Source organism: Pseudomonas sp. O230 (genome assembly GCF_045447035.1).
In the GTDB taxonomy this organism is placed as follows: Bacteria; Pseudomonadota; Gammaproteobacteria; order Pseudomonadales; family Pseudomonadaceae; genus Aquipseudomonas.
The window spans coordinates 115344-230686 of record NZ_JBJGXN010000008.1; the positions used below are offsets into that span (position 1 = coordinate 115344).

The following is a 115343-nucleotide window of genomic DNA, read 5'->3' on the forward strand; positions in this document are numbered from 1 at the left end:
TTCCGGGGTGATGCCATGGCCGAGGTTGAACACGTGGCCACTGCCCTTGCCATAACTGGCGAGGATCCGTCCGACTTCGGTGCGGATGGCTTCCGGTTTGGCGTAGAGCACGGTCGGGTCCATGTTGCCTTGCAAGGCGACTTTGCTGCCGACGCGGTCGCGGGCGTTGCCGATGTCGCAGGTCCAGTCCAGGCCCAACGCGTCAGCGCCGGCGTCGGCGATGCTTTCCAGCCACAGCCCCCCGCCCTTGGTGAACAGAATGACCGGCACCTTGCGGCCTTCGTGTTCGCGGATCAGGCCACTGACGATCTTGCGCATGTAGGCCAGGGAGAATTCCTGGTACGCCGCCGCCGAGAGGTTGCCGCCCCAGCTATCGAAGATCTGCACCGCCTGCGCGCCGGCCATGATCTGGCCATTGAGGTAGCTGGTGACCGACTGAGCCAGCTTGTCCAGCAACAAGTGCAGGGCTTGCGGGTTGTCGTAGAGCATGGTTTTGGTCTTGCGGTAGTCTTTCGACGAGCCGCCTTCGACCATGTAAGTAGCCAACGTCCATGGGCTGCCGGAGAAACCGATCAACGGCACGCGGCCGTTCAGTTCGCGGCGGATGGTGCTGACCGCGTCCATCACATAGCCGAGGTCTTTGTGCGGATCAGGGATCGGCAGGGCTTCGATGTCGGCCAGGGTGCTGACGACTTTCTTGAAGCGCGGACCTTCACCGGTTTCGAAGTACAGGCCTTGGCCCATGGCGTCCGGGATGGTCAGGATGTCGGAGAAGAGGATGGCCGCGTCCAGTTGCGGGTAGCGGTCGAGCGGTTGCATCGTGACTTCGCAAGCGAACTCCGGGTTCATGCACAAGCTCATGAAGTCACCGGCCTTGGCACGGCTGGCGCGGTATTCCGGCAGGTAGCGACCGGCCTGACGCATCATCCATACCGGCGTGACGTCTACGGGTTGCTTGAGCAGGGCGCGAAGGAAACGGTCGTTCTTCAGGGCAGTCATGTCGGCATCCGGAAAAAAAGTGCGGGCATTTTCTCAGAGCGCGACGCAAAAGGCACGGTTGCAGGTCAGCCTTTTGTCTATCGGGTCAATTTGTCGCATTTTTGCAGCATCGCAAAACACTGTGGGAGCTGGCTTGCCAGCGATAGCATCACCTCGGTCCATCTGACAAACCGAGGTGTCTGCATCGCTGGCAAGCCAGCTCCCACAGGTATTGCATTCCAATATTGGAAGTTGATCAGACGCCCAGGTAATCCAGAATCCCTTCGGCGGCATTGCGGCCTTCGAAGATCGCCGTTACTACCAGGTCAGAACCGCGAACCATATCGCCACCGGCGAAGATCTTCGGGTTGCTGGTCTGGTGCTTGTATTGACCTTGTTCCGGCGCCACAACGCGGCCCTGGCTGTCGGTCTGGATGCTGAACTGCTCGAACCACGGCGCCGGGCTTGGACGGAACCCGAAAGCGATGACCACGGCGTCGGCCGGGATGATCTCTTCGGAGCCCGGGATCGGCTCGGGGCTGCGACGGCCACGGGCGTCCGGCTCGCCGAGACGGGTCTCGACCACCTTCACGCCTTCAACCTTGTCTTCACCGACGATGGCGATCGGCTGGCGGTTGTAGAGGAATTTCACGCCTTCTTCCTTGGCGTTCTTCACCTCTTTGCGCGAGCCTGGCATGTTCGCTTCGTCACGACGATACGCACAAGTCACCGACTTGGCGCCCTGGCGGATCGACGTACGGTTGCAGTCCATCGCCGTATCGCCGCCACCGAGGACCACAACTTTTTTGCCTTTCATGTCGACGAAATCTTCCGGCGACTTTTCAAAGCCCAGGTTGCGGTTGACGTTGGCGATCAGGAAGTCGAGCGCGTCGTGCACGCCCGGCAGGTCCTCACCGGCAAAGCCGCCCTTCATGTAGGTGTAAGTGCCCATGCCCATGAACACGGCATCGTATTCTTCGAGCAGTTGCTCGATGGTCACGTCCTTGCCCACTTCGGTGTTCAGGCGGAATTCGATGCCCATGCCGGTGAAGACTTCGCGGCGATTGCTCAGCACAGTCTTTTCCAGCTTGAACTCCGGGATGCCGAAGGTCAGCAGACCACCGATTTCCGGGTTCTTGTCGAACACCACCGGGGCCACGCCGCCACGCACCAGCACGTCGGCACAACCGAGGCCGGCCGGGCCAGCGCCGATGATCGCAACACGTTTGCCGGTCGGCTTGACCTTGGACATGTCCGGGCGCCAGCCCATGGCGAACGCGGTGTCGGTGATGTACTTCTCGACCGAACCGATGGTCACCGCGCCAAAGCCGTCGTTAAGGGTGCAGGCTCCCTCGCACAGACGATCCTGCGGGCACACCCGGCCGCAGACTTCCGGCAGGGTGTTGGTCTGGTGCGACAGTTCGGCGGCCTGGAGGATGTTGCCCTCGGCCACCAGCTTCAGCCAGTTGGGAATGAAGTTGTGCACCGGGCACTTCCATTCGCAATACGGGTTACCGCAACCCAGGCAGCGGTGGGCCTGATCGGCCGAATGCTGGGGTTTGAAGGGTTCGTAGATCTCCACGAACTCTTTCTTGCGTTGACGCAACAGTTTCTTCTTCGGATCTTTGCGCCCGACGTCGATGAACTGGAAGTCGTTATTCAGACGTTCAGCCATTGTTAAAACCTCATCAAACTCTTCAGGCGCATATCACTGCGGGTTGGCACGGGTGCTGGAAAGCAACGATTTCAGGTTGGCAGCCTTGGGCTTGACCAGCCAGAAACGGCGCAGATAGTCGTCGAGGTTTTCAGCGAGGTTACGACCCCATTCGCTGTCGGTTTCCGCGACGTATTCGTCCAGCACGCGTTGCAGGTGGCTGCGATAGGCTTCCATCGCTTCGCCGCTGATCCGCTGGATTTCCACCAGTTCGTGGTTGACCCGGTCAACGAAGGTGTTGTCCTGGTCGAGCACGTAGGCGAAACCGCCGGTCATGCCTGAGCCGAAGTTGTAACCGGTTTTGCCCAGAACGCAGACGAAACCACCGGTCATGTACTCGCAGCAGTGATCGCCCGTGCCTTCAACCACGGTGTGAGCACCGGAGTTACGCACCGCGAAGCGCTCGCCCGCGGTGCCGGCGGCGAACAGCTTGCCGCCGGTGGCGCCATACAGGCAGGTGTTGCCGATGATGGCACTGTCCTGAGTCTTGTAGACGCTGCCCTTCGGCGGAACGATGACCAGCTTGCCGCCGGTCATGCCTTTGCCGACGTAGTCGTTGGCGTCGCCTTCCAGGTACATGTTCAGGCCGCCGGCGTTCCACACACCGAAGCTCTGACCGGCCGTCCCTTTGAAGCGGAAGGTGATCGGCGCGTTCGCCATGCCTTGGTTGCCGTGCTTACGGGCGATTTCACCGGAGATCCGCGCGCCGATGGAACGGTCGCAGTTGCAGATATCCAGGGCGAAATCGGCGCCGCTCATGTCGTTGATGGCCGAGGTGGACATGTCGACCATTTTCTCGGCCAGCAGGCCTTTGTCGAACGGCGGGTTGCGCTCGACCTGGCAGAACTGTGGTTTGTCTGCCGGGATGTGATCGCTGCCCAGCAATGGCGTCAGGTCCAGGTGTTGCTGCTTGGCGGTCTGGCCTTCGAGGATGTCCAGCAGATCGGTACGGCCGATCAGCTCTTCGAGGGAACGCACGCCCAGCTTGGCCAGCCACTCACGGGTTTCTTCAGCCACGTAGGTGAAGAAGTTGATCACCATGTCGACGGTGCCGATGTAGTGGTCTTTACGCAGCTTCTCGTTCTGAGTCGCGACGCCGGTGGCGCAGTTGTTCAGGTGGCAGATGCGCAGGTATTTGCAGCCCAGGGCGATCATTGGCGCGGTGCCGAAGCCGAAGCTTTCAGCGCCGAGGATCGCAGCCTTGATCACGTCGAGGCCGGTTTTCAGGCCACCGTCGGTTTGCACCCGGACTTTGCCGCGCAAGTCGTTGCCACGCAGGGTCTGGTGGGTTTCGGCGAGGCCGAGTTCCCACGGCGCGCCCGCGTATTTGATCGAGGTCAGCGGCGATGCGCCGGTGCCGCCGTCGTAGCCGGAGATGGTGATCAAGTCCGCGTAGGCCTTGGCCACACCGGCCGCGATCGTGCCGACGCCCGCTTCTGCAACCAGCTTCACCGAGACCAGGGCCTTCGGGTTGACTTGTTTCAGGTCGAAAATCAGCTGCGACAAGTCTTCAATCGAGTAGATGTCGTGGTGCGGCGGCGGCGAAATCAGGGTCACGCCCGGCACTGCGTAACGCAGCTTGGCGATCAGACCGTTGACCTTGCCCCCTGGCAGCTGACCACCTTCGCCGGGCTTGGCGCCCTGGGCGACTTTGATCTGCAGCACTTCAGCGTTGACCAGGTATTCCGGGGTTACCCCGAAACGGCCAGTCGCCACTTGCTTGATTTTCGAGCTCTTGATGGTGCCGTAGCGCGCCGGATCTTCGCCGCCTTCGCCGGAGTTGGAACGCGCACCGAGGCGGTTCATGGCTTCGGCCAGGGCTTCGTGAGCTTCCGGCGACAATGCGCCGAGGGAGATGCCGGCGGAGTCGAAGCGCTTGAGCACCGATTCCAGCGGTTCGATCTCGCTGATGTCCAGCGGCGTGTCCAGGGTCTTGACCTTGAACATGTCGCGGATCATCGACACCGGACGGTTGTCCACCAGCGCCGTGTATTCCTTGAACTTGCTGTAGTCGCCCTGCTGCACAGCAGCTTGCAGGGTGTTGACCACGTCCGGGTTGTAGGCGTGATATTCGCCACCGTGGACGAATTTCAGCAGACCGCCCTGCTGGATCGGCTTGCGCGGGCTCCAGGCTTCAGCGGCGAGGGCTTTCTGCTCGGCTTCGATGTCGACGAAACGTGCGCCCTTGATGCGGCTTGGCACGCCACGGAAGCTCAGGTCGCAGACTTCTTCGGACAGGCCGATGGCTTCGAACAGCTGCGCACCACGGTACGAAGCGATGGTCGAGATGCCCATCTTCGACAGGATTTTCAGCAGGCCTTTGGTGATGCCTTTGCGGTAGTTCTTGAACACCTCATAGAGGTCGCCCAGTACTTCACCGGTGCGGATCAGGTCACCCAGCACTTCGTAAGCCAGGAACGGATAGACCGCCGAGGCGCCGAAACCGATCAACACGGCGAAGTGGTGCGGATCGCGTGCGGTAGCGGTTTCCACCAGGATGTTGGAGTCGCAACGCAGGCCTTTTTCGGTCAGGCGGTGGTGCACCGCGCCGGTCGCGAGCGAAGCATGAATCGGCAACTTGCCCGGCGCGATGTGACGGTCACTCAGGACGATCTGGGTGCGACCGGCGCGAACGGCTTCTTCAGCCTGATCGGCGACGTTGCGCACGGCAGCTTCGAGGCCGACGCTTTCGTCATAGTTGAGGTCGATGATCGCGCGCTCGAAGCCCGGACGATCGAGGTTCATCAGCGAGCGCCACTTGGCCGGGGAAATGACCGGCGAGCTGAGGATCACACGCGAGGCGTGTTCCGGCGACTCCTGGAAGATGTTGCGCTCGGCACCGAGGCAGATCTCCAGCGACATGACGATGGCTTCACGCAGCGGATCGATCGGCGGGTTGGTGACCTGCGCGAATTGCTGGCGGAAATAGTCGTAAGGCGTACGCACGCGCTGGGACAACACCGCCATCGGCGTATCGTCGCCCATCGAACCCACGGCTTCGTAGCCTTGCTCGCCGAGCGGACGCAGCACTTGGTCACGTTCTTCGAACGTGACCTGATACATCTTCATGTACTGCTTGAGCTGGTCGACGTCGTAAAACGCCGAACCGTGGTCGTTGTCTTCCATGGTCGCCTGGATGCGCAGGGCATTCTTGCGCAGCCATTGCTTGTACGGATGACGGGACTTCAGACGGTTGTCGATGGCGTCGGTGTCGAGGATCTGACCGGTTTCGGTGTCCACGGCAAAGATCTGGCCCGGACCAACGCGGCCCTTGGCAATCACGTCTTCAGGCTGGTAGTTCCAGACACCGATTTCCGAGGCCAGGGTGATGAAACCGTTCTTGGTGGTGACCCAACGCGCCGGACGCAGACCGTTACGGTCGAGCAGGCACACCGCGTAGCGACCGTCGGTCATTACCACGCCGGCCGGGCCGTCCCACGGCTCCATGTGCATCGAGTTGTATTCGTAGAACGCACGCAGATCCGGGTCCATGGTTTCGACGTTCTGCCACGCAGGCGGAATGATCATCCGCACACCACGGAACAGGTCGATGCCACCGGTGACCATCAGTTCAAGCATGTTGTCCATGCTCGATGAGTCGGAACCGACGCGGTTCACCAGCGGGCCGAGTTCTTCCAGATCCATCAGATCGTTGGTGAACTTGGTGCGACGGGCCTGGGCCCAGTTGCGATTGCCGGTGATGGTGTTGATCTCGCCGTTGTGGGCGAGGAAGCGGAATGGCTGGGCCAGCGGCCATTTCGGCAGGGTGTTGGTGGAGAAGCGCTGGTGGAACACGCAAATCGAGGTTTGCAGGCGCTGATCGCTGAGGTCTGGATAGAAGGCGGTCAAGTCCGCCGGCATCATCAGGCCTTTATAGATGATGGTCTTGTGCGAAAAGCTGCAGATGTAGTGATCGACGTCGGCGGCGTTGGCCACGGACGAGCGACGACGGGCGCTGAACAGCTTGATTGCCATGTCCTGATCGCTCAGGCCTTCACCGCCGATGTAGACCTGTTCGATCTGCGGCAGGCGCTCAAGGGCCAGGCGGCCGAGGACGCTGGTGTCGATTGGCACTTTGCGCCAGCCGACGAGGGTCAAGCCTTCAGCCAGGATCTCGCGGTTCATGTTCTCGCGAGCGGCCTCGGCTTTGACCGGGTCCTGGTTGAAGAAGACCATGCCCACTGCGTATTGCTTGGGCAATTCGACGCCGAAGGTTTCCTGGGCGATGGCTCGCAGGAACACATCCGGCTTTTGAATCAGCAAGCCGCAACCGTCACCGGTCTTGCCGTCGGCGTTGATCCCACCGCGGTGGGTCATGCAGGTCAGGGCCTCAATGGCCGTTTGCAAAAGGGTATGACTGGGCTCGCCCTGCATATGGGCTATCAGGCCGAAACCACAGTTATCCTTGAATTCATCTGGTTGGTACAGACCTGCTTTCATAGACACTTTCTCACCAGGCTGCCTCTTATCGAGGCAAATTTCTTTTCAATTCAACCACTTACCATCCGCGCCGAACGTACGCCAGCTTTGCGGGGGCAAAAGGGAGGTCATTGTACACACCGACACAGGGGCTCACAAATTTGACGACGAAATGTCGCAAATCTATGTCGCATTTGTGAAAGGTTTAAAGCGATCTGCTGTGCTAGTCAAAACTTTTTTTAATTTTGACCGCAACGACTCAAAGACTACTGTGACGCAGACACCACAAGGCACGCGGCCTGAAGAGGCGGCATGCACTTGTAGAAATTTTGAGGTGCCGGGAGAGGCGGCCTGGGTAAGGCCGCCGAATCTTCAGCGAGTTGTTGCCAGTTCCTGTTGGACGCTGGCGACAGTGCGAGGCCAAGGTTTACCAGCCTGAACCTTCGCTGGCAAGGCCTTGATGGCGGTAACGGCTGCATCGCGGTTGGCGAAGTTGCCGTAGGTGATGACGTAAAGCGGCTTGCCGTTGAGGACCTTCTTGAAATAACGGTACTCGCCGCCCTGCTCTTTCACGAAGGATTGCGCGGCTGCTTCGGAGCTGGTGCCGAGGATCTGCACCACGTAGTTACCCGGAGCCTGACCGGCGTACCAGGTACCACCAGCGCCTTTCGCACCAGCGGCGGCGGCTGGTTTCTCGGCAGGCTTGGCGGTGGCCACGACAGCAGGCTTGGCTGGCGCCGGAGCCGGCTTAACGGCAGGCGCCGTCGGGACGGGCTTGGCGGTCGCGATCTGAGTCGGCGCGGGCATCGGCTTGGCGGCAGGCGTCGGCGCTGGACCAGGCTGGATGCCCGCAGGCGGCGCGGTGGTGGTCACGGTCGGCGGTGTAGCGCTGGAACCTTCGACTGGCACGCCATCGTCGCCTTCGGTGATACCGCCGGCTGCTTCCGCCAGCGGGCCACGCATGACCGGCTGCGAGTTGCCGACCAGCGGCAATGGCATGGGTTGCGAGTTGCCAGCGAATTCCACGGCAGGTGCGCCGCCGCTCTTAGGTTGCGGCGTGCCCTGGCCGAGCGGCAGTTGCGCCTGTTCGTTGGCAGGTGCGCCGGTGGTCGGTGCTTTGCTGCGACCCGGCATCAACCAGGCGGCGGCTACCGCGACCACGACGACGGCGGAAATCGCCAATACGTGTTTCTTCGGCATGTTGAACCCCATACTTGGACGCTTCACCGCTGAGCGGCTGGCAATCATGGCTTCGATCATTGCATCGCGGGCAACCTGGTTGATGTTGCCAGGCCAGCCGTCGGAGCTTTCGTGAATATCAGAGATCTGTTCTGCGGTGAAAAGTTCGATACCCCGGCCGGCGCCTTCGAGCCGCTGGTCCAGATACTCGCGGGTTTCTTCTTCGGTGTAAGGCTGCAGCTCGATGACGTGGAAGCGCTCTTCTTCGAGGCTCAGCGCCTCAAGTTGAGCGATCAGCGAGGACTCGCCGAACAGGAACACGTGCGGGCGGCCTTCTGGCGCACCCGCGGCCAACTCCATCAAGGCTTCGAGCGCAGATTCGTCGAGTTGCTCGGCGTCATCCACCAGCAAATAGACTTCCTGCCCCGTGAGTGCAAGCTGCACCACTTGAGCCAGGATCGGGCCAATCTCTGCTTGAGCGATGTTCAGCGACTGAGCCACCTGACGCAATACGCCCGCCGCATCACCGGCACCACGGGCGGAAACCACCACGCTTTGAACGGACTGCTTGTTGGTGCTGGCCACCAGGGCCTGACGCAACAGGGTCTTGCCACTGCCTTGCGGGCCGGTGACCACCAGCAGCAACTGGCTGTAACGTGCCAGGTGATGCAGCTGACCCAACACCGGTTTGCGTTGGGCCGGGAAGAATTTGAAGCCAGGTACCCGTGGAGCAAAAGGGTCATGACTCAACTGGAAATGGCCGAGGAAAGCCTCGTCGGCATGCAAACTAGTCATCAGGATCTTATTAACCTTTAAGCTGAGCCAAGGCGCGGTAATCCGCTCCCAGCGTGGCCTGTAAAACCTCTTTCGGATAATCGTCGGTCACCACTGCTTCGCCCATGTGGCGCAGCAGCACCAAGCGCAAACGACCGTCGATCACTTTCTTGTCAATTGCCATGTGTTCGAGAAAATCGGTTTCAGTCATCTCTTCCGGCGGGATGACCGGGAGGCCGGCACGCTGGAACAGGCGAATGCCACGATCGCGCTCTTGCTCGCTGATCCAGCCCAGACGCACGGACATTTCCAACGCCATTACAGTACCGGCAGCGACCGCTTCACCATGCAGCCAGACACCATATCCCATGTGGGTTTCGATAGCGTGGCCGAACGTGTGGCCCAGGTTCAAAGTGGCGCGTACACCGGTTTCCTTTTCGTCGGCGCCGACCACCGCCGCCTTGGCCGCGCAAGAACGCTCGATGGCATAGGTCAGGGCAACCTGGTCCAGGGCACGCAGGCGATCGACGTTTTCTTCGAGCCAGGTCAGGAACGGCTCATCACAGATCAAGCCGTATTTGATGACTTCAGCAAGCCCGGCGGACAACTCGCGGGCCGGCAGGGTATTGAGGGACGCAGTATCGATCAGCACCACGTTCGGCTGATAGAAGGCGCCGACCATGTTTTTGCCCTGCGGATGATTGATCCCGGTCTTGCCGCCCACCGAGGAGTCGACTTGCGACAGCAGAGTGGTCGGGACCTGGATGAAATCGACGCCGCGCTGGTAACAGGCGGCGGCAAAACCGGCCATGTCGCCAATCACGCCGCCACCGAGGGCGATCACGGTCGTGCGACGGTCGTGTCGTGCAGTCAGCAAGCCGTCGAAAATCAGTTGCAGGGTTTCCCAGGTCTTGAAAGCTTCGCCGTCGGGCAGCACCACGGAAATCACCGAAAACTGCGCAAGGCTGCGGGTCAGACGTTCAAGATAGAGCGGCGCAACGGTTTCGTTGGTGATGATCGCCACTTGCCGACCGCGAATGTGCGGGGCCAGCAGCTCTGGCTGATCCAACAAACCTTCGCCAATATGAATCGGGTAGCTGCGCTCGCCTAGATCGACCTTGAGTGTCTGCATGTGTCCCCACAGTGAAGATGAAATCAGGCGTCCCGCCTTGAGTTATCGAGTATCCAGGGCATCTGATGGTGCGACGCCGTTCGGTAGCCATCCGCCACAACCTTGAGCGGTCATGGCAGGACGCCGAGGATAGCGCATTTCGCGCTGCGCTTTAACGGGGAGGCAGCTGCTGCAAGCGCTCGAGAATATCGAGCACCACCATACGCGGCGGCCGCTCATCCGTTTCAACCACCAGGTCGGCGATTTCCCGATAAAGCGGATCGCGTAACGCCAGCAGGTCCCGAAGGGTCTTGGCCGGATCCGCAGTACGCAACAGTGGCCGATTACGATCGCGGGCAGTGCGGCCGACCTGCTGCTCGACGGAAGCATGCAGATAAACCACCCGACCACCGGCACGCAGCGCCCGACGATTGGCTTCGCGCATTACTGCACCGCCGCCGGTCGCCAGCACCACGCCTTCGCAGCCGCACAGCTCGGCAATCATCGCCTGCTCGCGATCACGAAAGCCTGGCTCGCCTTCCTTATCGAAAATCCATGGGATATTGGCGCCCGTGCGCAATTCAATTTCCTTATCGGAATCTTTGAATGGCAGGCGCAGCTCTTTGGCCAGCAACCGGCCGATGGTGCTTTTTCCAGCCCCCATCGGTCCAACAAGAATCAAATTTCGCACAGAATCAATGACTCACAGCAATCGCCTGGTTGTTCATGATACGCGGAGTGAGAAATACCAGCAGCTCGGATTTTTTCTCCGAAACCACGTCACGCCGGAAAAGGCGGCCAAGATACGGCACATCACCGAGAAATGGCACCTTATCTACAACCTTGCTCTGAGTATTTGAGAAAACGCCACCGATCACGATGGTCTCGCCGTCATTGACCAGGACCTTGGCATTGACCTCGTTTTTCTTGATCGGCGGTACATCCTGGACCTTGTTCAGGTAGTCCGGTTCGTCCTTGGTGACCTTGACCTCCATGATAATCCGGTTGTCCGGGGTGATTTGCGGCGTCACTTCCAGCGACAGCGAGGCCTCCTTGAATGACACCGATGTGGCGCCACTGGAGCTGGCTTCCTGATAGGGAATCTCGGTGCCCTTGAGGATTTTCGCGGTTTCCTTGTCGGACGTGACCACCTTGGGCTGTGAGACGATTTCGCCGTTGCCGGTTTTCTCCATCGCTGTCAGCTCGAGGTCCAGCAGCACATTGTCGGTGATGAAAGCGATGCCGAGCCCCGAGGTGTTGGCGGCGGTGCCCATATCGACGAACGGCGAATTGGTACTGGTGCTGCCAGGCGTGCCGATGGTCGACGACGCGTTGGAGCCGTTGCTGACCCCGGACGTGTTGAAGTTGCCCCTGTTCTGCAGCGAACCGCCCCAGCGTACGCCAAGGCTTTTGTCGTAGTCGACGTTGGCTTCGACGATTCGCGCCTCGATCATCACCTGACGCACCGGGATGTCCAGTTGCGCAACGATCCGGCGAAGTTCGTCGAGGCGATCCTGGGTCTGATAGGCAATGATGTTGTTGGTCCGGTCATCGACGGTGATCGAGCCCCGCTCGTCCACCTTCGCCTCGGCACTGGTCACCGACGTGAATAATTTGGCGATATCCGCCGCCTTGGCGTAATTGACCTGCAGCAATTCACGACGCAAGGGCGCCAGTTCGGCAATCTGCTTCTGCGATTCCAGCTCCTGACGTTCGCGCGCGGCAATCTCGTCGGCCGGGGCCACCAACAGCACGTTGCCGATCTTGCGCTTGTCCAGCCCCTTGGTTTTCAACACCAGGTCGAGCGCCTGATCCCATGGCACGTTTTGCAGACGCAAGGTGATGCCGCCCTGCACCGTGTCGCTGGCCACCAGATTGAGGTTGGTGAAGTCGGCGATCAGTTGCAGCACCGAGCGGACATCGATGTCCTGAAAATTCAGCGAGAGCTTTTCACCGGTATAGGCAAATCGCTCGGCGTTGCGCTTTTGCAGGTCATCGACGGTCATCGGGCGGATGCTGACGGTGAGTTTGTTGTCGGTTTGGTAGGTCGAGTAATCGAATGCGCCACTGGGCTCGATGCTGATGGTCGCCCGATCTCCGGTGGCGCTGGCGTTAACGAATTGCACAGGCGTGGCGAAATCCTTGACGTCCAGGCGCACTCGCAATGGTTCTGGCAGTTGGGTTCTGGCGAAGTTAAGGACGATCTTGCCATCGCGCTCCTGAATGTCCGGGGCGATGGAGGGATCCGACAGGTCGATGACCACATTGCCTTCACCCTGGGTTCCGCGCTGGAAATCCACACCACGGATCGCCTTGCTCACCGGCGCATAGGTCTTGGCTGGCGCGGGAGTGGCCGTGGCGACACGTGGCGGTTTGATCGCTGGCGCAGAGGCTGCGTTACTGGCTCCACGCCCGACTACCACAAACAGATTATTGCCTTCGACGCGAGCGGTGTACTGAGTCAACTGAGTCAGATTGATGATCAGCCGCGTGCGATCCTTGGCTTCCACCACCGTGGCGCTGCGGGCGTTGCCGCCGCCCAGATCACGGGTTTTGCTCGCCAGTTTGCTGACAACTCCGGGCAGATCCAGGGCAATCCGTGCAGGCTGCTCTGTCGTGTAACCGTGGGGCGCCGGGGGCGCTCCATCGAATGACAACTTCAACTCGACGCGGTCTCCCGGCAGCGCAGCGACATCCAGCGCTTTGAGGTTGGCCGCTTGTACCATCGGCGACAGCAACGCTATCCATAGCGAAATTCCGAAGGTTGCGAAAATCCTGTTCATTGTTCGAGTTCCACTATGAGTGCTCTTTCAAAGGGATGGTCCGCGGCCGCTCCAGCCAGGCGCCTTCGCCGTCGGGAACGATTTCGACCACATCGACTTGCGAGCCGCTGATGGCGACGATCCGGCCATCGTTACGTCCCAGGTAATCGCCGACCTTTAACCGATGCACACCGCCCGCCCCGCGCAACAGCGCAAAAGAGGCAGCCGCATTGGAGATCGTGCCGACCATTTCAAACTGCTCGATGTTGAAACCTTCGAGGTACTGCTTGACCCGGTTGGGGTCAGGTTTGACATTGCGCGCGCCATGTTTTTGGCCGGCCAGATCAACTCTGAGCTGCCGGGAAAACGGGCTTCGCAAATTAGCGGCGTTGTAGGTGAACGTTGGGTAAGACCGGAATGTCGGCGTTGGTTCAATTCTGCCAGGCGCACGCAAACGCATTGCGTTCATGTAAGCGTCGAGATCACTGAAGTCATTGCCGCCGCCACAGCCGGCCAGGACGGCCAACATCCCGATCAACGGAAAAAAACGAATCGGGCTCATTTTTGCAGCCCCTTGTCGTTGTAGCGGTATGTCTTGGCGAGGATGCTCATGCGTAATTTCGGGCCGCCTTCGGGGTCGGCCGGGGCAAGGTCGAAGTCATGCAGGGTGACAATCCGCGGCAGCCCGGCCACACCACTGACGAACGTGGCGAGGTCATGATAGGCGCCGGTGACGGTGATCTGGATCGGCAGTTCGATGTAGAACGGCTGGATCACCTCGGGCAGCAACTTGATCTCTTCAAACTCCAACCCGCTCCCGAGGCCAGTACGGGTGATGTCCTCCAGCAGACCAGGCACTTCGGTGTCGCTGGGCAATTGCCGCAGGAGCACGCCGAAGGAGTTCTCCATTTCCTTCATCTGCTGGGTGTACAGCTCTAGATTCGCCGCCATGTGGGCCTTGGTGGCGAATTGTTCCTTGAGGGTCGACTCTTCCTCGCGCTTGAGTTCAAGTTGACTCTCAAGGTCGCTGATGGAAAAGCTGTAGCCAAGCGCCAGCACCAGAGTCATCAGCAGAATACCCGCCATAGCCTTGATGGCGGGCGGCCAGGACCCCATGTTGTTGGTGTCCAGATCGTTGATGTCGATCTTGCGCAGCCCTTCGATCCATTCGGCCGGCTTCATTGAACGGCCTCCACGGCAGCAGGCTGGGTCTGGCGCACGGTCAACTGAAAGACGTTGGCCTGATCCAGTTGACCGGCGGTGGTCGCCTTGACCTCTGTCAGGGTGGGTGCATCGAACCAGTCCGAGGCATCCAGATTACGCATCAGGTCGGAAACACGGTTATTGGATTCTGCCGCGCCGGTGATGGACAGGGTTTTACCCTCCATTTTCACCTCGGTGAAATACACCCCGTCCGGCAACGTACGCGCCAATTGATCGAAGATCCGCCCGCTGATCGGACGATTGCCTTGCAGGTCCTGAATGATGCGCATGCGTTCGACCAACTGCTGCCGCCGGGCCTTGAGGTCGCTGATCTGCTTGATCCGTTCGTCGACCACCGCAATCTGTTGACCGATGTATTCGTTTCGAGCGACCTGTCGGTCTATGGCGCCGCTGATGGCCTGATTCGCGATCAGCACCGCTACCACAGATGCCACCAGCACGCCGACCAGCGCCAGCAAAAAGCGTTTGCGACGTGCGTCCCGCAGCTCTTCGCGCCAAGGTAAAAGGTTGATCCGCGCCATCAGTCGAAACTCCTGAGGGCCAGCCCGCAGGCGATCATCAGTGCTGGCGCATCGCTGGCCAGGGCACCGGCGTTGACTTTACTGCTCAGGGTCATGTCGGAGAATGGATTGGCCACTTGCGTCGGAGTGCCCAGTCGCTCCTCGATCAGTCGGTCCAGCCCCGGAACCGAAGCGGTGCCGCCAGCCAACAGGATATGGTCGACCGAGGTGTACTGGCCGGAAGCGAAGAAAAATTGCAACGAACGCGACACCTGCTGCACCAGCGCATCGCGGAAGGGCTGCAACACTTCGCTAACGTAATCGTCCGGCAACCCCCCCTGCTTCTTCGCCAGTCCCGCTTGCTCGAGGGTCAGGCCATAACGCCGCTGGATTTCTTCTGTCAGCTGACGACCGCCGAACAACTGTTCGCGGGTGTAGATGATTTTCCCGTTGCGTAGCACGCTCAGGGTGGTCATGGTCGCGCCGATGTCGACCACGGCGACCGTCAGCTGCTCGCGAGACGCTGCCAGATGCCCGGTCAGCAGGCCGAATGATCGCTCCAGCGCGTAGGCCTCGACATCGACCACGCGCGCCGTCAGGCCGGCCAGTGCAAGCGCCGCTTCACGGACTTCGACGTTTTCCTTGCGACAGGCTGCCAGCAGCACATTGACCCGTTCAGGGTTACGCGCCGACACGCCCTGCACTTCAAAGTCGATGGCGACTTCATCCAGTGGATAAGGGATGTACTGATCGGCCTCGATCTTCAGCTGGTTTTCCATCTCGTCGTCGGAAAGACCGGCATCCATTTCGATGGTTTTGGTGATGACGGCAGAACCGGCCACGGCGACAGCCACGTTCTTGAGGCTGGTTCTGGCCTTGAGCAGCACGCGCGAAAGGGCCTGACCCACGCCTTCGAGCTCGGCGATATTTTTCTCGACCACCGCGCTGGCCGGCAGCGGCTCTACCGCGTAAGCCTCAACCCGGTAGCGATCGCCCTGACGGCTTAGCTCCAGAAGCTTCACCGACGTGGAGCTGATGTCGATCCCCAGAAGCGTATTGGCTTTTTTATTGAAGAGTCCTAGCACTACCAATTCCCTATGACTATCCGTGTCTTACGGACTCTGTAATGTGCGTTGCGTTCAAACCACCCGTCTTGACAGCAGCGCAAATGACGACCTCGACGGAAAAATGCTTATAATGCCCAGCGTTTTTTTCCGGTTTTTACTGCAAGCGCGGGTCGTTTCCTGTTTATCTGAGCCCCGCTGCCTAATTCATTCTTTGCCCTGGATATCCCAAAGCCTTGATTCGTCTGCTGAAATTTTTCGGTTGGTCCATCGTCGCCGTTTTCTGCGGACTGCTCCTCGGTCTGAGCGGCGCATATCTTTACCTTAGTCCGGGATTACCATCTGTGGAGGCTCTGAGAAGCATCCAGTTGCAGATTCCATTGCGCGTCTACAGCAGCGACAACAAGTTGATCGCAGAATTTGGCGAAATGCGCCGTACACCGATCCGTTTCGCCGACATTCCCCCCAATTTCATTAATGCGTTACTAAGTGCTGAAGACGACAATTTCGCCAACCACTATGGCGTCGATCCCAGCAGCCTGATGCGCGCCGCCACCCAGTTGGTCAAAAGCGGACACATCCAGTCCGGCGGCAGCACCATCACCATGCAGGTGGCGAAGAACTTCTTCCTGACCAGCGAACGCAGCTTCTCGCGCAAGACCACCGAAATCCTCCTGGCCCTGCAGATCGAACGACAGCTGACCAAGGACGAGATCCTTGAGCTGTACGTCAACAAGATCTACCTGGGTAACCGCGCCTACGGCATCGAGGCCGCGGCGCAGGTGTATTACGGCAAGTCGATTCGTGACGTCAGCCTGGCGCAGATGGCGATGATCGCCGGCCTGCCAAAAGCCCCGTCGCGCTTCAACCCGCTGGCCAACCCGGCCCGCAGCAAGGAGCGTCGTGACTGGATCCTCGGGCGCATGTATAAGCTCGGCAAAATCACCGAGAGCGATTACACCGCCGCGATCAACGAGCCGCTGAACGCCAGCTATCACGTGCCGACCCCGGAAGTGAATGCCCCGTACATTGCTGAAATGGCCCGCGCCGAAATGGTCGGCCGCTACGGCAGCGATGCCTACACCGAGGGTTTCCGCGTCACGACCACCGTGCCGAGCAACCTGCAGGAAATGGCCAACACTGCTGTCCACGAAGGTCTGATGACCTACGATCAGCGTCATGGCTACCGCGGTCCTGAGTCACGCCTGCCGGGCAAGACCCGTGAGGCCTGGACCAGCGAGCTGACCAAGCAGCGCACCATCAGCGGTCTTGAACCGGCCATCGTCACGCAGGTCGACAAGAGCGGCCTGCAAGTGCTGACCCGTACCGGCGACGAGCACATCGGCTGGGAGAGCATGAAATGGGCGCGGCCATTCCTGAACACCAACAGCATGGGCGCCAATCCGAAGCAGCCCGCGGATGTAGCGCAGGTCGGTGATCTGATTCGTGTGCAGCGTCAGCCGGATAATTCGCTGAAATTCAGCCAGATCCCGCAAGCTCAGGGCGCACTGGTCTCCCTTGATCCGCAGAACGGCGCCATTCGTTCGCTGGTCGGCGGTTTCGCCTTCGAGCAGAGCAACTACAACCGTGCCCTGCAGGCCAAGCGTCAGCCGGGCTCGAGCTTCAAACCGTTCGTTTACAGCGCCGCGCTGGATAACGGCTACACCGCCGCCAGCCTGGTGAACGACGCACCGATCGTGTTCGTCGACGAATACCTGGACAAGGTCTGGCGTCCGAAGAACGACACCAACACCTTCCTCGGCCCGATCCGCCTGCGTGAAGGGCTGTACAAGTCGCGTAACCTGGTATCGATCCGCCTGGTGCAGGCGTTGGGCGTCGATCGCACCATCGACTACATCAGCAAGTTCGGTTTCAACAAACAGGACCTGCCGCGCAACCTGTCGCTGGCCCTGGGCACCGCGACCCTGACGCCAATGGAAATCGCCACCGGCTGGAGCACATTCGCCAACGGCGGCTTCAAAATCACCCCATACATCATCGACAAGATCGAAAGCCGCAATGGCGACACACTGTTCGTCGCCAACCCGCCGAGCGTGCCGAAAGGTGGTGTCGCCCCGGATGGCATTGCCGCCCCCGTCGCCGAAGCCTTTACGGTCAACGCGACACCGGGCGAGGCTCCGGGCCAACCTGTGCCTCAGGCACCCGCCGTGGCGGAGCGCATTGTCGATGGCCGTACCACTTACATCCTCAACAGCATGCTCGAGGACGTGATCAAACTCGGCACCGGCCGCCGCGCACTGGCCTTGGGGCGCCCCGACATCGCCGGGAAAACCGGTACGACCAACGAATCGAAGGATGCGTGGTTCTCGGGCTACAACGCCGATTACGTGACCACCGTCTGGACCGGCTTCGACCAGCCGGAAAGCCTGGGTAAACGTGAGTTCGGCGGCACTGTGGCGTTGCCAATCTGGATGAATTACATGGCAGCCGCGCTCAAGGACAAGCCGCCGCATACGCAGCCAGAGCCGGAAGGCATCCTCAGCCTGCGGGTTGACCCGGTCAGTGGTCGCGCGGCATCTCCGGGTACGCCTGGCGCGTACTTCGAGCTGTTCAAGGCCGAAGACACGCCACCGTCGGCGAATGAGCTGGGTAACGGCAATGCGCCAGGCAGCCCGCTGCCAGCGGATGAAGCGGCGCCGATCGATTTGTTCTGATCGGGTAGCCATATGAAAAAGCCCCGCCTTCGAGAGAAGTGCGGGGCTTTTTATTGTGGCGCCTGCCAGGCCGCCATCGCGAGCAGGCTCGCTCCCACATTGGATTTATGAACGACGCGGCCCCGCAGGAGCAAGCTTGCTCGCCATGAGGCCAGCACATCAACCACAAAACCCACAGACATAAAAAACCCCAACTCACAAGAGCCGGGGTTTTCTGTTGAAGCGCTACAACGGCTTAGCCGTTGAACACGTCATCCACGCTTTTCAGCGGGTAGTTCTTCGGATACGGCAGGGTTGCCACGCCGGTCTCGATCGCAGCCTTGGCCACAGCATCGGAGATCAGGGTGATCAGACGCGCATCCATTGGTTTCGGGATGATGTACTCACGACCGAATTCCAGTTTGATGCCGCCGTAGGCGTCGCAGACTTCCTGAGGAACTGGCAGTTTGGCCAGTTCACGCAGGGCGTTGGCCGCCGCTACTTTCATTTCTTCGTTGATGCGCTTGGCGCGAACGTCCAGGGCACCACGGAAGATGAACGGGAAGCCGAGCACGTTGTTGACCTGGTTCGGGTAGTCCGAACGGCCGGTGGCCATGATCACGTCGTCACGGGTGGCGTGCGCCAGTTCCGGGGAGATTTCCGGATCCGGGTTCGAGCACGCGAACACGATCGGGTTGGCCGCCATGGATTTCAGGCCTTCAGCGCTCAGCAGGTTCGGGCCGGACAGGCCAACGAACACGTCCGCGCCTTGCAGGGCATCTGCCAGGGTGCGCTTGTCGGTCGCGTGAGCGAAGACAGCCTTGTACTGGTTCAGGTCGTCACGGCCGGAGTGGATCACACCGGTACGGTCAACCATGTAGATGTTTTCGATGTTGGCGCCCATGCTCACCAGCAATTTCATGCAGGAGATGGCGGCAGCACCGGCGCCCAGGCAGACGATCTTGGCATCAGCGAGGGTTTTGCCTGCGATTTCCAGGGCGTTGATCATGCCGGCCGCGGTCACGATAGCGGTGCCGTGCTGGTCATCGTGGAACACCGGAATGTCGCACTGTTCGATCAGAGCGCGCTCGATCTCAAAGCACTCAGGTGCCTTGATGTCTTCCAGGTTGATGCCACCGAAAGTGATGGAGATGCGCTTGACGGTGTCGATGAAGGCTTGCGGGCTTTCGGAGTCGACTTCGATGTCGAAAACGTCGATGCCGGCGAAGCGCTTGAACAGCACGCCTTTACCTTCCATCACTGGCTTGGAAGCCAATGGGCCGAGGTTACCCAGGCCCAGAATCGCGGTGCCATCGGAAATGACTGCAACCAGGTTGCCTTTGCCGGTGTATTTGTAGGCCAGTTCAGGATCGCGGGCGATTTCGCGTACTGGTTCGGCTACGCCGGGGCTGTAGGCCAGCGACAGGTCGCGGGCGGTAGCGGTGGCCTTGGTGAGCTCGACACTCAGCTTACCTGGACGAGGATGAGCGTGATATTCGAGAGCGGCAGTTTTCAAATCAGACATGGGGGCATTCCGCTTTTACTGTTGGACAGACTGGTCAGCGAGGATACGCGCCTCGCAAAGTCCCCACAAGACTGACCAGTCACCCCTGTCAAGCGCCCGGCCCTACGACTTTGGGCCAAGAGCCACGGAACACAAGGGATAGACTGTTCACAATCGAAAGAAAAAATGTCTACAATTTTTTATCAGGGCGCCGCTTGCAGCATCGCCGGATCGGTCAATGGCAGGAGCCAGCGTGCTTGTCCCGGTTTCAATCCGCCGCGACGGGAGCGGTCCACGACCCAGCCCCGCGCCTCGATCTGCTTGCCCTTCAGGCGCTCCAGCGCCGCGCCATCGAATTGCCCCAGCACATTGGGCGCAACCCGCAGTACAAGCGAATCCTGCAACTCGATCCAAACGCCGCCGCGATTGCGCTGAACCCTGCTCACACGCCCGCTGACCACTGCGAAGCCAGACGTGTTGATCTGCTCCGCTTTCAGTACAGGCGACTGGCGCCACACCCCGAGCCCGGCTTGCCGCGCACTGCGCTCCGCCGATTGCTGACAGGCAACCAGATCAACATTGGGCGCGACCGCCACTTGGAAACCGAGCCCTTCTGCGAGCATCTGCGCTTCGAGGTTGGCACCCTCGGCGCCATAAAGATGCGCAAGGGTGCGACCGTAGTGATCCTTGCTCTCTTTACCCAGGAGCATGCCGACCCGACCGTCGCTGGCAGCCACCAGGGCTTCCAGACGCTTGCGCGCCGCCACGGCGAATGGCTCGTCAGATCGGCCCTGCTTGCCCAGTTCCGGCGTATTCAAGCCGATCATGCGCACACTGCGGCCATCGCTCAGGCGCAATGTGTCGCCATCCACCACCCGTTGCACCACGACTGAGGCCAGCCCACTCGGCACCGGGCAGAAGGCCTGGGCGCCCGAGAGCCAAATCGCGGACACAAAAAAGGCGCCCACGAGGGACGCCTTTTTCATTAGCAAGGTAAAGCCCATGGGGCTTTCGAACCTTACTCTGCTGCTGCAGGTTTCTTGCCGAAAGCACCGAAACGGTCTGCGAAGCGCTGTACACGGCCGCCAGTATCCAGAGTCTTCTGCTTACCGGTGTAGAACGGGTGGCACTCGTTGCATACGTCAGTACCCAGTGGCTTGCACAGGTTCGAACGAGTTTCGAACTTGTTACCGCAGCTGCAAGTTACTTCGATGGTTTCGTATGCTGGATGGATATCGGCTTTCATGGTGTATTCCTCAGGCTAGCGTGCCGCCACTCAACACTATTGTTGAATACCGCACGTAATTAGGCCGCGGATTCTACCAGACCTTTGAAATCGCGCAAGCTGTCGCTTCTACCGACCGTCTGCTAGGCTCCCGGCCTTGTTCACCGTCCCTTCATCGAGAAAACCTCCGCGTGCCCGACGCCATTTTGCGCCTCGCCCTGCCTTCGCCCCTGCGCCGCCTGTTCGATTACCGTGCCCCGGCCGGGGTCCTGCGCGCCCAGTTGCAGCCGGGCATGCGCCTGCGGGTGCCCTTCGGTCGGCGGGAGATGATCGGCATTCTGGTCGAGGTCACCGACACCAGCGAAGTGCCGGTCGAGAAACTCAAACCGGCCCTGGCCCTGCTCGACGCCACGCCGCCCTTGCCACCGGCGCTGTTCAAGCTGTGCCTGTGGACGTCGCAGTATTACCAGCACAGCCTCGGCGACACCTTGAGTTGGGCGTTGCCGGTGCTGTTGCGCCAGGGCGAACTGGCTGAACCGCGCCAGGAACGCTTCTGGTCCGCCACCCCCGGCGCCAGCCTGGATGACCCGCGCATCGCCCGCGCCCCGCGTCAGCGCGAAGCGTTGGCCACATTGGCCCAGCACCCCCACGGCGTGGCCCATCAGTTGCTGAGCAAATTGATGCTTAGCAAGGACAGCCTCGACCTGCTGCTGGCCAAGGATCTGGTGCAAGTGGAGATCCGCAAGCACGCCCCCGAAGCCCGCCACGAACACTGGCTGGCCCAACCGGAGTTGCCGCTGAACCCGGAACAACGCGCGGCTTACGAGGCGATCCGCGCCGGGTTCGACAGTTATCACGCGTTCCTGCTGGCCGGCGTCACCGGCAGCGGCAAGACCGAAGTCTATTTGCAACTGATCCGCGAAACCCTGGAGGCCGGCAAGCAAGCGCTGGTACTGATCCCGGAAATCAACCTCGGCCCGCAAACCCTGGCGCGCTTCGAGCAACGCTTCAATGCGCGAATTGCGCTGATCCACTCGGCGGTCAACGACCGCGAGCGCCTCGAAGCCTGGCTCGCCGCTCGGGATGGCGACGCCGACATTATTATCGGCACCCGTTCGGCGCTGTTCACCCCGATGAAAAACCCCGGCCTGATCATCATCGACGAAGAGCACGACGGCTCATATAAACAGCAGGAAGGTTTGCGCTACCACGCCCGGGACCTGGCGCTGGTCCGAGCCCGGCAGGAAAACATCCCGATCGTGCTCGGCTCGGCCACGCCTTCGCTGGAAAGCCTGCACAACGCCTACACCGGGCGTTACGGCCTCCTACGTCTGAATGAGCGTGCTGGCGGCGCCAAGCAACCGCGCTTCCTGCGACTGGATGTGAAAAGTCGTCCGCTCGACAGCGGCATTTCCGGGCCGATGCAGCAAGCCATTGGTCAGACCCTGGCCGCCGGCCAGCAAGTGCTGGTGTTCCTCAACCGTCGAGGATTCGCGCCGACGCTGCTGTGCCACGACTGCGGCTGGATGTCCGAATGCCAGCGCTGCGATGCGCGGATGACCGTGCACCAGCGCTCCGGCGAACTGCGTTGCCACCATTGCGGCTACGTCGAACGCGTGCCCCGGCACTGTCCGAAGTGCGGCAAAGTGGACTTGCGGCCGGTGGGCGCTGGCACCGAGCGCGCCGAAGAACGCCTGGCCATTCTGTTCCCGGATGTTCCGGTGCTGCGGGTCGACCGCGACAGCACCTCGCGCAAAGACGCGATGAATCAGTTGTTCGCGACTATTCAGAAGGGTCAGCCGTGCATTCTGGTGGGCACGCAGATGCTTGCCAAAGGTCACCACTTTCCACGGGTGACGCTGGTGTCGATTCTCGATGCCGACGGCGGCTTGTTCTCCGGCGACTTCCGCGCCAGCGAGCGCATGGCGCAATTGATCGTGCAGGTCGCCGGCCGTGCGGGCCGGGCCGAAGAGCCGGGCAAAGTGATTATCCAGACCCATTTGGCGGACCATCCGCTGCTGGTGCAACTGACCGAGCAGGGCTACTTTGCGTTCGCCGAGCAGGCGCTGAGCGAGCGGCGCTCCGCCGGTTTGCCGCCGTTCGCACATTTGGCGCTGCTGCGGGCCGAAGCGCACAAGCCGGGGCAGGCGGAAGGTTTTCTCGACGAGGCGTGCAGCGAGGCTGAGCGTTTGCTGGCCGAACAGAATCTGAGCGGGATCGAGCTGCTCGGGCCGGTGCCGGCGCCGATGGAACGGCGGGCCGGGCGTTATCGCGCGCAGTTGTTGTTGCAGGCAACGGCTCGGGCGCCGCTGCACCGGTTACTGGCCAGTTGGTTGCTGCTGCTGGAGCAGATGCCGAGTGGGCGGGCGGTGCGCTGGTCGCTGGATGTGGACCCTGTGGATTTGTATTGACTGGTAGGCCGCCATCGCTGGCAAGCCCGCTCCCACAAGTTTTGCGCAATCCCTGTGGGAGCGGGCTTGCCCGCGATGGCGGCCGAATAGTCACCACATATCCATAACCTGCCCGCTATAGTTGGCAAGCCCGTCTTCGCAACGGATAATGCCCAGTTTTTCCACCAGCGCATTGAAGCGCCGCCGCGCTAGCGGTCGAAAGAGAAGACCATGAAAGACACCATTCGCCAGCTGATCCAACAAGCCATCACCCAACTCGTCAACGAAGGTGTGTTGCCTGAAGGCCTGTCGCCGGCGATCCAGGTGGAAAACTCCCGGGACAAGAAGAACGGCGACTTCGCCAGCAACATCGCCATGATGCTGGCCAAACCGGCAGGCATGAAACCGCGCGATCTGGCCGAGAAAATCATCGCCGCACTGCCGGCCGACGAGAATGTCACCAAGACCGAAATCGCCGGCCCTGGCTTCCTGAACTTCTTCCAGAACACCCAGGCCCTGGCCACGCGCCTCGACGCCGCGCTGGCTGACGTTCACGTCGGCGTGCGCAAGGCTGGCCCGGTGCAGCGCACGGTTGTCGACCTGTCGGCACCGAACCTGGCGAAAGAGATGCACGTCGGCCACTTGCGCTCGACCATCATCGGCGACGGCGTGGCCCGCGTGCTTGAGTTCCTCGGCGACGAAGTGATCCGCCAGAACCACGTTGGCGACTGGGGCACCCAGTTCGGCATGCTGATGGCGTATCTGCAGGAAAACCCGATCACCAGCGACGAGCTGTCGGACCTGGAAAACTTCTACCGCGCCGCCAAGCAACGCTTCGACGAATCCGAAGAGTTCGCCGACCGTGCCCGTGGCCTGGTGGTCAAGCTGCAAGCCGGCGACCCGGACTGCCTGGCGTTGTGGACCAAGTTCAAGGACATCTCGCTGTCACACTGCCAGAAAATCTACGAACTGTTGAACGTCAAACTGACGATGGCCGACGTGATGGGCGAGAGCGCCTACAACGACGACCTGATCAACGTGGTCAACGATCTCAAGGCCGCTGGCCTGCTGGTTGAGAGCAACGGCGCCCAGTGCGTGTTCCTCGACGAATTCAAGAATGCCGACGGCGATCCGCTGCCGGTGATCATCGTCAAGGCCGATGGCGGCTATCTCTACGCCACCACCGACCTGGCGGCCGTGCGTTATCGCAGCGGCAAGCTCAAGGCTGATCGTGCGCTGTACTTTGTCGACCAGCGCCAGGCCCTGCACTTCCAGCAAGTGTTCGCCGTCGCCCGCAAGGCCGGCTTCGTGACGCACCCGATGGAAATGGAGCACATGGGCTTCGGCACCATGAACGGCGCCGATGGCCGTCCGTTCAAGACCCGTGACGGCGGCACCGTGAAGCTGATCGACCTGCTGACCGAAGCCCAGGAACGCGCCTACACCTTGGTGAAGGACAAGAACCCGGAGCTGGCCGAGGCCGAGTTGCGCAATATCGCCAAGGTCGTGGGCATCGGCGCGGTGAAATACGCCGACCTGTCCAAGCACCGTACCAGCGACTACAGCTTCAACTTCGACCTGATGCTGAACTTCGAAGGCAATACCGCGCCGTACCTGTTGTACGCGTATACCCGCGTAGCGGGCGTGTTCCGCAAGCTCGGCAAGGACTTCAGCGAAGTCGAAGGCCAGATCGTTCTGGAAGCTGCGCACGAACATGAGCTGGCAGCCAAACTCGCGCAATTTGGCGAAATACTGAACAACGTGTCCGAGAAAGGCACGCCGCACATCCTCTGCACCTACCTGTACGATGTCGCCGGCCTGTTCTCCAGTTTCTATGAGAACTGCCCGATCCTCAGTGCTGAAACCCCGGCGCAAATGCAAAGCCGTCTGCGTCTCGCTGCGCTGACCGGCCGCACTCTCAAGCAAGGCCTGGAACTCTTGGGTCTGGAAACTCTGGAGCGTATGTAAGTTGGCTGCCAAGAAAAAACCTGCACCCAAGCGTGGCGCCAGCCGTTACCAAGCTCCTGCAAAGCAACCGATTCCGGGCTGGCTGTGGATGGCCATCGGCCTGACGGTCGGCGCGTTCATTGTGTTTTTGATGAAGCTGGAGCCGGGCAAGGGTAGCGAGAGCGTCAAGCGCGAGAAGATCGAGCAGCAGAAAGCCACCAAGATCGCCGAGGCCAACAAGACCCCGCCGAGCCCGACGCAACCGGTGAAGCCGAAGTACGACTTCTACACCTTGCTGCCGGAATCGGAAGTCATCGTGCCGCCGGATGCCGTGCCGGAGAAAACCCCGCCGACGCCAGCCGTACCGACCACACCGGTAACCCCGGCAGAAGCAGCGAAGATCGACACCGCCCGCGCTCAGGCGGCATTGGCTGGCATCACTCCACCGCCGCCACCGCCCGTGGCCAAGGCAGCGCCGGTGACCAAGTTCTTCCTGCAGGCTGGCTCGTTCCGCAAGGAAGCCGATGCGGACAAGGTGCGCGCGCAGATCATCTTGCTGGGGCAGGCGGTGGCGGTTGAATCCGGCACGGTGAAGGACGAGACCTGGTATCGGGTGTTGGTCGGGCCGTTCAGCAACCGCGAACAGCTGACCACTGCGCAAAAGCAACTGGCCGGCGCAGGGTTTAGCAACCTGCTGTTACAACAACGCCAGAACCGCTGATTCCGTCAGCAGCACCGCGTTATCGTTCATCGCCGGCAATCCGGCTCCTACAAGTCATGCATCGTTCCCGGTATCGTGAACACCGTGAAATCCACGGTTCACCGTAGCCGCGAAAAACGCATAACCTGCAGGAGCCAGCTTGCTGGCGATGACGTCAGACCAAACAACACACCCTTCCCCGCTAAGCACCGCTCGTCCCCTCTCCAATCCCGCAGTTGAAAAACGCTCCACCACCCCCATATGAGTTGGCATAAGGCATTTTCGCCCCGCTGCGTGGAGACTCTCCCTTGACCACCATCGTTTCAGTTCGCCGCCACGGCAAAGTCGTCATGGGCGGCGACGGCCAGGTTTCTCTCGGCAATACCGTGATGAAAGGCAACGCGAAGAAAGTTCGTCGCCTGTACCACGGTCAGGTGATCGCCGGTTTTGCCGGGGCCACCGCTGACGCCTTCACCCTTTTCGAGCGCTTCGAAGGCCAGCTCGAGAAACATCAGGGTCACCTGGTTCGCGCCGCCGTCGAGCTCGCCAAAGAATGGCGCACCGACCGCTCCCTCAGCCGCCTCGAAGCGATGCTCGCGGTCGCCAACAAAGACGCGTCCCTGATCATCACCGGCAACGGCGACGTGGTCGAACCCGAAGAAGGCCTGATCGCCATGGGTTCCGGTGGCGGTTACGCCCAGGCCGCTGCCAGCGCGCTGCTGAAAAAAACCGATCTGTCGGCCCGCGAAATCGTCGAAACCGCGCTCGGCATCGCCGGCGACATCTGCGTATTCACCAACCACACCTTCACCATTGAGGAGCAGGACCTCGCCGAGTAAGCCTGTTCCGGCCTTAGCGCCACGGCTCACTTTTGCTTGAGGACCGCCAATTACTATGTCCATGACTCCCCGTGAAATCGTCCACGAACTCAATCGCCACATCATCGGCCAGGACGATGCCAAACGCGCCGTCGCCATCGCGCTACGTAACCGCTGGCGCCGGATGCAGCTGCCCGAAGAGCTGCGTGTTGAAGTAACACCCAAGAACATTCTGATGATCGGCCCGACCGGTGTCGGTAAAACCGAGATCGCCCGTCGCCTGGCCAAACTGGCCAACGCGCCGTTCATCAAAGTCGAAGCGACCAAGTTCACCGAAGTCGGCTACGTTGGCCGCGACGTCGAATCGATCATTCGTGACCTCGCCGACGCCGCCATCAAACTGCTGCGCGAACAGGAAATGACCAAGGTTCGCCACCGCGCCGAAGACGCCGCCGAAGAGCGCATCCTCGACGCCCTGCTGCCACCGGCGCGCATAGGCTTCAACACCGATGACGCCCCGTCGGCCGATTCCAACACCCGCCAGCTGTTCCGCAAGCGCCTGCGCGAAGGTCAGCTGGATGACAAGGAGATCGAAATCGAAGTCGCCGAAGTGGCCGGCGTCGATATCTCCCCGCCACCGGGCATGGAAGAAATGACCAATCAGTTGCAGAGCCTGTTCGCCAACATGGGCAAGGGCAAACGCAAGAGCCGCAAGCTCAAGGTCAAGGAAGCGCTGAAGCTGGTCCGCGACGAGGAAGCGAGCCGCCTGGTCAACGATGAAGAGTTGAAGGCCAAGGCGCTTGAAGCCGTCGAGCAGCACGGCATCGTGTTCATCGACGAAATCGACAAGGTCGCCAAGCGCGGCAATTCCGGTGGCGTTGATGTATCCCGTGAAGGCGTGCAGCGCGACCTGCTGCCGCTGATCGAAGGCTGCACCGTCAATACCAAACTGGGCATGGTCAAGACTGACCACATCCTGTTCATCGCCTCCGGTGCGTTCCACCTGAGCAAACCAAGCGATCTGGTGCCCGAGCTGCAAGGCCGTCTGCCGATTCGTGTCGAGCTGAAGGCGCTGACGCCTGAAGACTTCGAACGCATTCTCAGCGAGCCGCACGCGTCGCTCACCGAGCAATATTGCGCACTGCTGAAAACCGAAGGCCTGGCCATCGAGTTCCAGCCGGACGGCATCAAGCGCATCGCCGAGATCGCCTGGCAGGTCAACGAGAAAACCGAGAACATCGGTGCCCGTCGCCTGCACACCTTGCTTGAGCGTCTGCTTGAGGAGGTATCGTTCAGCGCCGGCGACCTGGCCAGCGCCCATGACGGCAAGGTGATCCTGATCGACGCCGACTACGTCAACAGCCACCTGGGCGAATTGGCGCAGAACGAAGACCTGTCCCGTTATATCCTGTAGGTCATGTGAGACCTGTGTAGGAGCCGGCTCGCCGGCGATGGGGACCTTGAGATCGCCATCGCTGGCAAGCCAGCTCCTACAAGGGACCGCGAGAGTTCCACACAGACGGACATCAGGTCATGACCCAACTCCCCACCGACATCAAACTGCACAAAGCCTCGAAAACCCTGTCGCTGAAATACGCGTCCGGCGAGGAACATCACCTGCCCGCCGAGTTCCTGCGCGTGCACTCTCCTTCCGCTGAGGTCCAGGGCCACGGCAAACCTATCCTGCAATTTGGCAAGATCGGCGTAGGCCTGAGCAAAGTAGAACCGGCCGGTCAGTACGCACTGAAATTGACCTTCGACGATGGCCATGACAGCGGCCTGTTCACCTGGGACTATCTGTACCAGTTGGGCGTGCGTCAGGAGGATCTCTGGAACGATTATCTTGCCGAACTGAAAGCGGCCGGAAAGACCCGCGACCCTAGCGAATCTGTCGTCAAGCTGATGCTCTAACCCGCGCCTCTTGCGCATTAGAAGGCATTTTCTAATTCCATCTGTTTGAATGCTTGGCCGCGAGGCCAGTCATTGGCCTGCTTGCGAAAAAAATTAAACTCGGGTAACCAATGGAGCTGGCAAGTTCCCTGCAGTGCTCTCTGAACTAAAAAGCAGCGATGCAGAATTATCGGTCACCCGAGCAGTAGTACCTGGCATTGGCTGTGTGACTACACGGCTGGACTCAGGTACTCGTCTCAGGACAATGGAGCGTCGTAGATGAGTAACAAGAATAACGATGACTTGAAGTATCAAGCCTCGGAAAACACCTTGGGGCTTAATCCTGTCGTTGGGCTGCGTGGAAAGGATCTACTGGCTTCTGCTCGGATGGTGCTCAGGCAGGCCATCAAACAACCGATTCACAGCGCGAAGCATGTCGCTCATTTCGGCCTTGAACTGAAGAACGTGCTGTTCGGCAAATCCGAGCTGCTACCGACCAGCGATGACCGTCGCTTCGCCGATCCGGCCTGGAGCCAGAACCCGCTCTACAAACGTTATCTGCAAACCTACCTGGCGTGGCGCAAGGAACTCCACGACTGGATCGACGACAGTAACCTGGGGCCCAAGGACACGGCACGCGGGCATTTCGTGATCAACCTCATGACCGAAGCCATGGCCCCGACCAACAGTGCGGCCAACCCGGCAGCGGTCAAACGCTTCTTCGAAACGGGTGGCAAGAGCCTGCTCGACGGCCTCTCGCACCTGGCCAAGGATCTGGTACACAACGGCGGTATGCCGAGCCAGGTCAACATGGGCGCATTCGAGGTTGGCAAGAGCCTGGGCGTGACCGAAGGTGCGGTAGTTTTCCGCAACGACGTGCTGGAGCTGATCCAGTACCGCCCGATCACCGAGCAGGTGCACGAGCGCCCATTGCTGGTAGTGCCGCCGCAGATCAACAAGTTTTATGTATTCGACCTGAGCCCGGACAAGAGCCTGGCGCGGTTCTGCCTGCGCAATAACGTGCAGACGTTCATCGTCAGCTGGCGCAACCCGACCAAGGAGCAACGCGAATGGGGTCTGTCGACCTACATCGAAGCGCTCAAGGAAGCGGTCGATGTGGTCACTGCAATCACTGGCAGCAAAGACGTGAACATGCTCGGTGCCTGCTCCGGCGGCATCACCTGCACTGCGCTGCTGGGCCACTACGCGGCGATCGGAGAGAACAAGGTGAACGCCCTGACGCTGCTGGTCAGCGTGCTGGACACCACCCTGGACAGCGACGTGGCCCTGTTCGTCGACGAGCAGACCCTCGAAGCCGCCAAACGCCATTCCTATCAGGCCGGTGTGCTGGAAGGCCGCGACATGGCGAAAGTCTTCGCCTGGATGCGCCCCAACGATTTGATCTGGAACTACTGGGTCAACAACTACCTGCTCGGCAACGAGCCGCCGGTGTTCGACATCCTGTTCTGGAACAACGACACCACCCGATTGCCCGCTGCGTTCCACGGCGACCTGATCGAGATGTTCAAAAACAATCCGCTGATCCGCCCGCATGCACTGGAAGTGTGCGGCACGCCGATCGACCTGAAGCAGGTCACGGCCGACATCTTTTCCCTGGCCGGCACCAACGACCACATCACCCCGTGGAAGTCCTGCTACAAGTCGGCGCAACTGTTCGGCGGCAAGGTTGAATTTGTGCTGTCCAGCAGCGGGCATATCCAGAGCATTCTGAACCCGCCGGGCAATCCGAAATCGCGCTACATGACAAGCGTCGAGATGCCGTTGAAGGCCGAGGACTGGCAGGAAAATTCCACCAAGCACACCGACTCCTGGTGGCTGCACTGGCAAGCCTGGCAGGCCGAGCGTTCGGGCGAATTGAAAAAATCTCCGACCAAACTGGGCAGTAAGGCTTATCCCGCGGGCGAAGCAGCGCCGGGCACTTACGTACACGAACGCTAAATGCCCCCCGACCTCTAGGAGCCGGATTGCTGGCGATTGCATCAACGCGGTGAAACTGTGAAACCGTGGTGATGCAATCGCCAGCAAGCCGGCTCCTACAGAATGGGGGTCGATCCACTTACAGGGCTTGAAGCATGCCGCAACCGTTCATATTTCGTACCGTCGACCTGGATGGCCAGACCCTCCGCACGGCAGTACGCCCCGGCAAGCCTCACTTGACGCCCTTGCTGATTTTCAATGGCATCGGCGCCAACCTGGAGCTGGTGTTTCCGTTCGTCGCGGCGCTGGACCCGGACCTCGAAGTCATCGCGTTCGACGTGCCTGGTGTCGGCGGTTCGTCGACGCCGAACCGGCCGTATCGTTTTCCGGGCCTGGCCAAACTCACGGCGCGGATGCTCGACTATCTCGATTACGGGCAAGTCAACGTGATCGGTGTGTCGTGGGGTGGCGCCCTCGCCCAGCAGTTTGCTTACGACTATCCCGAACGCTGCAAGAAACTGGTGCTGGCGGCAACGGCGGCAGGTGCGGTGATGGTGCCGGGCAAACCGAAAGTGTTGTGGATGATGGCCAGCCCACGGCGGTACATCCAGCCATCGCACGTGATCCGCATCGCGCCGATGATCTACGGCGGCTCGTTCCGTCGCGATCCGACGCTGGCGGCCAGCCATGCGGCGAAGGTGCGCTCGGCGGGCAAACTCGGCTACTACTGGCAGCTGTTCGCCGGGCTCGGCTGGACCAGCATTCACTGGCTGCACAAGATCCACCAGCCGACGCTGGTGCTGGCCGGCGACGACGACCCGCTGATCCCGCTGATCAACATGCGCATGCTGGCCTGGCGGATCCCCAATGCCCAGTTGCACATCATCGATGACGGACACCTGTTCCTGATCACCCGAGCCGAGGCCGTGGCGCCGATCATCATGAAGTTCCTCGAGGAAGAACGGCAGCGCGCGGTGATGCATCCGCATCCTGCGCCATCTGGCGGTTAACCGACGACGGCATTTTGTTTACGGAAAAGGCTCGACAGGACGTCGCGCCGCGCAACAACCCGTTACAGCGTCTATGGTGTTCTGGTTCGGTGTGTTTGTATTTGGCCTGAAGACGAAGGAGTGTTGAGTCATGCGCGAGAAGCCTGCGAGGGAATCTTTACCCACTCCCGCTGCGTTCATCAACGCACAGAGTGCGATTACCGGCCTGCGTGGTCGGGATCTGCTGTCGACCCTGCGCAGCGTTGCCGCCCATGGTTTGCGCAACCCGGTGCACAGCGCCCGCCATGCATTGAAGCTGGGCGGTCAACTGGGGCGCGTGTTGCTGGGCGAAACCCTGCACCCGACCAACCCCAACGACAGTCGCTTTGCCGACCCGGCCTGGAGTCTCAACCCGTTTTATCGCCGCAGCCTGCAGGCGTACCTGAGTTGGCAGAAGCAGGTCAAAAGCTGGATCGATGAAAGCAACATGAACCCGGATGATCGCGCCCGCGCGCACTTCGCGTTTGCTTTGCTCAATGACGCGGTGTCCCCGTCCAACACCCTGCTCAATCCGCTGGCGATCAAGGAAATCTTCAATTCCGGTGGCAACAGTCTGGTGCGTGGCGTCAGTCATCTGGTCGATGATTTCCTGCACAACGACGGCCTGCCCAGGCAAGTCACCAAGCAGGCGTTCGAAGTCGGCAAGACGGTCGCCACCACCACCGGCTCCGTGGTGTTTCGCAACGACATGCTGGAGCTGATCCAGTACAAGCCGATGAGCGAGAAGCAGTATTCCAAACCGCTGCTGGTGGTACCGCCGCAGATCAACAAGTACTACATTTTCGACCTGAGCCCGAGCAACAGCTTCGTTCAGTTCGCCCTGAAAAACGGCCTTCAGACTTTCATGATCAGCTGGCGCAACCCGGATGTGCGCCATCGCGAATGGGGCCTCTCGACGTACGTCGAAGCCGTCGAAGAAGCGATGAATGTGTGCCGCGCGATCACCGGTGCCCGTGAAGTGAATCTGATGGGCGCTTGCGCCGGCGGGCTGACCATCGCCGCGCTGCAAGGCCATTTGCAAGCCAAACGACAGTTGCGCCGGGTTTCCAGCGCCACCTATCTGGTGAGCCTGCTCGACAGTCAGATGGAGAGCCCCGCGACCCTGTTTGCCGACGAACAGACCCTGGAAGCGGCCAAGCGTCGGTCCTACCAGAAAGGTGTGCTGGATGGCCGGGACATGGCCAAGGTCTTCGCCTGGATGCGGCCCAACGATTTGATCTGGAGCTACTTCGTCAACAACTACCTGTTGGGCAAGGAGCCGCCGGCGTTCGACATCCTCTATTGGAACAACGACAACACGCGCCTGCCGGCGGCCTTTCACGGCGACTTGCTGGACTTCTTCAAGCACAACCCGTTGAGTCATCCGGGCGGCCTGGAAGTGTGCGGCACGCCGATCGATTTGCAGAAAGTCACGGTCGACAGCTTCAGCGTGGCCGGCATCAACGACCACATCACGCCGTGGGATGCGGTGTACCGCTCGACCCTGCTGCTGGGTGGCGAGCGGCGCTTCGTGCTGTCCAACAGCGGGCATGTACAGAGCATCCTCAACCCGCCGTCCAACCCGAAAGCCAATTTCATCGAAAGCACGAAACTGAGCAGCGATCCCCGGGCCTGGTATTACGACGCCAAGCAAGTCGACGGCAGTTGGTGGACGCAATGGCTGGCCTGGATTCAGGAACGCTCGGGCGCGCAGAAAGAAACCCACATGGCCCTCGGCAACCAGAACTATCCACCGATGGAGGCGGCACCCGGTACTTATGTGCGCGTGCGCTGACGCTCAACACACCACGGCCGGCATCGGCCGTGGCATGAACTGACCATTAAGAAGACTGGATGAAAACCCGCGACCGGATCCTCGAATGTGCCCTGCAGTTGTTCAATCAGAAGGGCGAACCAAACGTCTCCACCATGGAAGTTGCCAACGAAATGGGCATCAGCCCGGGCAACCTCTACTACCACTTCCACGGCAAGGAACCGCTGATTCTCGGGTTGTTCGAGCGCTTCCAGGCGGAGCTTGCGCCGCTGCTCGATCCGCCGTCCGACGTGGAACTGGCCCCTGAAGACTATTGGCTGTTTCTACATTTGATCGTCGAGCGCCTGGCTCATTACCGGTTTCTGTTCCAGGACCTGTCGAACCTCGCCGGGCGCCTGCCGAAACTGGCCAAAGGAATCCGCAACCTGCTCAATGCGCTGAAGCGCACACTGGCGTCATTGCTGGCTCGGTTGAAGGCTCAAGGGCAGTTGGTCAGCGACACCCAGGCGTTGGGGCAGTTGGTGGAACAGATCACCATGACGCTGCTGTTCTCGCTGGATTATCAGCGGATTCTGGATCGCGAGGGTGAAGTGAGGTTGGTGGTGTATCAGATCATGATGCTGGTGGCGCCGCACTTGTTGCCGCCGATCAAGGTCGCGACCGAGCAACTGGCGCTCCAATACCTCGAAGAACACGAGTAGCGGAATTTCGGGCTATACACAAAACAATTGTGGGAGCGGGCTTGCTCGCGAATACGGTGGGTCATTCGACATAAATGCTGAATGACCCACCGTATTCGCGAGCAAGCCCGCTCCCACAGGGGTACTGCTGCGCTCTAAGATTCGTGCGCAAACAAAAACGCCCGACCTTTGCAGGCCGGGCGTTTTTTGAGCCCTGAAATCAGGACTGACTGGTTGGCGTCGATGGAGCTGGCGCGGCAGTCGGGGTTGCAGCAGGGGTCGGCGCGGTAGCAGAGTTCGAAGTGCTGACCGGAGTCGACGGGGCTGCCGGTTTGGCGGCCGCCACTGCTGGTTTTGGTGCAGCGGCTTTCGGCGCTGCCGGTTTTTTCACTGCAGGCTTTTTCGCTGCAGCAGGTTTTGCTGCCGGTTTGGCGGCTGCGGTTTTCGCTGCAGGCTTGGCAGCTGGTTTAGCTGCGGCTTTGGCGGCGACCGGTTTGGCCGCTGGCTTGGCTGTTACAGGTTTTGCTGCGGCCGTTTTGGCAGCCGGCTTGGCCGCTGCTTTCGCGGCGGGTTTGGCAGCCGGCTTGGCGGCAGCTTTTACCAGTGGCTTGGCAGCGGTTTTGGTCGCTGGTTTGGCGGCTGCAGTTTTCGCCGCAACTGGCGCAACCTTGGCACCGGTGAGTTTTTCGATTTGCTTGGTCAGGGTATCGACCTTGCTGTGCAGCGCTTTCACTTCATTACGGCTCGGTACACCCAAGCGCGAAATGGCGCTGTTCAGGCGCTTGTCGAAAGCCCCTTCCAGCTCATCCCACTTGCCCAGCGCACGATCTTTCACGCCAGTGATGCGCGATTTTGCCGAGGAAGCGGAGTCCTTGACGTCATCGACTTTCTTGCCGACAGCGCTCTTGGTGAGCTTCTCTGCTTTCTCGCCGTCTTTGACCAATGTATCGAAGAGCTTGCTGCCGTCAGTGTCGATCTTCGAGTACACGCCTAAACCAGCCAGCCAGATTTTGCGGGAGTAGTCTTCGACTTTCCCGATCCACGAGCTGCCTTCTTTTTCGGTGTTCTTTTTACCAGCCATCCCGTTCTCCTTAAGATTTACGCGCGACGCGTTCGAGCAATGCCGTCAACTCATCGAGCTTAGCAGACAGTGTCTCAACGTCATGTTTAGACGGAATGCCGATACGATTCAAGGCACTTGCAACACGCGAGTCAAAAGCCTTCTCGACCTTGTCGAGTTGAACTTCGACCTTGCCTTTGAACGTGCTCACTTCGCTCTTGGCTTCATCGATCTCGGCGTTAGCGGCTTCAAGTTTCTCGGCAACTACCTTTTTGCCTTTCTTTTCAACAGTTTGACCTTCTTTTATCAACTCTTGAAAGTATTCGCTGCCCTCTTGGCCGACCTTGGCGTAGGCACCCAGGCCTGCCAGCCAGATCTTGCGGGCATAGGATTTGACGTCGCTCAGAGCGGTTGTCGAAGCGTCGATTTTTTTCTTCAAAATAACTTTGGCCATGGTGCACCTCACGCGCAAAAGGTTTGAGGAACTGCCCGCGCAAGTGTCGGGCTCATGCACAAAGTAGGGAGAAAAATTAGAAACGGCACCCTAACAACTGACATAAACAAGTAGTCGGAACGCCACCGAACCTGTGGGAGCGGGCTTGCCCGCGAAGACGATGGATCAACCACAAAATTTATTGCGGATGTTCCGGCCTCTTCGCGGGCAAGCCCGCTCCCACAGGGATCGTGTTTCACAGAAAGAACCGGGTCAGACCAACGCTTTATCGAGGGCCTTTTCGATTTCCGATTTGATCATGCCGCTCATGGCCGACATCATCAGGCCCAACTCCACATCGACGCGGATCGAAGCTTCGCTGACATGCACCGCGCCTTTCACCCCGGAACGCTTGAGGTTCAGGGTGTCGCCGGACCACTGCGGCTCCAGGCCATATTGATCGGACAGTTTCTGCGCCAACTGGTCGGCCTTCTCGCGGGCCGCTTCCTTGCCCAGGCCGTGGGCACGTTCAACACTAATACGGGCCATCGAATGACTCCTGCTTTATGAATACTTTCCTGAAGCATCTTGACCGCTGCTGCGGCAAAACGTCCCGGCGGTTCTACATCTTACCTTCAGCCTTGCCAAGACAAAGCAGGCCACCGGGATTAGAATGTCCCGCATTCTCTTCTGGTGACAGCGATATGACTGATCAGCGCAAAGGCAGCGATGCCGAACCCACCACGCACTTCGGTTTCAAAAACGTTCCGGAAAGCCAAAAAGCGGAAAAAGTCGCTGAGGTTTTCCATTCGGTAGCTGCCAAGTACGACTTGATGAACGACCTCCTGTCGGGCGGCATGCACCGTTTGTGGAAGCGTTTTGCGATCGAACTGTCGGGCGTTCGCACCGGCAACCGCGTGCTGGACATTGCCGGCGGCACCGGCGACCTGACCAAAAAATTCTCACACCTCGTGGGCCCGACCGGCCAGGTGGTGTTGGCCGACATCAATGAATCCATGCTCAAGGTCGGTCGTGACCGCCTGCTGGATCTGGGTGTGGCCGGTAACGTCGAATTCGTTCAGGCCGACGCTGAAAAGCTGCCGTTCCCGGACAACCATTTCGACTGCGTGACCATCGCTTTCGGCCTGCGCAACGTGACGCATAAAGAAGACGCCTTGCGTTCGATGCTGCGTGTACTCAAACCGGGCGGCCGTTTGCTGGTGCTGGAATTCTCCAAGCCGACCAACGCGCTGATGTCCAAGGCCTACGACGCCTACTCGTTCGCCTTCATGCCGCTGATGGGCAAGCTGATCACCAACGACTCGGAAAGCTATCGCTACCTGGCCGAATCGATCCGCATGCACCCGAATCAGGAAACCCTGAAGTCGATGATGGTCGAGGCCGGTTTCGACCGCGTGACCTACCACAACATGACCGCAGGCATCGTCGCCCTGCACCGCGGCATCAAACCCTGATGTTGCTGGCCGGTCTGCTCGCCAGCGTTGAACTCGGTCTGAACCGGGTACTGCGTCTCGACAGCACGGCGCTGCCGCGGCTGGCGCATTTGAGCGGCAGAGTGATTGCCGTCGACTGCCGCAGCCCGGCGCTGCAACTGTTCATCCTGCCCAGCGATGAAGGCTTGATGTTGGCGTCCCACTGGGAAACCGGCGCCGACTGCACCTTGCGTGCACCGGCCTCCAGCCTGTTGAAACTGGCGGTGAGCAAGGACAAGACCTCGGTCCTGCATGGCCCTGAAGTCGAACTCGACGGCGACAGCGGCGTGCTGCTGGAACTGGCGGCGATCCTCCAGGACCTCGAACTGGACTGGGAGTACGAACTCTCGCGCTGGCTGGGACCTGTGGCCACGTACCTGGTCGGCGGCCACCTGCGCAGCCGCGCACGCTGGTATCAGCAAGGATTTGCCAGCCTGGGTCAGAACCTGGGCGAGTACCTGGCCGAAGAATCGCGCACCCTCGTCGGTCAGCGCGAAGCCGAAGCCCGATTCAGTGAACTGGACCAGATCAAACTCGATCTGGAACGTCTCGAGGCGCGTTTCGAGCGCCTTTCCCGATCCCTCGACCCAAGCGATAACGCATGAAGCTGCTTGCCGTCCGCCGTTTGTTGCGCATCCAGCGCGTTGTGATTCGCTACCGCCTCGATGACCTGCTGTTCGCCCTGCCGCTGCCGTGGTTTCTGCTGGCGCTGCGCTACGCCTTGCCGTGGCGCTGGTTCCCGCGCAAGCCGCTGGACCTGAGCCGGGGCGCGCGATTGCGTCTGGCGCTGCAGGACCTGGGGCCGATTTTCATCAAGTTCGGGCAGATCCTGTCCACCCGACGCGACCTGCTGCCGGAAGACATCGCCGATGAGCTAATGAAGCTGCAGGACCGTGTGCCGCCGTTCGATTCGCAAGTGTCGATCAAGCTGATCGAAGAACAACTCGGCAAAAAGATCAGTGAAGTGTTCAGCCGTTTCGACGTCGAACCGCTGGCCTCGGCGTCGGTGGCGCAGGTGCATGCCGCGCAGCTGAAAACCGGTGAAGAAGTCGTCGTCAAAGTGATTCGCCCCGGCCTGAAGCCGATCATCGCGCAAGACCTGGCGTGGTTGTTCATCCTCGCCCGCACCGCGGAAAAACTCTCGGCGGATGCGCGACTGCTGCACCCGGTGGACGTGGTTCTGGACTACGAAAAAACCATCTACGACGAACTCGACCTGTTGCGCGAGGCGGCCAACGCCAGCCAGTTGAAGCGCAACTTCGAAGGCTCGCCGCTGCTGTACGTGCCGCAAGTCTATTGGGATTGGTGCCGACCGAAAGTGCTGGTGATGGAGCGCATCTATGGCATTCAGGTCACCGACCTCGCGACCCTGGCCGACCAGCGCACCGACATGAAAATGCTCGCCGAGCGCGGCGTGGAGATCTTCTTCACCCAAGTGTTCCGCGACAGCTTTTTCCACGCTGACATGCACCCCGGCAACATCTTCGTCAGCACCGTCAACCCGTGGAGCCCGCAGTACATTGCGATCGACTGCGGCATCGTCGGCAGCCTGACCCCGGAAGACCAGGATTACCTGGCACGCAACCTGTTCGCGTTCTTCAAACGCGATTACCGGCGCGTGGCGCAATTGCACATCGACTCGGGTTGGGTGCCGGCGGAAACCAAACTCAACGAATTCGAAGCGGCGATCCGTACCGTTTGCGAACCGATCTTCGAAAAACCGTTAAAAGATATTTCCTTCGGCCAGGTGCTGATGCGCCTGTTCCAGACCGCTCGACGTTTCAACATGGAAGTGCAGCCACAACTCGTGCTACTGCAAAAAACCCTGTTGAACATCGAGGGGCTGGGCCGTCAGCTGTACCCGGACCTCGACCTGTGGAACACCGCGCAACCGTTCCTCGAACGCTGGATGCGCGAGCGAGTCAGCCCCAAAGCCTTGCTCGGCAACGTGCAGAGTCAGTTCGAACAACTGCCGCACCTGGCCAACATGGCGCGCGACCTGCTCGAACGCATGTCACAGCCCCACGCTTACGACCCACCGCCACCGTGGCATCGTCGTCGGGACGACTGGTTCCTGCGCCTGCTCGGCACCGCGCACCTGGCCGGCGGCGCAATACTGGCCGTGGGCGGTCCGTTGAACGAACTGGCCTACTGGCCGGCCGGAATCATGATGGCCGTCGGTTTGTATCTGGTCGTTCGCCGATAGCCAGTTGTGTGATCCACTGGCACACTGTTTGAACGTTGGACTCTGCTAATGAAGTGCGGAGCCCGCTGTCGGAGTCGAAGATGAAAAACTGGCTGGACGAGATCAAGTGGGACGCCGACGGCCTGGTGCCGGCAATCGCCCAGGATCACAAGACCGGGCGCGTCCTGATGATGGCCTGGATGAACCGCGAAGCGCTGGAACTGACTGCTGCCGAAAACCGCGCCATCTACTGGTCACGCTCCCGTGGCAAGTTGTGGCGCAAGGGCGAAGAGTCCGGCCACGTGCAGACCCTGCACGAGATGCGCCTGGACTGTGACGCCGACGTGATCATCCTGATGGTCGAGCAGATCGGCGACATCGCCTGCCATACCGGCCGCCAGAGCTGTTTCTACCGCGTCTTCGAGAACGGCGACTGGACAACCGTCGACCCGGTTCTGAAAGACCCGCACGCCATCTATTCCGCAGGACACACACATGAGTGACACTCTGACCCGCCTGGCCGAGGTGCTGGAAGCGCGCAAAGGCGCCGCCGCCGACAGCTCGTACGTCGCCAGTCTGTACCACAAGGGCTTGAACAAGATTCTGGAAAAAGTCGGCGAAGAGTCGGTCGAAACCATCATCGCCGCCAAGGACGCCGCCATCAGCGGCGACTGCAGTGATGTGATCTACGAGACCGCCGATCTGTGGTTCCACAGCATGGTCATGCTCGCCCAATTGGGTCAGCATCCCCAGGCTGTACTCGATGAACTGGACCGTCGTTTCGGTCTGTCCGGACACGCCGAGAAAGCCTCGCGCCCGTCCGCCTGAACAACTATTAGAGAGGAGCAGCAACATGGGCATTTTTGACTGGAAACACTGGATCGTCATCCTGGTTGTTGTCGTCCTGGTGTTCGGCACCAAGAAACTGAAAAACCTCGGCACTGACGTCGGCGAGTCGATCAAAGGCTTCAAGAAAGCCATGAACGACGACGAAAAGCCGGCCGACCCGGCAGCGGCTCAACCGGTCCCGCCTGTTCAGCCACAAACCACGCAGTCCGTGAACCAGCCGCACACTATCGACGTGCAGGCGCAAAAAGTCGAAGAGCCAATCCGCAAAGACGTGTGAGCACTGACTAATGTTTGGTATCAGCTTCTCTGAACTGCTGCTCGTCGGCCTCGTGGCCCTGCTGGTGCTGGGCCCCGAACGTCTGCCGGGCGCTGCGCGCACCGCCGGCCTATGGGTCGGGCGCCTGAAGCGCAGCTTCAACGCGATCAAACAGGAAGTTGAACGTGAAATCGGTGCCGACGAGATTCGTCGGCAACTGCACAACGAGCACATTCTGTCGCTGGAGCAGGAGGCGCGGAAGATTTTCACGCCGACTCAGCAGGAAGCCACACCGGTTCAGCCGGTGGTGGAACAAACGATCCATGCGTCGACAACAGAATCCGCGCCTGCTACGCCGACTGAAACCGTAAAAGCTGTCGATGCGGTTGCAGCGGCGCCAGTTGTGGTGCATGCAGAACCCGTTGCTCCTGTCGCCGCGCCGATACCGCCGGCCCCTCACGACACCACTTTGCCGCCGCGAGCCCCATGAGCGATCTCCCAGAAAACGACCAGCACATGCCGCTGGTTTCGCACCTCACCGAGTTGCGTACCCGCCTGCTGCGCTGCGTAGCGGCGATCTTCATCATCTTCGCCGGGTTGTTCGCCTTCACCCAGCAGATCTATACCTTCGTCTCCACGCCGCTGCGCCAGTATCTGCCAGTCGGTGCGACGATGATCGCCACCGACGTGTCGTCGCCTTTCCTGACGCCACTGAAGCTGACCATGATGGTGTCGCTGTTCCTCGCGATTCCGGTGATCCTGCATCAGATCTGGGGCTTCATCGCACCGGGCCTGTACAAGCATGAAAAGCGCATCGCGGTGCCGTTGCTGATATCAAGCATCATGCTGTTCTACGCCGGTATGGCATTCGCCTATTACCTGGTGTTCCCGCTGATCTTCAAATTCTTCGCCGCCGCCACCCCGGCCGGCGTGGAAATGATGACCGACATCAGCAGCTACCTCGATTTCGTCATGACGCTGTTCTTCGCCTTCGGCGTGGCGTTCGAAATCCCGGTGGCCGTCGTGCTGCTGGTGTGGATCGGCGTGGTCGACGTCAAATACCTGAAGAAAATCCGCCCGTACGTGGTCATCGGCTGCTTCGTGGTCGGCATGATCCTGACGCCGCCGGACATCTTCTCGCAGACGCTGCTGGCCGTACCGATGTGGCTGCTGTTTGAAATCGGCATCCTGTTCGGCGGCCTGATCAGCAAGCGCGGCGACCATCCGGATGATCAGCCGGTTGACGATCACAACGACCAGCCGCCAGCGACCCAAGCGTGAACCTGCTGCTCCTCGAAGCGGCCGATTTCATTGCGGCCGACCGGGCGATCCTGCGTGATCGCCGGTTGACCCACATGCAGGAAGTCCACCGCTGTGAAGTGGGTGACAGCATGCGCGTCGGGCGTATTGGCGGCCTGATGGGCTCGGCCGAAGTGCTGCGCCTGGACGCCGATGAAGCCGAACTGCGCGTCACCCTCGACCAACCGCCACCGCCCAAGCTGCCGCTGACCCTGGTGCTGGCCCTGCCACGGCCGAAAATGCTGCGTCGGGTGTTTCAGACCGTGGCGGCCATGGGTGTGCCACGGATCGTCCTGGTGAACAGCTACCGCGTCGAGAAGAGCTTCTGGCAGACCCCGTTCCTCGAACCTGAAGCCATTCGCGAGCAACTGATCCTCGGCCTCGAACAGGCCCGGGACAGCGTGTTGCCTGAAATTGTCATCGAGAAGCGCTTCAAACCGTTTGTCGAAGATCGACTGCCAGCGATCACCGAAGGCACCCTCGGCCTGGTCGGCCATCCCGGCAATTACCCGCCCTGCCCCCGTGGCCTGGACGAACCAGTGACCCTGGCCATCGGCCCGGAAGGCGGCTGGATCCCCTACGAAATCGATTTACTCGGCAAATCCGGCCTGCAACCGGTGCAGCTCGGCGAGCGCATCCTGCGCGTCGAAACTGCTGTCACCGCGCTGCTTTCACGCCTGTTCTAAACACGCCGCCATCCCTGTGGGAGCGAGACTGGCTTGCCGGCGATAGCGGACAGCCAGTCAACCCATGTGGTGAATGACCCACCGCCATCGCCGGCAAGCCGGTTTCACGCCCACAGGTCATCATTCGCCCATACATCGGGTAGCGCCTACAGAACCCCATACGCCTGCCGATACAGTTCCCATAAAACCAACTTGTGGTCCGTGGGAGTTGCAGCATGTACCGATGGCTAGCCGAGAAACTGGGGAACGTCAGCGTCAATCGCAAACTGGGGGTCGGCTTCGGTCTGCTGCTGCTGTTGACGTTGTTGATCACTGTCACCGGCTGGACCGGCCTGAGTGATGTGGTGAGTCGCGGCGACAAGCTTGGGTTCATTGCCAGCCTCAATGACCTGACCAAAGACTTGCGCCTGGCCCGCCTGGATTACGAAATGCGCCGTGGCGAACAAGGCCCGGGCGCCGTCAACGACCTCCTCGGCCAGCTCGACACAGGGCTGAAAACCGCGCGCACACTGATCGAGCAACCGGCCGACGCGGCCATGGTCGACCAGCAACTGGCTGCGGTCAGTGAGTACAAACAAGCCTTCGCCGCCATGACCCAGGCCGGCGCCAACCGGGAAGATGCTCGCAGCAAACTCGGTGCCACGGCCGATAACGCTGTGGCACGCGTGGGCGAAGTCGAGAAATCCCTTCTGCAAGGCGACAGCGTTGCCGATTTCAACAGCGTGATCGACCTGAGCAAACTGATCCAGCAGGCTCGCTTCCAGGTGCGCGGCTATACCTACAGTGGCAAGACCGAAGCCGAACAACCGGCGCTGGACGCCATCGACAATGCGTTGAAAAACCTCGAAAGCCTGCCGTCCAGATTGCCGGAACAGCACATCGCTAACCTGCAACAGGCCAGCGACTCACTCAAGGCCTACCGCGCTGCTGTCAGCCAGTACCGAGACTCTCAGGTCGCCAGCGCCGCCGCATTGAAACGCATGGCCGCTCAAGGCGACATTCTGCTCGACGCCAGCAAAAAGCTCACCGCTTCACAAACCATCGTGCGCGACACCGACGCCGCGCACGCCAAGAACATGCTGCTGTTGGCCACCGCCCTGGCGTTGGTCTTCGGTCTGTTCGCGGCGTGGGCGATCACCCGGCAGATCGTCATTCCGCTGAGCCAGACGCTGAAAGTCGCCGAACGCATTGCTGCCGGCGACCTGACCCAGAACCTCGTTTCCGAGCGTCAGGACGAACTCGGTCAGCTCCAGCGCGCCATGCAGCGCATGACGTTGGGTCTGCGCGAATTGATCGGCGGCATCAGCGACGGCGTCACGCAAATCGCCAGCGCTGCTGAAGAGTTGTCCGCAGTCACCGAACAGACCAGCGCCGGGGTCAACAGCCAAAAGGTCGAGACCGACCAGGTGGCGACCGCGATGAACGAAATGACCGCCACCGTGCAGGAAGTCGCGCGCAACGCCGAGGAAGCCTCCGAGGCCGCGCTCGCCGCCGATCAGCAGGCTCGCGAAGGCGACAAGGTGGTCGGCGAAGCCATCGCTCAAATCGAACGCCTGGCCAGGGAAGTCGGTAACTCCACCGAAGCCATGGGTCATCTCAAACGCGAAAGCGACAAGATCGGCAGCGTGCTCGACGTGATCAAATCCGTCGCCCAGCAAACCAACCTGCTGGCGCTCAACGCGGCCATTGAAGCCGCCCGCGCCGGTGAAGCCGGACGTGGCTTTGCGGTGGTCGCCGACGAAGTCCGCAGCCTGGCGCAGCGCACCCAGAAGTCCACCGAAGAAATCGAAGAGCTGATCGTCGGTCTGCAAAGCGGCACCCAGCAAGTCGCGACCATCATGGACAACAGCCGCACCCTGACCGACAGCAGCGTCGAACTGACCCGCCGCGCCGGTGGTTCCCTGGAAAGCATCACCCGCACCGTGTCGGCGATTCAGTCGATGAACCAGCAGATCGCCGCAGCGGCCGAGCAGCAAACGGCGGTGGCCGAGGAGATCAACCGCAGCGTGCTGAACGTGCGCGACGTGTCCGAGCAGACCTCGGCCGCCAGTGAAGAGACCGCGGCTTCCAGCGTTGAGCTGGCACGGCTGGGGACGCATCTGCAGATGCTGGTGGGCAGGTTCAAGGTTTGAGGTGATGCGGGGGCCTCGGTTCACACAGGACCGAGGGGATGCAATCGCGGGCAAGCCCGCTCCCACAGGGTTTTTCGGTGTTCACGCAATCTGAGTAACACCGCTACTCCCTGTGGGAGCGGGCTTGCCCGCGATGACGACCGGAAGGTCGCCGCCGTTAGAGGACCTGCCGCAAGAACGCCTGCGCCCGCGGATCCTTCGGCGCATCGAAGAACTCGGCGGGCGAGGCATCTTCCAGCAATTTGCCGTGATCGAAGAACAACACCCGGTCCGCCACTTCCCGCGCAAAGCCCATCTCGTGGGTCACACAGACCATGGTCATGCCTTCCACGGCCAGGGTTTTCATCACATCCAGCACTTCGCCGACCATTTCCGGATCGAGCGCCGAGGTTGGCTCATCGAACAGCATGACTTTCGGCTCCATGGCCAGCGCGCGAGCAATCGCCACGCGCTGCTGCTGGCCGCCGGACAGGCGTGACGGAAACTCGTTGGCCTTCTGCGCAATGCCAACCTTTTCCAGCAACGCCAAGGCCTTGGCTTCACGCTCCTTCTTGCCACGTTTGCGCACGACTTTCTGGGCGAGGCAGAGGTTTTCCAGCACGGTCATGTGCGGGAACAGGTTGAAGTGCTGAAACACCATGCCGACTTCACGGCGGTAGGCGTTCACGTCGGTTTTAGGGTCAGCCAGTTGCAGGCCGTCGATGCTCACCGAGCCCGAATCGAATTCTTCCAGGCCATTGAGGCAGCGCAGGAAGGTCGACTTGCCAGAACCGGACGGACCGATCACGACCAACACTTCCCCCTTCGCCACTTGGGTAGAAACGTTATCCACCGCACGCACCACATGGCCGCGGGTGTCGAAGACTTTTACCAGATCGCGGACTTCAATCACTTTGCGCGAGCCTCCGCTCAAGCCGGCTGGCGATTTTCGACAGCGGCAGGTTGATCAACAAATACAGGCCAGCCACGCAGAACAGGATTTCGAACGGCGAAAACGAGGTGGTGATGACTTCGCGGCCGCTTTTCAACAGCTCGGTAATCGCGATCACCGACACCAGCGAAGTGTCCTTGACCAGGCTGATGAATTGCCCGGCGAGCGGCGGCAGCACGCGCTTGAGCGCTTGCGGCAGCACCACGTGGCGCATCGACTGACCCGCGCTCAAACCCAGGGAGCGCGCCGCTTCGTTTTGGCCACGGGCGATCGACTGCACGCCGGAGCGGATGATTTCCGCCACGTAGGCGCCGGTGAACAGCGACAGCGCGGCGACCCCGGCGAACTCCCGGGACAGGTTCATCACGGTGCCGATGAAGAAGTAGAAAATGAAAATCTGCACCAGCAACGGCGTACCGCGCACCAGTTCGACGTAAATCGTCGAGAGGTCGCGCAGGGTCGGATTGTTCGAGAGACGGCACAAACCCGTGGCGAGGCCGATCAGTAGGCCGAGCACCCCAGACACCACGGATAACCACAAGGTGGTCCAGAGGCCCCACATCAGCGGTCCGGCAGCCCAATGACGAGTCACACCGATCACGTCGCCTTCAGCCACATCATCGCCTTGGGCGACTTGCAGGCTGTTGTCGTCGACGGTCACGCGCTGCTCGTCCCCAGCGTCGTTGCGCAAAGTGACTTCAGCCTTGTCGCCCTTGCGCACCAGCTCGCTGACCGTCGAAATGTCGGCGGCGCGTTGGGATTCTTCAGCGTGGTAGGCGAAGTACTGCGGTACGCGGTTCCAGCGCCATTCGTAGGACATCAGCGAGGTGGCGTAATACAGCGCGCCGGCCAGGCCGATCAACACCAGCACGGTCAACACGTGCCAGGGCCATTGGGCTTTTTTCTGTTTCATTGGGTAAGCAGGTTCCGGATTCTGTGTCGCCTGGGAGGCCGCCATCGCCAGCAAGCCGGCTCCTACAGTTGATCTGGGTGGACACAATAGGTGTGTCCGACGCTAATCCTGTAGGAGCCGGCTTGCTGGCGATTGACGCGACTCGGTCTGAAGCCTTATTCCATGTCCTTTTGCCAAGCGGTGTCTTTGAACCACTTGTCATGGATGCGATCGTAGGTGCCGTCTTCGTGGATCTGGTGCAGGAAGTTGTTGATGAAGTTGATGCTGTCGTAGTCACCCTTCTTCAGACCAAAGGCCAGCGGCTCGTAGGTGAACGGCTTGTCGAGGAATACCAGTTTGCCGTTGCCGACCTTGTTCACCGCCACGACGTTGTACGGCGCGTCGTAGATGAAGGCGTCGGCCTTGCCGTTGACCACGTCGAGCACGGCTTCCTGCTCATTGTCGTAGCCGTGGTACTTGGCTTTGGCAATCAGCTTCTTGGCGACCATTTCGCCGGTGGTGCCAAGCTTGGAGGTGATGCGGTAGTCGGCAGTGTTCAGGTCTTTGTAGGACTTGATGGTGCCTTCCAGCTCCTTGCGAATCAGCAGGGTCTGGCCGACCACGATGAACGGTTCGCTGAAGTTCAGGCGCAGGTTGCGTTCCTGGGTCAGGGTCATGCCGCTGCCGATCATGTCGAACTTGTCAGTGAGCAGGGCCGGGATAATGCCGTCGTAACCGGTGGAAACCAGTTCCAGCTTGACGCCCATGGCTTTGGTCATGGCTTTGAGGAGGTCGACTTCGAAGCCGATGATCTCACCGCGCTTGTTGGTCATTTCGAACGGCATGTAGGTCGGGTCCATGCCGACTTTCAGCGTGCCGCGCTTGACCGCGTCATCGATGGCACCGGCCTGCGCCGCGCTGACTGCAACCAATGCCGTGACGCCGACCAGCAGCATCGAGAGATACTTCTTCATCATCATGTCCCCAAACCCATTGCGTTATGAGGCGCGCAAACGGCGGCTCCCCTCAGGAAACGCATCGATACGGACAAAAATTATCCGGGCGCACCAATTCGGGGACGGATGCTAACGCACTCGCTCGTTTGCACAAGTGTTTGGCAACGATGAGATAAAAAAACCCCGCTTTCGCGGGGTTCTTTTGTTATGCCAACTGCGGTTGCGCACTCAGCGGCTTGAGCGGCAGCAACGGCGCATGGGGATCGGATTTCACCGATTTGCGCCAGGCTTCCAGCCATTCGGGATGACCTTCACTCCAGACCTGCTCATGCAAACGAGCCAGTGCCACCGGATCGCTCAGCAGTTGCACACGCTCATTGTTGGTCAGACCGTCAGGCCCGACTTTCAAGGCATGGCGAACCCGCTCGATCCGCAGCCACTCGATGGGCTCGGCCTGACCGTGGCGCGACGTCGCCAGCGAGCACGCGAGGGCGTTCTGCTGTGGATCGACCACCGACCGAATGAAGCCGTCCTTCAACGCGTGATAACGGTTTTCATGGGTGTACTGGTCGGTTGCCAGCAGCGCCTGCGGCGGATTGTATTCCTCAGGGATCAGGAACAGGCTCTCGTCACGGGACTTCAGGCCCAGGCCGACACGGCTGGAGATCACGGAAACCGGGATCGACAGCATCAACGAACCGACGATCGGCACCAGCCACCAGAGGAAGCTCGGGTTCAGCCAGATCACCAGCAGCGCCCAGAAGAAGCCCAGCAGGGTTTGCGGACCGTGGCGCTTGACCGCTTCGCTCCACGGCGTGGAGTCGTCGTCACGTTGCGGCGAGTTCCAGGTCGCCGCCCAGCCGAGGAACGCGGCAAGCACGAAGCGGGTGTGGAAAATCATCCGCACCGGCGCCAGCAACATGGAGAACAACATCTCCAGCAGCATCGACAGGGTCACCTTGAACTTGCCACCGAACTCTTTCGCGCCCTTGGCCCAGATCAGGATGATGCTCAACAGCTTCGGCAGGAACAGCAGCACGATGGTGGTCGAGAACAGCGCGATTGCCTTGTCCGGGTGCCATTGTGGCCACAGCGGATAGAGCTGACGCGGTTCAAGGAAGTACTGCGGCTCCATCAACGTGTTGACCGCCAGCAGCGCCGTCGACAGCACGAGGAAGAAGAACCACAGCGGCGCCGACAGGTACGACATCACGCCGGTCAGGAACACCGCACGGTGCACCGGGTGCATGCCCTTGACCAGGAACAGGCGGAAGTTCATCAGGTTACCGTGGCACCAGCGACGGTCACGCTTGAGTTCGTCCAGCAGGTTCGGCGGCAATTCTTCGTAGCTGCCCGGCAAGTCGTAGGCAATCCACACGCCCCAACCGGCACGGCGCATCAGCGCGGCTTCGACGAAGTCGTGGGACAGAATCGCACCGGCGAACGCGCCTTTACCGGGCAACGGCGCCAAGGCGCAGTGCTCGATGAACGGCTTCATGCGGATGATTGCGTTGTGACCCCAGTAGTGGGATTCGCCCAACTGCCAGAAGTGCAGGCCGGCGGTGAACAGCGGACCGTACACGCGGGTCGCAAACTGCTGCATGCGCGCATAAAGAGTGTCCATGCCCGACGCACGTGGCGCGGTCTGGATGATCCCGGCGTCCGGCGTGGCTTCCATCAAGCGCACCAGACTGGTCAGGCATTCGCCGCTCATCACCGAGTCAGCGTCGAGCACGACCATGTACTTGTAATCACCGCCCCAGCGACGGCAGAAGTCGTCGAGGTTGCCGCTCTTGCGTTTGACGCGACGGCGACGGCGGCGATAGAAGATCTTGCCGAAGCCCTTGGCTTCGCGGCAGACGTCCAGCCATGCCTGCTGTTCGGCGACGCAGATATCAGCATCGTTACTGTCGCTGAGGACGAAGAAGTCGAAACGATCCAGGTCACCCGTGGCAGCGACCGACTCGAAGGTCGCACGCAGACCGGCGAATACCCGTGGCACGTCTTCGTTGCAGATCGGCATCACCAGTGCGGTGCGCGCATCCTTGGGGATCGGCTCGTTGCCGGCACTTTTACCGGAGATACGGTATTTATCGTGACCGGTGAGCAACTCGAGGAAGCCCATCAGCGCGGTCCAGAAACCGGCCGAGACCCAGCAGAACAGAATCCCGAACAGGATCAGGATGCTGGTTTGCAGCGCATACGGCAGCACTTGCGTGACGGTTTGCAGGAGCGGCTGATGCAGGACTTCATTGAGGTCGACGAACGACCAGCCCTGGTAAGGCATGATGCCTTTCATGTACCAGCCGGCGACGATGGTTTGACCCAGCATCAGTACCAGCAGGATGTAACGTCGGATCGAACCTACCGTGCGCCAGCGAGCCGCCGGCAGCACGTTTTCGTCCTTCGGCGGGGCCGGCGGATTGGTGCGACCGGTCAGACGCCGCCAGCCACGCACCAGAATGTTGGTGCGCCACGGCTCCGGCACGACTTTGGTCCGGCGGATCGGCGGGGTTGCCTTGAGGCAAACACGGCCGCTGGCGTCGAGCGCCAGCATTTCCGCTTCTTCCAGCTCTTCAGCAGTGTTCAGGGTCAAACGACGGCCGACCGAGGCTTGAGCCGCCTCGACCGGTGCATCGAACGTCGAGGACGACAGACGCTCGTGGAGTTCGCTGAACGACTTGCAGCCCGCGAGTTCTGCGCGCTGCTCATCGGTCATCGGCAGATGCGCCAGATACTCGGCAAGAGTTTCTGGCTGTACTTGAGAATTACTCATCGGCAGGCAACTGATAGCTCCAGGTCTCGGTCAGCACTTCTTCAGTCGCTGTCGATTCCGGTGTGGCTGGGGCCGCGTCGGCAGCGGCAGGCTGCTTGGCGTCTTTGTTAGCCTTGTCCTTGGCATCTGCAACCGGCTTGGCGTCAGCCTGCTTGGCCTCGGCTGCCTTGGCTTCCTTGTCTGCTTTCTCTTGCTGTTTGGCGGCTACCTTGTCGGCCTTGGCTACAGAAGAAGTGGACGCCGGCACGGATGACTTGGCCAGGTCTTCAGGGACGATGTTCTGGACCAGAGCGGCACGCATTTCGGTGGACTTGCCCGCGTCCTTGATTTTCATCCGCAGGGTCAGGCGCCAGCCCTTGGTTTCAGGGTTGTAGCGCACGCTGTTCTCGACCAGCTCGGCATTGTCACCCACGCTGACCTGACTGCGAACGTCTGCATCGGCCGGCAACGCCGCCAGGGACGGGCCTTCGAAATCCACCAGATAGGCAACGCTGCCGTCCGGCTGACGAATCAGGTTGGATTGTTTGACGTCGCCGGTGGAGCGCAAGGTCTGTTTGACCCAGGCGCTGTCCGGTGCGTGAATCGACGCTTCGTCCATGGTCCAGTGCATGCGATAGCCGAATTCCAGCGGCTGACCAGGCTCAGGCAGTTTTTCCGGACTCCAGAAGGCAACGATGTTGTCGTTGGTTTCGTCGGCAGTCGGAATTTCGACCAGATCGACAGAACCCTTGCCCCAATCGCCTTTTGGCTCGATCCAGGCACTTGGGCGCTTGTCGTAGCGGTCGTCGAGGTCTTCGTAGTGGCTGAAGTCACGGCCACGTTGCAGCAAGCCAAAGCCACGCGGGTTCTCGATCGAGAAGTTGCTCACCGCCAGGTGTTTCGGGTTGTTCAGCGGGCGCCAGATCCACTCGCCGTTGCCGGCATGGATCGACAGGCCGCTGGAGTCGTGCAGTTCGCGGCGGTAGTTCAGCACTTTCGACGGCTGGTTGGCGCCGAACAGGAACATGCTGGTCAGCGGCGCAACGCCAAGCTTGGTGACCTTGTCACGCAAGAACATCTGCGCCTTGACGTCGACAATGGTGTCGCTGCCCGGACGCAGGGTCAGGCGATAGGCACCGGTGGCGCGTGGCGAATCCAGCAGCGCGAAGATCACCAGGTGCTTGTCGCCCGGTTTCGGCTGTTGAATCCAGAACTCACGGAAACGCGGGAACTCTTCGCCGGACGGCAACGCGGTATCGATCGCCATGCCGCGAGCGGACAAGCCATACGTGTGCCCCTTGCCAACAACGCGGAAGTAACTCGCGCCGAGCATGGTCATGATTTCGTCTTGCTTGTCGGCCTTGTTGATCGGGTACAGCACACGGAAACCGGCATAACCCAGTTGTTCGGTGGATTTAGGATCGAATTTCAGGTCGCCGAAATCGAAACGAGTCGGGTCGTACTTGATCTCTTCGACGGTGTTGGCCGTGATTTCGTTGATTTTCACCGGCGTATCGAAATGCATACCCTGGTGATAGAACGAAAGCTTGAACGGGGTTTTCTGATCGGCCCATTCGGCTTTTTCGGTCAGGAAACGAATTTTCTGATAGTCCGCGAATTTCATCTCACGGAATTCGTTCGGCAGGTTACTGCGCGGGGCTTCGAATTTCTGCCCGGCCAGCTCTTTTGCCTTGACCGATACATCATCCAGATTGAATGCCCAAAGTTGGCCGGCGCTGAACAGGCAGAGCAGTGCAGAGCCCGCTACCAGTGCGCTTCGTAACCGTTTGGCTGACAATCTTGGTGCATTACAGGGACTAACAATCACGAGCAACCCTCGCCGAAAACAGATCAAAAAACCAACGGCCAGTTAAAGGGCTGTGAGGTAAACGGGATGAAAAACCCGCCCCTACAAACCACTCTTGCCAAGTTGGCGAGCATTGTTCCGACTCCTATGGGGCTAAATGATTCCCCAACAGGTCCAGGACAAGTCTCTACCTAAGTCAAAACGGACCAACGAACGCTGATCCCCGTAGCGCGCGATTATCTAGTAGGCCGCGTTACAACGCATCAGGGGTAACAAAGTATTTATCGCGAAAAACCCCTGTTTTCAGTCGAAATGGGCTTAAAAACATGTTTCAAGCGCTTTCAGGTCTGTAACAGGAAGGTTACCGGGCCATCATTGACCAAGTGCACCTGCATATCCGCGCCGAATCTACCTGATGCCACAGTGCCATGCACCTGTTTCGCCTTGCCTAATAGATAGTCGAAAAGTTCCTCGCCAAGGGCCGGAGGGGCGGCGGTCGAAAAACTCGGGCGCAACCCGCTTTTGGTGTCGGCGGCCAGGGTGAACTGAGAGACCAGCAGCAACCCGCCTCCGACATCCGCCAGGGACAGATTCATCTTGCCCTCGGCGTCACTGAACACACGATAGTTAAACAGCTTATGCAGAAGTTTGTCGGCGCTGGCCCGAGTGTCCTCGGGCTCGACCGCGACCAGTACCAGCAACCCCTGATCGACGGCACCGACCACCTCCCCCGCTACCTCGACGCGCGCGCCACGCACGCGCTGCAACAGGCCCTTCATGCTTCTTCAGGAGACAGGTCGAGCAGGCGCCGGGCCATCTGATCGGCGGCGCGTACCAAGGCATCGGTTATGCCGGGTTCGGAGGCGGCGTGCCCGGCATCACGGATGACCTGCAATTCACTGTTCGGCCAGTTCTGATGCAGCTCCCAGGCGTTATCCAGCGGGCAAATCACATCGTAGCGACCGTGAACGATCACGCCCGGCAAATGGGCGATCTTGCCCATGTCGCGGATCAGCTGATTCGGCTCAAGGAACGCATTGTTGGTGAAGTAGTGACATTCGATGCGGGCGATGGACAACGCGCGTTGCGGCTCGGAGAACCGATCGACCACCAGCGGGTTCGGACGCAAGGTCGCGGTCCGACCTTCCCAGGTAGACCAGGCTTTGGCCGCGTGCATCTGGGCGATCTGATCGTTGCCGGTCAGACGCTTGTGGAAAGCGCTGAGCAAATCTTCGCGCTCATCCAGCGGGATCGGCGCGATGTAATCCTGCCAGTAATCAGGGAACAGCCGACTGGCGCCCGCCTGATAGAACCACTCGATTTCTTGCGGACGGCAGAGAAAAATCCCGCGCAGGATCAGACCGTGCACACGCTCCGGATGGGTTTGCGCGTAGGCCAGCGCCAGGGTCGAGCCCCACGAACCACCGAACAGCACCCATTTATCGATGCCCAGGTGTTGGCGAATCCGCTCAAGATCGGCGACCAGATCCCAGGTGGTGTTGTTTTCCAGGCTGGCGTGGGGGGTGGAACGGCCGCAACCGCGCTGATCGAAGGTGACGATACGGTACAGGTTCGGATCAAAAAAGCGGCGACTCTGTGCATCACACCCGGCACCGGGGCCGCCGTGGATGAATACCACTGGCAAACCTTGCGGTGAACCGCTTTCGTCGACATACAGGGTGTGGGTTTCATCGACAGCCAGATCGTGCCGGGCGTAGGGTTTGATCTGCGGGTACAAAGTCTGCATTGCGCGCTCCGTAAGGGGTCGAGGTCATCCCTGGGGGGACTTCTATTATTCTGCCGTTGGGCATCATAAACCCGATTTACGTCAATGAGCATGTCCATGCAGAGTCAGAGTTTTGCCGCCAGTTTTTTTGCCAGAAAGCCGCGCAGCGTTTCGTAGAGCACATCGACCTCCGCGACCTGGCCCCGAGCCCGCAGGCAGCCGTGAACCAGCCCTTGCCCGTAATAAAGCGTCGCGGCTACGCCCGCAGCGTTCAGACGCTCGGCGTACAGCACGCCGTCATCGCGCAACGGGTCGAATTGCGCCACCGCGATCCACGCTGGCGGCAATCCGCGCAAATCCCCGGCGAGCAACGGCATGGCATAGGCGCCAGGCGTTCGGGTGCCGCGCAAATACAAGGCGTGATAACAATCCAGGTCACTGCTGCTGAGCAGCGGAGCGTCGCTGCATTCGCTGCGTGAAGGCAGACGCTGATCGCCTCCGAGACCGGGATAGATCAGGACTTGCGCCGCTGGCGGTGGTTCGCCCGCATCGCGCAGTGCCAGGCACAGCGCGGCGGCGAGATTGCCACCCGCGCTGTCGCCGGCCACCAGCGTACGCGCGGGGTCCAGCTGAAACGGCCCGGAGCGCAGCGCTCGCCAGACCTTCAGGCAGTCATCGAACGCCGCTGGAAACGGATGCTCCGGCGCCAGACGATAATCGACCGCGATCACCAACACGCCGAGCGTCGACGCCAGTTCGGCGCAGATGAAGTCGTGGGAATCCAGATCCCCCACGACCCAACCGCCACCGTGCAGATACAGGATGCAGGGACTGCCGTCGGTCGCTGGTGAAGCCACTGGCTGATACGACCGCACCGGCACGCCACCCAACTCGAAATCCACTCCGTACAGCCCGGCGGGGCGCGGCGGGGTGAATGCCCGGCACATCTCGCTGTAGGCCTGGCGCAATCCGGCGAGGCTGCTGTCGGTGGCGTTGAAGCTGGCGGTTTTCTCGACGAAAGCCGTCATCGACGCGGATAAAGGATAAGAAGTCATTTAAGGTTTCAAACTGGCCTGAACGGTGGCTACACCCTCCTTGCCATCAAAACTGCTGACACCGGCCAGCCAACGCTGCAGATCCTCGGGATGATCACGCAGCCATTGCCTGGCGACATCCTGCGGCGTCTTGCGCTCCATGATCGGCACCATCAGCTGACTTTCCTGAGCCGCGGTGAAGGTCAGGTTTTCCAACAAACGGTTCACGTTCGGGCAACGCTCGGCGTAGTCCGGGGCCGTCACTGTGGAGACAGTCGCCGCACCTTCGTTCGGCCCGTAAACATCTTCGCTGCCGGTCAGGTAGGTGATTTTCATGTTGATGTTCATCGGATGCGGAGTCCAGCCGACGAACACCACGAATTCCTTGCGATTCACCGCCCGTTGCACAGCGGCAAGCATGCCGGCCTCACCGGACTCGATCAGTTTGAAATCCTTCAAGCCGAACTGATTGCTCTCGATCATGGTTTTAATCGTGGTGTTGGCGCCACTGCCCGGCTCGATGCCGTAGATTTTGCCGCCGAGTTTGTCTTTGAATCTGGCGATGTCGGCGAAGGTTTTCAGGCCCGCCTCGGCGACGTACTCCGGCACGGCGAGGGTCGCCTGGGCGTCGGCCAGGCTGGGCTTTTCCAGGACCTTCACTTGATTGGCGGACAAGAACGGCGCGATGTTCTTGTCCATCGCCGGTTTCCAATAGCCGAGGAAGATGTCCAGGCGCTTGTCGCGGATGCCGGCGAAGATGATTTGCTGCACGGCGCTGGTTTGCTTGCTTTCGTAGCCAAGGCCGTTGAGCAGTACGTCGGCCATGCCGCTGGTGGCAATGACGTCGGTCCAGTTGACCACCCCCATGCGCACGGCTTTGCAGGAAGCGTCGTCACTGGCCAGAACAGGGGTGCTCAGAAGAGCGGTGCCGCAGAGGATTGAGAGACAGCGGGTCAACAGTCTTTTCATTGGGAATGGTCTCGTGCGGCAGAATTATTATGGGTCCGGTGTCTTGATGCACCGTGCCCAGAACATTACGCAGCGTCGAGAGGGTAAAAGCGAACTGTGGCGACTGTGTTTTGCACGGTGGCGACAGTCAGCAAGCGCTTTCGAATGAACGCACCCTGCAGGAGCGAGCAAGCTTGCTCCTGCAGGGTTATGCGCCAGATTTCAGTGCTTGTAGTGCTTTTCGCCCCACGCCAGCAGCCATTGCAGCAATTCCTTGAGCACCACTTGCGTCGGCTCTGCCAGGTCCGGGCGATAGCGGAACGGCTCAAACTCTTCCATGTACGTGCACTGGCCCAATTCCAGTTGCACGGCGTGGATGTTTTGCGCCGGGTTGCCGTAATGCCGGGTGATGTGGCCGCCCTTGAAGCGCCCGTTCAGCACATGGCTGTAATCGGTGTGCCGGGCGCAGATCGCTTCCAGCTGAGTCGCCAACTGCGGATCACAACTGGCGCCGCTGAACGTACCGAGATTGAAGTCCGGCAGCTTGCCGTCAAACAGGTGCGGGATGATTGAACGGATGGAATGCGCATCAAACAGCAACGCGTAGCCGAACTCGGCTTTCAGTCGCGCCAACTCGTTCTGCAGCGTGCTGTGATAAGGCGTCCAGACCTTTTCCAGATACGTCGCGCGCTCCGCGGCCGACGGCTCCATGCCCTCACGGAACAATGGAATGCCGTCAAACAGCGTCGTCGGGTACAGACCGGTCGTCGCGCTGGCATACAAAGGTTTGTCGTCGGACGGTCGGTTCAGGTCGATGACAAACCGCGAGTACTCGGCAGCCAGGGTGCTGGCGCCCAGCTCGGCGGCGAATTCGTATAGCTGCGGGATGTGCCAATCGGTGTCCGGCAAACTTTTCGCGTCGGCGATCAACCCGGCTTCGACCGCCGGGGTCAGGCGCAGGCCGGCGTGAGGCATGCTGATCAGCAGCGGCACGCGGCCTTGTTTGAAGTTCAGAACCTTATCCACAACTGCTCTCCTAAACGCTTGTTTCGACGCCGTGACGCACGACGCGTTTTTCCAGATCCCCGCCCAGCCAGTACGACAGGTCGGCGGGACGATCGATTTGCCACGCGACGAAATCCGCGACCTTGCCGACTTCCAGCGAACCGTGCGTTTCGGCCATGCCCAACGCGGTGGCGGCATAAATCGTCGCGCCGGCCAAGGCTTCTTCCGGAGTCATGCGGAAACAGGTGCACGCCATGTTCAGCATCAAGCGCAGCGACAGCGCTGGTGAGGTGCCGGGGTTGAGGTCGCTGGCGACGGCGATTTTTACGCCGTGTTTGCGCAGGGCATCCATCGGCGGCAATTGGGTTTCGCGCAGGAAGTAAAACGCGCCGGGCAACAACACCGCGACGGTGCCGGACTTGGCCATGGCGATGGCGTCGTCTTCGGTCATGAATTCCAGGTGATCGGCCGACAGGGCGTGGTAACGCGCCGCCAGACTCGACCCGTGCAGCGACGACAGTTGCTCGGCGTGCAGTTTCACCGGCAAGCCGAGTTCCTGCGCAGTGATGAACACGCGCTCGACCTGTGCCGGCGAGAACGCCAGGTATTCGCAGAACGCGTCCACCGCATCCACCAGCCCTTCGGCGGCCAGGGCCGGAAGCATCTCGGCGCAGATGTGATCGATGTAGGCGTCGGCGCGATCCGCGTACTCCGGCGGCAAGGCATGAGCGGCCAGGCAGGTGCTGCGCACGCTGATCGGCAGTTCGGCACCGAGACGACGGACGACACGGAGGATTTTGCGCTCGCTGGCCAGGTCGAGGCCATAGCCGGATTTCATCTCGACCGTGGTCACACCGTCGCGCATCAGACTTTTCAGACGCTTGGCGGCGCTGGCGAACAGTTCGTCTTCGGTTGCCGCGCGCGTGGCGCGCACGGTGCTGGCGATGCCACCGCCGGCCGCGGCGATTTCCGCGTAGCTGACGCCTTGCAGGCGCTGTTCGAATTCACCGCTGCGGTTACCGCCGAACACCGTGTGGGTGTGGCAGTCGATCAGGCCCGGCGTAACCCAGGCCCCATTCAAATCGTTGACAGCCGGGTAGTCGCCCGCCGGCAGTTCAGCGCATGGGCCGATCCACTCAATGTGCGCACCGGACGTCACGATGGCCGCGTCCTCGATGATCGAGTAGACGCCTTGCGCCATGGTTGCGACGTGGCAGTGTTGCCAGAGAGTTTTCATCCCTTAGTCTCCACAATGTTCAAAATCGAATCGCCAGCAGGCTGGCTCCCAGAGGGATGCACAATGCAACTGTGGGAGCCAGCCTGCTGGCGATGAGTACATCACAGGCTCGGCAAAAGCTTGGCCGGGACCAGTTCATTCAGGCAACGCGTCGCCAACAGTTCAGTCGCCGCATTGATGTCCGGCGCAAAGAAGCGGTCCTTCTCATAGAACGGCACTTCTTTACGCAGGATCGAGCGGACCTTTTCCAGTTTCGGCGAGGTTTTCAGGCCGTTGCGCAAGTCCAGGCCTTGAGCCGCCGCCAACCATTCCACCGCCAGAACGCCACGGGTGTTCTCGGCCATTTCCCACAAACGCTTGCCGGCCGCCGGGGCCATGGACACGTGGTCTTCCTGGTTCGCCGACGTTGGCAGGCTGTCCACCGAATGCGGATGGGCCAGCGCCTTGTTTTCGCTGGCGAGGGCCGCAGCGGTCACCTGAGCAATCATGAAACCGGAGTTCACGCCGCCATTGGCCACCAGGAACGGCGGCAGTTGCGACATGTGCTTGTCCATCATCAGCGAGATGCGGCGTTCGCTCAGCGAGCCGATTTCAGCGATGGCCAGGGCCATGTTGTCGGCGGCCATCGCGACAGGTTCGGCATGGAAGTTACCGCCGGAGATCACGTCACCTTCAGCAGCGAACACCAGCGGGTTATCCGACACGGCGTTGGCTTCGACGGCGAGCACTTCGGCGGCTTGACGGAACTGCGTCAGGCAAGCGCCCATGACTTGCGGCTGGCAGCGCAGGGAGTACGGGTCCTGGACCTTTTCGCAGTTCTGGTGCGAATCGGAGACTTCACTGCGCTCGCCCAGCAAATCGCGGTAAGCGGCAGCGGCGTCGATCTGGCCTTTCTGGCCACGTGCGGCGTGGATGCGGGCGTCGAATGGCGAGCGTGAGCCCAGCACCGCTTCAACGGTCAGCGCACCCAGCGCGACCGCGCCAGCGAACAGGTCTTCACCTTCAAACAGACCGCGCAGCGCATAAGCGGTGGACACCTGAGTGCCGTTGAGCAGCGCCAGGCCTTCTTTCGCAGCGAGGGTCAGCGGGGTCAGACCGGCGACTTTCAGCGCATCGGTCGCTTCCAGCCATTCGCCCTTGTAGCGCGCCTTGCCTTCACCCAGCAGCACCAGCGACATGTGCGCCAAAGGCGCCAGGTCACCGGAGGCACCGACCGAACCTTTCAATGGGATGTGCGGGTAAACCTCGGCATTGATCAGGGCGATCAGCGCGTCGATGACCACGCGACGAATACCGGAGAAACCACGGCTCAGGCTGTTGACCTTGAGCACCATGACCAGACGCACCAACGCGTCGCTGATCGGCTCGCCGACACCGGCGGCGTGGGACAGCACCAGCGAGCGCTGGAGGTTTTCCAGGTCTTCGCTGGCGATGCGGGTCGAGGCCAGCAGACCGAAACCGGTGTTGATACCGTAAGCGGTGCGGTTCTCGGCGAGGATCTGTTCCACGCAGGCGACGCTGGCTTCGATCTGGGCCGAGGCGCTGTCATCAAGAGTGATCTGGACCGGTTGCTGATAGATATCACGCAGTTGGGCAAGGCTCAGTTGGCCTGGAATCAGGTTTAGCGCAGTCATTTTGTGCTCCTTTTGAGAGTTTGTTTTTAACTAACCAGACGCTCCGGAGATGTCCGTTGTCCGTCGCTTCCCGCCTTGTGGGGGGCTGCGCCTTGGCACGCTGGTTTGATGTAGAAATCAGTTCAGGTTCGGTAAAGCCTTGTGCAGCAAATTCGAATCTTTCAAAACCCCGGCCGCCGCCGCGATATCCGGTGCCAGCCAGCGGTCCTGGTCGTAGGCCGGAACGCGCTCGCGCAGCAGACGCCATGCGGTATCGGTGCCGGCGCCGAAGCGCTGTTCTTTCAGGAACTCAAAGGCCTGGGCTGCGAGCAAATACTCAATCGCGAGGATCTGCGTGCAGTTTTCCAGCGCGCGATGCAGCTTCAGCGCAGCGTTGGTGCCCATGCTCAGATGGTCTTCCTGCAGCCCCGAGGTGACGTAGTTATCGAGCACCGCCGGTTGCGCCAACTGGCGGTTTTCCGCACAGAGTGAAGCGGCGACATATTGCACGATCATCATCCCCGAGTTCACGCCCGGATTGGCCACCAGGAACGCCGGCAGACCGCTGACGTGCGGGTTGATCAACCGGTCGAGACGACGTTCGGCGATGGAGCCGATTTCGGCCATGGCAATCGCCAGCAAATCCGCCGCCAACGCGACCGACTGACCATGCGGGTTAGCCTGGGACATGACGCGGAAGTTGTCCGGCGTGCCCAGCAGCAACGGGTTGTCGGTGCAGCCGTTGAGTTCGGTTTCGATCTGTTGAATCGCGTGGGCCAGTTGATCCCGTGCGGCACCGTGGACTTGCGGGATCGAACGAATGCTCAGCGCATCCTGCGTGCGGATACCTTTGCTGCTGGCGATCACTTCACTGCCATCGAGCAGAGCCCGCAGGTTGATACCCACCTGCTGCATGCCCGGGTGCGGTTTCAGGGCGATGATCTCGGCATCGAACGCGGCGATCTGACCGCGCTGGGCCTCGAAACTCATGGCGCCGATCACGTCAGCCCATTGCACCAGGCGCGTCGCATCGGCAATCGCCAGGCAGCTGAGGCCGTTCATGCACGGCGTGCCGTTGACCAGGCACAAGCCGTCTTTGGCGCCGAGCTGAACCGGCTGCAAAGCTTCTTCCGCCAGGGCTTGTTGCGCAGAAACAATCTGCCCGCGATAGCTGACATTGCCAACGCCCAGCAGCGCGATGCCGATGTGCGCCATGTGGGTCAGGTAACCGACCGAACCCTGGGACGGCACTTGCGGGGTGATGCCGCGGTTGAGCAGCGCCAGCAACGCTTCGACCACCCGACGATGAATGCCGGATTTGCCGTGGCTGTAGTTGCGGATCGCGGCGCACATGATCGCGCGGGTCTGCTCGTCGGCCAGTGGTGCGCCGACGCCACAGGCGTGGCTGAGCAACGTGTTGCGCGACAGTTGGCTCAGTTGTTCGTCTTGGAGCGAGACGTTGCACAACGCGCCCAGACCGGTGTTGACGCCATAGGCGCGTTCGCCGCTGGCGACAATGCGCTGGACGATCGCCTGGGCATTGTCGATGCGTGCCCAGGCATGGGCCGACAGCTCAAGTTGTGCGCCGTGACGGGCTACCGCGACCACATCCTGCCAACGCAACGGGGCGTCGGCGATAACGATTTTTTCAGCCTGGGACATCATTGACCTCGTGCGTGCAAACTGAATATTGATGCAGCTCTAACGGCCTCATCGCGGGCAAGTCGAATCGTCGCACCGCCGCTCCCACAGGGATAGGCTTTGTGACACAGATTGTGTGCACACCCCAGAACCACTGTGGGAGCTGGCTTGCCAGCGATGAGGCCAGCAAAAACACCGCAAATCTCTTAAACCACCGCCGCCCGCCGCTGCACGAACCGGTCGACATACTCATCCGCCGGTGAATGCAGGATCTCCCGCGGCGTGCCGACCTGAATCAGGCGGCCATCCTTGAGGATCGCGATGCGGTTGCCGATGCGCACGGCTTCGTCGAGGTCGTGGGTGATGAAAACGATGGTCTTGTGCAGGGTCTTTTGCAGCTCCAGCAACTGGTCCTGCATCTCGGCGCGAATCAGCGGATCGAGGGCACTGAACGCTTCGTCCATCAGGATGATGTCGGTGTCCGCCGCCAACGCGCGGGCCAGGCCCACACGCTGACGCATGCCGCCCGAAAGCTGATGCGGGTATTTGTTTTCGTAGCCCTTGAGGCCCACGGTGTTGATCCAGTGCAGCGCGCGCTCGGAGCACATTTGCTTGCTCTCGCCACGCACTTTCAGGCCGTAGGCGACGTTGTCCAGCACGGTCTTATGCGGCAGCAGGCCGAAGCTCTGGAACACCATGCTGATCTTGCGCCGGCGAAATTCGCGCAGGGCTTCCATGTCGTATTGCAGGATGTCCACGCCGTCCACCAGGATCGCGCCGCTGGTCGGGTCGATCAGGCGGTTGAAGTGGCGCACCAGGGTCGATTTTCCGGAACCGGACAGGCCCATGATCACGAAGATCTCGCCGCTGCCGATGCTCAACGACAAATCGTTAACGCCGACCACGCAGCCGGTTTCGGCCAGCACCTGATCCTTGGTCTTGCCCTGGCCAATCATGCCCAGCGCTTCTTTGGAACGGTTGCCGAAAATCTTGAAGACGTTTTTGACTTCGATTTTGCTCACGGTTGCGTCGTTCATTTGCTCACCTCATGCCGTGGCCGACCATACGCCTGAGTAATGCGGTCGATCACCACTGCCAGAATCACGATCGCCAGACCGGCCTCAAGGCCACGCCCGACGTTGAGGGTCTGAATCCCCACCAACACGTCTTCGCCCAGGCCACGGGCACCGATCATCGAGGCAATCACCACCATCGACAGGGCCATCATGGTGGTCTGGTTGATCCCGGCCATGATGCTCGGCAGGGCCAGCGGCAATTGCACGCCGAACAGTTGCTGCCAACGGTTGGCGCCAAAGGCGTTGATCGCTTCCATCACTTCACCGTCCACCTGGCGGATGCCCAGATCAGTCAGACGGATCAGCGGCGGCGCGGCGTAGATCACGGTGGCGAAAATCGCCGGGACCTTGCCCAGACCGAACAGCATCAGCACCGGGATCAGGTACACGAAACTCGGCATGGTCTGCATGATGTCCAGCAGCGGCATCAGCACCGAACGCAGGCGATTGCTGCGCGCCGAGAGAATGCCCAGCGGAATGCCGATAAGCACCGAAATGACCGTCGCGACCATCATCAGCGCGAGGGTCTGCATCAGCTTGTCCCAGAGGCCGACCGCGCCCACCAGGAACAACAAACCGACGATGACGGCGGTGGTCACGACCTTGCGGGTCGCGTGCCAGGCAACGCCCGCCACGATGGCCAGCATCAACCACCAGGGCGCCGCGCGCAGCAGCCCTTCAAGATTGACGATGGCCCACAACAGGGTGTCGGAGATGTGCCGGAACACGTCGCCGTAGTTGGTGACCAGCGAATCGACCCAACCGTTGACCCAGTCGGCGATGGAAAAGGTAAAGCTTTCGGGAAACATAAGAGACTCTCAATCAAGGGGTTGCGATTCAGCGTCCGACTGCCGTCGCCAGCAGTCGGAGAAGCTCAACCTACAAGGCCGCGTCGATCTTTTTGGCTGCGTCTTCGCTCACCCATGCGTGCCAGACTTCAGGATGTTCCTTCAAGAAGATCTTCGCCAGTTTTGGCGACTCGATCCGCTCTTTGGTCATGCGTCCCAGGTTCTGGTTGAGGATGTCGATCGGCAGGTTGACCTTTTCCAGCACGGCCACCAGTTCCGGGGCTTGCTCGTGGAAGGTCTTGGACAGGCCGACCTTGATGGTCACGCTTTTATCCACGCCTGGCTTCTCTTCCAGTTTGACCAGGTCCACCTGACCCATCAGCGGGGTTGGCGACCAGTAGTAGAACAGGATCGGCTCGCCACGCTTGTAGCTCGACAACACCGCCGCATCCAGCGCCGGGCCGGTGCCTGGGCGGAAGTTAGTGTAGGTGCTTTCCAGACCATAGCTTTTCAGCATTTCGCTGTTGTCCAGCTCACAGGTCCAACCGGCCGGGCAGTTGTAGAAACGGCCCTTGGACGGTTCCTCCTGGTCCTTGAACACGGCGGAGTACTTGGCCAGGTCAGCAATGTTTTTCAGGTCCGGCGCCTTCGGTTCCAGCTTGCGCTTGGCATCGCCTTCGATCACATAACGCGGCACGTACCAGCCTTCGATTGCGCCCACCACTGGAGCGCCGACGCCGACAACCTTGCCGGCCTTCTCGGCCTTGTTCCAGACTTCGCTGCGCCCGACCCACTCTTCGGCAAACACTTGAATGTCGTTGCTGCTCAGGGCGTTTTCCATGGTGATGGAGTTGCCTGGCAGGCTGTCGGTCTTGCAGTCGTAGCCTTTCTCCAACACGACTTGCAGCACGTCGGTCAGCAACATGGCGCTTTCCCAGTTCAGGCCGGCGAATTTCACCGGTTTGCCCGATTCGCACCAACCGGCAGCCTGAGTGGCGCCGGCGCTGGCCAACAGGCCCATGGAAAACAATGTGGTCAGCAGGGTCTTGTTCGATTTCATTGTTGTGACGCTCCTAATCATGAGTTGGCTTACGGCAGTCAAGAGGCATCCAGCCCTGTGCATATCCAAATCAGGCCTGCGCCGCAGCGCGACCGGCCCCGCTTGTTTTAGGTGCTGCATCGCTGTTCTGCTCGACCGGCAGAATCAGGTGATCGGGTACTGCGCTGTGCCATTTTTTTGCGCACACGTAATACAGGGCAGCGGGAATCACCAGACCGATGATCCAGGAAATATCCACATCACCCAGGGCTGCCACCAGCGGACCGGTGTAGAACTTGGTGGAAATGAACGGCAATTGCACCAGCACACCGAACACATAAACGCTGATGCCGAGGATGTTCCAGCGGCCGTAGCGACCGTCCGGATCGGCCAGCGCCGGCACGTCATAGCGCTCGCGAGTGATGCAGTAGTAGTCCACCAGGTTGATCGCGCTCCATGGCGTAAAAAACGCCAGCAGGAACAGGATGAAGGACTTGAACGCACCGAGGAACGAGTGCTGACCGAGCAACGCCATCAGGGTTGCAGCACCGACGATGACCAGCACGAAGGCCAGACGCTGCAGGCGCGTTACTTTCAGGTCACCACGAAAGCCGCTGATGATGGTCGCAATGCACATGAAGCTGCCGTAGGAGTTCAGCGTTGAGATGGTGACCTTGCCAAACGCGATGCTGAAATACAGCAGCGCAGCGGTGGCACCGGTACCACCCAAACCTACGATATAGGCCACTTCGTGGCCGGCGAATTGGCCGTTGGCCGATGCGGCAGCGAACACGCCGAGGACCATCGCCACCTGTGCGCCAATCACCGAACCTGCGCCGGCGGCAAAAAAAGTTTTCACCGAGGAAGTCTTGCTTGGCAGGTAGCGTGAATAGTCAGCCACATACGGACCGAAGGCGATCTGCCAGGACGCCGCGAGCGACACCGCCAGCAGGAAACTGCTCCAGCTGAAGTGGCGGATTTGCAACAGTGCGCCAACATCAACCTGGCTCATCAGACGGCTGAACAGATAAACGAAGGCAATCACGCCAATGACGCTGGCAACACGGCCGATCCAATGGATCACCCGATAACCGAGCACCGTCACCAACACAATGACACTGGCGAAAATGAGAATACCGACGCTGTCGCTGATGCCAAACAACTGGCCCAGCGCCTGGCCGGACAGCACGGTGCCGGTTGCGGTGAAACCGAGGTACATCAAGCAGACCAGTACGATCGGGATAGCCGCGCCATACACGCCGAACTGGACCCGGCTGGAGATCATTTGCGGCAGGCCAAGCTTGGGCCCTTGCGCCGCATGCAACGCCATCACGCCACCGCCGATCAGTTGGCCGATCAGCAAACCGATCAACGACCAGAACACATCACCGCCCAGCACCACGGCCAAGGCCCCGGTGACAATCGCGGTGATTTGCAGGTTGGCACCCATCCACAGGGTGAACTGGCTCAACAGACGACCGTGTCTTTCCGCTTCCGGGATGTAGTCGATCGAACGCGTCTCGATCAACGGTTTACTGCCTGCACGATCATTGTTAACAGCCATGATTCAACCTCTGTGGATTGTTATGGGAATTCGTCTGGCTCTGCTTGACCTGTGGGAGCGGGCTTGCTCGCGAAAGCGTTGGGTCAGCCAGCACAGATGTTGAATGTGCCGGCCTCTTCGCGAGCAAGCCCGCTCCCACAGGACGCAGTTCCACAGGTTTTGCGTTATTTGCCGGTGATCATCGGCAGGTTCAGGCCCTGCTCGTTGGCGCAATCGATCGCGATCTGGTAACCCGCATCGGCGTGACGCATAACGCCGGTCGCCGGGTCGTTGTGCAGGACGCGAGCAATACGCTCGGCCGCTTCGTCAGTACCGTCGCAGACAATCACCATGCCCGAGTGCTGGGAGAAGCCCATGCCGACGCCGCCGCCGTGGTGCAGGGAAACCCAGGTCGCGCCGCTTGCGGTGTTGAGCAGAGCGTTGAGCAGTGGCCAGTCGGACACAGCGTCGGAACCGTCCTGCATCGACTCGGTTTCGCGGTTCGGGCTGGCAACCGAACCGGAGTCCAGGTGGTCGCGACCGATGACGATTGGCGCGGACAATTCACCGCTGCGCACCATTTCGTTGAACGCCAGACCGAGCTTGGCGCGCAGGCCCAGGCCGACCCAGCAAATACGCGCCGGCAGACCCTGGAAGCTGATGCGCTCGCGGGCCATGTCCAGCCAGTTGTGCAGGTGCGCGTCGTCCGGGATCAGTTCTTTTACTTTGGCGTCAGTCTTGTAGATGTCTTCGGCGTTACCCGACAGCGCAGCCCAACGGAACGGACCGATGCCGCGGCAGAACAGCGGACGGATGTAAGCGGGAACGAAGCCAGGGAAATCGAATGCGTTTTCCACGCCTTCTTCTTGCGCCATCTGACGGATGTTGTTGCCGTAGTCGAAAGTCGGGATGCCCATTTTCTGGAATTCGAGCATCGCTTTAACGTGCACGGCCATCGATTGCTTGGCGGCTTTGACCACGGCAGCAGGCTCGGTCTTGGCGCGAGCGCGATACTCTTCCCAGGTCCAGCCGGCCGGCAGGTAACCGTTGAGCGGGTCGTGGGCGCTGGTCTGGTCGGTGACCATGTCCGGGCGCACGCCGCGCTTGACCAGCTCCGGCAGAATTTCAGCCGCGTTACCCAGCAGGGCGATGGAAATCGCCTTGCCTTCCTTGGTGTATTTGGCGATGCGAGCGAGCGCGTCGTCGAGGTCGGTGGCTTGCTCGTCGACGTAACGGCTGTTCAGACGGAAATCGATGCTGACCTGCTGGCATTCAATGTTCAGCGAGCAGGCACCGGCCAGGGTTGCAGCCAGTGGTTGAGCACCACCCATGCCACCGAGGCCTGCGGTCAGGACCCAACGACCTTTCAGGTCATCGTTGTAATGTTGGCGACCGGCTTCGACGAAGGTTTCGTAAGTGCCTTGAACGATGCCCTGGCTGCCGATGTAGATCCAGCTGCCGGCGGTCATCTGGCCGTACATGGCCAGGCCTTTGGCGTCGAGTTCGTTGAAGTGTTCCCAGCTCGCCCAGTGTGGCACCAGGTTGGAGTTGGCGATCAGCACGCGCGGTGCATTGGTGTGGGTTTTGAACACGCCGACCGGCTTGCCGGATTGCACCAGCAGGGTCTCGTCGTCGTTCAGGTTGGTCAGGCTTTCGACGATCTTGTCGTAGCATTCCCAGTTACGCGCCGCACGACCGATACCACCATAAACCACCAGTTCTTTAGGGTTCTCGGCGACTTCCGGGTCGAGGTTGTTCATCAGCATGCGCAGCGGCGCTTCAGTCAACCAGCTCTTGGCGGTCAGCTTGTTACCGCGGGCAGCGCGGATTTCAACGTCACGAAACTTAGTAGGTTTAATGTCAGTCACGAAAAAGACTCCTCAGCGATCAATCCAAACCAACCCTGGCGGTGGGTAAGCCAGCCTGTGCGCGTCAAAGCGACACAAGCGAATCAGTGGACGCTGCGGAGAGTCTCGGTCGACTCATACGCATACGTCTTTACTTGTACATACAAGCATATGCAATCAAGCGGCCAACTTGTTGGATAAGTGTTCAAGAAAAACTGTCACAGGGCTGGAAGGCTTGTAGATCCGGGGTTCTGCGGGAGATGAAATTTTTCGGGGGGATTTTGCGAAGGGGTGACGGCTTGTTACTTGAGCATGGTTTTGCGCCACGCTGGGGCGTTCGGTAACAAGTTGGTGCGCTATGGGGAACGCGTTTGAGCCCTGAAAAGCATCGCGGGCAAGCCCGCCCCCACAGGTCCGGTGGAAATCCTGGAGGAGTGGGCTTGCCCGCGATAGAGGCGACCCGGTATTGGATTAGCGCGCAGTCAGTTCGACCACACAGCACGGGCCGTTGCTGGAGACTTCCAGCAGGCCGGTGTTACCGTCGAGTTGCAGGCAGTCATGGCGACCCAATTGCTGGGCACTGTTACCGACCTGCACTTCCAGCGTCTCGCTGACACTGAACACCAACACCGCGCCCGCCGAACTGAAAAACCGCTGCTCACCGTCCACCCACTGCAACCGCGCGTGGTAACGCTGCGGCGCATAAATCAGGTTGAAATCGCGAATCGGCCCGCCAAGCAACGTGCAGGACACCTGACTTTCACCACTGAAAGCAAACGGCTCCAGCGGTAACAACGGATGCGTGTCCTGACCATCGACGCGCAACGTCATGCCGTCGCCTTGCAGCACGGTGATCACCCGCTCATAGCCGGCGAACGTCGAGAAGCCGCCCGACTCGCCGATGTCGGCAATCGACAGGCGCCAGCCGAAACCATCAAGACCGGTGCCCGCATCGCGGGTGATTTCTTCAGTGCTGCCTCCACCGTTTTTCCACGGCATGCGCGGGTAATCTTTTGCTCGTAAAACCTTCGACTGACTCATTTATGAAACCGACCTTCCAGACGATGACGGGAACCAGGGTGGATCAAACGAGCGGCGGTCACGGGCTGACGGCCGGACCAGGTGCGGCGACGAATCAGCAGGCACGGCTCGCCTTTCTCAATCTGCAGCAATTTGCACTCGCTGGCCTCGGCCAGAATCGCCTCGACCACGTGCTCGCCTTCGGTCAGCGGCGCGACCTGGTTCAGATAGGCGTAAGGCGTTTGCAGGGTGAAGTCCTGCTTGAGGTAGTCCGGGGCGACCAGCGCGTTGACGAAACGGTCTTCGATTTGCACCGGAATGTCGTTTTCGAAATGCACGATCAGCGAGTGGAAGACCTTTTGACCTTCACGCATATCCAGCGCCAGGGCACGCTCGGAACCGGCGGCCTCTTCCTCAAGGGTAATGACCTTGCAGGTGTGGCGATGGCCACGGGAGGCGATTTCATCGGCAATGTTGTGCACTTCGAACAGCGCAGACTGACTTTTCGGTTCGGCGACGAACGTGCCGACACCTTGCATACGCACCAGCAGACCGTCGGCGGTCATTTCGCGCAGGGCGCGGTTGATGGTCATGCGGCTGAAACCGAGTTGGCTGACCAGCTCGCTTTCCGACGGAACGCGGTAATGCGGCGGCCAGTTTCCACTGTCGATTTGCTGGGTGATCATCTGTTTGACGCGGGCGTACAAAGGCGCCGGACTGTCGCCCATGTTCGCGGCCAACGGTGACACTGTAGGCGGAGTCGGCACGGTTAATCCTTGGTCATTTGGTAGAAGTTGCTAGCTTGCCGGAGTTTACCGAGCAGGCAAACGTCTGTATATGTATATACAAATAACACACGATGGGGTGCTGAACCATGTCCGCCTTCTTTGCCGAACGCGCGCTGCTGCCTAGTGGATGGGCCAACAATGTACGTCTTGAGGTCAGCGCCGACGGCGTTTTGACCCATGTCCAGGCCGATTCCCATGCAGATGGCGCCGAACGGCTAAGCGGTCCGCTGCTGCCGGGGATGCCGAATCTGCACTCCCACGCGTTCCAGCGGGCGATGGCCGGATTGGCCGAAGTGGCCGGTAATCCGAACGACAGTTTCTGGACCTGGCGCGATTTGATGTACCGCCTCGTCGGAAAAATCAGCCCCGATCAACTCGGCGTGATCGCCCGTCAGCTTTACATCGAAATGCTCAAGGCCGGTTACACCTCGGTCGCGGAATTTCATTACGTGCACCACGACACGACCGGGCAACCGTACGCAGACCCTGCCGAACTGGCGCTGCGCATCAGCCAGGCGGCCAGTTCCGCCGGTATCGGCTTGACCTTGTTGCCGGTGCTTTATAGCCATTCCGGTTTCGGCGGCCAGACACCGAATGACGGCCAACGTCGCTTTATCAACAGCACCGAAAATTACCTGAACCTTCAAGAGCGCTTGCAGCCGATCCTGGCGCAGCAACCGGCACAGTCGCTGGGTCTGTGTTTCCACTCGCTGCGAGCGGTCACCCCGCAACAGATCAGCGAAGTGCTGGCGGCCAGCGACAAGCAGTGCCCGGTGCACATTCACATCGCCGAGCAGCAGAAGGAAGTCGATGACTGCCTGAGCTGGAGCGGTCGCCGCCCGCTGCAATGGTTGTACGAAAACACCGAAGTCGATCAACGCTGGTGCCTGGTCCACGCGACCCACGCCAACCCGGAAGAAGTCACGCTGATGGCCAAGAGTCGCGCCATCGCCGGCTTGTGCCTGACCACTGAAGCCAACCTCGGCGACGGGATTTTCCCGGCGGTGGACTTCCTCGCTCAAGGTGGGCGCATGGGCATCGGCTCCGACAGCCATGTGTCGTTGAGCGTGGTGGAAGAACTGCGTTGGCTGGAATACGGCCAGCGTCTGCGCGACCAGCGGCGTAATCGGTTGTATGGCGCGGAACAGCCGATGGTCGGCCGGACGCTGTACGACGCCGCGCTGGATGGCGGCGCCGAAGCGCTGGGGCAGCCGATCGGTGCGTTGGAGGTGGGTAAGCGCGCGGATTGGCTGGTGCTGGACGGCAACGATCCGTACCTGGCGACCGCCAGTGGCGACGGGATTCTCAACCGTTGGTTGTTTGCCGGCGGTGACCGCCAGGTGCGCGATGTGCTGGTCAATGGCCAGTGGGTCGTGCGCGATGGCCGTCATGCTGGCGAAGAAGAAAGTAGCCGCGCCTTCACCCAGGTCCTGCGCGACCTCTTGGGTTGATACAAAACCCTGTAGGAGCCGGCTCGCCGGCGATGGTGTATCAGCCACATTGAAGTCGACTGACACTCCATCGCCGGCGAGCCGGCTCCTACAAGGGCTGTGTGATCAATTCGAGGTCTTGGCCATCTGCGTATCCGTCGCACGCCAGATCAACCGAGTGGTGTCATACCCCTGCTGACGCGCCTTGCTCAGCAGCTCTTCACGCACTACGCCGTTGACCGTCGGGGTCCGTGACAACAGCCACAGATACCGGCGGCTCGGGTCGCCGACAATGGCGGTCTTGTAGTCTTCGCTGACGAACAACACCCAGTATTCGCCCTTCGCCACACCCGGCAGCAATCGCGAGAACCAATTGTCGAATTCGACCCACAACTTGTCGGTCTTGCCCGGCACCTGTGGATAAGCCGTGCCTTTGGCCTCTTCCCATTGCCAGTCCGCCGTCAGACAGCGGTTCAGCACCAGCACGTTGCCGTCCGGCTTGAGCGTGTAATGGGCTTCGGATTGCGCACAGTTGCGCTGGAAATACATCGGCAGACGCGCCAACTCGTACCAGGTCCCTTGGTACTTCTTCAGATTGACGCTGTTGACGGTTTTCGGCGCCAACGGATCTTCGCCAGACGTGGCGCAGCCGGCCAATACCAGGCCGGCAAAAAGGAGGATCAATAACCGCTTCATTGTTTTTCTCCCGCGGGCGCATCGCCCCGGTTTACTTCAGGCCTTGGCCGGAAAACATCAACACTTTGTCACCGGCGTACTGCACGCTGATAAAGCTGTTCTTGTCACCCCAGGTGCAACTGGACATGCCGAGCGCGCCCGAGCAGTCGGTGGGTTTGCCCAGCAAGGTTTCCACCTCGGCCTTGGGCATGCCGGTCGACAGCTTCGAATAATTCTCCTGATTGATCTTGCCGCATGCGGCCAACAACACGCAGAACGAAAGCAAAGCGATGGAACGCAGCGACATGGTGTAGCTCCTGGGTCGAAGGGGAATGGCATGGCTGCCAAGCTGAAGCTTAGAAGAGAAAAGCCCTGTCTGGTTCCCTGACCGAACGGCTATTTATTGGGCCGCTCGTCTACCTTTTGCCGAAAAATCAGCCACTTTCTTACGCTGCTGAGCATTTCGTCGGATTTGACAAAACACGCCTAATCTTTGGCGCCGGTCTGTCGACATAAAAGCAGCGCAAAGCCCGTTCCTGTGGCACATTGGCGCCCCTTGTAGACCAGCCCCTCCGCGGTAGTTCATTTAATGACCAGAAACATGAAGTTCAGCCACAAGATCTTGTTGGCTGCTGCCCTCGTGGTGGCCGTTGCATTCGCCTGTTTCATCCTGTTCAACGACTACCGTTAGCGCCAGACGCTGCGCAGCAGTACCGAATCGTCGATGCAGGAACTCGGCAGCCTGACCACCAGCAACATTCAAACCTGGCTGGAAAGCCGCATTCAGCTACTTCAATCGTTGTCCCAACAGATCGCCGTGGACGGCAGCGCCCAGGCCAACCTCAAGCGCGCCATCGACCTGCCGGCCTACACCAGCAATTTCCAGCTGAGTTATTTTGGCGGCACCGACGGCGTGATGTTCTCGGTTCCGGCCGGCAATCGCGCCGCCGATTACGACCCTCGCGCACGTGGCTGGTACAAGGCGGCCAACGGCGCGCAACAGACCATCGTCACCGAACCGTACATTGCTGCGTCCTCCGGCAAACTGGTGATCACCGTGGCGACACCGGTGAAGCATCAAAACCAGATGATCGGCGTCGCCGGCGCCGACATTGACCTGTCCAGCATCAGCGCGATCATCAATTCGCTGAACTTCGGCGGTCACGGCCATGCATTTATCGTCAGCGCCGACGGCAAAATCCTGATTCACCCGGACAGCAAACTGGTGCTCAAAAACCTCGCCGAGGCCTACCCGAACGGCGCACCGCAAGTCAGCCCGGGCATGAAGGAGGTCGAGATCGACGGCAAGCGCCAGTTCATCTCCTTCACCCACGTCAACGGCGTGCCGTCGGCGGATTGGTATGTGGCGCTGGTGCTGGATCAGGACACCGCGTTCTCGATGCTCAGCGAGTTCCGCACCTCGGCGATCATCGCCATGGTTATCGCGGTGGTGATCATCATCGCGCTGCTGGGCATGCTGATCAGTTTCCTGATGCAGCCATTGCTGACCATGGGCCGCGCCATGCATGACATCGCCGAAGGTGAAGGCGATCTGACCAAACGCCTGACCATCCACGGCCATGACGAATTCGGCGCGCTGGGCACTTCGTTCAACCGCTTTGTCGAGCGTATTCACACCTCGATCCGCGAAGTGTCCTCGGCCACTGGCCAGGTCAACGAAGTCGCCCTGCGCGTTGTCGCCGCCTCCAACTCGTCGATGTTCAACTCCGACCAGCAAGCCTCGCGCACCAGCAGCGTGGCCGCCGCCATCAACGAACTGGGCGCCGCCGCCCAGGAAATCGCCCAGAACGCCGCCCTCGCCTCGCAACATTCGAGCGATGCACGCGCCCTGGCCGAAGACGGTCAGCAGGTGGTGGATAAAACCATCGCGGCGATGCAACAGCTCTCGGCGAAGATCAGCGATTCGTGCGGCAACATCGAAACGCTCAACAGCAACACGGTGAACATCGGACAGATTCTGGAAGTGATCACCAGCATCTCGCAGCAGACCAACCTGCTGGCCTTGAACGCCGCCATCGAAGCCGCCCGTGCCGGTGAAGCCGGGCGCGGTTTTGCCGTGGTCGCCGACGAAGTGCGCAACCTCGCCCACCGCACGCAGGATTCGGCGCAGCAAGTGCAGAAGATGATCGAAGAACTGCAAGTCGGCGCCCGCGAAGCGGTGAGCACCATGACCGACAGCCAGCGTCAGAGTGAAAGCAGCGTGGGCATTGCCAATCAGGCGGGCGAGCGTCTGGGCAGCGTGACGCAGCGTATTGGTGAGATTGACGGGATGAACCAGTCCGTGGCGACAGCGACGGAAGAACAGACCGCTGTGGTGGAGTCGATCAATGTCGACATCACCGAGATCAACACGCTGAACCAGGAAGGGGTGGAGAACCTGCAGGCGACGTTGCGTGCGTGCTCTGACCTTGAGCAGCAGGCGGCGCGGTTGAAGCAGTTGGTCGGCAGTTTCAGAATCTAAGGCGCTCTTGCGGGCCTCTTCGCGGGCAAGCCCGCTCCCACAGGGATCTTTGGTGGACACAAATTTTGTGTACGACAGAAATCACTGTGGGAGCGGGCTTGCTCGCGATGACGGAATCAGCCGCAATGAAGATTCAGAACCGAGACCCTGGTTGCGAAAGAAACGCCAACTCCTGCGCCGTAGACTCTCGCCCCAACACCGTATTGCGATGCGGAAACCGTCCAAACCGCGCAATCACTTCCCGATGCCGCTCGGCATAATCCAGATTATCGGCAAACACCGCGCGATCAGCTTCTGGCTGCTCGGCAACCAGCGCGATAAAGCGCGAAACCGCCTCATCCTGCACCGCCAGATGCTCGCAATGCTCAAACACCAGGTAGATGAACACCCGCTGAATCGGCCGCAACTGCCGGTCGAAATCCGCAGCGATGCCTTGCGCAACCAGCGCCTGAGCCCTGATATCGCCTGCAAAGGATTTGGGAGTATCGCGAAAGATCATTCGCGGCAGTTGATCGAGCAGCAGCACCAAGGCCAGCCAACCTTCCGGGCGTTGCGCCCAGTCAGTCAATCCACCGGCCAGTGCCTGCTCGACCCAGTCCCCGAAACGCGTCCGCGCTTCGAGGTCCTGGCTGTCGCGCTTGCCAAACCATAACCTGCCCTTGTCAGCCGCTATGTCGTTAGGTGATTCGAGGGTTCCGAACCACCATTCGAGCAACGGCTGCCAGGGCGCAGTCATGTTTACTCCTTGTGATAAGCCGTGGCGCGTTCGACTTCTTCTTTCGAGCCGAGGAACACCGCTACGCGCTGGTGCAGGCCTTCAGGCTGGATGTCGAGGATGCGCTGATGGCCGTCAGTGGAGGCGCCGCCCGCTTGCTCAACCAGGAACGACATCGGGTTGGCTTCATACATCAAGCGCAGTTTGCCCGGCTTCGACGGCTCGCGGCTGTCGCGTGGGTACATGAACAGGCCGCCACGGGTCAGGATGCGGTGCACGTCGGCCACCATCGCGGCGACCCAACGCATGTTGTAGTTCTTTTTCAGCGGGCCTTCTTCGCCGGCCAGCAATTCGCCGACGTAGCGTTGTACCGGCGCTTCCCAGTGACGCTGGTTGGACATATTGATCGCGAATTCCTGAGTGGACTCCGGGATCGTGATGTCTTCATGAGTCAGCACGAAGCTGCCCATTTCACGGTCCAGGGTAAAGCCTTTCACGCCATCGCCCAGGGTCAGCACCAGCATGGTTTGCGGACCGTAGATGGCATAACCGGCGGCAACCTGCTCGGTGCCTGGCTGCAGGAAAGCCTTTTCGTTCAAGGCTTCGTTCTGGCTCAGGTATTCGCTCGGGCAACGCAGCACCGAGAAAATAGTACCGACCGGTGCGTTGATATCGATGTTCGACGAGCCGTCCAGCGGGTCGAATACCAGCAGGTACGCGCCTTTCGGGTATTTGCCAGGGATCTGGTAGGCATTGTCCATTTCTTCGGACGCCATGCCGGCCAGGTGACCGCCCCATTCGTTGGCTTCGAGCAAGATCTCGTTGGAGATCACGTCGAGTTTCTTCTGCACTTCACCTTGGACGTTTTCGGTGCCCATGCTGCCCAGCACACCACCCAAGGCGCCTTTGGAGACGGCGTGGCTGATTTCTTTACAGGCGCGCGCCACCACTTCGATCAGGAAACGCAGATCGGCAGGGGTGTTGTTGCTACGGGTCTGCTCAATCAAATAGCGACTCAGGGTAACGCGGGACATGGAAGGCTCCGGTGGAATGGGGGGCTAAAAACCCGCGCAGTTTAACGCGAGTCGGGGCGCATTTCCTCCTATCAGACGTGAGATGCCCAATAGAGTTCATGTGCCGGGTTTAGCGTAGTTCGAAACGGACGGGAGGTGGTCCGGGGAATAGCGGCCAATTCAGCATTTTTCGACTGATCGGCCGCTATCGCGGGCAAGCCCGCTCCCACAGGTATCGTGCGGTCCTTGTGGGAGCGGGCTTGCCCGCGATCTGGCGCGTAGCGTCAGCCATTCTCAGGATTTGGCAGCAGGTTTGCGCAATAGGCTGAACGCCATCGCTGCCAAAAACAAAACGCTCAGCAACAACACCGCCCACAACCTGAACTTCTTCCAGTTGGTTTCAACTTGTGCCGTCGAGGTGACTGCCGACGTGGGGGTCGCGATCACCCCGCCCTCCACCGTTGCCCTGCCCAACGCCGCCCACTTCGCGGGGCTGTAATCCGGAATCAGCGTCGCCAGCGGCAGGTTCGCCGCTTTCACCGTCGCACTGCCCAGCGCCAGCGTATAAGGCCCGGCGCCGCGCGCCAGGAACACCAATTGCGTGGAACGCACAGCGAAACGCACCGTCGGCGCCTCGGCGCCCAAGCCACCGCCGCGCTCGTCCACCGTCAACTTCAATTGCTGCACCGTTTGCCCCGGCAGCTGCAATTCGTTCTGCACCACGTCCTGGCCATTCTGAGTCAGGCGATAGAGCAAACCACTGCTCAATGGCTGCCACGGCAGGCTGCTTTCGCGACGACCGGACAACGTCACCGGCGCCAGACTGTTGGGCTGATTCAGCTCGACCTGCAAGCGCTCGACATTGAGCCCCATCGGCAATTGCCAGGTGTATTCACCCGCCTTCACGCTGGCGCCGGCCAACGGTTGCGACCAGACCAACGGCAGCGGCAGGCTGCGTGTGCTGGCGCTCTCCAGTTGCGCCGAGGTCAATATCGGCGCCGACTGCGGCGCGTTCCACAACAAGCGCAGATAACGCGCCGGTTGCCCCGGCAAGCTGACTTCATGCTGCTCGACCCGTTCGTCGGCAAACGTCAGCCGCGCCACCTGCCCGTCACCCCACGCCTGCCAATGTTGCAGATCGTCGCTGGCTTCGATGCTGAAACGCTGGAAGCCATCGCGCTCGCTGGTCCAGTCGAAGATCAGTTGCTGCAACGGCGCCTTGATGCCGCTGGCGTCGAGCAGCCAACCGCGCAGCACTTCTTCGCCCGCCTCCAGCTGACTCGAAGGCTGCACCTCGACCAGCGTGCCGTTGGCGTTCGATTGCACCCGCACACTCGGCGCACGTTCGGTGGCGTCCGCCGAGTTGTACAGCGGGAACCACTTCACGTCGGTCAGAGGGTTTTCACCGGTTTTCGCGGACTCTCGCGCCACGGCGTAGGCCTGAGTTTCACCGGCCGCGTTGAACACGCGCACATCGCTGAGGTCGGTTTGCCGCGCATTCAACTGCACGGCCAGGGGCAATTCGAGGCGATACCACGGACCTTCGCCGCTCACGGTCAACGGCACTTGCGTGGCGAAGTCCGCCGGTTTTTCCTGCGCAGTGGCCGACAACGCCACGCCCAACGCAACAGCGCCCAACCAGACCAGGTTCAGCTTCTGACTCAAGACGATACTCCTTCGGTTTCCGGGGCCGGTTTTTCAGGTTCGGCTCCGCCTTGGCGCGCAGCGTCGGCACGCTTGGGCGGCAACGGGGCGAAATAGCCCACCACCAACAGCAACACGCCAACACCAATAAACGAGACGATCCGGGCGAGTCCGCCACGGTTACTCAATTCGACAAAGAACAGTTTCGCGACCACCACGCCAATCAGCACCGCGCCGATCAGCCAGACTTCGCGACGATGACGCAAATGGCCGCCGATCATCAGACTCAGCGCCATCAAGGTCCAGACGATGGACAAGCCCGCTTGCACCAACATCGATTCGAGCAGCGCATCCAGCTCATACGGCACACCGCCCCAATGGTGCGCCGTGCGCATCACCGACGCGGTAAAGAAGGCGAACAGCGAGACGCCGGCGATCAGTTGCGTGGCGTGATCGAAGCGGCCCTTGCGGATTGCCAGTTGCATTACCGCGCTGCGAGCCCAGACGTAAACGCCGAACAGCGCAAACAACAGCCCCAATTCCAGCGGATTGATCAGCGGCACATAAGGCAACGGCTCGGCGGTGCCGTCGCTGACAATGTTCGCCAGCCAGAACCAACCGAGCATGAGCAATGCCAGCGGCGCCGCCGCGTACAGTCGATACTCGCGCGGATACGCCGACACCGGCCACGGCCAGGCACGCGGTGCGGCCATCAACACCAGGTAAACGCTCGGCAGAATCGCCCAACCCAACCAACGCCAGGCGTTGTATTGCTCGGACAACAGCAGCAAGCCGTAACGCAACTCCAGCGCCAGCACACCGATCAACAGCCAGCAGCCGAGCACATGAGCCGTACTCAAGGCACGAGCCGGCAACAGCGGCGCCAGACGCCGCAGCGAGATGAAATGCACGACGAACACCGCCGCCCAGGCGAGCCAGCCGACATCGGCCGCCGGGTGGTAACGCGAGTGCCACGCCCCGAGCAATACCACACCGCTCGCGGGCATCAGCAAGGTGCAGAGCAAACCCAGCGACGGCCATTTCAAGCGCAACGCCAACACTGCCCATAGCGCAACGCTGAGCGCCGCGACCGTCAGCAGCAACGTCGCTTGCACATTCACCGGAGCAAACCGCAGCACTTCACTGACCCACGCCAACGCCCACCAACCCGCGCCCCACACCAGCAGCACTTCGGACAAACGCTGCAAACTCAGTACATCGAAAGCCGAAGCATGGTTGCCGAGCTGCAGACGCCAGGCGCCAACCATCGCCGCCAGACCCAACACCAATGGGGTCCAGAAGCCGCTGTGCGCCAGCGGTTTCAAACCTTCGCTGGCCAGCGGCCCCAGCAGATCCGGCCCGGCGAACAGGAACGCCGCCCCGCCAATCACCTGCAACAGCAGACCGAAAACGAAACTCACGCGCTGCTTCAGATACAGGCTCAGCCAGATAATGAACAAACCGCTGGCCGCCCACACCGCGCTCGCGGTTTGCCATGGCAGCACGAACAGCACGGCGAGGTTGATCAGCACCAGCCCGGCCAGCAACACCACCGACAAACCGCGCAACAACCGAACGTCGCTGCGCACCATGTCATCGCGCGCGGCCAGCAACATACCGGCGATCAACGCCAGACCGATCAGTGACGCACTGAGCAAACCGCTCCAACCTGCGCTGAACACCGCGCCCGACTCACCACTCGCACCTTGCAGTCGCAGCAGGAACAACGCGCCACCCAGCAACTGGACGGCAAATGCGCTGAACAGGAAGGTGCGCGATTGCAGGCGCAGGCCGACAAACAGCGTCGCCAGACCGGCCAGCGCCCAACTGATCGCCGTGCCGTGGGTGAAGAAGAACAGCGGCGCCAGCAGATAGAGGAAGGTCAAACCGAGGCACGCCAACACCGGCAGGCCTTTGCGCTCCCACTCCGACGTTTGCTCGGGTGCGGCGTTGCGCAATTGGTAGAAGCTGAACAGCAGCGCCACGCCGAGCATCAATGCGCCCAGCGGTGCGCCCTCGAGCAGGCTGCTTTCGCCGATGCGCAACTCGCTGAGGAACGCCAGCGCCGAGCCCAGTTGCAGCAGCAAGGCAAACGCGCGCGCCAGCGGTCGTTGCTGACGCAGGCCGAGCCAGAAAATCCCGGCACCTTCCACGGCCCAAGCGGCCGCTGTCCAACGCGCATCAAGCCCCAACGGGATCGCCAGACTGGCGAAGATCACGCCCAACGCCAGACAGGTTTCCGCCAGCAACAACGCCCGGCCACCCATCAGCAGGCGGGCCATGCCCATGTAAATCATGCCCAGCGCCAATGCGCTGAAAGCCGCAGCAAACTCCAGATGCTGGACCAACGCGAACTGCAAACCGAAACCCACCAGCGGCGGGCCGAACAGCATCGTGCCGTCGACGTAATCACCCTTGCGCGCCGACCGGCGCAGCAACGCCTCGCGACTGTCGTCCTCGGGCGCGTCGCTCATTTCCAGTAACTTGCGCCGCGCAAACAACAGACCGATGGCCAGGTACATCAGGAAGAACAGAAGCAGAAACGGCTCGGTGCTCCACAGCAAGTCCGGCGTGTAGGAGCGCAAGCCCCAGGCGAACCCGATGCCAAAGGTGCCGACGAAGCCGATCAGGTTGAGCAGCCGCCAGGCCTTGAACCAGGCGATGGCAAGGATGCCCGCGTTGAGCAAGGCGAAATAGCTGAACAACGCGACATGGTTGCCGGCGCCGGTGGACGTCAGGATCGGCGCGGCGAAACCACCCAACGCTGCGGCGCAGGCCAGTGCCAGCGAGTCCTGAGTGATGGCCAGAATGGCCGAGAACACCGTCACCGCCACCAGCAGCCCGAGCGCCGCCGTCGGATCGAGCAGTGGGTGCAAACGCATCGCCGCGAACACCGTCAGGTACAACACGGCAATCCCGGTGCCTTGCAGCATCAACGCATAGTGATTGTTGCGATGACGCAGCCACCAGCCCAGACCGAGCAGGCCTAACGCCGCCGCCGCGACACCGGCGTAACGCAGTTCAATCGGCACCACCATGCCTTCGGTGGCATAACGCAGCAGAAACGCCAGACCGAGGAACAACAACACCACGCCGACCCGCAGCACGGTGTTGCCACCGAACAGCCAGTTGCGTGCGCCGCTGATGGCGCGCTCGATAAAGTTCGGGCCACGCGGGATCGCGGGCTCGCGGGTAACCGGTTCAGGTTTCCAGGCATCGTCGGGCAGCGGACGGCTGGTTTGCGTGGCCGACGCGCCAATCGGTTCGAGTTCGGGTGGGAGCTCCCAGACCATCTCCGGGGTCGAGACAGGGATTTCTTCGAGAATGAATACAGGAGAAAAGGCGGGTTCGCTGGCAAGCGGCTCGCCGGTTTCCAGGGGCTTGACGCCAGAGACCTCCAGCAAGGCCAGGCGTTGCTGGACCGCACTCAACGCCACTTGCGCCTGCGCCAGCAGAACGCGCTGTTCGGCCGATTGCGAGCCCAAACGGCCGATGCGAATGGCCTGGCCGATACCCAATCCGAGCAACGCACCCAACAGCGCATCGCTGAAGGACTCGTCGAGTACCCAGCCCAGCACCAGCCCAATCAGCATGAACATCCATTGCATGGTCGATATCCCTAAGCAGCCCCGCTGTGGGGCGAATCCGGGTGATACAGCATCTGGCTGAGTCTAGTGTGAAACCACACAAACCTGTGGGAGCGAGCCTGCTCGCGAAGTGACACTGACATTCAGCTCTGATACTGAATGTCAGACCGCTTTCGCGAGCCAGCTCGCTCCCACAATGGGTCGCCATGCTTACCGCCCGGTGTAACCGGTGCCTAGTATATCGATCAGGCCAACAACCGTCGGGCCTGGCTCGCAATTATTGCGAAAAGTTACTCCAGCGCTTTCCAGATTTCCGTCGCGTACTCGCGAATGGTCCGGTCGGAGGAGAACCAGCCCATCCGGGACGTGTTCAACACCGCCGAACGCCACCACTCGTTCGAATCGTGCCAATGGGCTTCAACGCGCATCTGCGCGTCCCAGTAGGAATCGAAATCGGCGCAGACCAGGAAGCGGTCGTAGTCGATCAGCGAATCGATCAAACCGGTGTAGCGGGACGGATCATCTGGCGAGAACACCCCGCCGCGAATCGCTTGCAGCACGTCATTCAACCGATGGGACGCGGCAATGTCCGGCACCGCGCTGAACTCGTGGTTCTGCTTGCGCGCTTCCACCTGCTGGGCGCTGAGGCCGAAGATAAACATGTGCTCGGCGCCGATGCGCTCGCACATTTCCACGTTGGCGCCGTCCAGCGTGCCAATCGTAAGCGCTCCGTTGAGGCCGAACTTCATGTTGCTGGTGCCCGACGCTTCAAAACCGGCAGTGGAAATCTGCTCGGACAAATCCGCTGCCGGAATGATGCTCTCCGCCAGGCTGACGTTGTAGTTGGGCAGGAACACCACTTTGAGCAAGCCGCGCACGGTCGGGTCGTTGTTCACCACGCGGGCGATGTCGTTGGTCAGTTTGATGATCAGCTTGGCCTGGTGATAGCTGGCGGCGGCCTTGCCGGCGAAGATCTTCACCCGTGGCACCCAGTCGATTTCCGGCTCGGCGCGAATCGCCTGATACAACGCGACAGTGTGCAGCAAGTTCAGCAACTGGCGTTTGTACTCGTGGATCCGTTTGACCTGCACGTCGAACATCGCCGCCGGGTTGACCGCAACGCCAAGGCGCTCGTGAATGATGTACGCCAGCGCTTTCTTGCTGTGCAGGCGCTGTTCGGCGAAGGCCTTGCGGAACGCGGCTTTTTCCGCGAACGGCTCCAGATCAATCAAGCGCTCTTCCGCGTTATCCATCAGATCAGGGCCGAGGGCATCGACCAGCATCGAGGTCAATTCCGAGTTGGCCTGATACAACCAGCGGCGGAAGGTAATACCGTTGGTCTTGTTGTTGATCCGCTCCGGATAGAGCTTGTGCAGTTCGGAGAACACGGTTTTGCGCATCAACTGCGTGTGCAGCCCGGACACGCCGTTGACGCTGTGGGAACCGAGGAACGCGAGGTTGCCCATACGCACCCGGCGGCCGTTGTCTTCTTCGATCAGCGATACCGCGCGCAGCACGTCAAAATCATGGATGCCTTTGGCGCGCAGCGAGTCGATGTGCTGGGCGTTGATCAGGTAAATGATCTGCATGTGCCGCGGCAGCATCCGCTCCATCAACCCGACCGGCCAGGTTTCCAGCGCTTCCGGCAACAGCGTGTGGTTGGTGTACGAAAGCGTATCGACGGTGACCTGCCACGCGGCGTCCCATGCCACGTCGTAGACATCGACCAGTTGACGCATCAGCTCGGCCACGGCAATCGAGGGGTGAGTATCGTTGAGCTGGATCGCCGCGTGGTCGCCCAGGGTCAGCACCGAGGTGTGCATGTTGCGATGGCGGCGCAGCAAATCCTGGAGGGATGCCGCGACGAAGAAGTATTCCTGACGCAGGCGCAATTCCTGGCCGGCTTCGGTGCTGTCCGCCGGGTAAAGCACGCGAGAGATACTTTCCGCGCGGGCCACTTCCGCGACCGCGCCCAAGTGGTCGCCGGCGTTGAAGCGCTCAAGGTGCAAATCTTCCATCGCCCGGGCACGCCACAGGCGCAACGTGTTGACGCTCGCCCCGCGCCAGCCGACCACCGGAGTGTCGTAAGCAATAGCGCGCACCGTTTCGCCCGGGGTCCAGACTTGCTTGCTCTTGCCGCTCGCGTCGGTAATGGTCTCGACGCTGCCGCCGAAGCCAATCGGGTAAACGACTTCTGGTCGCTCGAACTCCCACGGGTTGCCGAAATCCAGCCAATGTTCGGTCTGTTCCTGCTGCCAGCCATCGACAATCGCCTGACGGAACAAGCCGTGCTCATAGCGAATGCCGTAACCGTGGCCGGCGATGCCGAGGGTCGACATGCTTTCCATGAAGCACGCCGCCAGACGACCCAGGCCACCATTGCCCAGGGCCGCGTCGGGCTCCAGCAGGCGGATGCGTTCGAGGTCGACGCCGAGCTCGGTCAGCGCTTCACGGGCGACGTCGAGCAGGCCGAGGTTGCTCAGGCTGTCGTAGAGCAGCCGGCCGATGAGAAATTCCAGGGAGAGGTAGTAAACCCGCTTCTGACCTTTGCGGTAGATCTGCCGGGTGTGGTCCATCCAGTGCTCGACCATGTGATCGCGCGCGGCCAGCGCAATGGCTTCGAACCAGTCGTGGTCGAAGGCGTGATCCGGGTCTTTGCCCACCGCGTAGGTGAGTTTGGTCAAGACGGCGTCGCGGAATGCGGCCACCTCTGCTTCGCGAACAAGTGGTTCTTGAGTCATCGATAGGACCTCGAGCGAGCTTTGAGTTGTCTGAGCCTAGACGGTCTGACAGGCGGTAGAGGCTCTGGTTCGGCAGTATTTCCTGTTAGTGCGAGATAGGTCGACATTAGCTTGGCGTGTGCCTGAATCAATGCAGGGGCCGTGCCGGAATTCAAGTGTTGTTGGCCGCAAATAAAAAAAATCTGGCGAAAGGTTGTTCAAAAATCCACCAGTCCCGGTATGATCGCGCGCCCTGATGCACACGCTGGTAACAACCGATGATGAAACCCAACCTGATCGCCGCCGCCGAGATCGATCGCCTCGATACCTGGGCCAAGTACTCTGCGCCGATGTGCGGTTCTTGCATATCCAGCTGCTGCACCTTGCCGGTCGAGGTCAAGATCAAGGACCTGATCCGCATCGGCATCGTCGACGAGTTCGAGCGTGGCGAACCGGCGAAGAACATCGCCAAGCGTTTGCAAAAGGAAGGGATCGTCGAGCGTTACAGCCAGAAGACCGAGATCTTCACCCTCCAGCGCATGAGCAACAACGATTGCCTGTACCTGGATCGTAAGAGCCGTCTGTGCACTATTTATGAAAAGCGCCCGGATACTTGCCGCAACCACCCGAAGATCGGACCGCGACCTGGGTATTGCGCTTACAAGCCCAAAGAAGTGGTGCGCGAGACCAGCAGCAGCCGTCGCCCTCTCGAGAAGTTTTAACCTTCGCTGAGTGCTTCGGCGACACACAGACCGCTTTCGCGAGCAAGCCCGCGCCCACAGGGGATTGGTGTCGTACACAACTGATGTGTCCGCCATAGATCCCCTGTGGGAGCGGGCTTGCTCGCGAAGGGGCCGGCACAAACACTGCACAAACCCCAGACAAACAAAAACGCCCCCGACCTTGCGGTCGGGGGCGTTTTTTTAAGCCTTAACTAAGTCGAAACTCAGTTGCCGCTTTTCTTGGCAGCGCGGGTACGCTCGCTTTCGCCCAGGATCTTCTTGCGAAGACGGATGGACTTAGGAGTGACTTCGCACAATTCGTCTTCTTGAACGAATTCCAGCGCTTGTTCCAGGGTGAAACGGATAGGCGGAACCAGAGCGATGGTTTCGTCTTTACCCGAAGCACGCATGTTGTCGAGCTTCTTGCCTTTGGTTGGGTTGACGCCCAGGTCGTTGTCGCGGCTGTTGATGCCGACGATTTGACCTTCGTACACGTCTTCACCGTGACCCAGGAACAGTTTGCCGCGAGCTTGCAGGGTTTCCAGCGAGTAAGTCAGAGCCTTACCGGTAGCAACCGAAACCAGCACGCCGTTCTGACGACCGGACATATCGCCGGACTTCATCACGTCGTAACGGTCGAAGATCGAGGTCAGGATGCCTGCACCGGAGGTCAGGGTCAGGAACTCGTTACGGAAACCGATCAAGCCACGAGCCGGGATGTTGTACTCAAGGCGCACACGGCCCTTGCCATCCGGAACCATGTTGGTCAGGTCGCCTTTACGGATACCGATCTGTTCCATGATCGAACCTTGCGATTCTTCTGGCAGGTCGATGGTCACGTTTTCGTACGGTTCGTGCTTCACGCCGTCAACCAAACGGATGATCACTTCCGGACGACCAACACCCATTTCGAAGCCTTCGCGACGCATGGTTTCGATCAGTACCGAGAGGTGCAACTCACCACGGCCGGAGACTTTGAACTTGTCGGCGGTGTCGCCTTCTTCAACGCGCAGGGCAACGTTGTAGAGCAGTTCTTTGTCCAGACGTTCCTTGATGTTACGGCTGGTGACGAACTTGCCTTCACGACCGCAGAACGGCGAATCGTTAACCTGGAAGGTCATCGAAACGGTTGGTTCGTCAACGGTCAGCGGCTTCATCGCTTCAACATTCAGTGGGTCGCACAGAGTGTCGGAGATGAACAGCTGGTCGAAGCCGCTGATGCAGACGATGTCGCCGGCAGCTGCTTCTTCAACGTCGATACGGTGCAGACCGTGGTGACCCATCAGCTTCAGGATACGACCGGTACGCTTCTTGCCGTCGGCGTCGATAGCGACAACCGGAGTGTTCGGCTTGATGCGGCCACGAGCGATACGGCCAACGCCGATAACACCAAGGAAGCTGTTGTAGTCCAGAGCGGAGATTTGCATCTGGAACGGACCATCGCGGTCGACTTTCGGCGCAGGTACGTTGTCGACGATCGACTGGTACAGCGGGGTCATGTCTTCAGCCATGTCGGTGTGTTCCAGACCGGCAATGCCGTTCAGGGCCGAGGCGTAGACGACTTTGAAGTCCAGCTGTTCTTCGGTAGCACCGAGGTTGTCGAACAGGTCGAAGATCTGGTCCAGAACCCAGTCCGGACGCGCGCCTGGACGGTCAACCTTGTTGATGACCACGATTGGACGCAGGCCGGCTTCGAAAGCCTTCTTGGTCACGAAACGGGTTTGCGGCATAGGGCCGTCTTGAGCGTCAACCAGCAGCAGAACGGAGTCAACCATCGACATTACGCGTTCAACTTCGCCGCCGAAGTCGGCGTGGCCCGGGGTGTCCACGATGTTGATGTGGAAGCCGTTCCAGTTGATGGCGGTATTTTTCGCCAGAATGGTAATACCGCGCTCTTTCTCCTGGTCGTTGGAGTCCATCACGCGCTCGTCGTTGAGCTCGTTGCGCTCCAGGGTGCCGGATTGACGCAAGAGTTTGTCTACCAGGGTGGTTTTACCATGGTCAACGTGAGCAATGATGGCGATGTTACGTAGATTTTCGATCACTTGTGTATCTCGATCAGAGGATTCGGTGTGCTGACAAGTCTTGGCAGCGATTAACAGTAGAGTCAGGCCTTGCCGTTACAGCTTGACGGCAGAGTCGGGGGGCCGATGACGCAGGCCACAGGCAAACAGCCCCGGGCTCTTAGCTCGGTCGATAAACGCGCACATTGGCATGCCCCTCACTGAGCAAATGGTGGGCATGCAGGCGACTCATCACGCCTTTGTCGCAATACAGCAGGTACTGGCGAGTAGGGTCCAGTTCCTTGAAACGAGCGTTCAATGCATAAAACGGCATCGTCTGTACCTCAATGCCACCGAGTTCCAGCGGCTCGTCTTCAGCGGCATCCGGGTGACGGATGTCGATGATGATCTGGCCCGCCAGTGCTTCGCTGACTTCTTCGATCTGCAAGTCCTGGCCCAATTCGTCGATCACGCGATCGATCGGCACCAGTTTGGCGTTCTCGAGCGCACGCTCAAGCACCGCCATGTCGAATTCTTTCTCTTCATGCTCCACGCGCGGACGCTTGGCGTGGGTCTTTGGGTTCACCGAGATGACCCCGCAGTATTCCGGCATGTGCTTGGCGAAGTCGGCAGTGCCGATTTCGTTGGCCAGGTCGATGATGTCCTGCTTGTGACTGGCGATCAGCGGACGCAAGACCAGCTTGTCGGTCACGCAGTCGATCACGGACAGGTTCGGCAAGGTCTGGCTCGACACCTGGGAAATCGCTTCACCGGTGACCAGCGCTTCGATGTCCAGCCGATCGGCAATACGGGAAGCAGCGCGCAACATCATACGCTTCAAAACTACGCCCATATGACTGTTATCGACTTTCCCGAGAATTTCTCCCAGTACTTCCTCGAACGGCACACTGACAAATAACACGCGTTGGGAGCTGCCGTACTTCTTCCAGATGAAGTGCGCGACTTCCATGACGCCCAGTTCATGGGCCCGTCCGCCCAGATTGAAGAAGCAGAAATGGCTCATCAGGCCACGGCGCATGATCTGGTAGGCCGCAACGGTGGAATCGAAGCCGCCAGACATCAGCACAAGCGTCTGTTCCAGGGCTCCCAGCGGATATCCGCCGATGCTGTTGTGCTGGCTGTGGATCACGAACAACCGTTTGTCGCGAATTTCGATGCGAACTTCGATTTGCGGCTCTTTCAGGGAAATACCCGCGGCGCCGCACTGACGACGCAGTTGGCTGCCGACGTATTTCTCGACGTCCATCGAACTGAATTCATGCTTGCCGGCGCGTTTGCAGCGCACCGAAAAAATCTTCCCGGCCAGCGAATCACCGAAATGCAGCTTGCACTTGGCAACGATGTCGTCGAAATCACCCAGCGGGTATTCGTCGACCTGCAGGAAATGCGCGATGCCCGGCATGCAGCTCAGGCGCTCGGTGATCTCCTTCAGTACCTTGGGCTCGCTGACGCGGGTTTCAAGCTCGAGATTGTCCCACACACCGTTCACCACCACGGCCGGGTCCAGGTCACGGAGCACGGCGCGAATGTTTTTGGCCAACTGGCGGATGAAACGCATCCGTACCGGGCGGCTCTTGATGGTGATCTCGGGGAAGACTTTTACGATTAGTTTCATGAAAACAGCGCGCGCTGGGCCAGCCGAAAAAGGGGGGCGCGGATTATAGCGGAAATTGCTCAAGGTTTAACCAGTTAATGTGCAGAAGGTTTTGCTCGCACCAAAACAGGTCATTTATCGATTTGCGCGCCACATTGTAGGGCGGGATTTTCTCCGTTATCGGGCTTTGCACCTTTATAAGCGTGATATTGGGGCAAAAAACCCATGGTGGGGCACTGGCATGCAATTTGCTCCCTTGTGAGGCAGGTTGCCTTGGCAGAGTATTCGCGCCGGCATCACCCACATTCTAAGGGCATCCACTACTAAGCCCGAAGCCACCCGGAGGACACTATGTCGAAGTCGGTTCAACTCATCAAAGATCATGACGTCAAGTGGATTGATCTGCGCTTCACGGACACCAAAGGCACTCAGCACCACGTGACCATGCCGGCTCGCGACGCGCTGGATGACGCTTTCTTCGAAGAAGGCAAAATGTTCGACGGTTCCTCCATCGCTGGCTGGAAAGGCATCGAAGCCTCCGACATGATCCTGATGCCGGACGACAGCACTGCCGTTCTCGACCCGTTCACCGAAGAGCCGACCCTGATCCTGGTTTGCGACGTGATCGAGCCTTCGACCATGCAAGGCTACGACCGTGACCCACGTGCGATCGCCAAGCGTGCCGAGGAATACCTGAAGTCGACCGGTATCGGCGATACCGTATTCGTTGGCCCGGAGCCAGAATTCTTCATCTTCGACGAAGTGAAGTTCAAGTCCGACATCTCCGGCTCGATGTTCAAAATCTTCTCCGAACAAGGTTCGTGGATGTCCGACCAGGACGTGGAAGGCGGCAACCGTGGCCACCGTCCAGGCGTCAAAGGCGGCTACTTCCCTGTTCCGCCGTTCGACCATGACCACGAAATCCGTACCTCCATGTGCAACGCCATGGAAGAAATGGGCCTGGTCATCGAAGTTCACCACCACGAAGTGGCAACTGCCGGCCAGAACGAAATCGGTGTGAAGTTCAACACCCTGGTGGCCAAGGCTGACGAAGTTCAGACCCTGAAGTACTGCGTACACAACGTTGCTGACGCATACGGCCGCACCGCGACCTTCATGCCTAAGCCTCTGTACGGCGACAACGGCTCGGGTATGCACGTTCACCTGTCCATCGCCAAAGATGGCAAGAACACCTTCGCTGGCGAAGGCTATGCCGGCCTGTCCGACACCGCTCTGTACTTCATCGGCGGCATCATCAAGCACGGTAAGGCCCTGAACGGCTTCACCAACCCGTCGACCAACTCCTACAAGCGTCTGGTCCCAGGTTTTGAAGCACCGGTAATGCTGGCCTACTCGGCTCGCAACCGTTCCGCTTCGATCCGTATTCCTTACGTGTCCAGCCCGCGCGCTCGCCGTATCGAAGCCCGCTTCCCGGATCCAGCAGCCAACCCGTACCTGGCCTTCGCTGCCCTGGTAATGGCTGGCCTGGACGGCATCCAGAACAAGATCCACCCTGGCGACGCAGCCGACAAAAACCTGTACGACCTGCCGCCTGAAGAGGCGAAAGAGATCCCACAAGTTTGCGGCAGCCTGAAAGAGGCCCTGGAAGAGCTGGACAAAGGTCGTGCGTTCCTGACCAAAGGCGGCGTGTTCTCCGATGACTTCATCGACGCCTACATCGCTCTGAAAAGCGAAGAAGAAATCAAGGTACGTACCTTCGTACACCCACTGGAATACGAGCTGTACTACAGCTGCTGATCCAGTAGCGCCAGCACACGCGGCGTAACAAAAGAGGCCTCCTTCGGGAGGCCTTTTTTGTGGGCGATTTCTGACAAGAGACGCCTCAATCTCCTAGGGCATTCACAGCATCGTCCGGCATAAACCCTTTTGAGTTGCTCGTAGCCTGTTCCGACTTGCCCGCTCTCAAAGGATTGAACAATGAAAACCTGCCCGCTTACCCCCCTGCTTGCAGCACTTGCGGCCTTGGCCATGACTGCCTTGCAAGGCTGCGACAGCGCATCACCGACAATGAAGGTAGAACGTAAAATCCTGCTGCAGACCAGCACATCCTGGGACAGCACGCCCTACGATCGCTACCCCGACAGCGCGCCCGAGCTGTCACTGCTCAAACTCAAGATACCCGCCAATACCGAACTCGACTGGCACACTCATGCCATCCCCAACGCGGCCTACATCCTCGCCGGCGAACTGACGGTCGAAAGCAGGGACAGCGGCGAGATCCGACGCTTCAAGCAAGGCGAGGCGCTGGCTGAAATGGTCAACATCACCCATCGGGGAAAAACCGGCGACAAACCCGTAGAACTGATTGTGTTCTATGCTGGCAGCCAAGGTATTCCATTGTCGGAGTAATCCTCGCTGTCCGTAGGGAGACTGAATGCGGCCACTCTTGATGCTTCTGCTGCTTACTCTGGCTTTTCCCCTGATGGCGCAGATCTACAAATACACCGACGCCACCGGTAACACCGCCTACAGCAATCAACCGCCCGACGGTGTGAAGGCTCAACCGGTCGAATTGCCGCCGCTCAACAGCGTCGAGCGCCAGGCGCCTACCCCACCCGCCGAAGCCACCCGCCGCGAACAACCGCGCAGCGCTTACGAGGTACTGGAGCTGACCAATCTGCCCACCACCGAAGCGCTGCGGGCCAACAACGGCACCTTCACCGTCAACGTGCTGATCAAACCGCGCTTGCAGGGCCCACATTTGTTCAGGCTGTTGCTGGACGATCAACCATACGGCCAGCCCAGCAACGTACCGATCCTGCAATTGGTGAATATTGACCGAGGGTTGCACAGCCTCGCGGTGCAGGTGATCGACGGCGAAAATATCGTGCAGCAGAGTCCGACCTCGACCTTCACGGTACAGCGGGTGCATAAGCCGTGAGGTTATGGCTGCTGGTTGTATGCCTGATCGTGCTGCCCGCATCGGCCGAAGTCTTCACCTACGTCGATGCCCAGGGCAATCGGGTCTTCACCGATCAGCCAGGCTCCGGCAACGCCAAGCGCGTGCCGATCGCCGCAGGCAATCGTATGTCCGCCAACCCAACCGGCGCAGCGCCATTGATTGCCGAGAAAAAATCCGACACCAAACCCCTGTTCCGCTACGACATGCTACGAGTACTGGTGCCCGAGCCCGACGCCACAATCCGCAGCAGTGCCGGAGAGTTGATCGTCAGCATCACCAGCGAACCCGGCTTGCAACACGGTCATCGCTACCGCTTGCTGCTCGACGGCCAGCCCACCGCCGAACCCGGCCCCAGCCCGGTATTGGCCCTGAGCAACATCGACCGTGGCAGCCACAACCTGTCCGTGGAAATCCTCGACGAACATGGCCGCACCGTCGAACGCACCGCCAATCAACCGTTCCACATGCTGCGCATCTCCCTCGCGCAAAAACGCCAGGTCAAACCCTGCACCCTCGCCGACTACGGCCAACGACCGGAATGTCCGCTCAAAGACAAGCCTGACGAGCCAAAAAATCCCTTCCTGCGCTTCTTCTAACATCGTTCAGCTTTGCGCACTATATTGGTGCAATAGGTTGCACCGTACCCACATACCACCCCATTTTGGTTCGAAAGTACCCGCGAAAGCTGGCAGAACGCCACGCAAGCGCGCGTCAAACGCCCGTTTCAGGCCTTTAACGCTTCTTTTCGGAGCCTTGGTTTGGTTTTTGCATTTTCCTGGTATCGGCGCGTTATTCACGCGCACGCCCTGCTCCAAAAGAGGTCCTGATGACCATTAGCGACGCACTGCATCGATTGCTGCTCGACAACCTGACCACCGCCACCATTCTGCTCGACGCCGAACTGCGCCTCGAGTACATGAACCCGGCGGCAGAGATGCTTCTGGCCATCAGCGGCCAGCGCAGCCATGGCCAGTTCATCAGTGAGTTGTTCACCGAGTCCACCGAAGCCCTGAATTCCCTGCGTCAGGCGGTCGAGCAGGCGCATCCGTTCACCAAACGCGAAGCGATGCTGACCGCCCTCACCGGCCAGACGCTGACCGTCGACTACGCGGTAACCCCGATCCTGGCCAACGGCGCCACCATGCTGCTGCTGGAAGTCCATCCGCGTGACCGCTTGCTGCGAATCACCAAGGAAGAGGCGCAACTGTCGAAGCAGGAAACCAGCAAGATGCTGGTGCGCGGCCTCGCCCACGAGATCAAGAACCCGCTGGGCGGGATTCGCGGCGCGGCCCAGTTGCTTGCCCGCGAACTGCCGGAAGAAAGCCTGCGCGATTACACCAACGTCATCATTGAAGAAGCCGACCGCCTGCGAAACCTCGTCGATCGCATGCTCGGCTCCAACAAGCTGCCGTCCCTGGCCATGTGCAATATCCACGAAGTGCTGGAACGCGTCTGCCACTTGGTCGAGGCCGAAAGCCAGGGCTGCATCACATTGGTGCGCGATTACGATCCAAGCATTCCCGACGTATTGATCGACCGTGAACAGATGATTCAGGCCGTCCTGAACATCGTGCGCAACGCGATGCAGGCCATCAGCAGCCAGAACGAACTGCGCCTGGGCCGCATCACTATGCGCACCCGCGCCATGCGCCAATTCACCATCGGCCATGTGCGCCATCGCCTGGTGACCAAGATCGAAATCATCGACAACGGTCCCGGCATTCCTGCGGAACTTCAGGAAACCATCTTCTTTCCCATGGTCAGCGGGCGCCCGGACGGTACCGGACTCGGCCTGGCCATTACCCAGAACATCATCAGCCAGCACCAGGGCCTGATCGAATGTGAAAGCCATCCAGGCCACACCACCTTCTCGATCTTTCTGCCACTGGAACAAGGAGCCACATCGACATGAGCCGTAGTGAAACCGTGTGGATCGTCGATGACGACCGTTCTATCCGTTGGGTCCTGGAAAAAGCCTTGCAGCAGGAAGGCATGACCACGCAGAGCTTCGACAGCGCCGATGGCGTGATGAGCCGCCTGGCGCGCCAGCAGCCAGACGTGATCATCTCCGACATTCGCATGCCGGGTGCCAGCGGTCTGGACCTTCTGGCGCGGATTCGCGAGCAACACCCACGGTTGCCAGTGATCATCATGACCGCGCACTCCGATCTGGACAGCGCTGTCGCGTCCTATCAGGGCGGCGCGTTCGAATACCTGCCCAAGCCGTTCGATGTCGACGAAGCGGTGTCCCTGGTCAAGCGCGCCAACCAGCACGCCCAGGAACAGCAAGGCCTGGAAGTCCCGGTCGCCCTGACTCGAACCCCGGAAATCATCGGTGAAGCGCCGGCGATGCAGGAAGTGTTTCGCGCCATCGGGCGCTTGAGCCATTCCAACATCACCGTGCTGATCAACGGTGAATCGGGCACAGGTAAAGAGCTGGTCGCCCACGCCTTGCACCGCCACAGCCCACGGGCGGCTTCGCCGTTCATTGCACTGAATATGGCGGCGATCCCGAAAGACCTGATGGAATCCGAGCTGTTCGGCCATGAGAAAGGCGCGTTCACCGGCGCGGCCAACCTGCGTCGCGGACGTTTCGAACAGGCAGATGGCGGCACGCTGTTCCTTGATGAAATCGGCGACATGCCAGCGGACACGCAAACCCGTTTGCTGCGCGTGTTGGCAGACGGCGAGTTCTACCGAGTCGGTGGCCACGTGCCGGTCAAAGTCGACGTGCGGATCATCGCCGCGACCCACCAGAATCTGGAAACCCTGGTGCACGCCGGGAAATTCCGTGAAGACTTGTTCCACCGCCTCAACGTGATCCGCATTCATATCCCACGGTTGTCGGACCGTCGCGAAGACATCCCGACCCTCGCCAAACACTTCCTCAGCCGCGCCGCGCAAGAACTGGCGGTCGAGCCGAAGCTGTTGAAAAGCGAAACCGAGGAATACCTGAAGAACCTGCCGTGGGGCGGCAACGTCCGTCAGTTGGAGAACACCTGCCGCTGGATCACGGTGATGGCTTCGGGTCGTGAAGTGCACATCAGCGACCTGCCGCCGGAGCTGCTGAGCCTGCCGCAGGATTCGGCGCCGGTGACCAACTGGGAACAAGCGCTGCGCCAGTGGGCCGATCAGGCGTTGGCGCGTGGTCAGTCGAGCCTGCTCGACAGCGCGGTGCCGGCGTTTGAACGGATCATGATCGAGACTGCGCTCAAGCATACGGCTGGCCGCCGCCGCGATGCCGCGGTTTTGCTGGGTTGGGGGCGTAATACCCTGACGCGCAAGATCAAGGAATTGGGGATGAAGGTGGATGGCGGGGATGATGATGAAGGGGAAGAGGGTTAATCAGCCTTCAATTTCCATCGTTGCTTAAATCCATTCGCGGGCAAGCCTCGCTCCCACAGTGATCTTCAGTGTGTTCACGATTGCGTGAACACCATTGAACCCTGTGGGAGCGGGCTTGCCCGCGATGCTTTTGGGGACCACGGTGCACCGACTGAATGCACCGTGAACCGCAATCGCGCACGCCAACTGATCCGAAATCCTGCCTGCGTTCGCAATCGAAGCCTTATCGAAAAAACACGAAAGCCCCGTAATCCGGGGCTTTCAGCGTTTCGAAGCGGCTTTCTGTTTCAACTTGTTAAAACCTGGCACGCCACCTGCAATAGTCCAATCAGTGATTCAGTTCACTACCCGGTTTCGGGGACCTTGGTACAGGCAGGCCGGGGATTCCCCTCTTTACATCGGGCTCACACCGCACTTGCGACGAGCCCAAACAGTTTTGGGGCCCTTGATACAGGCAGGTCAGGGGTTCCTTCTTTACACCGGGCTCACGACGCAATGCGCGAGCCCTGCCGTTTTGGGAACCTTGGTACAGGCAGGCCGGGGATTCCCTCTTTTATTGCTCTCGGAGATGGATCTCCAGCCGCCAGCGGCCATCGACCTCGCTACCGGCCCACTCGCCTTGCAGTGGCCGGGCCGCCACCACCGACAGCAACAATCCCCCATCACTCAAACGCACACGCCAGTTCACGCTCTTGTCGTTGAGCTTGAGTTGGCCTTTGCGCGCTTTGCCTTCAGCCTCGAACAGCAACGCCAGGCTTCCGTCGACAAACTCACCGTGGGACTTGGGTTGGTTGTTAAACCACACCACCAGCCCGTCGTTCGTCACGTCGACTTGCTGCAGTTCGCTGGGGTCGGGAGTGGTCAGGCGACCGATCATCAGCCCCACCATGACCCCGACAATCGCCAGCGAAGCCATCACTCGCGGGAATAGTTTCGAACGCTGGTCCGCTTGCGGCGTAGAATGCCCGTCATCTTTACCTTCGGAGCCGTGCATGTTTCACGTCATCCTTTTTCAACCAGAAATTCCGCCGAATACCGGCAACGTTATCAGGCTGTGCGCCAACAGTGGCTGCCACCTGCATTTGATCGAACCGCTGGGCTTCGAGATGGACGACAAGCGCCTGCGCCGGGCCGGCCTCGACTATCACGAATACGCCACGCTGCAACGTCACGCAGACCTCGCCAGCTGCCTGGAAAGCCTTGGCCATCCCCGGCTGTTCGCGTTTACCACCAAGGGTTCGCGGCCGTTCCACGACGCGAGCTTCGCCGAGGGCGATGCCTTCCTGTTCGGCCCGGAAAGCCGTGGCTTGCCCGCCGAAGTGCTGGATGCCCTGCCGGGTGAACAACGCCTGCGCCTGCCGATGCGCGAAGGCTGCCGCAGCCTGAACCTGTCAAACACCGTGGCCGTTGCTGTCTACGAAGGCTGGCGCCAGCTCGGTTTTAAATAACACCGCATAGCAAATGTGGGAGCGGGCTTGCTCGCGAAGGGGTCATAACATTCAACATTATCGTTGACTGTTACACCGCTTTCGCGAGCAAGCCCGCTCCCACATTGGACTTGCTTCGACGCTGACCGCTTACTGAACGGTCGGAGTCTCGCCCGCCGCCTGCATGCGTTGCAATTCTTGTGCGTACAGCGCGTCGAAGTTCACCGGAGCCAGCATCAGCGCCGGGAACGAACCGCGGGTTACCAGACTGTCCAGGGTTTCGCGGGCGTACGGGAACAGGATGTTCGGGCAGAAAGCACCCAGGGTGTGGCTCATCGAAGCGTCGTCCAGGTTCTTGATCAGGAAGATCCCGGCCTGTTGCACTTCAGCGATGAACGCCACTTCGCCGTTCTCACCGTTTTTCACGGTCACGGACAGGGTCAGTACGACTTCGTGGAAGTCGCCTTCCAGGGCCTTTTGACGAGTGTTCAGATCCAGACCGACGCTCGGTTCCCACTGCTGGCGGAAGATCGCCGGGCTTTTCGGGGCTTCGAAGGACAAGTCACGTACGTAGATGCGCTGCAAGGAGAATTGCGGTGCGGTTTCTTCTTCGCTAGCTGCAGTGTTCTGTTGGTCAGTCATCTCAGATCCTTTCTGATCTTGGGGTCTTATAGGGAAGGCATTCAGGCCTTGAGCATGGCGTCGAGCTTGCCGGCGCGCTCAAGGGCAAACAAATCATCACAGCCGCCAACGTGGCGCTCACCGATCCAGATCTGCGGCACGGACGTGCGCCCGGCCTTCTGAGCCATGGCGGCGCGCACCTGCGGCTTGCCATCGACCTTGATCTCTTCGAAGGCCACGCCTTTGTTCTCGAGCAGGTACTTGGCTCGCGAACAGTAAGGGCAGTAATCGCTGGAATAGACGACGACGTTGCTCATATCACTTCACCAGCGGCAGGTTGTCGCCTTTCCAGCTGGAAATCCCGCCGGACAGCTTGGCGGCGGTGAAGCCGGATTTCATCAGTTCGCGAGCGTGAGTACCGGCGGTCTGGCCCATCGCGTCGACCAGGATGATGGTCTTGGCCTTGTGCTTTTCCAGTTCGGCGACGCGAGCCGCCAGTTTGTCGTGAGGAATGTTCAACGCGCCAACAATGTGACCGGCGGCGAAATCCTTGACCGGACGAATGTCGATCACAACGCCCGCGTCCTTGTTGACCAGCCCGGTCAGTTCACCGGTGCTCAGGCTGCGACCGCCGCCTTGCATCTGATAGGCGATCAGCAACGCCAGCAGTACGACGAAGATACCGACGAGCAGATAGTGGTTAGTGGCAAATTCAATCAGGTGAGCAACCATCGAAGGAGGTTCCAGGGCGTTAAAATGTCGGCCAGTATACACAGCCACTATGGTGGGCCAAACCCCGTCCGGCGGTGACGCCGTCGGAACTTCGCTTTAAACTGCCACTCCCTTTTCCATTGCCCTCTTTTAACTCAGCCACGAGTGGAATCCATGACTACCACGCCTAAACCTTTGGTCCTGATTATTCTCGACGGCTTCGGTCACAGTGAGAGCCCTGAATCCAACGCCATCTTTGCGGCGAAGAAGCCCGTGCTGGACCGTCTGTGGGCCACCGCACCGAACGGCCTGATCTCGGGCAGTGGCATGGACGTCGGTCTGCCGGATGGCCAGATGGGCAACTCCGAAGTCGGCCACATGAACCTCGGCGCGGGCCGCGTGGTGTATCAAGACTTTACGCGGGTGACCAAATCGATCCGCGACGGCGAGTTTTTCGAGAACCCGACCATTTGCGCGGCTGTGGACAAAGCCGTTGCCGCCGGTAAAGCCGTGCACTTCATGGGCCTGCTGTCCGATGGCGGCGTGCACAGCCACCAGGATCACCTGGTCGCCATGGCGGAACTGGCCTACAAGCGCGGCGCCGAAAAAATCTACCTGCACGCCTTCCTCGACGGCCGTGATACGCCGCCGAAAAGCGCCCAGTCGTCCATCGAACTGCTCGACGCGACCTTCCAGGCCCTCGGCAAAGGCCGGATCGCCAGCATTATTGGCCGTTACTTCGCCATGGACCGCGACAACCGCTGGGACCGCGTAGCCCAGGCTTACAACCTGATTGTCGATGGCAACGGCGAATTCAACGCTGCCACCGCTCAGGAAGGCCTGCAAGCCGCGTACGAACGTGGCGAGAGCGACGAATTCGTCAAGGCCACCTCCATCGGTGAGCCGGTGAAAGTCGAAGACGGCGACGCCGTGGTGTTCATGAACTTCCGCGCCGACCGCGCCCGCGAACTGACCCGGGTCTTTGTCGAAGACGATTTCAAGGAATTCGAACGTGCGCGTCAGCCAAAACTGGCCGGCTTCGTCATGCTAACCCAATACGCCGCGAGCATTCCTGCGCCATCGGCCTTCGCCGCCGGCAGCCTGGACAACGTGCTCGGCGACTACCTGGCGAAAAACGGCAAAACCCAGCTGCGCATCGCCGAAACCGAGAAATACGCCCACGTGACTTTCTTCTTCTCCGGCGGTCGTGAAGAACCGTTCCCGGGCGAAGAACGCATCCTGATCCCGTCGCCGAAAGTCGCCACTTATGACTTGCAGCCGGAAATGAGCGCGCCGGAAGTCACCGACCGCATCGTTGACGCCATCGAAAACCAGCGTTTCGACGTGATCGTGGTCAACTACGCCAACGGCGACATGGTCGGCCACAGCGGCGTGTTCGACGCTGCGGTGAAAGCCGTGGAATGCCTGGACCTGTGCGTCGGCCGCATCGTCGATGCGCTGGAAAAAGTCGGCGGCGAAGCGCTGATCACCGCCGACCACGGCAACGTCGAGCAAATGGCCGACGCCTCCACCGGCCAGGCGCATACCGCGCACACCACCGAACCGGTGCCGTTCATTTATGTCGGCAAGCGCGATCTGAAGGTGCGTGAGGGCGGTGTGTTGGCGGATGTGGCGCCGACCATGCTGAAGCTGTTGGGCCTGGAAAAACCGGCTGAAATGACCGGCACTTCCATTCTGGTGTAACCGAACCCCGCAAACCCCCGAATAACCCTGTGGGAGCGGGCTTGCCCGCGATAGCAATCTGACAGCCAACTTCTATGGTGAATGTCAGGACGCCATCGCTGGCAAGCCCGCTCCCACAGTGGTTTGTGGTGGTTTCAAAGATTAATTACACCCGTACCCCAGTCCGGTTATCACACAGCCCCAATTGGGCGTTTTTTTTGCAGCGTGGGGCGGGCATACTAGGCCGTCCCTTTCCCTGGTATCACCCGCCTCTATGCTTCGCGTCCTGATAGCCCTTGCTCTGACTTGCCTGCTCCAACCGGCCTTTGCTGACGAGCGCGCGCAAACCCAACAACAGTTGGACGCCACGCGTCAGGACATCGCCGAGCTGAAAAAACTGCTGGGCAAGCTCCAGGAAGAAAAATCCGGCGTGCAGAAAGACCTGAAGGGCACCGAGACCGAGATGGGCAAGCTCGAAAAGCAGGTCGAAGCCCTGCAAAAAGAGCTGAAGAAAAGCGAATCCGAGCTGCAGCGTCTCGATGGTGAGAAAAAAAAACTCCAGAGCGCGCGCACTGAACAGCAACGACTGATTGCCATTCAGGCCCGTGCGGCCTATCAGAACGGCCGTCAGGAATACCTGAAGCTGCTGCTCAACCAGCAAAACCCGGAAAAATTCGCCCGTACCCTTACCTATTACGATTACCTGAGCCAGGCTCGCCTGGAGCAGTTGAAGGGTTTCAACGAAACCCTGCGCCAACTGGCCAATGTCGAAAAAGACATCGCCCTGCAGCAAGCGCAATTGCTGGTGCAAAAGAGCAGCCTCGACAGCCAGCGCGACGAACTCGACAAAGTCCGTCAGGAACGCCAGCAAGTCCTCGCCAAACTCAGCGACGACGTAAAGGCGCGCGACCAGAAGCTGGCCGCTCGCGAGCAGGATCAGGCAGACCTGTCTAAAGTCCTTAAAACCATCGAAGAAACCCTGGCTCGCCAGGCTCGAGAGGCAGAAGAAGCGCGGCAAAAAGCGCTGATTGCCCAGCAGGAAGCCGAAAAAAAGCGTTTACGTGAGGCCGAGGCTCAAGCAGATGCCACCGACGCCCCACGCAAACCCGTCAAATCGACACCCGGCGCACTGGTTTCCAGTTCAGGCGAGACCTTCGGCGGCCCCTTTGCTTCAACTCGCGGCAAACTTCCATGGCCGGTTGATGGTCGACTGCTGGCACGCTTTGGTGAAAGCCGTGGCGATGATGCCCGCACCAAGTGGGACGGCGTGATGATCAGCGCCTCCGCCGGCAGCCAGGTGCATGCCGTGCATGGCGGTCGAGTGGTGTTTGCCGACTGGTTACGCGGTGCCGGTTTGCTGGTGATCCTCGACCATGGCAACGGTTTTTTGAGTCTTTACGGTCACAACCAGACGCTCCTCAAGTCTGCGGGTGACGTGGTGAAAGCCGGTGAGTCCATCTCCACTGTCGGCAACAGTGGCGGGCAGGACACACCAGCACTGTATTTCGCAATTCGTCAGCAGGGTCACCCGAGTGATCCGGCGCAATGGTGCCGCGCGCAAGGATAGGCGTTGAGTCACCTACATTAGGAGTTCGTTCGACATGCTGCATTTGTCCCGTCTTACCTCGCTGGCCCTGACGATCGCCCTGGTGATCGGCGCGCCTCTCGCGTTCGCTGCCCAACCGGCTCCGGCGGTCGCGCCTGCGGGCACTGCGGCAACCACCAAGGCGCCGTTGCCGCTGGAAGAGTTGCGCACCTTTGCCGAGGTCATGGACCGGATCAAGGCCGCCTATGTCGAACCGGTGGACGACAAGACTCTTCTGGAAAACGCCATCAAAGGCATGCTCAGCAACCTCGACCCGCACTCCGCCTACCTGGGCCCGGAAGACTTCGCTGAGTTGCAGGAAAGCACCAGCGGCGAATTCGGCGGCCTGGGCATCGAAGTCGGCGCCGAAGACGGTTTCATCAAGGTGGTTTCGCCGATCGATGACACCCCGGCCTCCAAGGCTGGCATTCAGGCCGGCGACTTCATCGTCAAGATCAACGGCGCGCCGACTCGCGGCCAGACCATGACCGAAGCCGTGGACAAGATGCGCGGCAAGATCGGCCAGAAAATCACCCTGACCCTGGTCCGCGATGGCGGCACGCCGTTCGACGTGACCCTGGCCCGCGCCATCATTCAGGTGAAGAGCGTGAAGGCGCAGTTGCTGGAGTCCGGCTACGGCTACATCCGTATCACCCAGTTCCAGGTCAAGACCGGCGACGAAGTCTCCAAGGCCCTGGCCAAGTTGCGCAAGGACAACGGCAAGAAGCTTAAAGGCATCATCCTCGACCTGCGTAACAACCCGGGTGGCGTGCTGCAGGCGGCGGTGGAAGTGGTCGACCACTTCATCACCAAAGGCCTGATCGTTTACACCAAGGGCCGCATCGCCAATTCCGAGTTGCGCTTCTCTGCCACCGGCAAAGACGAAAGCGAAGCCGTGCCGATGGTTGCATTGATCAACGGCGGCAGCGCCTCGGCCTCGGAAATTGTGGCCGGCGCCCTGCAGGATCAGAAACGCGCGGTGGTCATGGGCACCACCAGTTTCGGTAAAGGTTCGGTACAAACCGTGCTGCCGCTGAACAACGACCGCGCGCTGAAGATCACCACGGCGCTGTACTACACGCCGAACGGCCGCTCGATCCAGGCTCAGGGCATCGTCCCGGACATCGAAGTGCGCAAGGCCAAGATCACCAGCGAGCAGGACGGCGAGTACTTCAAGGAAGCCGATCTGCAAGGCCACCTGGGCAATGGCAACGGCGGCGCCGACAAACCGAGCGGTTCCGCCGGCAAGGCCAAGGCAATGCCGCAGGATGATGATTACCAGTTGGCCCAGGCCTTGAGCCTGCTCAAAGGGTTGAGCATCACCTCCGGCCGCTGAGATGCGCCTGCGGTTGGTTCTCGGTCTGCTGTGCTGTCTGGCGGGTGTTGCTCACGCGGCGCCCGCCCCGCAAAAAGCCTACATCAGCCTGATCATCGATGACCTGGGGCAGAACCTGCCCCGGGATCGCCGTGTGCTGGCCCTGCCCGGCCCGGTGACCACGGCGATCATGCCCGACACCCCCCACGCCACCGAATTCGCTCGCGAAGCCCATCGCGCCGGCAAGATCGTCATCCTGCACATGCCGATGGACCCGGCCACGGGGCCGTTCGCCTGGCATCCCGACCTGCCCATCGACGAGCTTGAGAAGCGCCTCGACGCGGCGTTCAAGATGGTCCCTTACACCAGCGGCATCAACAACCACATGGGCAGTCGCATGACCGCACAGCAACCCGCCATGGCCTGGTTGATGGCGGATTTGCAGCGTCGGCACAAATTCTTCGTCGACAGCCGCACCAGCGCGCAAACCGTGGCAGCGGCCGAAGCGCAGAAGATCGACTTGGCGAGTGTTTCGCGGGATGTGTTTCTGGATGATGAGCGCACGGAAGCGGCGATATTCACGCAGCTGCAAACGGCGATCAATCTGGCGCGCAAACAGGGTTCGGCGGTGATGATCGGACATCCGTATCCGCAGACGCTGGCGGTGCTGGAGCGGGAGTTACCGAAGCTGAAAGCCCAGGGCATTGACTGGATTGATATCAAGTTGATGATCAGCGTGCGCAGTAACCGCGCAACGGCTGCGCACGGCAAGGATGGCTTGTACCGCTAAATCTGCTACACCACAAAACCACTGTGGGAGCGAGCCTGCTCGCTCCCACATTTTGATCATTGGGTATCAGAGATACCGCGCCATGATCTCGTCGACAACGCCTTCCTTGCGTAATTGATCAAGCGCCGCTTGCAACTTGGCAACGGTCGCATCCGGCACATCCTTGTTCAACGCCAGATACAGCTCCGCACTGTTGAAGCGCAACACGGTCTTGAGCCCGGTGACACCGTCCTGACGCGCCAGATACCGGCCGGCAGGGTCGCCCGTGGCCCACAAGTCGATCTGGCCACTGGTCAGTTTCTTCGCGTTGTCCTGATCCCGCAGCACGACAATCGGCTTCAGCCCCTGCTTGGCCAGCGTCTCGGCAATCGCATCGCCCTTGTAGGCACCGATCTTGTATTTGCGTGCATCGTCCAGCGTTTCCAGGCTTATCTTGCTGTCCGCCTTGGCCAACATGATCCAGTCATCCGGGCCAATCGGGCCGACCCACTTGAAGAGCTTTTCACGATCCGGCAGCCGCGCCATCACGAACACGCCATAGCCGGGTTTTTCGAGGGCGAGTTTGTAGATGCGCTCCCAGGGGAAACGCAGCGTCAGGCTGTAGGTAATGTCGGCGCGTTTGAACATCTCGCGGACAATGTCCACGGCGATGCCATTGATGTTCTCGTCCTGAGCGAAGTTCTTGCCGTTCTTGGCCATGTTGTAAGGCGGGAAGTTTTCCGTCAGCAACACCAGGTCGGCGTCGGGATTTTCGGCGGCGTGCACGCCACTGATCAGCAACAGAGAAGCGCTGGCGAGGGCAAGAAGAAGGCGTTTGAGCATGTCTGGCTACCGAGATCCATGGCGTACCCAAGAGTGCCTTGAGCCCGCCATGATGTCCACTGGCCTGTATTGTTTGTTTAGCGCATCACGATGCCGCGATGGGCCATGAAGGCCTTGGCTTCCTGCACGGTGTATTCGCCGAAGTGAAAAATACTCGCGGCCAGAACTGCACTGGCGTGACCTTCGATAATGCCGTCGGCCAAATGCTGCAAGTTGCCGACGCCGCCGGAGGCGATCACCGGAATACCCAGCGCATCGCTGATGGCGCGGGTAACGCCCAGGTCGAAGCCGTTTTTCATGCCGTCCTGATCCATGCTGGTCAGCAGGATTTCACCGGCACCCAGGCCTTCCATCTTCTTCGCCCACTCGACGGCGTCGAGACCGGTGGGTTTGCGCCCGCCGTGGGTGAAGATTTCCCAGCGCGGGGTTTCGCCCGGGCCGGAGACCTTCTTCGCGTCGATGGCGACGACGATGCACTGCGAACCGAAATGCTGCGCAGCCTCGCCAACGAATTCCGGGTTGAAGACGGCGGCGGTATTGATCGACACTTTGTCCGCGCCGGCATTCAGCAAATTGCGAATGTCCTGCACCGTGCGCACGCCACCGCCAACGGTCAGCGGAATAAACACCTGGCTGGCCATGCGTTCAACGGTGTGCAGCGTGGTATCGCGACCGTCGACGCTGGCAGTGATGTCGAGAAAAGTAATCTCGTCCGCACCCTGCTCGTCGTAACGACGGGCGATTTCCACCGGGTCGCCGGCATCGCGAATGTTCTCGAACTTCACACCTTTGACGACCCGGCCGTTGTCCACGTCCAGGCAAGGGATGATGCGTTTGGCCAGCGCCATGGTCAGTCCTCAGCCTTTGTACGAATCGCAGAAAGCTTGCGCTTCAGCGACGTCGAGGGTGCCTTCGTAGATCGCCCGGCCGGTGATCGCGCCGATGATGCCTGGCGCCTTGGCGTCGAGCAGCGACTTGATGTCACCGAGGTTGTGGATACCGCCGGAAGCGATCACCGGAATACGCGTGGCAGCCGCCAGCGCAGCGGTGTACGACACGTTGCAGCCCTGCATCATGCCGTCTTTGGCGATGTCGGTATAAACGATCGCGGACACACCGTCAGATTCAAACTGCTTGGCCAGGTCGATAACGTTCACGGTGCTGATTTCAGCCCAGCCATCGGTAGCCACGAAGCCATCTTTGGCATCCAGGCCGACGATCACTTTGCCCGGAAACGCGCGGCAGGCCTCAGCAACGAAAGCCGGATCTTTCACGGCTTTGGTGCCGATGATCACGTAGCTCACGCCAGCCTTCACGTAGTGCTCGATGGTTTCCAGGGAGCGGATACCGCCGCCGATCTGGATCGGCAGGTTCGGGTAGCGCTTGGCGATGGCGGTGACCACTTCGCCGTTGACCGGCTGGCCTTCGAAGGCGCCGTTCAGGTCGACCAGATGCAGACGACGGCAACCGCCCTCTACCCACTTGGCAGCCATGCTCACCGGGTCATCGGAGAACACCGTGGAATCTTCCATGCGGCCCTGGCGCAGACGAACACAGGCACCGTCTTTAAGATCGATAGCGGGAATAATCAGCATCTGGCAAACCTTCAAATTCGAGTGTTCAGCTTCGCTCGGAAATCAGTTTTTCTCGAGCGCCCACAGGTCGCTTTCGATGCTTTCGAACCTCTCTTTAAGGTGCGTCTGCACATCGAAAATCGCCCTGTTGTAATAGTGCGGCGCAATTTCGCGGGTAAACAGTTCAAGGATTTCGGCGGCTTCGAACGAACCCAGATCCAGCTCGAAGCGATCATCCATGAAGCGTTTGATCTTGTGATTGGCCTCGTTCTCCTGTTCAGGAGTGAGGGTCAGGATCGGCGGCTTCTTCTTGACGGCCATTTACCAGCGACCATCCCACGCAGCGAAGTTCTGCAGCAATTGCAGGCCATGGGTATGGCTCTTCTCCGGGTGGAACTGCACGGCGAAACGCGAGCCATCGGCCAGCGCTGCAGCGAAATCGACACCGTAGTGACCGCCGCCCACCACCTGCCGCGCGTTAGCGGCCGCGATGTAGTAGCTGTGCACGAAGTAGAAACGCGCCAGGTCCGGAATGTTGTGCCACAGCGGATGCGAGATCGTCTGCTTCACTTCATTCCAGCCCATGTGCGGGACTTTCAGGTGTTCGCCGTCTTCAACAAGGCCTTTGCCGAAGAACTTCACCGCGCCCGGAAACAGGCCGATGCAGTCCACGCCGTCGTTCTCTTCGCTGCTGTCGAGCAAGGCTTGCATGCCGACGCAGATGCCGAGGAACGGACGGTCCTGGCTGACTTCACGCACCAGCGAGTCGAAACCCAGGCGACGGATCTCCGCCATGCAATCGCGAATCGCGCCGACGCCGGGGAAAACCACCCGGTCGGCTTCGCGAATCACGTTGGCATCGCTGGTGATCAAGACCTTGCCGGCACCGACGTGCTCGAGGGCCTTGGCCACCGAGTGCAGGTTGCCCATGCCGTAATCGATAACCGCGACCGTCTGCATTACAGAACGCCTTTGGTCGACGGCATCTGACCGGCCATGCGGTCATCGAGCTCTACGGCCATGCGCAATGCGCGGCCGAATGCCTTGAACACGGTTTCGATCTGGTGGTGGGTGTTGGTGCCACGCAAGTTGTCGATGTGCAAACTGACGAGTGCGTGGTTGACGAAGCCCTGGAAGAATTCCTGGAACAGGTCAACATCGAAACCGCCAACGGTGGCGCGGGTATAGGGAACATGCATCTGCAGGCCTGGACGGCCGGAGAAGTCGATCACCACGCGCGACAGCGCTTCATCGAGCGGCACGTAGGCATGGCCGTAGCGACGGATGCCCTTCTTGTCGCCGATGGCTTTGGCGAAGGCCTGACCCAGGGTGATACCGACGTCTTCCACAGTGTGGTGGTCGTCGATATGCAGGTCGCCCTTGCTGACAATATCCAGGTCGATCAGCCCGTGACGGGCGATCTGGTCCAGCATGTGCTCAAGAAAAGGAACACCGATATCAAATCGGGCCTTTCCGGTGCCATCCAGGTTGATCGAGGCTTTGATCTGGGTTTCCAGAGTGTCGCGCTCGACTGACGCCTTACGTTCGGCCATCACCAGCTCCGCAAAATCATTGGGCGAAAAAGGCAGCCATTATAGGGGCGCGGGCGGGAAACAGAAACACGGGAGGTGATATGACTGACGGACTGAATCCCGCGCAGCCGGGGATAGACATGTCCATACAAGTCGAAAAACGGAAAATCTGAAGTCTTGTGGAGCCCCATGTGGGAGCGGGCTTGCCCGCGAAGAGGCCGGCACACACAACAGCGATGTTGTTTGACCTGACGCATTCGCGGGCAAGCCCGCTCCCACAGGGTTTGTGTTGTTACTGGCTAATCTGAAAGCTTCAGATCAGCCACGCCCTGCACCTTAGTGGAACAGCACTGCCGTTTTCTGCAGGGTCACCCAGACACCCCACGCCAACGGAATCCCCACCACCAGCCACGCAGCGATCGCCAACGGCTTGGTGCCCGGCGCCGCTTTCCACTCCAGCACGGTGCTGCTGTCAGCGCCTTTGTCGTGGCCCAGCGCCTGTTCGGCGGCCAGTTCAGCGTCGGTCATGAAGTACTTGTCGGCCACCGGACGCACCAGCAGGTTGCACAGGAAGCCCAGCACCAGCAGGCCGGCGAGGATGTAGAGCGTGATGTCATACGCTGCGGCGCGTTCAACGCCGATGCTCAACTGATACTCACGCAGGTAGTTCACCAACACTGGGCCCAGCACGCCTGCGGCAGCCCAGGCGGTCAGCAGACGACCGTGAATCGCACCGACCATTTGCGTGCCGAACAGGTCGGCAAGGTAAGCCGGAACCGTCGCAAAACCACCGCCGTACATCGACAGGATGATGCAAAACGCCGCCACGAACAGCGCAACGTTGCCCAGGTGACCAAGGTTCGGGATCAACGCGTACAACGCAAAACCGAGGGCGAAGAACACGAAATAAGTGTTTTTACGGCCCAGGTAATCCGAGAACGACGCCCAGAAGAACCGCCCGCCGATGTTGAACAGGCTCAGCAGACCGGTGAAACCGGCAGCTATCGCGGCAATCGAAGCCAGTTGGCCAGCGTCCAGCTGACCAAATGGCAGGTCAACACCGATCAGTTTGCCGCCGAACACTTCCTGCAACAGCGGCGAAGCCATGCCGAGGATGCCGATACCGGCGGAAACGTTCAGGCACAGCACCAGCCACACCAGACGGAATTGCGGGGTTTTCCACGCCACATTCACGTGCACGTGACGATGGGTGATCATCGCGTTCGAGGCTTTTTTCGCCGGAGCGGTCCAGCCTTCAGGTTTCCAGCCGGTGGGCGGAACGCGGTAGGACAGCGCGCCACCGATCATGAACACGAAGTAGATCGCGGCCATCACCAGGAAGCTCTGCCATACACCGACGCTGGTTGGCGAAGCGAAGTGACCCATCAGGGCTGCGGCCAGCGGAGCACCGACCATCGCGCCACCACCGAAACCCATGATCGCCATGCCGGTCGCCATGCCGCGCTTATCCGGGAACCACTTGATCAGGGTCGAGACCGGCGAGATGTAACCCAGGCCCAGGCCGATACCGCCAATGACCCCGGAGCCGACCCACATCAGCCAGATCTGGTGGGTATAAATCCCCAGCGCCGAAATCAGCAGACCACCACACCAGCACAGTGCCGACACCACACCCGCCTTGCGCGGGCCGGCGTGTTCCAGCCAGCCACCCCAGATCGCGGCCGAGCAGCCGAGGAAGATGAAGAACAGGGTGTAGATCCAGCCGAGCATCGAGATCGGCCAATCGCATTGCGACGAGAAAACTTGCGAGATGAAGCTCATGTCCGGCGCACAAGTCACTGGTTTGGTCACGCCCAGGGCTTTGGACAGTGGCAACCAGAACACCGAGAAGCCGTAAGCCATGCCGATGCAGAGGTGGATGGCCAACGCGGCCGGTGGCACCAGCCAACGGTTGAAACCGGGCTTGGCGATGATGCGCTCCTTGGACAGGAACGAGGGCTGGCCGGCGTTGAGGCCGTCCGCCGTGGTGCTCGTGGTCATTGTGTATCCCCCAATTATTAATATGGTTCGCCAGCCACTGCTCACCTCCAGCCTTTATGCGCACGCATGACTGTTTTTTGAGGTGAAACTCCACTTTAGTGCGACATCACGTCGCAGAAGGACGGACGAACTGGCAGAGGTTACCATTTGCACGTGACAGAAAAACCAAACTGACATCACCTTTTTACAAGTCATCCGATCTCGTACCACTGAAGGATTCGCCATGCCTGTCATCGTCGAGCTGCTGAAAGAAGCCACCTATCAAGATCAGCAGGATTTGCAGAAGATTTACCGCGATGCACCGAATTGGCTGTTCGCACCGTTTGCCAGTGACGTGCAACTGATCGAAGCCTGCCTGCGAGACGGCTCGTTGATCGCCGGGCGTTTCAATGAGCGTCTGTTGGGGGCGGCACGCCTGCAAAGGCACCAGGACGTCTGGCATCTGTCCCAATTGTGTGTACGAAAAATCACCCGTCGTCGTGGGGTTGCCGAACGGCTGGTGAACGAAGCGCAGAAACTGGCGTCGCAATCGGGTGCGACATTGCGTCTGTTGGCGCCTGCCGGGCACCTTGAATCACAGGCACTGGCGGCCAAACTCAAAGTGCCACTGGATATATCGCCGGACTGATCGCTGACCGGTCGTCCACTTCGGAGCGCTATACTCCCCGGCTAAATTCGAATTCGACTAACTACAAGGACTCGCCCATGAAAGCGTTCGGCAAAATCCTGGGTCTGGTACTTCTCGGGCTGTTGCTGATCATTGTGGCGCTGGGCTTTGCCCTGACCCACCTCTTCGATCCCAACGACTACAAAGACGAGATTCGCCAGATTGCCCGCGACAAGGCCCACATCGAGCTGACGCTCAATGGCGACATCGGCTGGAGTCTGTTCCCGTGGCTCGGCCTGGAATTGCACGAAGCCAGTGTCGCGACCCTGGCCAAGCCCACCGAACCGTTCGCTGACTTGCAGATGCTCGGTTTGTCAGTGCGTGTGCTGCCACTGCTGCGTCGTGAAGTGCAGATGAGCGACGTGCGCGTCGAAGGCCTGAACCTGCGCCTGAATCGCGACAAGGACGGCCACGGCAACTGGGAAGACATCGGCAAGGTGCCGGCGACTGCCAATCCGACTGCGCCTGCCGTCACGCCTGGCGAATCTGCACCGGAAACTACCGTTCAAGTGGAAAAACCGGCGCAGCCGATTCGGCTGGACATCGACAGCCTGACGGTCAACAACGCTCGCGTTGAATACAACGACGAGAAGACCGGCAAAAATTTCAGCGCCGAAAGCATCCAGCTGAGCACCGGACCGGTCCACGACTCGACCAACATTGCGGTCAAACTCACCGCATTCCTAGGCACCAATCAGCCGGTTCTGCGGGTACGCACCGAGCTCAATGGCGAGCTGCGTTTCGAACGCGCCCTGCAACGCTACAAATTCGAAGACATGAAGCTGTCCGGCGAAGTCGCCGGCGATCCGCTACAAGGCAAGACCATTACCTTCAGCGCCCAAGGCCAATTGCTGTTGGATAAAGCGGCGAACGTCGCCGAATGGACCGGGATCAAGATTTCCGCCAACCAGTTGCGTGCATTGGGCGAACTGAAGGTCAACGACCTCGACAAGACGCCGCAAATCAACGGCGGCATTTCGATTGCCCAATTCGACCTGGCGAAATTTGTCGACAGCATCGGCCAGAAGCTTCCGGCGATGGCTGAAGGCAGTTTGAGCAAAGTCGAACTGGCCAGCCGTGTTGCCGGTACGCCGACCAGCGTGTCGTTCGACGACATCAACCTGAAAGTCGACGACAGCACCTTCAGCGGCCGCATCGCCGTCGAGGATTTCGCCAAGCAATCGCTGCGCGCCGTGCTCAAGGCTGACACCTTCAACGTCGACCGCTACCTGCCACCAAAATCCGCCGAAGCCACCAGCGCGACGCAAGTGCGCCAGGCCGAAGTGGCCAGCACCGAAGCCGACGCCATGGCCGGCGCGGGCAGCACACCACTGCCGGACAAACCCACAAAAGACGCGTGGAGCAGCGAACGCCTGTTGCCGGTGGAGCGCCTGAGCAAACTCGATGTAGACGCCGACCTGACCTTCGGCCAGTTGATCCTCGACAAACTGCCGATCCAGAACGCTGCGCTCAAGGCCAACGGCAAGGAAGGCCTGCTGACCCTTGAGAACCTGCGCGGCGATCTGTACGACGGCAACTTCGAATCCAAGGGCACCCTCGACGTGCGCCAGCAGACACCGGCGCTGAACATGCAGACGCGCATCAGCAAAGTGCCTGTGGAAAAAATCCTCGAAAGCCAGGGTAAAAATCCGCCGGTCAAAGGCCTGGTCACGCTCGACAGCAACCTGACCGGCAATGGCAACAGCCAGAAAGCGCTGATCGAAACCCTCAACGGCACTGCCAGTTTCGTCATCAACAACGGCGTGCTGCTCAATGCCAACCTCGAACAGCAACTGTGCAAAGGCATCGCCACGCTCAACCGCAAATCCCTCAGCGGCGAGCCGCGCGGCAAGGACACGCCGTTCCAGGAACTCAAGGGCAACCTGACCTTCCGTAATGGCGTGGCCAGCAACCCGGACCTGAAAGTGCGCATCCCGGGCATGACCGTGAAAGGTGACGGCGACGTCGACCTGCGGGTGCTGGGCATGGATTACCGCGTCGGCATCATCGTCGAAGGTGACACCAGTGCGATGCCGGATCCGGCCTGTCAGGTCGGCGACAAGTTTGTCGGCATCGAGTGGCCGCTGCGCTGCCGTGGCCCGCTGGAACTTGGCGCCAAGGCTTGCCGCCTCGACAACGAACGCATGGGCCAGGTCGCGACCAAACTGGCCGGCGACAAGCTTAGTGAAAAAATCGACGAAAAACTGGGCGACAAGGTCAGCCCTGAATTGAAAAACGCATTGAAGGGGCTGTTCAAGCGATGAGAGCCGAGCAGTTTTCATCGGCGGTGCTGGACTGGTACGACCGCCACGGCCGCCACGACTTGCCTTGGCAACAAGGCATCACACCGTATCGCGTGTGGGTCTCGGAGATCATGTTGCAGCAAACCCAGGTCAGCACCGTGCTGAATTACTTCGACCGCTTCATGGCCTCGCTGCCGACGGTCGAAGCCCTGGCCGCCGCGCCGGAGGACGAAGTGCTGCATCTGTGGACCGGCCTCGGTTACTACACCCGTGCGCGCAATCTGCAGAAGACCGCGAAGATCGTCGTCGCTGAACACGGCGGCGATTTTCCCCGGGATGTGGAAAAACTGGTTGAGCTGCCAGGCATCGGTTTGTCCACGGCCGGTGCCATCGCCAGCCTGAGCATGGGCCTGCGCGCGCCGATCCTCGACGGCAATGTCAAACGCGTGCTGGCGCGCTTTACCGCGCAAGAGGGCTATCCGGGCGAGCCGAAGGTCGCGAAACAGCTGTGGGCGAACGCAGAGCGCTTTACGCCCCATGATCGGGTCAACGCCTACACCCAGGCGATGATGGATCTGGGCGCCACGCTCTGCACCCGCAGCAAACCGAGCTGCCTGCTCTGTCCGCTGGAAAAGGGCTGCGAAGCGCACATGCTCGGCCTGGAAACCCGCTACCCGATCCCCAAGCCGCGCAAAGCCGTGCCGCAGAAGCGCACGCTGATGCCGATGCTCGCCAACGGCGAAGGCGCGATTCTGCTTTACCGCCGCCCTTCCACGGGCCTGTGGGGCGGTCTCTGGAGCCTGCCGGAACTCGACGACCTCGACGACCTGCAACATCTGGCTTTGCAGCACTCGCTGGAACTGGGCAGCCAACAGGCGCTGCCGAGCCTGGTGCACACCTTCAGTCATTTTCAGTTGTCCATCGAACCCTGGCTGGTTCAGGTCCAGGAGGCCGGCCATCACGTGGCCGAGGCCGACTGGCTCTGGTATAACCTCGCCACCCCGCCGCGCCTGGGCCTTGCCGCCCCGGTCAAAACCTTGCTCGAACGCGCGGCCGCCGTATTGAACGCAGGAGAGTCGTCATGACCCGCACCATCATGTGCCGCAAGTACAAAGAAGAATTGCCCGCCCTGGAGCGCGCTCCATTCCCGGGCGCCAAAGGTCAGGACATTTTTGACCACGTCTCGGCCAAGGCCTGGGCCGACTGGCAAAAACACCAGACCCTGCTGATCAACGAAAAACGCCTGAACATGATGAACGCCGAAGACCGCAAATACCTTCAGGGCGAGATGGACAAGTACTTCTCCGGCGAGGAATACGCCAAGGCTGACGGCTACGTTCCGCCGGCTGAATAATCCCGATTTTTCGGGGGGCGGATCGTAAGCGACGGTAATAATTAAATATTTTTTGAAAACTTGCTTGACGACCCCCTGAAAAACCAGTTTAATGCGCCCCGTTGCCCAGATAGCTCAGTCGGTAGAGCAGGGGATTGAAAATCCCCGTGTCGGCGGTTCGATTCCGTCTCTGGGCACCAAATACCGAAAACCCTGAATCGCAAGATTCAGGGTTTTTTTATGCCTGGGATTTAGTGACGCGCCGTTTCACTCGTCGCTGGAGTCCCGAGAAGCCCGCACTAGTGATCGGCCCGCCTTTGCAGTCTCTCGGATCTGTCGGAACGCTCTGCCTTCCTTAACAGAAATGGACGACATACGCTGATCATCGGATTGGGCAGAATCGAAAAAGGAGCTGCCGCATAACCGGGAGCAGATACACAACAGGGATGTAGACGATGACTGACGCCTTTTACCAAGATGTCAAAACCGCTGAGCTTTTTGCTGAACAAGAAATCAAAATGCTCAGCTTTGATAGGTGGCAGTCGTCATTGCTAAGCCCGTTCCCTGAAGAACTGGCGCCTCGCTCTTGCGCCGCACTGTTGCGATGCCATCAGAGACAACAGACGTGCCTGGCGCGCATTTTCAGACTGTCGAAATTTTCGATCCCTCTTGTTATTTCAGAAGATCCGCCACTGCGGCGTGGCTGAATTCGGCTGTTGAACGACCAGTCGCCTGACTACTGGCCAATTTCTATGAAGAGGGAATGGAATGTCTTGGGATGTGATTGGCATGTTGGCGCTCGTCGCTTTTTGCGCCGGTTTTTTTGATGCGATTGCCGGAGGTGGCGGTTTGATCACCTTGCCTGCATTGTTTTTGGCAGGTGTAGATCCGATCAGTGCAATTGCAACGAACAAGTTCCAGGCGGCTTCGGCAACTATTTCGGCAACTGCTACCTTTGCTCGCAAAGGGATGATCGACTGGCGCGAAGGCCGTTTCCTGATGATCTGCGGATTTATTGGCGGCGCCAGTGGTGCCTTGCTGGTCAGTTCTATTGATAAGCGCTATCTGGAAGTTTGCGTGCCTATCATGCTGATTTTGGTGGCTATCTATTTTGCGCTCTCGCCAAAGCTAGCCAATGAAGATCGACGCAAGAGAATCGGTATTTTGCTTTTTTCGTTTACCGTGGCGCCGATCCTGGGCTTTTACGACGGCATATTTGGCCCCGGCGTGGGCTCATTCTTTATTGTCGGGTTTGTACTGCTCTGCGGCCTGGGCATGATGCGGGCCATGAGTTTTACCAAACTTGCCAATGCGTCATGCAACCTGGGCTCACTGTCAGTGTTCATTACCAAAGGTGTGATTATCTGGCCGATTGCCATAGCCATGGCTTTGGCGGCGTTCATCGGCGCCCAATTGGGGGCACGAGCTGCCGTTCGCGTCGGTCCGCGGCTGATCAAACCCATGTTGATCGTGGTCTGCTGCGCCCTGGCCATCAAACTGCTTAGTGTAGAAACCAATCCTTTACGAGTTGCAGTCATTAAATCGTTGGCTGGGTTATGACTAACGGTGCGGCGCTACCAGTACTTCTTGCCTTCAACGTTGATCGCAGCCGCCCCGCCGGGAGTGACGGGTCGACGATCCGGAAAAACAACACTCGCCACTAGCAAGGCTCTGTAGTAGCGTTGTGCCACGAACTCAATGAACGCCATGGACCTTGGCCAAGTTGATGCCAGCGCATTCCACTGCCCCGCAACGCAGCTGGACACAGCTTAAAAGGACAAGCGACACGCAAGGACAGCTTCCCCCGCAGTAACCACCAAAGCGTTACCACGATCAGTTTTAGCGCTACACATACCCCTAAGTCACAGGACATGGAAAAGTTATGTCAACAATCAATGAACTAAAAGACAAGATCGACACGAAGACCTGGAATCTGGTGTTGCTATCCATAGCCACTGCAGGGATCTATCTTATTTTGTGGCTATACAAAAACAGCAAAGTCATCAGTGACACCACCAAAGTTCGATTGGTTGATGATGTTTATATTATCTGGATTGCCGTTTGCGTTGGTTTAAGCGGTACCTTCTCAAACCTCAATAACGTGGCTCTGGATTTTACATCCGCCGTTCTCGGCCTTGCTGGTGGCGTGCTGTACATCGTATGGGCATTCAAGGCTAAAAAGGCACTGACGGAATATGCCCTCAGCGAGCACAAGATCGACCTGCGAATGAATGCCTTCTACACGTTCCTGTTCAACGTTTACTACATCAACTACTGCATCAACGATCTGCCGGAAGAACAGCGTAAGCAGCAGATCCTGAGAGGCCAGACCGCTCAAGCCTAAAACCACGCAATGGGCGGTCAGAGGATTCACTGCCGCCCATTTGCTGGAACACACGCTTCGGCCGGTCAACACCGGCAACCTCTTAGCTTTCACCGGCCCAGTGAAAGACCAGATTACGCGCAGGGCCACCTCCTACGTCGGCACTGTCACGCCGCTCCTCACCCTTTCGCGTGGCAACCACGGTGTACTTGCCGGGCGGTAGCTGAACATAAACCAGCGGGCCAGCCTGACTCAGTGTCAACACGGTTTGCCCTTGGGCTTTCTGAATGACCACGTCGACATCGGGAATGTATTTGTTCTCCGGCCCGACTGAAAACGTCATGTGCAAGTTATAGCCAGTCGTTTGCTGGATAGCCTTCGACTCATCCTCGCCAATACCACCGGACAGATAAGTAATTCCGTTTTGCTCTTGCCGTTGAACTTGCACGCCTGAGCTGTCGATGGGTTCAAGACTGGTGGCAGACAACATGAGCGGGAACATCAACAGGCCGACGGCTGCGAGGGGTAGA

Annotated in this window: 100 protein-coding genes, 1 tRNA gene and 2 pseudogenes (2 of these 103 cut by a window edge); 45 read left to right on the forward strand and 58 right to left on the reverse strand. The window is 60.1% G+C overall.

Features of this window, described 5'->3' with window-relative positions:
* The 11 genes from hemE to ACI77H_RS18510 form a co-directional block, all read right to left on the reverse strand.
* Nucleotides 1-999, reverse strand: partial view of a uroporphyrinogen decarboxylase gene (gene hemE, locus ACI77H_RS18460; RefSeq protein ID WP_150632715.1) — the 5' portion only. It extends 69 nt beyond the left edge of the window; only the first 999 of its 1068 coding nucleotides appear in the window; the start codon lies at nt 997-999; its stop codon lies beyond the left edge, outside the window.
* Between the two features lie 235 nt (nt 1000-1234).
* Nucleotides 1235-2653, reverse strand: a complete 1419-nt coding sequence (locus ACI77H_RS18465) for an FAD-dependent oxidoreductase (protein ID WP_407013171.1) — start codon at nt 2651-2653, stop codon at nt 1235-1237.
* 33 nt (nt 2654-2686) lie between these two features.
* Entirely contained in the window at nt 2687-7132 is a 4446-nt protein-coding gene (gene gltB / locus ACI77H_RS18470; protein WP_407013172.1) for a glutamate synthase large subunit, read from the reverse strand.
* 351 nt (nt 7133-7483) lie between these two features.
* Nucleotides 7484-9085, reverse strand: a complete 1602-nt coding sequence (locus ACI77H_RS18475; protein ID WP_407013173.1) for an AAA family ATPase — start codon at nt 9083-9085, stop codon at nt 7484-7486.
* 10 nt (nt 9086-9095) lie between these two features.
* Complete coding sequence (aroB, locus tag ACI77H_RS18480; protein WP_407013174.1) at nt 9096-10196, reverse strand: 3-dehydroquinate synthase; 1101 nt, start codon at nt 10194-10196, stop codon at nt 9096-9098.
* Nucleotides 10197-10347: 151 nt separating this feature from the next.
* Nucleotides 10348-10866 (reverse strand): shikimate kinase AroK, encoded by a 519-nt coding sequence (gene aroK, locus ACI77H_RS18485; RefSeq protein ID WP_407013175.1) that lies wholly within the window; start codon nt 10864-10866, stop codon nt 10348-10350.
* A gap of 4 nt (nt 10867-10870) precedes the next feature.
* Nucleotides 10871-12958: a type IV pilus secretin PilQ gene (gene pilQ / locus ACI77H_RS18490; protein ID WP_407013176.1), complete on the reverse strand. Its 2088-nt coding sequence runs from the start codon at nt 12956-12958 to the stop codon at nt 10871-10873.
* Between the two features lie 13 nt (nt 12959-12971).
* Nucleotides 12972-13499: a pilus assembly protein PilP gene (locus ACI77H_RS18495; protein ID WP_407013177.1), complete on the reverse strand. Its 528-nt coding sequence runs from the start codon at nt 13497-13499 to the stop codon at nt 12972-12974.
* Nucleotides 13496-14119, reverse strand: coding sequence for a type 4a pilus biogenesis protein PilO (gene pilO, locus ACI77H_RS18500; RefSeq protein WP_407013178.1), 624 nt, complete (start codon nt 14117-14119; stop codon nt 13496-13498). The genes ACI77H_RS18495 and pilO overlap by 4 nt, the downstream gene beginning before the upstream one ends.
* A complete protein-coding gene (locus tag ACI77H_RS18505; RefSeq protein ID WP_407013179.1) occupies nt 14116-14682 on the reverse strand; it encodes a PilN domain-containing protein in 567 nt (188 codons plus the stop codon). Before ACI77H_RS18505 ends, pilO begins: the two co-directional genes overlap by 4 nt.
* On the reverse strand, nt 14682-15746 hold the full coding sequence (locus ACI77H_RS18510; protein WP_407013180.1) for a pilus assembly protein PilM: 1065 nt from the start codon (nt 15744-15746) through the stop codon (nt 14682-14684). The genes ACI77H_RS18505 and ACI77H_RS18510 overlap by 1 nt, the downstream gene beginning before the upstream one ends.
* Nucleotides 15747-15964: 218 nt before the next feature.
* Here ACI77H_RS18510 and ACI77H_RS18515 point away from each other — a divergent pair, with 218 nt between their 5' ends.
* Nucleotides 15965-18400 (forward strand): penicillin-binding protein 1A, encoded by a 2436-nt coding sequence (locus ACI77H_RS18515; protein ID WP_407013417.1) that lies wholly within the window; start codon nt 15965-15967, stop codon nt 18398-18400.
* A gap of 235 nt (nt 18401-18635) precedes the next feature.
* On the opposite strand, the gene ACI77H_RS18520 is transcribed toward ACI77H_RS18515, so the two are convergent.
* The 3 genes from ACI77H_RS18520 to rpmE form a co-directional block, all read right to left on the reverse strand.
* Nucleotides 18636-19904: a malic enzyme-like NAD(P)-binding protein gene (locus tag ACI77H_RS18520; RefSeq protein WP_407013181.1), complete on the reverse strand. Its 1269-nt coding sequence runs from the start codon at nt 19902-19904 to the stop codon at nt 18636-18638.
* 182 nt (nt 19905-20086) lie between these two features.
* On the reverse strand, nt 20087-20887 hold the full coding sequence (locus ACI77H_RS18525; RefSeq protein WP_407013182.1) for a thermonuclease family protein: 801 nt from the start codon (nt 20885-20887) through the stop codon (nt 20087-20089).
* A gap of 14 nt (nt 20888-20901) precedes the next feature.
* The gene (gene rpmE / locus ACI77H_RS18530; RefSeq protein ID WP_017138574.1) at nt 20902-21129 is read right to left on the reverse strand and encodes a 50S ribosomal protein L31; all 228 of its coding nucleotides are present in this window, start codon (nt 21127-21129) and stop codon (nt 20902-20904) included.
* Between the two features lie 170 nt (nt 21130-21299).
* Here rpmE and ACI77H_RS18535 point away from each other — a divergent pair, with 170 nt between their 5' ends.
* The 10 genes from ACI77H_RS18535 (at nt 21300) to ACI77H_RS18580 (ending at nt 34294) form a co-directional block, all read left to right on the forward strand.
* Nucleotides 21300-23519 carry a primosomal protein N' gene (locus ACI77H_RS18535; protein ID WP_407013183.1) on the forward strand — a complete coding sequence of 740 codons (2220 nt, stop codon included), beginning with the start codon at nt 21300-21302 and terminating at the stop codon, nt 23517-23519.
* Between the two features lie 210 nt (nt 23520-23729).
* Nucleotides 23730-25466, forward strand: coding sequence for an arginine--tRNA ligase (gene argS / locus ACI77H_RS18540; protein WP_407013184.1), 1737 nt, complete (start codon nt 23730-23732; stop codon nt 25464-25466).
* Nucleotide 25467: 1 nt separating this feature from the next.
* Nucleotides 25468-26166, forward strand: a complete 699-nt coding sequence (locus ACI77H_RS18545) for an SPOR domain-containing protein (RefSeq protein WP_253435216.1) — start codon at nt 25468-25470, stop codon at nt 26164-26166.
* A gap of 287 nt (nt 26167-26453) precedes the next feature.
* Nucleotides 26454-26984, forward strand: a complete 531-nt coding sequence (hslV, locus tag ACI77H_RS18550) for an ATP-dependent protease subunit HslV (protein WP_007899242.1) — start codon at nt 26454-26456, stop codon at nt 26982-26984.
* Between the two features lie 55 nt (nt 26985-27039).
* Nucleotides 27040-28377 (forward strand): ATP-dependent protease ATPase subunit HslU, encoded by a 1338-nt coding sequence (hslU, locus tag ACI77H_RS18555; protein WP_407013185.1) that lies wholly within the window; start codon nt 27040-27042, stop codon nt 28375-28377.
* A gap of 119 nt (nt 28378-28496) precedes the next feature.
* The gene (locus ACI77H_RS18560) at nt 28497-28874 is read left to right on the forward strand and encodes a gamma-butyrobetaine hydroxylase-like domain-containing protein (protein ID WP_407013186.1); all 378 of its coding nucleotides are present in this window, start codon (nt 28497-28499) and stop codon (nt 28872-28874) included.
* A 258-nt stretch (nt 28875-29132) separates the two neighbouring features.
* Nucleotides 29133-30812 (forward strand): class II poly(R)-hydroxyalkanoic acid synthase, encoded by a 1680-nt coding sequence (phaC, locus tag ACI77H_RS18565; RefSeq protein ID WP_407013187.1) that lies wholly within the window; start codon nt 29133-29135, stop codon nt 30810-30812.
* A 134-nt stretch (nt 30813-30946) separates the two neighbouring features.
* Nucleotides 30947-31801 carry a poly(3-hydroxyalkanoate) depolymerase gene (phaZ, locus tag ACI77H_RS18570; RefSeq protein ID WP_407013188.1) on the forward strand — a complete coding sequence of 285 codons (855 nt, stop codon included), beginning with the start codon at nt 30947-30949 and terminating at the stop codon, nt 31799-31801.
* A 130-nt stretch (nt 31802-31931) separates the two neighbouring features.
* The gene (phaC, locus tag ACI77H_RS18575; RefSeq protein WP_407013190.1) at nt 31932-33614 is read left to right on the forward strand and encodes a class II poly(R)-hydroxyalkanoic acid synthase; all 1683 of its coding nucleotides are present in this window, start codon (nt 31932-31934) and stop codon (nt 33612-33614) included.
* Nucleotides 33615-33673: 59 nt separating this feature from the next.
* Nucleotides 33674-34294: a TetR/AcrR family transcriptional regulator gene (locus ACI77H_RS18580; protein WP_150632735.1), complete on the forward strand. Its 621-nt coding sequence runs from the start codon at nt 33674-33676 to the stop codon at nt 34292-34294.
* 199 nt (nt 34295-34493) lie between these two features.
* On the opposite strand, the gene ACI77H_RS18585 is transcribed toward ACI77H_RS18580, so the two are convergent.
* The 3 genes from ACI77H_RS18585 to ACI77H_RS18595 all read right to left on the reverse strand — a co-directional run bounded on the left by ACI77H_RS18585 (nt 34494) and on the right by ACI77H_RS18595 (nt 36315).
* On the reverse strand, nt 34494-35354 hold the full coding sequence (locus tag ACI77H_RS18585; RefSeq protein WP_407013191.1) for a phasin family protein: 861 nt from the start codon (nt 35352-35354) through the stop codon (nt 34494-34496).
* A 10-nt stretch (nt 35355-35364) separates the two neighbouring features.
* Nucleotides 35365-35787 (reverse strand): phasin family protein, encoded by a 423-nt coding sequence (locus tag ACI77H_RS18590; RefSeq protein ID WP_407013192.1) that lies wholly within the window; start codon nt 35785-35787, stop codon nt 35365-35367.
* A gap of 252 nt (nt 35788-36039) precedes the next feature.
* Nucleotides 36040-36315 carry a polyhydroxyalkanoic acid system family protein gene (locus ACI77H_RS18595; protein WP_407013193.1) on the reverse strand — a complete coding sequence of 92 codons (276 nt, stop codon included), beginning with the start codon at nt 36313-36315 and terminating at the stop codon, nt 36040-36042.
* Between the two features lie 155 nt (nt 36316-36470).
* On the opposite strand from ACI77H_RS18595, the gene ubiE reads away from it, so the two are divergent.
* The 11 genes and pseudogenes from ubiE to ACI77H_RS18650 all read left to right on the forward strand — a co-directional run bounded on the left by ubiE (nt 36471) and on the right by ACI77H_RS18650 (nt 44666).
* Complete coding sequence (ubiE, locus tag ACI77H_RS18600) at nt 36471-37241, forward strand: bifunctional demethylmenaquinone methyltransferase/2-methoxy-6-polyprenyl-1,4-benzoquinol methylase UbiE (RefSeq protein ID WP_007948968.1); 771 nt, start codon at nt 36471-36473, stop codon at nt 37239-37241.
* The gene (locus tag ACI77H_RS18605; protein WP_407013194.1) at nt 37241-37864 is read left to right on the forward strand and encodes an SCP2 domain-containing protein; all 624 of its coding nucleotides are present in this window, start codon (nt 37241-37243) and stop codon (nt 37862-37864) included. Before ubiE ends, ACI77H_RS18605 begins: the two co-directional genes overlap by 1 nt.
* Nucleotides 37861-39465: a ubiquinone biosynthesis regulatory protein kinase UbiB gene (gene ubiB / locus ACI77H_RS18610; RefSeq protein ID WP_407013195.1), complete on the forward strand. Its 1605-nt coding sequence runs from the start codon at nt 37861-37863 to the stop codon at nt 39463-39465. Before ACI77H_RS18605 ends, ubiB begins: the two co-directional genes overlap by 4 nt.
* Before the next feature lie 80 nt (nt 39466-39545).
* Entirely contained in the window at nt 39546-39947 is a 402-nt protein-coding gene (hisI, locus tag ACI77H_RS18615) for a phosphoribosyl-AMP cyclohydrolase (protein ID WP_150796910.1), read from the forward strand.
* Nucleotides 39940-40272: a phosphoribosyl-ATP diphosphatase gene (locus tag ACI77H_RS18620; protein WP_008025232.1), complete on the forward strand. Its 333-nt coding sequence runs from the start codon at nt 39940-39942 to the stop codon at nt 40270-40272. Before hisI ends, ACI77H_RS18620 begins: the two co-directional genes overlap by 8 nt.
* Before the next feature lie 25 nt (nt 40273-40297).
* Nucleotides 40298-40570, forward strand: coding sequence for a twin-arginine translocase TatA/TatE family subunit (locus ACI77H_RS18625; protein ID WP_008025233.1), 273 nt, complete (start codon nt 40298-40300; stop codon nt 40568-40570).
* Nucleotides 40571-40580: 10 nt separating this feature from the next.
* A complete protein-coding gene (tatB, locus tag ACI77H_RS18630; protein WP_407013196.1) occupies nt 40581-41039 on the forward strand; it encodes a Sec-independent protein translocase protein TatB in 459 nt (152 codons plus the stop codon).
* Nucleotides 41036-41830 (forward strand): twin-arginine translocase subunit TatC, encoded by a 795-nt coding sequence (gene tatC / locus ACI77H_RS18635; protein ID WP_407013197.1) that lies wholly within the window; start codon nt 41036-41038, stop codon nt 41828-41830. The genes tatB and tatC overlap by 4 nt, the downstream gene beginning before the upstream one ends.
* Entirely contained in the window at nt 41827-42534 is a 708-nt protein-coding gene (locus ACI77H_RS18640) for a 16S rRNA (uracil(1498)-N(3))-methyltransferase (RefSeq protein WP_407013198.1), read from the forward strand. Before tatC ends, ACI77H_RS18640 begins: the two co-directional genes overlap by 4 nt.
* 215 nt (nt 42535-42749) lie before the next feature.
* Nucleotides 42750-43808: pseudogene (locus tag ACI77H_RS18645) on the forward strand (methyl-accepting chemotaxis protein); the annotation flags it as partial.
* A 144-nt stretch (nt 43809-43952) separates the two neighbouring features.
* Entirely contained in the window at nt 43953-44666 is a 714-nt protein-coding gene (locus ACI77H_RS18650; protein ID WP_407013418.1) for a methyl-accepting chemotaxis protein, read from the forward strand.
* A gap of 157 nt (nt 44667-44823) precedes the next feature.
* Here the strand turns inward: ACI77H_RS18650 and ACI77H_RS18655 are convergent, their stop codons facing one another.
* From ACI77H_RS18655 to hutC, 20 genes are all read right to left on the reverse strand, one after another.
* Entirely contained in the window at nt 44824-45558 is a 735-nt protein-coding gene (locus ACI77H_RS18655; protein ID WP_008025241.1) for an amino acid ABC transporter ATP-binding protein, read from the reverse strand.
* On the reverse strand, nt 45551-46510 hold the full coding sequence (locus ACI77H_RS18660; RefSeq protein WP_407013199.1) for an amino acid ABC transporter permease: 960 nt from the start codon (nt 46508-46510) through the stop codon (nt 45551-45553). The genes ACI77H_RS18655 and ACI77H_RS18660 overlap by 8 nt, the downstream gene beginning before the upstream one ends.
* Nucleotides 46511-46665: 155 nt before the next feature.
* The gene (locus ACI77H_RS18665; RefSeq protein WP_407013200.1) at nt 46666-47463 is read right to left on the reverse strand and encodes a transporter substrate-binding domain-containing protein; all 798 of its coding nucleotides are present in this window, start codon (nt 47461-47463) and stop codon (nt 46666-46668) included.
* Nucleotides 47464-47650: 187 nt separating this feature from the next.
* Nucleotides 47651-50221: a glucans biosynthesis glucosyltransferase MdoH gene (mdoH, locus tag ACI77H_RS18670; protein WP_407013201.1), complete on the reverse strand. Its 2571-nt coding sequence runs from the start codon at nt 50219-50221 to the stop codon at nt 47651-47653.
* Nucleotides 50214-52028: a glucan biosynthesis protein G gene (locus tag ACI77H_RS18675; protein ID WP_407013202.1), complete on the reverse strand. Its 1815-nt coding sequence runs from the start codon at nt 52026-52028 to the stop codon at nt 50214-50216. Before ACI77H_RS18675 ends, mdoH begins: the two co-directional genes overlap by 8 nt.
* Nucleotides 52029-52348: 320 nt before the next feature.
* A complete protein-coding gene (gene dtd, locus ACI77H_RS18680; RefSeq protein WP_407013203.1) occupies nt 52349-52786 on the reverse strand; it encodes a D-aminoacyl-tRNA deacylase in 438 nt (145 codons plus the stop codon).
* A complete protein-coding gene (gene pip, locus ACI77H_RS18685; RefSeq protein ID WP_407013204.1) occupies nt 52783-53754 on the reverse strand; it encodes a prolyl aminopeptidase in 972 nt (323 codons plus the stop codon). The genes dtd and pip overlap by 4 nt, the downstream gene beginning before the upstream one ends.
* 104 nt (nt 53755-53858) lie before the next feature.
* Complete coding sequence (locus tag ACI77H_RS18690; RefSeq protein WP_407013205.1) at nt 53859-54788, reverse strand: alpha/beta hydrolase; 930 nt, start codon at nt 54786-54788, stop codon at nt 53859-53861.
* On the reverse strand, nt 54789-55736 hold the full coding sequence (locus ACI77H_RS18695; RefSeq protein WP_407013206.1) for a choline ABC transporter substrate-binding protein: 948 nt from the start codon (nt 55734-55736) through the stop codon (nt 54789-54791).
* Nucleotides 55737-55937: 201 nt separating this feature from the next.
* The gene (gene hutG / locus ACI77H_RS18700) at nt 55938-56741 is read right to left on the reverse strand and encodes an N-formylglutamate deformylase (protein ID WP_407013207.1); all 804 of its coding nucleotides are present in this window, start codon (nt 56739-56741) and stop codon (nt 55938-55940) included.
* A gap of 10 nt (nt 56742-56751) precedes the next feature.
* Nucleotides 56752-57957 carry an imidazolonepropionase gene (gene hutI, locus ACI77H_RS18705; RefSeq protein WP_407013208.1) on the reverse strand — a complete coding sequence of 402 codons (1206 nt, stop codon included), beginning with the start codon at nt 57955-57957 and terminating at the stop codon, nt 56752-56754.
* A 101-nt stretch (nt 57958-58058) separates the two neighbouring features.
* Entirely contained in the window at nt 58059-59591 is a 1533-nt protein-coding gene (gene hutH, locus ACI77H_RS18710) for a histidine ammonia-lyase (RefSeq protein WP_407013209.1), read from the reverse strand.
* 117 nt (nt 59592-59708) lie between these two features.
* Nucleotides 59709-61232, reverse strand: coding sequence for a histidine ammonia-lyase (hutH, locus tag ACI77H_RS18715; protein WP_407013210.1), 1524 nt, complete (start codon nt 61230-61232; stop codon nt 59709-59711).
* A 185-nt stretch (nt 61233-61417) separates the two neighbouring features.
* Nucleotides 61418-62248 (reverse strand): glycine betaine/L-proline ABC transporter ATP-binding protein, encoded by an 831-nt coding sequence (locus ACI77H_RS18720; RefSeq protein ID WP_407013211.1) that lies wholly within the window; start codon nt 62246-62248, stop codon nt 61418-61420.
* A complete protein-coding gene (locus tag ACI77H_RS18725) occupies nt 62245-63096 on the reverse strand; it encodes a proline/glycine betaine ABC transporter permease (protein ID WP_010464518.1) in 852 nt (283 codons plus the stop codon). The genes ACI77H_RS18720 and ACI77H_RS18725 overlap by 4 nt, the downstream gene beginning before the upstream one ends.
* Nucleotides 63097-63166: 70 nt before the next feature.
* Nucleotides 63167-64135, reverse strand: a complete 969-nt coding sequence (locus ACI77H_RS18730) for an ABC transporter substrate-binding protein (protein WP_407013212.1) — start codon at nt 64133-64135, stop codon at nt 63167-63169.
* 70 nt (nt 64136-64205) lie between these two features.
* Nucleotides 64206-65678, reverse strand: coding sequence for a purine-cytosine permease family protein (locus tag ACI77H_RS18735; RefSeq protein ID WP_407013213.1), 1473 nt, complete (start codon nt 65676-65678; stop codon nt 64206-64208).
* A 164-nt stretch (nt 65679-65842) separates the two neighbouring features.
* Nucleotides 65843-67525 (reverse strand): urocanate hydratase, encoded by a 1683-nt coding sequence (gene hutU, locus ACI77H_RS18740; protein ID WP_407013215.1) that lies wholly within the window; start codon nt 67523-67525, stop codon nt 65843-65845.
* Nucleotides 67526-67975: 450 nt separating this feature from the next.
* Entirely contained in the window at nt 67976-68545 is a 570-nt protein-coding gene (locus ACI77H_RS18745) for a HutD family protein (protein ID WP_407013217.1), read from the reverse strand.
* Nucleotides 68542-69252: a histidine utilization repressor gene (gene hutC, locus ACI77H_RS18750; RefSeq protein ID WP_172435301.1), complete on the reverse strand. Its 711-nt coding sequence runs from the start codon at nt 69250-69252 to the stop codon at nt 68542-68544. The genes ACI77H_RS18745 and hutC overlap by 4 nt, the downstream gene beginning before the upstream one ends.
* Before the next feature lie 146 nt (nt 69253-69398).
* On the opposite strand from hutC, the gene ACI77H_RS18755 reads away from it, so the two are divergent.
* Nucleotides 69399-70763, forward strand: coding sequence for a formimidoylglutamate deiminase (locus ACI77H_RS18755; RefSeq protein WP_407013218.1), 1365 nt, complete (start codon nt 69399-69401; stop codon nt 70761-70763).
* Between the two features lie 105 nt (nt 70764-70868).
* Here the strand turns inward: ACI77H_RS18755 and ACI77H_RS18760 are convergent, their stop codons facing one another.
* On the reverse strand, nt 70869-71438 hold the full coding sequence (locus ACI77H_RS18760; RefSeq protein ID WP_407013220.1) for a lipocalin family protein: 570 nt from the start codon (nt 71436-71438) through the stop codon (nt 70869-70871).
* Between the two features lie 31 nt (nt 71439-71469).
* Complete coding sequence (locus ACI77H_RS18765) at nt 71470-71724, reverse strand: hypothetical protein (protein ID WP_007907841.1); 255 nt, start codon at nt 71722-71724, stop codon at nt 71470-71472.
* Between the two features lie 393 nt (nt 71725-72117).
* Between ACI77H_RS18765 and ACI77H_RS18770 the strand changes: the two are divergent.
* A pseudogene (locus tag ACI77H_RS18770) lies at nt 72118-73041 on the forward strand (cache domain-containing protein); the annotation flags it as partial.
* Nucleotides 73042-73134: 93 nt separating this feature from the next.
* Nucleotides 73135-73899: a methyl-accepting chemotaxis protein gene (locus ACI77H_RS18775; RefSeq protein ID WP_371927683.1), complete on the forward strand. Its 765-nt coding sequence runs from the start codon at nt 73135-73137 to the stop codon at nt 73897-73899.
* A gap of 133 nt (nt 73900-74032) precedes the next feature.
* Here the strand turns inward: ACI77H_RS18775 and ACI77H_RS18780 are convergent, their stop codons facing one another.
* The 5 genes from ACI77H_RS18780 to ACI77H_RS18800 all read right to left on the reverse strand — a co-directional run bounded on the left by ACI77H_RS18780 (nt 74033) and on the right by ACI77H_RS18800 (nt 83599).
* The gene (locus tag ACI77H_RS18780; protein ID WP_407013221.1) at nt 74033-74635 is read right to left on the reverse strand and encodes a DUF924 family protein; all 603 of its coding nucleotides are present in this window, start codon (nt 74633-74635) and stop codon (nt 74033-74035) included.
* Nucleotides 74636-74637: 2 nt separating this feature from the next.
* A complete protein-coding gene (locus ACI77H_RS18785; RefSeq protein ID WP_407013223.1) occupies nt 74638-75648 on the reverse strand; it encodes a class 1 fructose-bisphosphatase in 1011 nt (336 codons plus the stop codon).
* Between the two features lie 273 nt (nt 75649-75921).
* Complete coding sequence (locus ACI77H_RS18790) at nt 75922-77292, reverse strand: DUF3999 domain-containing protein (protein WP_407013225.1); 1371 nt, start codon at nt 77290-77292, stop codon at nt 75922-75924.
* Complete coding sequence (locus tag ACI77H_RS18795; protein ID WP_407013227.1) at nt 77289-80879, reverse strand: DUF2339 domain-containing protein; 3591 nt, start codon at nt 80877-80879, stop codon at nt 77289-77291. Before ACI77H_RS18795 ends, ACI77H_RS18790 begins: the two co-directional genes overlap by 4 nt.
* A 269-nt stretch (nt 80880-81148) precedes the next feature.
* Nucleotides 81149-83599 carry a glycogen/starch/alpha-glucan phosphorylase gene (locus ACI77H_RS18800; protein ID WP_407013228.1) on the reverse strand — a complete coding sequence of 817 codons (2451 nt, stop codon included), beginning with the start codon at nt 83597-83599 and terminating at the stop codon, nt 81149-81151.
* A 260-nt stretch (nt 83600-83859) separates the two neighbouring features.
* Between ACI77H_RS18800 and ACI77H_RS18805 the strand changes: the two genes are divergently transcribed.
* On the forward strand, nt 83860-84300 hold the full coding sequence (locus ACI77H_RS18805; protein ID WP_407013419.1) for a YkgJ family cysteine cluster protein: 441 nt from the start codon (nt 83860-83862) through the stop codon (nt 84298-84300).
* 224 nt (nt 84301-84524) lie between these two features.
* Here the strand turns inward: ACI77H_RS18805 and typA are convergent, their stop codons facing one another.
* Nucleotides 84525-86345 carry a translational GTPase TypA gene (gene typA, locus ACI77H_RS18810; protein ID WP_407013229.1) on the reverse strand — a complete coding sequence of 607 codons (1821 nt, stop codon included), beginning with the start codon at nt 86343-86345 and terminating at the stop codon, nt 84525-84527.
* A 139-nt stretch (nt 86346-86484) separates the two neighbouring features.
* On the reverse strand, nt 86485-87939 hold the full coding sequence (gene thiI, locus ACI77H_RS18815) for a tRNA uracil 4-sulfurtransferase ThiI (protein ID WP_407013230.1): 1455 nt from the start codon (nt 87937-87939) through the stop codon (nt 86485-86487).
* 330 nt (nt 87940-88269) lie between these two features.
* On the opposite strand from thiI, the gene glnA reads away from it, so the two are divergent.
* The 6 genes from glnA to ntrC all read left to right on the forward strand — a co-directional run bounded on the left by glnA (nt 88270) and on the right by ntrC (nt 94186).
* Nucleotides 88270-89676: a glutamate--ammonia ligase gene (gene glnA / locus ACI77H_RS18820; protein WP_407013231.1), complete on the forward strand. Its 1407-nt coding sequence runs from the start codon at nt 88270-88272 to the stop codon at nt 89674-89676.
* Nucleotides 89677-89856: 180 nt separating this feature from the next.
* Complete coding sequence (locus ACI77H_RS18825) at nt 89857-90288, forward strand: cupin domain-containing protein (protein WP_407013232.1); 432 nt, start codon at nt 89857-89859, stop codon at nt 90286-90288.
* Between the two features lie 25 nt (nt 90289-90313).
* Nucleotides 90314-90820: a DUF4124 domain-containing protein gene (locus ACI77H_RS18830; protein ID WP_407013233.1), complete on the forward strand. Its 507-nt coding sequence runs from the start codon at nt 90314-90316 to the stop codon at nt 90818-90820.
* Nucleotides 90817-91437, forward strand: coding sequence for a DUF4124 domain-containing protein (locus ACI77H_RS18835; RefSeq protein ID WP_407013234.1), 621 nt, complete (start codon nt 90817-90819; stop codon nt 91435-91437). Before ACI77H_RS18830 ends, ACI77H_RS18835 begins: the two co-directional genes overlap by 4 nt.
* Before the next feature lie 230 nt (nt 91438-91667).
* Nucleotides 91668-92753 (forward strand): nitrogen regulation protein NR(II), encoded by a 1086-nt coding sequence (glnL, locus tag ACI77H_RS18840; protein ID WP_407013236.1) that lies wholly within the window; start codon nt 91668-91670, stop codon nt 92751-92753.
* Entirely contained in the window at nt 92750-94186 is a 1437-nt protein-coding gene (ntrC, locus tag ACI77H_RS18845) for a nitrogen regulation protein NR(I) (protein WP_064675450.1), read from the forward strand. Before glnL ends, ntrC begins: the two co-directional genes overlap by 4 nt.
* 553 nt (nt 94187-94739) lie before the next feature.
* On the opposite strand, the gene ACI77H_RS18850 is transcribed toward ntrC, so the two are convergent.
* On the reverse strand, nt 94740-95180 hold the full coding sequence (locus tag ACI77H_RS18850; protein WP_407013237.1) for a hypothetical protein: 441 nt from the start codon (nt 95178-95180) through the stop codon (nt 94740-94742).
* Between ACI77H_RS18850 and ACI77H_RS18855 the strand changes: the two genes are divergently transcribed.
* Nucleotides 95179-95634: a tRNA (cytidine(34)-2'-O)-methyltransferase gene (locus ACI77H_RS18855; protein ID WP_007949025.1), complete on the forward strand. Its 456-nt coding sequence runs from the start codon at nt 95179-95181 to the stop codon at nt 95632-95634. The two genes, ACI77H_RS18850 and ACI77H_RS18855, sit on opposite strands and share 2 nt — an antisense overlap.
* 129 nt (nt 95635-95763) lie before the next feature.
* Here the strand turns inward: ACI77H_RS18855 and secB are convergent, their stop codons facing one another.
* The 3 genes from secB to ACI77H_RS18870 are packed head-to-tail and all read right to left on the reverse strand — an operon-like array spanning nt 95764 to nt 96966.
* On the reverse strand, nt 95764-96255 hold the full coding sequence (secB, locus tag ACI77H_RS18860) for a protein-export chaperone SecB (RefSeq protein WP_027922165.1): 492 nt from the start codon (nt 96253-96255) through the stop codon (nt 95764-95766).
* A 41-nt stretch (nt 96256-96296) separates the two neighbouring features.
* Nucleotides 96297-96551: a glutaredoxin 3 gene (gene grxC / locus ACI77H_RS18865; RefSeq protein WP_008024917.1), complete on the reverse strand. Its 255-nt coding sequence runs from the start codon at nt 96549-96551 to the stop codon at nt 96297-96299.
* Between the two features lies 1 nt (nt 96552).
* The gene (locus ACI77H_RS18870; protein WP_008024918.1) at nt 96553-96966 is read right to left on the reverse strand and encodes a rhodanese-like domain-containing protein; all 414 of its coding nucleotides are present in this window, start codon (nt 96964-96966) and stop codon (nt 96553-96555) included.
* Between the two features lie 153 nt (nt 96967-97119).
* Here ACI77H_RS18870 and gpmI point away from each other — a divergent pair, with 153 nt between their 5' ends.
* The 4 genes from gpmI to ACI77H_RS18890 all read left to right on the forward strand — a co-directional run bounded on the left by gpmI (nt 97120) and on the right by ACI77H_RS18890 (nt 102318).
* Nucleotides 97120-98649, forward strand: a complete 1530-nt coding sequence (gpmI, locus tag ACI77H_RS18875; protein ID WP_407013238.1) for a 2,3-bisphosphoglycerate-independent phosphoglycerate mutase — start codon at nt 97120-97122, stop codon at nt 98647-98649.
* Between the two features lie 253 nt (nt 98650-98902).
* The gene (locus ACI77H_RS18880) at nt 98903-100195 is read left to right on the forward strand and encodes a murein hydrolase activator EnvC family protein (protein WP_407013239.1); all 1293 of its coding nucleotides are present in this window, start codon (nt 98903-98905) and stop codon (nt 100193-100195) included.
* Between the two features lie 34 nt (nt 100196-100229).
* A complete protein-coding gene (locus ACI77H_RS18885; RefSeq protein WP_407013240.1) occupies nt 100230-101549 on the forward strand; it encodes a S41 family peptidase in 1320 nt (439 codons plus the stop codon).
* Nucleotide 101550: 1 nt separating this feature from the next.
* A complete protein-coding gene (locus ACI77H_RS18890; protein ID WP_407013241.1) occupies nt 101551-102318 on the forward strand; it encodes a divergent polysaccharide deacetylase family protein in 768 nt (255 codons plus the stop codon).
* 66 nt (nt 102319-102384) lie between these two features.
* On the opposite strand, the gene ACI77H_RS18895 is transcribed toward ACI77H_RS18890, so the two are convergent.
* The 7 genes from ACI77H_RS18895 to ACI77H_RS18925 all read right to left on the reverse strand — a co-directional run bounded on the left by ACI77H_RS18895 (nt 102385) and on the right by ACI77H_RS18925 (nt 108247).
* Nucleotides 102385-103140, reverse strand: a complete 756-nt coding sequence (locus tag ACI77H_RS18895) for a substrate-binding periplasmic protein (RefSeq protein WP_407013242.1) — start codon at nt 103138-103140, stop codon at nt 102385-102387.
* Between the two features lie 77 nt (nt 103141-103217).
* The gene (gene hisF, locus ACI77H_RS18900; RefSeq protein WP_407013243.1) at nt 103218-103988 is read right to left on the reverse strand and encodes an imidazole glycerol phosphate synthase subunit HisF; all 771 of its coding nucleotides are present in this window, start codon (nt 103986-103988) and stop codon (nt 103218-103220) included.
* A gap of 9 nt (nt 103989-103997) precedes the next feature.
* Nucleotides 103998-104735 (reverse strand): 1-(5-phosphoribosyl)-5-[(5-phosphoribosylamino)methylideneamino]imidazole-4-carboxamide isomerase, encoded by a 738-nt coding sequence (hisA, locus tag ACI77H_RS18905; protein WP_150631812.1) that lies wholly within the window; start codon nt 104733-104735, stop codon nt 103998-104000.
* 42 nt (nt 104736-104777) lie between these two features.
* A complete protein-coding gene (locus ACI77H_RS18910) occupies nt 104778-105035 on the reverse strand; it encodes a DUF2164 domain-containing protein (protein WP_407013244.1) in 258 nt (85 codons plus the stop codon).
* Nucleotides 105036-105674: an imidazole glycerol phosphate synthase subunit HisH gene (gene hisH / locus ACI77H_RS18915; protein WP_407013245.1), complete on the reverse strand. Its 639-nt coding sequence runs from the start codon at nt 105672-105674 to the stop codon at nt 105036-105038. It abuts the gene before it with no gap.
* On the reverse strand, nt 105674-106267 hold the full coding sequence (hisB, locus tag ACI77H_RS18920) for an imidazoleglycerol-phosphate dehydratase HisB (protein ID WP_003218037.1): 594 nt from the start codon (nt 106265-106267) through the stop codon (nt 105674-105676). The genes hisH and hisB overlap by 1 nt, the downstream gene beginning before the upstream one ends.
* A gap of 315 nt (nt 106268-106582) precedes the next feature.
* The gene (locus ACI77H_RS18925; protein ID WP_407013246.1) at nt 106583-108247 is read right to left on the reverse strand and encodes an OFA family MFS transporter; all 1665 of its coding nucleotides are present in this window, start codon (nt 108245-108247) and stop codon (nt 106583-106585) included.
* Nucleotides 108248-108470: 223 nt separating this feature from the next.
* Between ACI77H_RS18925 and ACI77H_RS18930 the strand changes: the two genes are divergently transcribed.
* The 8 genes from ACI77H_RS18930 (at nt 108471) to ACI77H_RS18965 (ending at nt 114834) form a co-directional block, all read left to right on the forward strand.
* The gene (locus ACI77H_RS18930; RefSeq protein WP_407013247.1) at nt 108471-108875 is read left to right on the forward strand and encodes an acetyl-CoA sensor PanZ family protein; all 405 of its coding nucleotides are present in this window, start codon (nt 108471-108473) and stop codon (nt 108873-108875) included.
* 77 nt (nt 108876-108952) lie between these two features.
* Nucleotides 108953-111178, forward strand: coding sequence for an AsmA family protein (locus ACI77H_RS18935; RefSeq protein ID WP_407013248.1), 2226 nt, complete (start codon nt 108953-108955; stop codon nt 111176-111178).
* Complete coding sequence (gene mutY, locus ACI77H_RS18940) at nt 111175-112242, forward strand: A/G-specific adenine glycosylase (protein WP_407013249.1); 1068 nt, start codon at nt 111175-111177, stop codon at nt 112240-112242. The genes ACI77H_RS18935 and mutY overlap by 4 nt, the downstream gene beginning before the upstream one ends.
* Nucleotides 112239-112511: an oxidative damage protection protein gene (locus ACI77H_RS18945; protein ID WP_010464608.1), complete on the forward strand. Its 273-nt coding sequence runs from the start codon at nt 112239-112241 to the stop codon at nt 112509-112511. The genes mutY and ACI77H_RS18945 overlap by 4 nt, the downstream gene beginning before the upstream one ends.
* 103 nt (nt 112512-112614) lie before the next feature.
* Nucleotides 112615-112690: transfer RNA gene (locus ACI77H_RS18950), tRNA-Phe, on the forward strand.
* A 255-nt stretch (nt 112691-112945) separates the two neighbouring features.
* Nucleotides 112946-113197, forward strand: a complete 252-nt coding sequence (locus ACI77H_RS18955; RefSeq protein WP_407013250.1) for a hypothetical protein — start codon at nt 112946-112948, stop codon at nt 113195-113197.
* A gap of 61 nt (nt 113198-113258) precedes the next feature.
* Complete coding sequence (locus ACI77H_RS18960; RefSeq protein WP_407013251.1) at nt 113259-114050, forward strand: TSUP family transporter; 792 nt, start codon at nt 113259-113261, stop codon at nt 114048-114050.
* 322 nt (nt 114051-114372) lie between these two features.
* Entirely contained in the window at nt 114373-114834 is a 462-nt protein-coding gene (locus ACI77H_RS18965; protein WP_407013252.1) for a hypothetical protein, read from the forward strand.
* Nucleotides 114835-114916: 82 nt separating this feature from the next.
* Here ACI77H_RS18965 and ACI77H_RS18970 read toward each other — a convergent pair whose 3' ends face one another.
* Nucleotides 114917-115343: the 3' portion of a carboxypeptidase regulatory-like domain-containing protein gene (locus tag ACI77H_RS18970; RefSeq protein ID WP_407013253.1), read on the reverse strand. 23 nt of this gene lie beyond the right edge of the window; the window shows 427 of its 450 coding nt (coding positions 24-450); the start codon falls outside the window, past its right edge; its stop codon occupies nt 114917-114919.

Excerpts from the sequence above, each read along its gene's own strand:
- ACI77H_RS18465 (WP_407013171.1), bottom strand. The coding sequence starts at position 2,653 with ATGGCTGAACGTCTGAATAACGACTTCCAGTTCATCGACGTCGGGCGC.
- gltB (WP_407013172.1), bottom strand. The coding sequence starts at position 7,132 with ATGAAAGCAGGTCTGTACCAACCAGATGAATTCAAGGATAACTGTGGT.
- ACI77H_RS18475 (WP_407013173.1), bottom strand. The coding sequence starts at position 9,085 with ATGACTAGTTTGCATGCCGACGAGGCTTTCCTCGGCCATTTCCAGTTG.
- aroB (WP_407013174.1), bottom strand. The coding sequence starts at position 10,196 with ATGCAGACACTCAAGGTCGATCTAGGCGAGCGCAGCTACCCGATTCAT.
- pilQ (WP_407013176.1), bottom strand. The coding sequence starts at position 12,958 with ATGAACAGGATTTTCGCAACCTTCGGAATTTCGCTATGGATAGCGTTG.
- ACI77H_RS18495 (WP_407013177.1), bottom strand. The coding sequence starts at position 13,499 with ATGAGCCCGATTCGTTTTTTTCCGTTGATCGGGATGTTGGCCGTCCTG.
- pilO (WP_407013178.1), bottom strand. The coding sequence starts at position 14,119 with ATGAAGCCGGCCGAATGGATCGAAGGGCTGCGCAAGATCGACATCAAC.
- ACI77H_RS18505 (WP_407013179.1), bottom strand. The coding sequence starts at position 14,682 with ATGGCGCGGATCAACCTTTTACCTTGGCGCGAAGAGCTGCGGGACGCA.
- ACI77H_RS18520 (WP_407013181.1), bottom strand. The coding sequence starts at position 19,904 with ATGTCTGATTTGAAAACTGCCGCTCTCGAATATCACGCTCATCCTCGT.
- ACI77H_RS18525 (WP_407013182.1), bottom strand. The coding sequence starts at position 20,887 with ATGGGCTTTACCTTGCTAATGAAAAAGGCGTCCCTCGTGGGCGCCTTT.
- rpmE (WP_017138574.1), bottom strand. The coding sequence starts at position 21,129 with ATGAAAGCCGATATCCATCCAGCATACGAAACCATCGAAGTAACTTGC.
- argS (WP_407013184.1), top strand. The coding sequence starts at position 23,730 with ATGAAAGACACCATTCGCCAGCTGATCCAACAAGCCATCACCCAACTC.
- hslU (WP_407013185.1), top strand. The coding sequence starts at position 27,040 with ATGTCCATGACTCCCCGTGAAATCGTCCACGAACTCAATCGCCACATC.
- ACI77H_RS18560 (WP_407013186.1), top strand. The coding sequence starts at position 28,497 with ATGACCCAACTCCCCACCGACATCAAACTGCACAAAGCCTCGAAAACC.
- phaC (WP_407013187.1), top strand. The coding sequence starts at position 29,133 with ATGAGTAACAAGAATAACGATGACTTGAAGTATCAAGCCTCGGAAAAC.
- phaZ (WP_407013188.1), top strand. The coding sequence starts at position 30,947 with ATGCCGCAACCGTTCATATTTCGTACCGTCGACCTGGATGGCCAGACC.
- phaC (WP_407013190.1), top strand. The coding sequence starts at position 31,932 with ATGCGCGAGAAGCCTGCGAGGGAATCTTTACCCACTCCCGCTGCGTTC.
- ACI77H_RS18580 (WP_150632735.1), top strand. The coding sequence starts at position 33,674 with ATGAAAACCCGCGACCGGATCCTCGAATGTGCCCTGCAGTTGTTCAAT.
- ACI77H_RS18585 (WP_407013191.1), bottom strand. The coding sequence starts at position 35,354 with ATGGCTGGTAAAAAGAACACCGAAAAAGAAGGCAGCTCGTGGATCGGG.
- ACI77H_RS18590 (WP_407013192.1), bottom strand. The coding sequence starts at position 35,787 with ATGGCCAAAGTTATTTTGAAGAAAAAAATCGACGCTTCGACAACCGCT.
- ACI77H_RS18595 (WP_407013193.1), bottom strand. The coding sequence starts at position 36,315 with ATGGCCCGTATTAGTGTTGAACGTGCCCACGGCCTGGGCAAGGAAGCG.
- ubiE (WP_007948968.1), top strand. The coding sequence starts at position 36,471 with ATGACTGATCAGCGCAAAGGCAGCGATGCCGAACCCACCACGCACTTC.
- ACI77H_RS18605 (WP_407013194.1), top strand. The coding sequence starts at position 37,241 with ATGTTGCTGGCCGGTCTGCTCGCCAGCGTTGAACTCGGTCTGAACCGG.
- ubiB (WP_407013195.1), top strand. The coding sequence starts at position 37,861 with ATGAAGCTGCTTGCCGTCCGCCGTTTGTTGCGCATCCAGCGCGTTGTG.
- hisI (WP_150796910.1), top strand. The coding sequence starts at position 39,546 with ATGAAAAACTGGCTGGACGAGATCAAGTGGGACGCCGACGGCCTGGTG.
- ACI77H_RS18620 (WP_008025232.1), top strand. The coding sequence starts at position 39,940 with ATGAGTGACACTCTGACCCGCCTGGCCGAGGTGCTGGAAGCGCGCAAA.
- ACI77H_RS18625 (WP_008025233.1), top strand. The coding sequence starts at position 40,298 with ATGGGCATTTTTGACTGGAAACACTGGATCGTCATCCTGGTTGTTGTC.
- tatB (WP_407013196.1), top strand. The coding sequence starts at position 40,581 with ATGTTTGGTATCAGCTTCTCTGAACTGCTGCTCGTCGGCCTCGTGGCC.
- tatC (WP_407013197.1), top strand. The coding sequence starts at position 41,036 with ATGAGCGATCTCCCAGAAAACGACCAGCACATGCCGCTGGTTTCGCAC.
- ACI77H_RS18650 (WP_407013418.1), top strand. The coding sequence starts at position 43,953 with ATGAACGAAATGACCGCCACCGTGCAGGAAGTCGCGCGCAACGCCGAG.
- ACI77H_RS18660 (WP_407013199.1), bottom strand. The coding sequence starts at position 46,510 with ATGAAACAGAAAAAAGCCCAATGGCCCTGGCACGTGTTGACCGTGCTG.
- ACI77H_RS18665 (WP_407013200.1), bottom strand. The coding sequence starts at position 47,463 with ATGAAGAAGTATCTCTCGATGCTGCTGGTCGGCGTCACGGCATTGGTT.
- mdoH (WP_407013201.1), bottom strand. The coding sequence starts at position 50,221 with ATGAGTAATTCTCAAGTACAGCCAGAAACTCTTGCCGAGTATCTGGCG.
- dtd (WP_407013203.1), bottom strand. The coding sequence starts at position 52,786 with ATGAAGGGCCTGTTGCAGCGCGTGCGTGGCGCGCGCGTCGAGGTAGCG.
- pip (WP_407013204.1), bottom strand. The coding sequence starts at position 53,754 with ATGCAGACTTTGTACCCGCAGATCAAACCCTACGCCCGGCACGATCTG.
- ACI77H_RS18690 (WP_407013205.1), bottom strand. The coding sequence starts at position 54,788 with ATGACTTCTTATCCTTTATCCGCGTCGATGACGGCTTTCGTCGAGAAA.
- ACI77H_RS18695 (WP_407013206.1), bottom strand. The coding sequence starts at position 55,736 with ATGAAAAGACTGTTGACCCGCTGTCTCTCAATCCTCTGCGGCACCGCT.
- hutI (WP_407013208.1), bottom strand. The coding sequence starts at position 57,957 with ATGAAAACTCTCTGGCAACACTGCCACGTCGCAACCATGGCGCAAGGC.
- hutH (WP_407013209.1), bottom strand. The coding sequence starts at position 59,591 with ATGACTGCGCTAAACCTGATTCCAGGCCAACTGAGCCTTGCCCAACTG.
- hutH (WP_407013210.1), bottom strand. The coding sequence starts at position 61,232 with ATGTCCCAGGCTGAAAAAATCGTTATCGCCGACGCCCCGTTGCGTTGG.
- ACI77H_RS18720 (WP_407013211.1), bottom strand. The coding sequence starts at position 62,248 with ATGAACGACGCAACCGTGAGCAAAATCGAAGTCAAAAACGTCTTCAAG.
- ACI77H_RS18725 (WP_010464518.1), bottom strand. The coding sequence starts at position 63,096 with ATGTTTCCCGAAAGCTTTACCTTTTCCATCGCCGACTGGGTCAACGGT.
- ACI77H_RS18730 (WP_407013212.1), bottom strand. The coding sequence starts at position 64,135 with ATGAAATCGAACAAGACCCTGCTGACCACATTGTTTTCCATGGGCCTG.
- ACI77H_RS18735 (WP_407013213.1), bottom strand. The coding sequence starts at position 65,678 with ATGGCTGTTAACAATGATCGTGCAGGCAGTAAACCGTTGATCGAGACG.
- ACI77H_RS18745 (WP_407013217.1), bottom strand. The coding sequence starts at position 68,545 with ATGAGTCAGTCGAAGGTTTTACGAGCAAAAGATTACCCGCGCATGCCG.
- hutC (WP_172435301.1), bottom strand. The coding sequence starts at position 69,252 with ATGGGCGACAGTCCGGCGCCTTTGTACGCCCGCGTCAAACAGATGATC.
- ACI77H_RS18755 (WP_407013218.1), top strand. The coding sequence starts at position 69,399 with ATGTCCGCCTTCTTTGCCGAACGCGCGCTGCTGCCTAGTGGATGGGCC.
- ACI77H_RS18760 (WP_407013220.1), bottom strand. The coding sequence starts at position 71,438 with ATGAAGCGGTTATTGATCCTCCTTTTTGCCGGCCTGGTATTGGCCGGC.
- ACI77H_RS18765 (WP_007907841.1), bottom strand. The coding sequence starts at position 71,724 with ATGTCGCTGCGTTCCATCGCTTTGCTTTCGTTCTGCGTGTTGTTGGCC.
- ACI77H_RS18775 (WP_371927683.1), top strand. The coding sequence starts at position 73,135 with ATGTTCAACTCCGACCAGCAAGCCTCGCGCACCAGCAGCGTGGCCGCC.
- ACI77H_RS18780 (WP_407013221.1), bottom strand. The coding sequence starts at position 74,635 with ATGACTGCGCCCTGGCAGCCGTTGCTCGAATGGTGGTTCGGAACCCTC.
- ACI77H_RS18785 (WP_407013223.1), bottom strand. The coding sequence starts at position 75,648 with ATGTCCCGCGTTACCCTGAGTCGCTATTTGATTGAGCAGACCCGTAGC.
- ACI77H_RS18795 (WP_407013227.1), bottom strand. The coding sequence starts at position 80,879 with ATGCAATGGATGTTCATGCTGATTGGGCTGGTGCTGGGCTGGGTACTC.
- ACI77H_RS18800 (WP_407013228.1), bottom strand. The coding sequence starts at position 83,599 with ATGACTCAAGAACCACTTGTTCGCGAAGCAGAGGTGGCCGCATTCCGC.
- ACI77H_RS18805 (WP_407013419.1), top strand. The coding sequence starts at position 83,860 with ATGAAACCCAACCTGATCGCCGCCGCCGAGATCGATCGCCTCGATACC.
- thiI (WP_407013230.1), bottom strand. The coding sequence starts at position 87,939 with ATGAAACTAATCGTAAAAGTCTTCCCCGAGATCACCATCAAGAGCCGC.
- glnA (WP_407013231.1), top strand. The coding sequence starts at position 88,270 with ATGTCGAAGTCGGTTCAACTCATCAAAGATCATGACGTCAAGTGGATT.
- ACI77H_RS18825 (WP_407013232.1), top strand. The coding sequence starts at position 89,857 with ATGAAAACCTGCCCGCTTACCCCCCTGCTTGCAGCACTTGCGGCCTTG.
- ACI77H_RS18830 (WP_407013233.1), top strand. The coding sequence starts at position 90,314 with ATGCGGCCACTCTTGATGCTTCTGCTGCTTACTCTGGCTTTTCCCCTG.
- glnL (WP_407013236.1), top strand. The coding sequence starts at position 91,668 with ATGACCATTAGCGACGCACTGCATCGATTGCTGCTCGACAACCTGACC.
- ntrC (WP_064675450.1), top strand. The coding sequence starts at position 92,750 with ATGAGCCGTAGTGAAACCGTGTGGATCGTCGATGACGACCGTTCTATC.
- ACI77H_RS18855 (WP_007949025.1), top strand. The coding sequence starts at position 95,179 with ATGTTTCACGTCATCCTTTTTCAACCAGAAATTCCGCCGAATACCGGC.
- ACI77H_RS18850 (WP_407013237.1), bottom strand. The coding sequence starts at position 95,180 with ATGCACGGCTCCGAAGGTAAAGATGACGGGCATTCTACGCCGCAAGCG.
- secB (WP_027922165.1), bottom strand. The coding sequence starts at position 96,255 with ATGACTGACCAACAGAACACTGCAGCTAGCGAAGAAGAAACCGCACCG.
- grxC (WP_008024917.1), bottom strand. The coding sequence starts at position 96,551 with ATGAGCAACGTCGTCGTCTATTCCAGCGATTACTGCCCTTACTGTTCG.
- ACI77H_RS18870 (WP_008024918.1), bottom strand. The coding sequence starts at position 96,966 with ATGGTTGCTCACCTGATTGAATTTGCCACTAACCACTATCTGCTCGTC.
- gpmI (WP_407013238.1), top strand. The coding sequence starts at position 97,120 with ATGACTACCACGCCTAAACCTTTGGTCCTGATTATTCTCGACGGCTTC.
- ACI77H_RS18880 (WP_407013239.1), top strand. The coding sequence starts at position 98,903 with ATGCTTCGCGTCCTGATAGCCCTTGCTCTGACTTGCCTGCTCCAACCG.
- ACI77H_RS18885 (WP_407013240.1), top strand. The coding sequence starts at position 100,230 with ATGCTGCATTTGTCCCGTCTTACCTCGCTGGCCCTGACGATCGCCCTG.
- ACI77H_RS18890 (WP_407013241.1), top strand. The coding sequence starts at position 101,551 with ATGCGCCTGCGGTTGGTTCTCGGTCTGCTGTGCTGTCTGGCGGGTGTT.
- ACI77H_RS18895 (WP_407013242.1), bottom strand. The coding sequence starts at position 103,140 with ATGCTCAAACGCCTTCTTCTTGCCCTCGCCAGCGCTTCTCTGTTGCTG.
- hisF (WP_407013243.1), bottom strand. The coding sequence starts at position 103,988 with ATGGCGCTGGCCAAACGCATCATCCCTTGCCTGGACGTGGACAACGGC.
- hisA (WP_150631812.1), bottom strand. The coding sequence starts at position 104,735 with ATGCTGATTATTCCCGCTATCGATCTTAAAGACGGTGCCTGTGTTCGT.
- ACI77H_RS18910 (WP_407013244.1), bottom strand. The coding sequence starts at position 105,035 with ATGGCCGTCAAGAAGAAGCCGCCGATCCTGACCCTCACTCCTGAACAG.
- hisH (WP_407013245.1), bottom strand. The coding sequence starts at position 105,674 with ATGCAGACGGTCGCGGTTATCGATTACGGCATGGGCAACCTGCACTCG.
- hisB (WP_003218037.1), bottom strand. The coding sequence starts at position 106,267 with ATGGCCGAACGTAAGGCGTCAGTCGAGCGCGACACTCTGGAAACCCAG.
- ACI77H_RS18925 (WP_407013246.1), bottom strand. The coding sequence starts at position 108,247 with ATGACCACGAGCACCACGGCGGACGGCCTCAACGCCGGCCAGCCCTCG.
- ACI77H_RS18930 (WP_407013247.1), top strand. The coding sequence starts at position 108,471 with ATGCCTGTCATCGTCGAGCTGCTGAAAGAAGCCACCTATCAAGATCAG.
- ACI77H_RS18935 (WP_407013248.1), top strand. The coding sequence starts at position 108,953 with ATGAAAGCGTTCGGCAAAATCCTGGGTCTGGTACTTCTCGGGCTGTTG.
- mutY (WP_407013249.1), top strand. The coding sequence starts at position 111,175 with ATGAGAGCCGAGCAGTTTTCATCGGCGGTGCTGGACTGGTACGACCGC.
- ACI77H_RS18945 (WP_010464608.1), top strand. The coding sequence starts at position 112,239 with ATGACCCGCACCATCATGTGCCGCAAGTACAAAGAAGAATTGCCCGCC.
- ACI77H_RS18955 (WP_407013250.1), top strand. The coding sequence starts at position 112,946 with ATGACTGACGCCTTTTACCAAGATGTCAAAACCGCTGAGCTTTTTGCT.
- ACI77H_RS18960 (WP_407013251.1), top strand. The coding sequence starts at position 113,259 with ATGTCTTGGGATGTGATTGGCATGTTGGCGCTCGTCGCTTTTTGCGCC.
- ACI77H_RS18965 (WP_407013252.1), top strand. The coding sequence starts at position 114,373 with ATGTCAACAATCAATGAACTAAAAGACAAGATCGACACGAAGACCTGG.